Source organism: Falsiroseomonas sp. HW251 (assembly GCF_050563545.1).
In the GTDB taxonomy this organism is placed as follows: Bacteria; Pseudomonadota; Alphaproteobacteria; order Acetobacterales; family Acetobacteraceae; genus Falsiroseomonas.
This window is the reverse complement of sequence record NZ_JBNXUM010000012.1, coordinates 55,168-162,885: the sequence shown is the minus strand read 5'-3', so window position 1 is coordinate 162,885 and position 107,718 is coordinate 55,168. Positions and strand designations below refer to the sequence as shown.

At 71.6% G+C, this 107,718-nt stretch carries 114 protein-coding genes and 2 tRNA genes (1 of these 116 only partly in view); 54 read left to right on the top strand and 62 right to left on the bottom strand.

Going from position 1 to position 107,718, the window contains the following annotated elements:
- From ACLF3M_RS16445 to ACLF3M_RS16430, 4 genes are all read right to left on the bottom strand, one after another.
- On the bottom strand, nt 1–787 hold the 5' portion of the coding sequence (locus ACLF3M_RS16445; protein WP_430658030.1) for a Gfo/Idh/MocA family protein. 248 nt of this gene lie to the left of the window's left edge; only the first 787 of its 1,035 coding nucleotides appear in the window; the start codon lies at nt 785–787; the stop codon falls past the left edge of the window.
- A 152-nt stretch (nt 788–939) separates the two neighbouring features.
- Nucleotides 940–1,236, bottom strand: coding sequence for a UxaA family hydrolase (locus ACLF3M_RS16440; RefSeq protein ID WP_430658029.1), 297 nt, complete (start codon nt 1,234–1,236; stop codon nt 940–942).
- Nucleotides 1,236–2,402 (bottom strand): UxaA family hydrolase, encoded by a 1,167-nt coding sequence (locus tag ACLF3M_RS16435; RefSeq protein ID WP_430658028.1) that lies wholly within the window; start codon nt 2,400–2,402, stop codon nt 1,236–1,238. The genes ACLF3M_RS16440 and ACLF3M_RS16435 overlap by 1 nt, the downstream gene beginning before the upstream one ends.
- Nucleotides 2,403–2,654: 252 nt before the next feature.
- On the bottom strand, nt 2,655–3,551 hold the full coding sequence (locus tag ACLF3M_RS16430) for an NAD(P)-dependent oxidoreductase (RefSeq protein WP_430658027.1): 897 nt from the start codon (nt 3,549–3,551) through the stop codon (nt 2,655–2,657).
- Nucleotides 3,552–3,692: 141 nt separating this feature from the next.
- Here ACLF3M_RS16430 and ACLF3M_RS16425 point away from each other — a divergent pair, with 141 nt between their 5' ends.
- Both ACLF3M_RS16425 and ACLF3M_RS16420 read left to right on the top strand, forming a co-directional pair.
- Nucleotides 3,693–4,442, top strand: a complete 750-nt coding sequence (locus ACLF3M_RS16425; RefSeq protein WP_430658026.1) for an SDR family oxidoreductase — start codon at nt 3,693–3,695, stop codon at nt 4,440–4,442.
- Nucleotides 4,443–4,463: 21 nt separating this feature from the next.
- A complete protein-coding gene (locus ACLF3M_RS16420; protein WP_430658025.1) occupies nt 4,464–5,357 on the top strand; it encodes an SMP-30/gluconolactonase/LRE family protein in 894 nt (297 codons plus the stop codon).
- A gap of 14 nt (nt 5,358–5,371) precedes the next feature.
- On the opposite strand, the gene ACLF3M_RS16415 is transcribed toward ACLF3M_RS16420, so the two are convergent.
- From ACLF3M_RS16415 to ACLF3M_RS16385, 7 genes are all read right to left on the bottom strand, one after another.
- Entirely contained in the window at nt 5,372–5,830 is a 459-nt protein-coding gene (locus ACLF3M_RS16415; protein ID WP_430658063.1) for an SDR family NAD(P)-dependent oxidoreductase, read from the bottom strand.
- Nucleotides 5,831–5,850: 20 nt separating this feature from the next.
- The gene (locus ACLF3M_RS16410; protein ID WP_430658024.1) at nt 5,851–6,138 is read right to left on the bottom strand and encodes an SDR family NAD(P)-dependent oxidoreductase; all 288 of its coding nucleotides are present in this window, start codon (nt 6,136–6,138) and stop codon (nt 5,851–5,853) included.
- A complete protein-coding gene (locus ACLF3M_RS16405; protein ID WP_430658023.1) occupies nt 6,135–7,106 on the bottom strand; it encodes a Bug family tripartite tricarboxylate transporter substrate binding protein in 972 nt (323 codons plus the stop codon). Before ACLF3M_RS16405 ends, ACLF3M_RS16410 begins: the two co-directional genes overlap by 4 nt.
- Nucleotides 7,107–7,333: 227 nt before the next feature.
- Complete coding sequence (locus tag ACLF3M_RS16400; protein WP_430658022.1) at nt 7,334–8,815, bottom strand: sulfatase-like hydrolase/transferase; 1,482 nt, start codon at nt 8,813–8,815, stop codon at nt 7,334–7,336.
- Nucleotides 8,812–9,765 (bottom strand): Bug family tripartite tricarboxylate transporter substrate binding protein, encoded by a 954-nt coding sequence (locus ACLF3M_RS16395; protein ID WP_430658021.1) that lies wholly within the window; start codon nt 9,763–9,765, stop codon nt 8,812–8,814. The genes ACLF3M_RS16400 and ACLF3M_RS16395 overlap by 4 nt, the downstream gene beginning before the upstream one ends.
- A gap of 18 nt (nt 9,766–9,783) precedes the next feature.
- Nucleotides 9,784–11,250, bottom strand: a complete 1,467-nt coding sequence (locus ACLF3M_RS16390; RefSeq protein ID WP_430658020.1) for a sulfatase family protein — start codon at nt 11,248–11,250, stop codon at nt 9,784–9,786.
- Entirely contained in the window at nt 11,247–12,230 is a 984-nt protein-coding gene (locus ACLF3M_RS16385; RefSeq protein ID WP_430658019.1) for a Bug family tripartite tricarboxylate transporter substrate binding protein, read from the bottom strand. Before ACLF3M_RS16385 ends, ACLF3M_RS16390 begins: the two co-directional genes overlap by 4 nt.
- Nucleotides 12,231–12,327: 97 nt before the next feature.
- On the opposite strand from ACLF3M_RS16385, the gene ACLF3M_RS16380 reads away from it, so the two are divergent.
- From ACLF3M_RS16380 to ACLF3M_RS16370, 3 genes are all read left to right on the top strand, one after another.
- Complete coding sequence (locus ACLF3M_RS16380) at nt 12,328–13,263, top strand: SUMF1/EgtB/PvdO family nonheme iron enzyme (RefSeq protein ID WP_430658018.1); 936 nt, start codon at nt 12,328–12,330, stop codon at nt 13,261–13,263.
- Between the two features lie 64 nt (nt 13,264–13,327).
- Nucleotides 13,328–15,556, top strand: coding sequence for an arylsulfatase (locus ACLF3M_RS16375; protein ID WP_430658017.1), 2,229 nt, complete (start codon nt 13,328–13,330; stop codon nt 15,554–15,556).
- Nucleotides 15,557–15,573: 17 nt separating this feature from the next.
- Nucleotides 15,574–16,536 (top strand): Bug family tripartite tricarboxylate transporter substrate binding protein, encoded by a 963-nt coding sequence (locus ACLF3M_RS16370; RefSeq protein ID WP_430658016.1) that lies wholly within the window; start codon nt 15,574–15,576, stop codon nt 16,534–16,536.
- 95 nt (nt 16,537–16,631) lie between these two features.
- Here the strand turns inward: ACLF3M_RS16370 and ACLF3M_RS16365 are convergent, their stop codons facing one another.
- From ACLF3M_RS16365 to ACLF3M_RS16355, 3 genes are all read right to left on the bottom strand, one after another.
- Complete coding sequence (locus ACLF3M_RS16365) at nt 16,632–17,474, bottom strand: carbohydrate ABC transporter permease (protein WP_430658015.1); 843 nt, start codon at nt 17,472–17,474, stop codon at nt 16,632–16,634.
- The gene (locus ACLF3M_RS16360) at nt 17,471–18,337 is read right to left on the bottom strand and encodes a carbohydrate ABC transporter permease (RefSeq protein WP_430658014.1); all 867 of its coding nucleotides are present in this window, start codon (nt 18,335–18,337) and stop codon (nt 17,471–17,473) included. Before ACLF3M_RS16360 ends, ACLF3M_RS16365 begins: the two co-directional genes overlap by 4 nt.
- An 85-nt stretch (nt 18,338–18,422) precedes the next feature.
- Nucleotides 18,423–19,724, bottom strand: coding sequence for an ABC transporter substrate-binding protein (locus ACLF3M_RS16355; protein WP_430658013.1), 1,302 nt, complete (start codon nt 19,722–19,724; stop codon nt 18,423–18,425).
- Nucleotides 19,725–19,873: 149 nt separating this feature from the next.
- Between ACLF3M_RS16355 and ACLF3M_RS16350 the strand changes: the two genes are divergently transcribed.
- Nucleotides 19,874–20,674, top strand: coding sequence for an SDR family NAD(P)-dependent oxidoreductase (locus tag ACLF3M_RS16350; protein ID WP_430658012.1), 801 nt, complete (start codon nt 19,874–19,876; stop codon nt 20,672–20,674).
- A gap of 378 nt (nt 20,675–21,052) precedes the next feature.
- Here ACLF3M_RS16350 and ACLF3M_RS16345 read toward each other — a convergent pair whose 3' ends face one another.
- From ACLF3M_RS16345 to ACLF3M_RS16320, 6 genes are read right to left on the bottom strand one after another with little or no spacing between them, the layout of a single operon-like run.
- The gene (locus ACLF3M_RS16345; protein WP_430658011.1) at nt 21,053–21,388 is read right to left on the bottom strand and encodes a hypothetical protein; all 336 of its coding nucleotides are present in this window, start codon (nt 21,386–21,388) and stop codon (nt 21,053–21,055) included.
- Nucleotides 21,385–22,230, bottom strand: coding sequence for a TauD/TfdA dioxygenase family protein (locus tag ACLF3M_RS16340; protein ID WP_430658010.1), 846 nt, complete (start codon nt 22,228–22,230; stop codon nt 21,385–21,387). Before ACLF3M_RS16340 ends, ACLF3M_RS16345 begins: the two co-directional genes overlap by 4 nt.
- Nucleotides 22,231–22,241: 11 nt before the next feature.
- Nucleotides 22,242–23,276 (bottom strand): aldo/keto reductase, encoded by a 1,035-nt coding sequence (locus ACLF3M_RS16335; protein ID WP_430658009.1) that lies wholly within the window; start codon nt 23,274–23,276, stop codon nt 22,242–22,244.
- On the bottom strand, nt 23,273–24,085 hold the full coding sequence (locus ACLF3M_RS16330) for a carbohydrate ABC transporter permease (protein ID WP_430658008.1): 813 nt from the start codon (nt 24,083–24,085) through the stop codon (nt 23,273–23,275). Before ACLF3M_RS16330 ends, ACLF3M_RS16335 begins: the two co-directional genes overlap by 4 nt.
- A gap of 4 nt (nt 24,086–24,089) precedes the next feature.
- Nucleotides 24,090–25,031 carry a carbohydrate ABC transporter permease gene (locus tag ACLF3M_RS16325; protein ID WP_430658007.1) on the bottom strand — a complete coding sequence of 314 codons (942 nt, stop codon included), beginning with the start codon at nt 25,029–25,031 and terminating at the stop codon, nt 24,090–24,092.
- A 4-nt stretch (nt 25,032–25,035) separates the two neighbouring features.
- Nucleotides 25,036–26,385, bottom strand: a complete 1,350-nt coding sequence (locus tag ACLF3M_RS16320; protein ID WP_430658006.1) for an ABC transporter substrate-binding protein — start codon at nt 26,383–26,385, stop codon at nt 25,036–25,038.
- A 147-nt stretch (nt 26,386–26,532) separates the two neighbouring features.
- Between ACLF3M_RS16320 and ACLF3M_RS16315 the strand changes: the two genes are divergently transcribed.
- On the top strand, nt 26,533–27,267 hold the full coding sequence (locus ACLF3M_RS16315; RefSeq protein ID WP_430658005.1) for an SDR family NAD(P)-dependent oxidoreductase: 735 nt from the start codon (nt 26,533–26,535) through the stop codon (nt 27,265–27,267).
- On the opposite strand, the gene ACLF3M_RS16310 is transcribed toward ACLF3M_RS16315, so the two are convergent.
- Nucleotides 27,242–28,252: a LacI family DNA-binding transcriptional regulator gene (locus ACLF3M_RS16310; protein ID WP_430658004.1), complete on the bottom strand. Its 1,011-nt coding sequence runs from the start codon at nt 28,250–28,252 to the stop codon at nt 27,242–27,244. The two genes, ACLF3M_RS16315 and ACLF3M_RS16310, sit on opposite strands and share 26 nt — an antisense overlap.
- 184 nt (nt 28,253–28,436) lie before the next feature.
- On the opposite strand from ACLF3M_RS16310, the gene ACLF3M_RS16305 reads away from it, so the two are divergent.
- From ACLF3M_RS16305 to ACLF3M_RS16255, 11 genes are all read left to right on the top strand, one after another.
- Nucleotides 28,437–29,282 (top strand): ABC transporter permease, encoded by an 846-nt coding sequence (locus ACLF3M_RS16305; RefSeq protein WP_430658003.1) that lies wholly within the window; start codon nt 28,437–28,439, stop codon nt 29,280–29,282.
- Nucleotides 29,270–30,049 carry an ABC transporter permease gene (locus tag ACLF3M_RS16300; RefSeq protein ID WP_430658002.1) on the top strand — a complete coding sequence of 260 codons (780 nt, stop codon included), beginning with the start codon at nt 29,270–29,272 and terminating at the stop codon, nt 30,047–30,049. The genes ACLF3M_RS16305 and ACLF3M_RS16300 overlap by 13 nt, the downstream gene beginning before the upstream one ends.
- Complete coding sequence (locus ACLF3M_RS16295; protein WP_430658001.1) at nt 30,046–30,840, top strand: ABC transporter ATP-binding protein; 795 nt, start codon at nt 30,046–30,048, stop codon at nt 30,838–30,840. Before ACLF3M_RS16300 ends, ACLF3M_RS16295 begins: the two co-directional genes overlap by 4 nt.
- A gap of 24 nt (nt 30,841–30,864) precedes the next feature.
- Nucleotides 30,865–31,902, top strand: coding sequence for an ABC transporter substrate-binding protein (locus ACLF3M_RS16290; protein WP_430658000.1), 1,038 nt, complete (start codon nt 30,865–30,867; stop codon nt 31,900–31,902).
- Nucleotides 31,903–31,905: 3 nt separating this feature from the next.
- On the top strand, nt 31,906–33,219 hold the full coding sequence (hisD, locus tag ACLF3M_RS16285; protein WP_430657999.1) for a histidinol dehydrogenase: 1,314 nt from the start codon (nt 31,906–31,908) through the stop codon (nt 33,217–33,219).
- On the top strand, nt 33,219–34,415 hold the full coding sequence (locus tag ACLF3M_RS16280; protein ID WP_430657998.1) for a DegT/DnrJ/EryC1/StrS family aminotransferase: 1,197 nt from the start codon (nt 33,219–33,221) through the stop codon (nt 34,413–34,415). Before hisD ends, ACLF3M_RS16280 begins: the two co-directional genes overlap by 1 nt.
- Nucleotides 34,412–35,173 (top strand): SDR family NAD(P)-dependent oxidoreductase, encoded by a 762-nt coding sequence (locus tag ACLF3M_RS16275; RefSeq protein ID WP_430657997.1) that lies wholly within the window; start codon nt 34,412–34,414, stop codon nt 35,171–35,173. The genes ACLF3M_RS16280 and ACLF3M_RS16275 overlap by 4 nt, the downstream gene beginning before the upstream one ends.
- Nucleotides 35,170–36,150, top strand: coding sequence for an alcohol dehydrogenase catalytic domain-containing protein (locus ACLF3M_RS16270; protein ID WP_430657996.1), 981 nt, complete (start codon nt 35,170–35,172; stop codon nt 36,148–36,150). Before ACLF3M_RS16275 ends, ACLF3M_RS16270 begins: the two co-directional genes overlap by 4 nt.
- A gap of 13 nt (nt 36,151–36,163) precedes the next feature.
- The gene (locus ACLF3M_RS16265) at nt 36,164–36,448 is read left to right on the top strand and encodes a UxaA family hydrolase (RefSeq protein ID WP_430657995.1); all 285 of its coding nucleotides are present in this window, start codon (nt 36,164–36,166) and stop codon (nt 36,446–36,448) included.
- A 13-nt stretch (nt 36,449–36,461) separates the two neighbouring features.
- Nucleotides 36,462–37,637 (top strand): UxaA family hydrolase, encoded by a 1,176-nt coding sequence (locus tag ACLF3M_RS16260; RefSeq protein WP_430657994.1) that lies wholly within the window; start codon nt 36,462–36,464, stop codon nt 37,635–37,637.
- 281 nt (nt 37,638–37,918) lie between these two features.
- Nucleotides 37,919–38,401, top strand: coding sequence for a hypothetical protein (locus ACLF3M_RS16255; RefSeq protein ID WP_430658062.1), 483 nt, complete (start codon nt 37,919–37,921; stop codon nt 38,399–38,401).
- A gap of 463 nt (nt 38,402–38,864) precedes the next feature.
- On the opposite strand, the gene ACLF3M_RS16250 is transcribed toward ACLF3M_RS16255, so the two are convergent.
- Entirely contained in the window at nt 38,865–39,095 is a 231-nt protein-coding gene (locus tag ACLF3M_RS16250) for a hypothetical protein (protein ID WP_430657993.1), read from the bottom strand.
- A gap of 130 nt (nt 39,096–39,225) precedes the next feature.
- A tRNA-Ala gene (locus ACLF3M_RS16245) sits at nt 39,226–39,301 on the bottom strand.
- A gap of 135 nt (nt 39,302–39,436) precedes the next feature.
- On the opposite strand from ACLF3M_RS16245, the gene ACLF3M_RS16240 reads away from it, so the two are divergent.
- From ACLF3M_RS16240 to ACLF3M_RS16225, 4 genes are read left to right on the top strand one after another with little or no spacing between them, the layout of a single operon-like run.
- On the top strand, nt 39,437–39,745 hold the full coding sequence (locus tag ACLF3M_RS16240) for a YggT family protein (RefSeq protein WP_430657992.1): 309 nt from the start codon (nt 39,437–39,439) through the stop codon (nt 39,743–39,745).
- Nucleotides 39,727–40,038 carry a DUF167 domain-containing protein gene (locus ACLF3M_RS16235; RefSeq protein WP_430658061.1) on the top strand — a complete coding sequence of 104 codons (312 nt, stop codon included), beginning with the start codon at nt 39,727–39,729 and terminating at the stop codon, nt 40,036–40,038. Before ACLF3M_RS16240 ends, ACLF3M_RS16235 begins: the two co-directional genes overlap by 19 nt.
- A complete protein-coding gene (gene folD, locus ACLF3M_RS16230; RefSeq protein ID WP_430657991.1) occupies nt 40,035–40,877 on the top strand; it encodes a bifunctional methylenetetrahydrofolate dehydrogenase/methenyltetrahydrofolate cyclohydrolase FolD in 843 nt (280 codons plus the stop codon). The genes ACLF3M_RS16235 and folD overlap by 4 nt, the downstream gene beginning before the upstream one ends.
- A gap of 4 nt (nt 40,878–40,881) precedes the next feature.
- A complete protein-coding gene (locus ACLF3M_RS16225) occupies nt 40,882–41,763 on the top strand; it encodes a DMT family transporter (RefSeq protein WP_430657990.1) in 882 nt (293 codons plus the stop codon).
- Here the strand turns inward: ACLF3M_RS16225 and ACLF3M_RS16220 are convergent.
- Nucleotides 41,746–42,480 carry a sulfotransferase family protein gene (locus ACLF3M_RS16220; protein ID WP_430657989.1) on the bottom strand — a complete coding sequence of 245 codons (735 nt, stop codon included), beginning with the start codon at nt 42,478–42,480 and terminating at the stop codon, nt 41,746–41,748. The genes ACLF3M_RS16225 and ACLF3M_RS16220 overlap by 18 nt on opposite strands.
- A gap of 213 nt (nt 42,481–42,693) precedes the next feature.
- Between ACLF3M_RS16220 and ACLF3M_RS16215 the strand changes: the two genes are divergently transcribed.
- The 5 genes from ACLF3M_RS16215 to ACLF3M_RS16195 are packed head-to-tail and all read left to right on the top strand — an operon-like array spanning nt 42,694 to nt 46,746.
- Complete coding sequence (locus tag ACLF3M_RS16215; RefSeq protein WP_430657988.1) at nt 42,694–43,305, top strand: FMN-binding negative transcriptional regulator; 612 nt, start codon at nt 42,694–42,696, stop codon at nt 43,303–43,305.
- Nucleotides 43,302–43,853: an NUDIX domain-containing protein gene (locus ACLF3M_RS16210; protein ID WP_430657987.1), complete on the top strand. Its 552-nt coding sequence runs from the start codon at nt 43,302–43,304 to the stop codon at nt 43,851–43,853. Before ACLF3M_RS16215 ends, ACLF3M_RS16210 begins: the two co-directional genes overlap by 4 nt.
- An 8-nt stretch (nt 43,854–43,861) precedes the next feature.
- Nucleotides 43,862–44,413, top strand: coding sequence for an NUDIX domain-containing protein (locus ACLF3M_RS16205; protein WP_430657986.1), 552 nt, complete (start codon nt 43,862–43,864; stop codon nt 44,411–44,413).
- A 12-nt stretch (nt 44,414–44,425) separates the two neighbouring features.
- Nucleotides 44,426–45,856, top strand: a complete 1,431-nt coding sequence (locus ACLF3M_RS16200) for a hypothetical protein (protein WP_430657985.1) — start codon at nt 44,426–44,428, stop codon at nt 45,854–45,856.
- Nucleotides 45,844–46,746 (top strand): ABC transporter substrate-binding protein, encoded by a 903-nt coding sequence (locus tag ACLF3M_RS16195; RefSeq protein ID WP_430657984.1) that lies wholly within the window; start codon nt 45,844–45,846, stop codon nt 46,744–46,746. Before ACLF3M_RS16200 ends, ACLF3M_RS16195 begins: the two co-directional genes overlap by 13 nt.
- 60 nt (nt 46,747–46,806) lie before the next feature.
- On the opposite strand, the gene ACLF3M_RS16190 is transcribed toward ACLF3M_RS16195, so the two are convergent.
- A complete protein-coding gene (locus tag ACLF3M_RS16190) occupies nt 46,807–46,998 on the bottom strand; it encodes a hypothetical protein (RefSeq protein ID WP_430657983.1) in 192 nt (63 codons plus the stop codon).
- Between the two features lie 147 nt (nt 46,999–47,145).
- Between ACLF3M_RS16190 and ACLF3M_RS16185 the strand changes: the two genes are divergently transcribed.
- Entirely contained in the window at nt 47,146–48,489 is a 1,344-nt protein-coding gene (locus ACLF3M_RS16185) for a L,D-transpeptidase family protein (RefSeq protein ID WP_430657982.1), read from the top strand.
- Nucleotides 48,490–48,513: 24 nt separating this feature from the next.
- Here the strand turns inward: ACLF3M_RS16185 and ACLF3M_RS16180 are convergent, their stop codons facing one another.
- Together ACLF3M_RS16180 and ACLF3M_RS16175 are read right to left on the bottom strand one after the other, a co-directional pair.
- Entirely contained in the window at nt 48,514–49,446 is a 933-nt protein-coding gene (locus tag ACLF3M_RS16180; RefSeq protein ID WP_430657981.1) for a threonine/serine dehydratase, read from the bottom strand.
- A gap of 29 nt (nt 49,447–49,475) precedes the next feature.
- Nucleotides 49,476–49,952, bottom strand: a complete 477-nt coding sequence (locus tag ACLF3M_RS16175) for a DUF1203 domain-containing protein (protein WP_430657980.1) — start codon at nt 49,950–49,952, stop codon at nt 49,476–49,478.
- Between the two features lie 169 nt (nt 49,953–50,121).
- Here ACLF3M_RS16175 and ACLF3M_RS16170 point away from each other — a divergent pair, with 169 nt between their 5' ends.
- The 6 genes from ACLF3M_RS16170 (at nt 50,122) to ACLF3M_RS16145 (ending at nt 55,139) form a co-directional block, all read left to right on the top strand.
- Entirely contained in the window at nt 50,122–50,574 is a 453-nt protein-coding gene (locus tag ACLF3M_RS16170; protein ID WP_430657979.1) for an HPr kinase/phosphorylase, read from the top strand.
- Nucleotides 50,574–51,512 carry an RNase adapter RapZ gene (gene rapZ, locus ACLF3M_RS16165; protein ID WP_430657978.1) on the top strand — a complete coding sequence of 313 codons (939 nt, stop codon included), beginning with the start codon at nt 50,574–50,576 and terminating at the stop codon, nt 51,510–51,512. The genes ACLF3M_RS16170 and rapZ overlap by 1 nt, the downstream gene beginning before the upstream one ends.
- A gap of 106 nt (nt 51,513–51,618) precedes the next feature.
- Nucleotides 51,619–52,086, top strand: a complete 468-nt coding sequence (locus ACLF3M_RS16160; protein WP_430657977.1) for a PTS sugar transporter subunit IIA — start codon at nt 51,619–51,621, stop codon at nt 52,084–52,086.
- 101 nt (nt 52,087–52,187) lie between these two features.
- Nucleotides 52,188–52,451 (top strand): HPr family phosphocarrier protein, encoded by a 264-nt coding sequence (locus ACLF3M_RS16155; protein WP_430658060.1) that lies wholly within the window; start codon nt 52,188–52,190, stop codon nt 52,449–52,451.
- Nucleotides 52,441–54,318: a phosphoenolpyruvate--protein phosphotransferase gene (gene ptsP / locus ACLF3M_RS16150; RefSeq protein ID WP_430657976.1), complete on the top strand. Its 1,878-nt coding sequence runs from the start codon at nt 52,441–52,443 to the stop codon at nt 54,316–54,318. Before ACLF3M_RS16155 ends, ptsP begins: the two co-directional genes overlap by 11 nt.
- A complete protein-coding gene (locus ACLF3M_RS16145) occupies nt 54,318–55,139 on the top strand; it encodes an NADPH-dependent oxidoreductase (protein ID WP_430657975.1) in 822 nt (273 codons plus the stop codon). Before ptsP ends, ACLF3M_RS16145 begins: the two co-directional genes overlap by 1 nt.
- 70 nt (nt 55,140–55,209) lie before the next feature.
- Here ACLF3M_RS16145 and ACLF3M_RS16140 read toward each other — a convergent pair whose 3' ends face one another.
- From ACLF3M_RS16140 to ACLF3M_RS16110, 7 genes are all read right to left on the bottom strand, one after another.
- Nucleotides 55,210–55,965 carry a class I SAM-dependent methyltransferase gene (locus ACLF3M_RS16140; protein ID WP_430657974.1) on the bottom strand — a complete coding sequence of 252 codons (756 nt, stop codon included), beginning with the start codon at nt 55,963–55,965 and terminating at the stop codon, nt 55,210–55,212.
- Nucleotides 55,965–56,723: an ABC transporter ATP-binding protein gene (locus ACLF3M_RS16135; protein ID WP_430657973.1), complete on the bottom strand. Its 759-nt coding sequence runs from the start codon at nt 56,721–56,723 to the stop codon at nt 55,965–55,967. The genes ACLF3M_RS16140 and ACLF3M_RS16135 overlap by 1 nt, the downstream gene beginning before the upstream one ends.
- Complete coding sequence (locus tag ACLF3M_RS16130; RefSeq protein ID WP_430657972.1) at nt 56,723–57,811, bottom strand: FecCD family ABC transporter permease; 1,089 nt, start codon at nt 57,809–57,811, stop codon at nt 56,723–56,725. The genes ACLF3M_RS16135 and ACLF3M_RS16130 overlap by 1 nt, the downstream gene beginning before the upstream one ends.
- Before the next feature lie 80 nt (nt 57,812–57,891).
- A complete protein-coding gene (locus ACLF3M_RS16125; RefSeq protein WP_430657971.1) occupies nt 57,892–59,046 on the bottom strand; it encodes an ABC transporter substrate-binding protein in 1,155 nt (384 codons plus the stop codon).
- 439 nt (nt 59,047–59,485) lie between these two features.
- On the bottom strand, nt 59,486–60,373 hold the full coding sequence (locus ACLF3M_RS16120; protein ID WP_430657970.1) for a TauD/TfdA dioxygenase family protein: 888 nt from the start codon (nt 60,371–60,373) through the stop codon (nt 59,486–59,488).
- Between the two features lie 48 nt (nt 60,374–60,421).
- Nucleotides 60,422–61,888, bottom strand: coding sequence for a phospholipase D family protein (locus tag ACLF3M_RS16115; protein ID WP_430657969.1), 1,467 nt, complete (start codon nt 61,886–61,888; stop codon nt 60,422–60,424).
- A 58-nt stretch (nt 61,889–61,946) separates the two neighbouring features.
- On the bottom strand, nt 61,947–62,843 hold the full coding sequence (locus ACLF3M_RS16110; RefSeq protein WP_430657968.1) for an endonuclease/exonuclease/phosphatase family protein: 897 nt from the start codon (nt 62,841–62,843) through the stop codon (nt 61,947–61,949).
- A 187-nt stretch (nt 62,844–63,030) separates the two neighbouring features.
- Between ACLF3M_RS16110 and ahcY the strand changes: the two genes are divergently transcribed.
- A complete protein-coding gene (gene ahcY / locus ACLF3M_RS16105; RefSeq protein ID WP_430657967.1) occupies nt 63,031–64,425 on the top strand; it encodes an adenosylhomocysteinase in 1,395 nt (464 codons plus the stop codon).
- Nucleotides 64,426–64,471: 46 nt separating this feature from the next.
- Here ahcY and ACLF3M_RS16100 read toward each other — a convergent pair whose 3' ends face one another.
- On the bottom strand, nt 64,472–65,458 hold the full coding sequence (locus ACLF3M_RS16100) for an aldo/keto reductase (RefSeq protein WP_430657966.1): 987 nt from the start codon (nt 65,456–65,458) through the stop codon (nt 64,472–64,474).
- A 102-nt stretch (nt 65,459–65,560) separates the two neighbouring features.
- Between ACLF3M_RS16100 and ACLF3M_RS16095 the strand changes: the two genes are divergently transcribed.
- The 4 genes from ACLF3M_RS16095 to ACLF3M_RS16080 all read left to right on the top strand — a co-directional run bounded on the left by ACLF3M_RS16095 (nt 65,561) and on the right by ACLF3M_RS16080 (nt 69,112).
- Nucleotides 65,561–66,457: a LysR substrate-binding domain-containing protein gene (locus ACLF3M_RS16095; protein WP_430657965.1), complete on the top strand. Its 897-nt coding sequence runs from the start codon at nt 65,561–65,563 to the stop codon at nt 66,455–66,457.
- Nucleotides 66,458–66,523: 66 nt separating this feature from the next.
- The gene (locus tag ACLF3M_RS16090) at nt 66,524–66,943 is read left to right on the top strand and encodes a DUF4149 domain-containing protein (protein WP_430657964.1); all 420 of its coding nucleotides are present in this window, start codon (nt 66,524–66,526) and stop codon (nt 66,941–66,943) included.
- Nucleotides 66,944–67,042: 99 nt separating this feature from the next.
- Nucleotides 67,043–68,125 (top strand): TRAP transporter substrate-binding protein, encoded by a 1,083-nt coding sequence (locus ACLF3M_RS16085; protein WP_430657963.1) that lies wholly within the window; start codon nt 67,043–67,045, stop codon nt 68,123–68,125.
- Between the two features lie 183 nt (nt 68,126–68,308).
- Entirely contained in the window at nt 68,309–69,112 is an 804-nt protein-coding gene (locus tag ACLF3M_RS16080; protein ID WP_430657962.1) for an undecaprenyl-diphosphate phosphatase, read from the top strand.
- A gap of 42 nt (nt 69,113–69,154) precedes the next feature.
- Here the strand turns inward: ACLF3M_RS16080 and ACLF3M_RS16075 are convergent, their stop codons facing one another.
- Nucleotides 69,155–69,802 (bottom strand): CoA transferase subunit B, encoded by a 648-nt coding sequence (locus ACLF3M_RS16075; protein ID WP_430657961.1) that lies wholly within the window; start codon nt 69,800–69,802, stop codon nt 69,155–69,157.
- A gap of 13 nt (nt 69,803–69,815) precedes the next feature.
- Nucleotides 69,816–70,553: a CoA transferase subunit A gene (locus ACLF3M_RS16070; protein ID WP_430657960.1), complete on the bottom strand. Its 738-nt coding sequence runs from the start codon at nt 70,551–70,553 to the stop codon at nt 69,816–69,818.
- Between the two features lie 144 nt (nt 70,554–70,697).
- On the opposite strand from ACLF3M_RS16070, the gene ACLF3M_RS16065 reads away from it, so the two are divergent.
- Nucleotides 70,698–70,773: transfer RNA gene (locus tag ACLF3M_RS16065), tRNA-Ala, on the top strand.
- A 95-nt stretch (nt 70,774–70,868) separates the two neighbouring features.
- On the opposite strand, the gene ACLF3M_RS16060 is transcribed toward ACLF3M_RS16065, so the two are convergent.
- From ACLF3M_RS16060 to ACLF3M_RS16035, 6 genes are all read right to left on the bottom strand, one after another.
- Nucleotides 70,869–71,174 (bottom strand): hypothetical protein, encoded by a 306-nt coding sequence (locus tag ACLF3M_RS16060; protein WP_430657959.1) that lies wholly within the window; start codon nt 71,172–71,174, stop codon nt 70,869–70,871.
- Nucleotides 71,171–72,298: a DNA polymerase III subunit beta gene (dnaN, locus tag ACLF3M_RS16055; protein ID WP_430657958.1), complete on the bottom strand. Its 1,128-nt coding sequence runs from the start codon at nt 72,296–72,298 to the stop codon at nt 71,171–71,173. The genes ACLF3M_RS16060 and dnaN overlap by 4 nt, the downstream gene beginning before the upstream one ends.
- Nucleotides 72,299–72,467: 169 nt before the next feature.
- Nucleotides 72,468–73,586 (bottom strand): NADH:flavin oxidoreductase/NADH oxidase, encoded by a 1,119-nt coding sequence (locus ACLF3M_RS16050; protein ID WP_430657957.1) that lies wholly within the window; start codon nt 73,584–73,586, stop codon nt 72,468–72,470.
- On the bottom strand, nt 73,583–74,368 hold the full coding sequence (locus ACLF3M_RS16045; RefSeq protein WP_430657956.1) for a DUF2272 domain-containing protein: 786 nt from the start codon (nt 74,366–74,368) through the stop codon (nt 73,583–73,585). The genes ACLF3M_RS16050 and ACLF3M_RS16045 overlap by 4 nt, the downstream gene beginning before the upstream one ends.
- Nucleotides 74,365–76,173: a hypothetical protein gene (locus ACLF3M_RS16040; protein ID WP_430657955.1), complete on the bottom strand. Its 1,809-nt coding sequence runs from the start codon at nt 76,171–76,173 to the stop codon at nt 74,365–74,367. The genes ACLF3M_RS16045 and ACLF3M_RS16040 overlap by 4 nt, the downstream gene beginning before the upstream one ends.
- A 49-nt stretch (nt 76,174–76,222) precedes the next feature.
- Nucleotides 76,223–77,098 carry a glycosyltransferase family 9 protein gene (locus ACLF3M_RS16035; RefSeq protein WP_430657954.1) on the bottom strand — a complete coding sequence of 292 codons (876 nt, stop codon included), beginning with the start codon at nt 77,096–77,098 and terminating at the stop codon, nt 76,223–76,225.
- A 75-nt stretch (nt 77,099–77,173) separates the two neighbouring features.
- Here ACLF3M_RS16035 and ACLF3M_RS16030 point away from each other — a divergent pair, with 75 nt between their 5' ends.
- Entirely contained in the window at nt 77,174–78,637 is a 1,464-nt protein-coding gene (locus ACLF3M_RS16030) for an FAD-dependent oxidoreductase (protein ID WP_430657953.1), read from the top strand.
- A 105-nt stretch (nt 78,638–78,742) separates the two neighbouring features.
- On the opposite strand, the gene ACLF3M_RS16025 is transcribed toward ACLF3M_RS16030, so the two are convergent.
- The 5 genes from ACLF3M_RS16025 to ACLF3M_RS16005 all read right to left on the bottom strand — a co-directional run bounded on the left by ACLF3M_RS16025 (nt 78,743) and on the right by ACLF3M_RS16005 (nt 83,972).
- A complete protein-coding gene (locus ACLF3M_RS16025) occupies nt 78,743–79,705 on the bottom strand; it encodes a Bug family tripartite tricarboxylate transporter substrate binding protein (RefSeq protein ID WP_430657952.1) in 963 nt (320 codons plus the stop codon).
- On the bottom strand, nt 79,702–80,709 hold the full coding sequence (locus tag ACLF3M_RS16020; RefSeq protein WP_430657951.1) for a Gfo/Idh/MocA family protein: 1,008 nt from the start codon (nt 80,707–80,709) through the stop codon (nt 79,702–79,704). Before ACLF3M_RS16020 ends, ACLF3M_RS16025 begins: the two co-directional genes overlap by 4 nt.
- A gap of 441 nt (nt 80,710–81,150) precedes the next feature.
- The gene (locus tag ACLF3M_RS16015; RefSeq protein WP_430657950.1) at nt 81,151–81,618 is read right to left on the bottom strand and encodes a DUF2269 family protein; all 468 of its coding nucleotides are present in this window, start codon (nt 81,616–81,618) and stop codon (nt 81,151–81,153) included.
- A gap of 18 nt (nt 81,619–81,636) precedes the next feature.
- Entirely contained in the window at nt 81,637–82,344 is a 708-nt protein-coding gene (locus ACLF3M_RS16010) for a ribonuclease activity regulator RraA (RefSeq protein WP_430657949.1), read from the bottom strand.
- A 65-nt stretch (nt 82,345–82,409) separates the two neighbouring features.
- Nucleotides 82,410–83,972: an alpha-amylase family glycosyl hydrolase gene (locus ACLF3M_RS16005; protein ID WP_430657948.1), complete on the bottom strand. Its 1,563-nt coding sequence runs from the start codon at nt 83,970–83,972 to the stop codon at nt 82,410–82,412.
- 58 nt (nt 83,973–84,030) lie between these two features.
- On the opposite strand from ACLF3M_RS16005, the gene ACLF3M_RS16000 reads away from it, so the two are divergent.
- Nucleotides 84,031–84,360, top strand: coding sequence for a hypothetical protein (locus ACLF3M_RS16000; protein WP_430657947.1), 330 nt, complete (start codon nt 84,031–84,033; stop codon nt 84,358–84,360).
- On the opposite strand, the gene ACLF3M_RS15995 is transcribed toward ACLF3M_RS16000, so the two are convergent.
- Nucleotides 84,361–84,657 (bottom strand): hypothetical protein, encoded by a 297-nt coding sequence (locus ACLF3M_RS15995; protein WP_430657946.1) that lies wholly within the window; start codon nt 84,655–84,657, stop codon nt 84,361–84,363.
- Between the two features lie 97 nt (nt 84,658–84,754).
- On the opposite strand from ACLF3M_RS15995, the gene ACLF3M_RS15990 reads away from it, so the two are divergent.
- Complete coding sequence (locus tag ACLF3M_RS15990) at nt 84,755–85,465, top strand: gamma-glutamylcyclotransferase (protein WP_430657945.1); 711 nt, start codon at nt 84,755–84,757, stop codon at nt 85,463–85,465.
- Nucleotides 85,466–85,477: 12 nt separating this feature from the next.
- Here ACLF3M_RS15990 and ACLF3M_RS15985 read toward each other — a convergent pair whose 3' ends face one another.
- From ACLF3M_RS15985 to ACLF3M_RS15975, 3 genes are read right to left on the bottom strand one after another with little or no spacing between them, the layout of a single operon-like run.
- Nucleotides 85,478–85,675 (bottom strand): cation transporter, encoded by a 198-nt coding sequence (locus tag ACLF3M_RS15985; RefSeq protein ID WP_430657944.1) that lies wholly within the window; start codon nt 85,673–85,675, stop codon nt 85,478–85,480.
- Nucleotides 85,672–86,115: a MerR family transcriptional regulator gene (locus ACLF3M_RS15980; protein WP_430657943.1), complete on the bottom strand. Its 444-nt coding sequence runs from the start codon at nt 86,113–86,115 to the stop codon at nt 85,672–85,674. Before ACLF3M_RS15980 ends, ACLF3M_RS15985 begins: the two co-directional genes overlap by 4 nt.
- On the bottom strand, nt 86,091–88,514 hold the full coding sequence (locus ACLF3M_RS15975) for a heavy metal translocating P-type ATPase (protein WP_430657942.1): 2,424 nt from the start codon (nt 88,512–88,514) through the stop codon (nt 86,091–86,093). Before ACLF3M_RS15975 ends, ACLF3M_RS15980 begins: the two co-directional genes overlap by 25 nt.
- Before the next feature lie 162 nt (nt 88,515–88,676).
- On the opposite strand from ACLF3M_RS15975, the gene ACLF3M_RS15970 reads away from it, so the two are divergent.
- Both ACLF3M_RS15970 and ACLF3M_RS15965 read left to right on the top strand, forming a co-directional pair.
- Complete coding sequence (locus ACLF3M_RS15970) at nt 88,677–89,699, top strand: trypsin-like peptidase domain-containing protein (protein WP_430657941.1); 1,023 nt, start codon at nt 88,677–88,679, stop codon at nt 89,697–89,699.
- Between the two features lie 70 nt (nt 89,700–89,769).
- Complete coding sequence (locus tag ACLF3M_RS15965; protein ID WP_430657940.1) at nt 89,770–90,237, top strand: hypothetical protein; 468 nt, start codon at nt 89,770–89,772, stop codon at nt 90,235–90,237.
- 140 nt (nt 90,238–90,377) lie between these two features.
- On the opposite strand, the gene ACLF3M_RS15960 is transcribed toward ACLF3M_RS15965, so the two are convergent.
- Nucleotides 90,378–91,649, bottom strand: coding sequence for an RsmB/NOP family class I SAM-dependent RNA methyltransferase (locus ACLF3M_RS15960; protein WP_430657939.1), 1,272 nt, complete (start codon nt 91,647–91,649; stop codon nt 90,378–90,380).
- A gap of 52 nt (nt 91,650–91,701) precedes the next feature.
- On the opposite strand from ACLF3M_RS15960, the gene ACLF3M_RS15955 reads away from it, so the two are divergent.
- The 3 genes from ACLF3M_RS15955 to ACLF3M_RS15945 all read left to right on the top strand — a co-directional run bounded on the left by ACLF3M_RS15955 (nt 91,702) and on the right by ACLF3M_RS15945 (nt 95,546).
- Nucleotides 91,702–93,378: an ArnT family glycosyltransferase gene (locus ACLF3M_RS15955; protein ID WP_430657938.1), complete on the top strand. Its 1,677-nt coding sequence runs from the start codon at nt 91,702–91,704 to the stop codon at nt 93,376–93,378.
- A gap of 57 nt (nt 93,379–93,435) precedes the next feature.
- Nucleotides 93,436–94,044: a DedA family protein gene (locus tag ACLF3M_RS15950; RefSeq protein WP_430657937.1), complete on the top strand. Its 609-nt coding sequence runs from the start codon at nt 93,436–93,438 to the stop codon at nt 94,042–94,044.
- A gap of 119 nt (nt 94,045–94,163) precedes the next feature.
- Nucleotides 94,164–95,546, top strand: coding sequence for an FAD-binding oxidoreductase (locus ACLF3M_RS15945; RefSeq protein WP_430657936.1), 1,383 nt, complete (start codon nt 94,164–94,166; stop codon nt 95,544–95,546).
- 10 nt (nt 95,547–95,556) lie between these two features.
- Here the strand turns inward: ACLF3M_RS15945 and ACLF3M_RS15940 are convergent, their stop codons facing one another.
- On the bottom strand, nt 95,557–95,883 hold the full coding sequence (locus ACLF3M_RS15940) for a hypothetical protein (protein ID WP_430657935.1): 327 nt from the start codon (nt 95,881–95,883) through the stop codon (nt 95,557–95,559).
- Nucleotides 95,884–95,929: 46 nt separating this feature from the next.
- Nucleotides 95,930–96,892, bottom strand: a complete 963-nt coding sequence (gene htpX, locus ACLF3M_RS15935) for a zinc metalloprotease HtpX (RefSeq protein WP_430657934.1) — start codon at nt 96,890–96,892, stop codon at nt 95,930–95,932.
- Between the two features lie 79 nt (nt 96,893–96,971).
- Here htpX and ACLF3M_RS15930 point away from each other — a divergent pair, with 79 nt between their 5' ends.
- Nucleotides 96,972–97,265 (top strand): DUF1674 domain-containing protein, encoded by a 294-nt coding sequence (locus ACLF3M_RS15930; protein ID WP_430657933.1) that lies wholly within the window; start codon nt 96,972–96,974, stop codon nt 97,263–97,265.
- A 290-nt stretch (nt 97,266–97,555) separates the two neighbouring features.
- Here ACLF3M_RS15930 and ACLF3M_RS15925 read toward each other — a convergent pair whose 3' ends face one another.
- The 7 genes from ACLF3M_RS15925 to ACLF3M_RS15895 form a co-directional block, all read right to left on the bottom strand.
- On the bottom strand, nt 97,556–98,734 hold the full coding sequence (locus ACLF3M_RS15925) for an MFS transporter (RefSeq protein ID WP_430657932.1): 1,179 nt from the start codon (nt 98,732–98,734) through the stop codon (nt 97,556–97,558).
- Between the two features lie 531 nt (nt 98,735–99,265).
- The gene (gene acs / locus ACLF3M_RS15920; RefSeq protein ID WP_430657931.1) at nt 99,266–101,197 is read right to left on the bottom strand and encodes an acetate--CoA ligase; all 1,932 of its coding nucleotides are present in this window, start codon (nt 101,195–101,197) and stop codon (nt 99,266–99,268) included.
- 178 nt (nt 101,198–101,375) lie between these two features.
- Nucleotides 101,376–101,660 carry a hypothetical protein gene (locus ACLF3M_RS15915; protein WP_430657930.1) on the bottom strand — a complete coding sequence of 95 codons (285 nt, stop codon included), beginning with the start codon at nt 101,658–101,660 and terminating at the stop codon, nt 101,376–101,378.
- A gap of 146 nt (nt 101,661–101,806) precedes the next feature.
- Nucleotides 101,807–102,265: an RES family NAD+ phosphorylase gene (locus ACLF3M_RS15910; RefSeq protein WP_430657929.1), complete on the bottom strand. Its 459-nt coding sequence runs from the start codon at nt 102,263–102,265 to the stop codon at nt 101,807–101,809.
- A gap of 3 nt (nt 102,266–102,268) precedes the next feature.
- Complete coding sequence (locus tag ACLF3M_RS15905; protein WP_430657928.1) at nt 102,269–102,715, bottom strand: antitoxin Xre/MbcA/ParS toxin-binding domain-containing protein; 447 nt, start codon at nt 102,713–102,715, stop codon at nt 102,269–102,271.
- A 62-nt stretch (nt 102,716–102,777) separates the two neighbouring features.
- Nucleotides 102,778–103,140, bottom strand: a complete 363-nt coding sequence (locus ACLF3M_RS15900) for a Rieske (2Fe-2S) protein (RefSeq protein ID WP_430657927.1) — start codon at nt 103,138–103,140, stop codon at nt 102,778–102,780.
- Nucleotides 103,140–103,574 carry an EVE domain-containing protein gene (locus ACLF3M_RS15895; RefSeq protein WP_430657926.1) on the bottom strand — a complete coding sequence of 145 codons (435 nt, stop codon included), beginning with the start codon at nt 103,572–103,574 and terminating at the stop codon, nt 103,140–103,142. Before ACLF3M_RS15895 ends, ACLF3M_RS15900 begins: the two co-directional genes overlap by 1 nt.
- A gap of 215 nt (nt 103,575–103,789) precedes the next feature.
- On the opposite strand from ACLF3M_RS15895, the gene ACLF3M_RS15890 reads away from it, so the two are divergent.
- Genes ACLF3M_RS15890 through ACLF3M_RS15870 form a run of 5 tightly spaced genes read left to right on the top strand, consistent with a single transcriptional unit; the run spans nt 103,790 to nt 107,706 of the window.
- Nucleotides 103,790–104,470, top strand: coding sequence for a heme ABC transporter permease (locus tag ACLF3M_RS15890; RefSeq protein ID WP_430657925.1), 681 nt, complete (start codon nt 103,790–103,792; stop codon nt 104,468–104,470).
- Complete coding sequence (gene ccmD / locus ACLF3M_RS15885) at nt 104,467–104,610, top strand: heme exporter protein CcmD (RefSeq protein WP_430657924.1); 144 nt, start codon at nt 104,467–104,469, stop codon at nt 104,608–104,610. Before ACLF3M_RS15890 ends, ccmD begins: the two co-directional genes overlap by 4 nt.
- Nucleotides 104,607–105,176, top strand: coding sequence for a cytochrome c maturation protein CcmE (gene ccmE / locus ACLF3M_RS15880; protein WP_430657923.1), 570 nt, complete (start codon nt 104,607–104,609; stop codon nt 105,174–105,176). Before ccmD ends, ccmE begins: the two co-directional genes overlap by 4 nt.
- On the top strand, nt 105,173–107,146 hold the full coding sequence (locus tag ACLF3M_RS15875; protein ID WP_430657922.1) for a heme lyase CcmF/NrfE family subunit: 1,974 nt from the start codon (nt 105,173–105,175) through the stop codon (nt 107,144–107,146). The genes ccmE and ACLF3M_RS15875 overlap by 4 nt, the downstream gene beginning before the upstream one ends.
- On the top strand, nt 107,143–107,706 hold the full coding sequence (locus ACLF3M_RS15870) for a DsbE family thiol:disulfide interchange protein (protein ID WP_430657921.1): 564 nt from the start codon (nt 107,143–107,145) through the stop codon (nt 107,704–107,706). The genes ACLF3M_RS15875 and ACLF3M_RS15870 overlap by 4 nt, the downstream gene beginning before the upstream one ends.
- Nucleotides 107,707–107,718 lie beyond the last annotated feature (12 nt).

Below are 107,718 nucleotides of genomic sequence, written 5' to 3'. Positions count from 1 at the left end.
GCCACAGCGTCCCCTCGGTGCCGTAGATTTCCATGCGGAAGCGGTCGCAGCCGGCCGCCTCGACCGCCGACATCTCGTGCGAGACGACGGCGCCGGAGGCGAGGCGGTAGGTCGCCCAGGCGCTGTCGGGGTTCTCCACCACGACCTCCTCGCCGGAAGCGAGGCGCCGCCGCGGCACGAGCGTGGCTGTACGGGCCGAGACCGCCATGACCGGCCCGAACAAGTGCTCGATGAGGTCGAGGCCATGCGTGCCGAGCTGCAGCACCACACCGCCAGCGACCCGGCCGGCCTGGAAGAACCAGCCGCCCCAATCCGGCCCGGGCGTCGCGTTGCGCAGGCGGACGGAGTTAAGGGTGCCAAGGGCGCCCGAGGCGATCCAGTGGCGCGCGGCCTCCACCTCCTCGAAATGGCGGTGCATGAAGGAGACCTGGAGGTCCAGGCTGCGCGCCGCGGCGAGGGCGATCAGCCGACGGCAGGCCGCGCTGTCGGTCGCCATCGGCTTCTGCAGAAAGACGGCCTTGCCGGCTTCGAGGCAGGCGCTCGCGACCGCCTCATGCGTGTCGTCCGGCGTCGCCACCAGCACGGCATCCACGTCGCTGCGCGCCAGCAGCCGCGGCAGCGACGTGCCGGCATCGGGCACGCCGAAACGGTCCGCGCAGGCGCGCGCGCGGGCGGCGTCGCGTGAGACCACCGCCCGCAACGCCACGCCCGGCAGCCGCCGCAGCGCGCCGAGGTGGTAGTCGGCGATGAAGCCCGCTCCGACCAGCGCGACGCCTGCGACCTGCATCGCCGCTCAGCCGCGCCAAGGGCCCGGCAGGCGTACCAGCGACGCAGCCAGGCGGATCGGCCGGTCCGGGAAGCGCGGTCGCGCGCCCGCCGCGACGGGCGCGACAAGTGCTGCAGCTAATATGGCGCGACGCGACATGCGCGATCCGGTCATCATTCTCCCTCGCGCCGGCGCGCCCGCAGGCTGCGCATGTTGTGCACGTGAAGATGGTCGCCGGCCGCGATATCGGCCGTTGCCGCGCCGATCACCGAACCGTATTTGCGGACGTGTTCGCCGCGAGCCAGCCCGCGCCGCGCCACCTTGTGGCCGAGCGGCACCGCGCCGCGCAGGCGTATCGCGGATAGCGCCTCGCCGCAGCGCGCGACCGCTTCCCCCGGCTCGAGGTCGCGCAGCGCGACAGCGACGTCGTCATCGCGATGGAGGACCAGGAGATCCCAGCGCGCCGCCATCAGAAATCCGCTCCCAGCCGCGCAAAGGCGTAGCCGCCCTCGTCCAGCACCTCGCCCCAGGTGCGCGTGCCGCTGGCGTGATCCAGCACCTGTGCGAATAGCGCCTCCGCCGCCTCCTCCGGCTCCCGCGTGCCGAGCATCAGGCCGGAGCCGTCGAAGTCGATCTGCTGACGCAGACGCGCAGCGGTCTTCGGGTTCACCGTGATCTTTACGGTCGGCGCGAGCGCATCGCAGTAGGAATTGCCCGGGCCTGTCGTGAACATCGTCATGGTGCAGCCCGCCGCGACGAAGCCCGTGACGGAGGGGGGCGAGAAGGACGGTCCCTCCATCACCCACAGCCCTGGCCCCGGTATCGGCGCTCCGTGCGGCACCACGCCCCGCACGGGCCTTGAGCCGCCCTTGGCGACCGCGCCGAGCGACTTCTCCTCGATCGAGGAAAGCCCGCCACGGATGTTCTCGGCGCCCGGATTATTGCCCGTGAGATCCTCCCCGCTGGCCGCTGCCCAGCGCTCGCGCTTCGTCACGGCATTGACGATGGCGCGGCCCACCTCCGGCGAGGCGGCGCGTGCGGCGAGCACATGCTCCGCGCCCAGCCATTCCATCGTCTCGCCGAACACGGCGGCGCCGCCCGCATCGACCAGGCGGTCGGCGACCATGCCGGCGAGGGGGTTGGCGCCGAGGCCGCTGGTCGCGTCGCTGTGCCCGCATTCCGTGCCGAGGCGCAGCAGGGACGCCGGCAGCGGCACGCGACGCGCCCGCGACATGTCCCGCGCCAGCGCCGCCCCCAGCCGCACGCCACGATCCGACAGCGCCAGGCTGTCCTCATGCACATCGTCCAGCGCGACGGCTTCGATGGGCTTGCCAGAGGCCGCGACACCCTCGGCCACGACGTCGAGCCGGTCGCGGTCGGCGCCGACCAGCAGCACCGCGCCGGCATTCGGGTTGCACCCCAATCCGACCAGCGTGCGGCGCGTCATTGCGCGGTCTTCGCCGAACTGGCCGCGGCCATAGGGCAGCGCGATCAGCAGCGCGCCAGGCAATTGGCGCGCGATGCGCCGGGCGGCGGCGCCGGTCAGGCCGAGGACGGAGATCACCAGGAGACGGTTGCGCGTGCCCGCGCTGCCATCCGGCCTCGGATAACCCAGGAACTCGGGCGTGTTCACCATCGGCTGATTCCCTTGTTGCGGCTTGGCCGCAAGCCCGCACCCAGGGCCCGGTCAACGCTGCAGCCGCGCGAGCTCGTGCGAGATGGCACCGTGCAGCGCGCTCGCGGCCCCCTTTGTCGTCCTTTCCCCCATGATCGCGCGCCGAGGCATCGGTCACGTCGGCCATTAGGTTGCCGAGCGGTGCCGCGCCGAAGCCGAGCCGTGTCACTTCCACCTGCGTGCGGCCCAGCCTGCGGCGTTCCGGCCGCGCGTTCATGGCGCGGCCCGCACCTGCACGCCGGCCGCGTCCTCCCGGATCTTCAGCAGCACGCCGACGTCCTTGCCGCCCAGCCCCCGGTCCAGCCCTTCCTGGCAGGCGGCGAGCGCGGCGCGGCCGACCGGCGCGACGAGACCCATGCCCTCGATCATCTCGAGTGCGATGCGGCAATCCTTGTGCGCCAGGCGGAGCATGAACCCGGGCTCGAAATCGCCCTTCAGCGGGCGCAGCGGGAAGGCAACGGCGAGCTGGTTGTTCCAGGCCATCGTCTTCTGCATCACGCTCGTCATCGTCTCGAGCGTGAGGCCCGCGCGCATGCCGGCGGACAGCACCTCCGCGTTCAGCGCGACCAGCGCGGTTGCGAGCAGGTTGTTTGCGGCCTTCATCGCGTGGCCGTTGCCCAGGCCGCCACAATGGAAGAAGTCCGTGCCCATGCAATCCAGCACGGGACGCGCGCGGGCGACCACCTCGGCTTCGCCGCCGGCCATCAGCGTCAGTGTGCCGGTGACCGCATGCTCCGCGGTCTTGCCGACAGGGCAATCCACCATGAAGCAGCCACGCTCCGCGAGCGCCGCGCCGATGCGCCGCGTCGTCTCCGGCGCGCTGGTGCTCATGTCAATCATCACGCCGCCGGCGGGCAGCGCGCTGACGATGCCGTCGGGGCCGAGCGAGACGCGCTCAACGTCCGGTGCATCCGGCAGCATCGTGACGACGAACTCGCTTCCGCGCGCGACCTCGGCCGGAGAGGAGGCGCCGCGTGCGCCCTCGGCGACGAGGCGCGCCATGGCGGCGGGATCGACGTCGAAGACGGTCAGCCCGTGGCCGCGCTTCAGGATGTTAGCGGCCATTGGGCCACCCATGATGCCGAGGCCGATGAAACCGACTTGCGCCATCGCGCGTCCGTCCGCCTCCCCCTCATCGCGCCTTCGCCACTTGTGCCGTTATGCGTGGCGCGTTTTGCCGTGCGGAGATGCTAGCGCATACTGGTCGCGGGACAAGCGGTCTTCGCGATAGGCGGCCCGGAGGGAACGGACATGGCGAAGTCGGTGGTCGTGACTGGGGCGAGCCGCGGCATAGGCGCCGCGACCGCGCTGCTCGCCGCACGGCGCGGCTTCGAGGTCTGCGTCAACTACAACAGCCATGCCGAGGAGGCGGAGGCAATTGTTGCGCGTATTTCCGCTGAGGACGGGCGCGCCATCGCCGTGCAGGCGGATGCGGGGCGGGAGGACGAGCTGGTCGCGATGTTCGCGCGCTGCGACCGGGAACTCGCGCCGCTCGGCGGCCTGGTGAACAATGCCGGCTTCCTCGGTGGCGAGAGCGACATCGAGGACTTCGATGCCGGCGCGATGCGCCGCCTGTGGGACGTCAATGTCGTCGCCTATTTCGTCTGCGCGCGGGAAGCGGTGCGGCGGATGTCCACGCGGCGCGGCGGCAGCGGCGGCGCGATCGTCAACGTCTCGTCGATGTCGGCCGACAATGGCGGGATCGGGCCACGCGTGCACTACGCCACGACCAACGGCGCGCGGCGCACCTTCACCTTCGGCCTGGCCAAGCAGTCCGGCCCGAAGGGCATCCGCGTGAACGGCGTCATGCCCGGGGTCATCGACACGCATTTCAACGACGGCTTCGACAACGAAGGGCGCAATGCGCGGCTAGGCGCGCAGATTCCGATCGGCCGGGTGGGCACCGGGCAGGACGTCGCGGAGACCATCGTCTGGCTGCTGTCGGACGAGGCCGCCTTCGTCAGCGGCGCTGTCATTCCCGTGAACGGCGCCTTCTTCTGAAGCCGCAGGAGCATGCTTGCGATGACCGTCACCACCATCCCGCGCGAGGCCGCGCTGCCCGTCCACGCCGCCAATGCCGTGACCGGGGAGGTGCCGTACTGGGATGCCGCGACGGGCACGTTGTGGTGGATCGACGTGCAGGGCCAGCGCCTGCTGGGCTTTCGCCCCGCCGACGCCGGTACGCTGTGTTTCAACCTGCCGAGCATGCCTGGCTTGATCGCGGGGTGCCGGCGCGGAGGCCTGGTCATCGGGCTCGAGGACGGGCTCTACGCCTTCGACCAGTCGGCCGGCCTCGGCGAGCGCCTCGTCGCGGTGGAGGCGGAGGACACGCGCACGCGGGTCAACGACGGGAAGCCCGATGCAGCAGGGCGTCTCTGGTTCGGCACGATGGACAAGACCGGCGGCGGGGCGCCGATCGGGTCGCTTTACTGCCTCGATCCCGAGGGTACGCTGCGCTGCGTCCGCCAAGAAGTGCGGATCGCCAACGGCATCTCGGTATCGAACGACGGCCGCACGCTCTACTTCACGGACACGCCGACCAACATCGTCGAGGCGATCCCGCTCGACCGCGTGACCGGCGCGCTCGGCGAGCCGCGGTGCTTCGTCGCGGTGCCCAAAGGCGGGCATGCCGACGGCACCTGCGTGGACGCCGACGACATGGTCTGGATCGCCATGGTCGGACTGGGCCGGATCGAACGGCGGCGGCCCGACGGCACGCTCGACCTCGTCGTCGAACTGCCGGTCACGAGGCCGACCATGCCGATGCTGGGCGGAGCGGACGGGCGGACCCTGTTCATAACATCCCAGCGCCGCTTCCTCACCGCCGGCCAACTCAGGGACCAGCCACTCTCGGGTGACCTGCTCGCGGTCCGCGTGTCCGCGACGGCCCGCTCGCCCTTCCTCGCCGCGATCTGAACGGCAGGCGGCTGTCAGCCCCAGGTGAGCGGCGGCCGGCCGGCCAGCGCGCGCAACCTTGGCGAGACGATGGCCGCCGCGTTCTGCGCGGTCAGCCCGCCATCGACGGGAAGGTCCACGCCGTTCACGAACGCCGCGGCATCGCTCGCCAGGAACAGCGCGGCATGCGCGACGTCGTCGGGATGGCCGACGCGGCCGACGGGATGGCCTTCCGTGGTCAGGCTCAGATCCTCGGGCTCGAGCTGTGCGGCGAAGGCTTCGGTCACGATCAGCCCTGGCGAGAGCGCGTTGACGCGGATCCCGTGGGATCCGCATTCCACCGCCATCTGCCGCGTCAGCGCATGCACGCCGCCCTTCGCCGCCGCATAGGCCGCGAACTGCGCCTGGCCGACCAGGCCCTGCACCGACGCCACGTTGACGATCGCGCCGCCGCGGCCATGCGTGCGCATGGCGCGAACCGCCTCCCGCGACAGTCGGAAGCCCGCAGCGAGGTTCAGGGCGACCGCGCCTTCCCAGGCCGCGTCGCGCCGGCGGCGATCGCGGACGCATGGACGCGCGCAGGCGCGTCGGCGGCCGTCACGTCGCAGCAGACCGCCTCCGCCGCGATCTCCGCACAGAGCGCGGCGAGGCCTTTCTCGTCGCGATCCGCCAGGACGAGCCGCGCGCCCGCGCGGGCGAAGAGCCGCGCGATGGCGCGCCCGATCCCCGCCGCGGCACCGGTCACCACGCAGACCTTGCCGGCCAGCACGCCCTCCACCGGCGCGGAGGAGACCGGCGTCATTCGATGCGGATGTTCGCCGCGCGGACGGCCTCGCTCCATTGGCGCCGCTCATCGGTCAGCAGGGTACCAAAGGCCTCCGGCGTCGACGGGGAGGCGGTCAGCGCAATCTCCTGCAGCCGGTTCACGATGGCTGGTATCCCGAGCACCGCGTTGACCTCAGCATTGATGCGCGCCACCGCCGCATCCGGCGTGCGCGCTGGCGCGAGGAAGCCGATCCAGAAGAAGGCCCGCAGCGCGGCGCCCTGCTCGGCGAGCGTCATCGTCTCCGGCCGCCCGGGCAGGCGGCCTTCCGTAGCGACGCCGATGAGCCGCACGCGACCGGCATCGATATAGGGCTTCACCTCGAGCTCCACGGTGAAGAACATGTCGACGCGGCCGGCGACGAGGTCGGTCGCGGCTGGCCCGCCGCCGGTGTAGGGTACGTGGAGCACGTCCACGCCGGCGCGCAGCTTCATCAGCTCCGCCGCGACGTTGGGCAACGATCCCACACCGACGCTGGCATAGGTCAGCCGACCCGGCTGCGCCCGGGCCAGGGCAAGCAGTTCCGCCACGTTCTGCGCCGGCAGGTCGGCGCGCACCGCGAGGAACACCGGGGAGGTCGCGACCAGCCCAACCGGCCGGAACGCCATCTCCGCCTCGTAGGGCAGGCGCGGGAAGGCGAATTGCGTGATGACGAAGGGCGGCGGCGCCAGCAGCAGCGTGTGTCCGTCCGGTGCGGCGCGCGCGACCTCCGCGGCGCCGATCGTGGTGGTCGCGCCCGGCTTGTTCTCCACCACGACAGGGCGGCCGAGCCGGAGCGACAGCGCTTCCGCCAGTATTCGCGCGGCGGCGTCGGTGCTGTTGCCCGGCGGGAAAGGCACGATGATGCGCACGGGCCGGTCGGGCGACCAGGCTTGCGCCCGGGCGGCGCCCGCCGCGAGCACCGCAGGAAGGGCGAGCGCTGCGCGTCGCCCGATGGTCGTGGTCATCGTTCCCTCCGTCCTGTCACTCGAGATGGATACCGGCGGCGCGAATGACCTCGTCCCGTCGCTGCCGCTCCGCGGTGGGCAGCGCGGCGAGCGCCTCCGGGGGGCCTGGCCGGGCCATGAGGTTGAGCCGCGCTAGGCGCTCGACGACCAAGGGATCCCGCTGCCCTGGGCACCAGCGCGGGCAGGTCGAGCGCGGCGCCGCGGGTGATGCGCATGGTCATGCCCCCTCAGCCCGGCGTGCCAACGACAACGTCCGCGCCCGCGATCGGCGGCGGCGGATAGTGATGGCCACGCTGGCCCGACAGGCCGCGGTTCGGCGCGCCGACGAACTCCTTCGCGGGCATGCCGACCAGTTGGCCGTCCTTCAGCCACTCGAGATCGGCGCCCCAGGCGCCCTCCACCAGCGCGGCTTCCAGCCGCCGGCGCACGGGCACCAGCGTGGGATCGGAGACGCGGTCGTGCTCTTCGCGCGGATCCTCCTCGAGGTCGAAGAGCTGCACGAGGTTGCCGCAGGGATACCAGAGCAGCTTGTAGCGGCCCTCTGTCGCCATCCGAGTGGCGTTCGCATCCTCGCGGCAGGAACCGAGCAGCACGGCGCGCCGGCGGGTGCCGACCATGGACAGGCCCTCGACGTCGTCGGGTACCTCGACCCCCGCGAAGTCGAGCAGCGTCGGCATCACATCGGCGAGCCCGACCAGCCGATCGTCCACGCTGCCCGCCCTGGTTCGCGCATCGCCCTTGGGCCCGACCAGGATGGTCGGCACGCGCGCGCTGTCCTCGTAGTAGAGCCGCTTGGCCCAGAGGTCGTGGCCGCCCAGCATGTCGCCGTGGTCGGCGGTGAACAGGATCACCGTGTCGTCCAGCAGCCCTTCCTCGCGCAGCGTGCCGATGACGAGCCGCAGCTGGTGGTCGATATGGGTGCAGAGCGCCATGAAGGCGCGCTGGATGCCGAGGAGATGCTGCGGCTTCACATGCGCCCAGTAGTTGCGCACGGCGCGGAGCGCATAGGGCTGCGCGGCCTCCTCGCGCGCCCAGTCGCCGACCGGCGGCGGCACGAGCGGCGCGTCGCGATAGATGTCGAGGTAGCCCTGCAGCGGGATCAGCGGGGGGTGCGGGGCGGTGTAGGACAGGTGCCAGAAGCCGGGCCGCGTGGGATCGCGCCGCTTGATCTCGCGGCACATTCGCCAGGTCGTCCAGTTCGTGACGTGGCAATGCTCCGGCAGGTGCCAGGGGCGCCAGAGATAGTCGTTGTTGTTCATCCCGTGGTCGAAGCCGCGCCCCGGAAACCCCTGGTCCGCGATGTAGATGTCGTGGTCGTCCGGCCCGCCGAGATGCGGCCGGCCCTCCTCGGCCAGGTGCACCTCGTCGAAGCCGATGCGGTCCCGGGGGGGATAGACGTGCAGCTTGCCTACCGCCGTCGCCTGGTAGCCGGCCTGGCGCAACACCGCTGGCAGCGTCGGCAGGTCCGGCATGCGCAAGGCCGGGTCGAAGCTGCGGTCGCCATGCACGCGCGCGGTCGTGCCCGTCATCATGGTGCGGCGCGCCGGGATGCAAATCGGGCATTCGCTGTAGGTGCGGGGATAGCGCACGCCGACGCGGGCGAGCTGGTCGAGTGTTGGCGTCAGGATAGCGGGATGGCCGTCGTAGCCCGTCAGCGAGGCCGGCCACTGGTCCACCGTGACGAACAGGATGTTGGGGCGCGCGCTCACTCCACGCGCGCCCCGCTGTCGCGCACCAGCGGGCCCATCTTGGCGCGCTCCGATGCGATGAAGACCGCGAACTCCTCGGGCGTCCCGCCCTTCAACGGCAGGCCGAGCTGGCGCGCGCGAGCCTGAATGGCCTCGTCGCGCAGCGCGGCGTTGAAGGCGCTGTTGAGCCGCGCCACGATCTCCGGCGGCGTGCCGCGCGGCGCGGCCACGCCGTGCCAGGAGAGGAAGGCGTAGCCGGTCACGCCGCTCTCGGCGACGGTCGGGATACCCGGCGCGAAGGGCGATCGCGAGGGCCCCGTCACGGCGAGTGCGCGGATCTGGCCCTGCTGGACCGCGGGCAGCAGCGTGCCGTCGATGAGCATGTCGACCCGCCCGGCCGCGAGCTCGGTCGCCGCCGGCGCGCTGCCGCGGAAGGGCACATGCGTCATCTTCGTGCCGGACAGCGAAGCCAGCAGCTGCGACGCCAGGTGCCCCGCCGTTCCGTTGCCGGGCGTGGCGAAGGTGACGGCATCGGGCCGTGCACGGGCCGCGGCAACAAGATCCGCGACACTGCTATACGAGCTGTCCTTACTGACGCCGACCAGCAGCGAGACCTCGGTCAGGCGCACGACCGGTGCGAAGCTGTCATCGCCATAGGGCAGCTGCGGGAACAGATGTGGCGCGATCGCCAGGATGCTGATGTCGGCAAACAGCAGCGTGTTGCCGTCCGGCGCGGCGCGGGCGGCCTGGCCGGCGCCGATCGTGCCGCCGCCGCCGCCGCGGTTGTCGATCACCAGAGGCTGGCCGATTGACCGCTCCACCACCGGCGCGAGCAGGCGCGCCATGATGTCGTTGTTGCCGCCGGGCGGGAACGGGACGATCACGCTGATCGGGCGGTCTGGCCAGGCGGCCACGGCAAGCCGCGGAATGGCGAGCGATCCGGCCAGCAGGCCGAAGCTTCGGCGTCGCACTACGCTGCCTCCTTCCATTTAGTAGAGCGCGCTGCGCGGCGGCCCGGCGCTGATCGTGCCGGCCAGCGCGTCGAGATGCGCCTTCAGCCGGTCCGCCCGCAGCGCCGTGTCGTGCCAGAGATTGTCGAACTCGCCGGCATCGGCCTCGTGATCGAAGATCTCGCCGAGAGGATGGCCGTGATAGACCACCGACTTGAAGCGCCCGTCGAAGACCATGGAGCCATGGGTGTGGTCGGGATGGCCGCCGATGCTGTCCTTGAACTCGCTGACGACGTGACGCTTGTGCCGGTGGGGATCGGCGCGGCCTTCCAGGATCGGCAGCAGGGAGCGGCCCTGCATCTGCCAAGGCACCTCCAGCCCCGCGGCCTCCAGCACCGTCGGCGCGATGTCGACGAGTTCCACCAGCGCGTCGCTGACCAGGTCCTGCGTCACGCGGCCTGGCCATGACCAGACCATCGGCACGCGCACCAGGCCGTCGAAGAAGCGGCAGCCCTTCAGAACCAGCCCGTGGTCGCCCAGCAGCTCACCATGGTCGGAGTGATACAGCACGATCGTGTTCTCGAGCTGGCCGGTGGCGCACAGCGCCTCCGTGATGCGTGCTACCTGGGCGTCGATATGCTCGATCATGGCGTAGTAGTTCGCCTTGACCTGCAGAGCGTCGTAATCCTCCGGCACGTGGCTAGCGACCTTGTCGTGGTCGCGATGCGCCGGTGGCGCGGCAGGAGCGGCGTTGCGGCGGATCGTCGGATCCACGGGCTTCTTCTGCTGCTGGTCCACCGCTTCGAAGTCGCGCCAGCGCGCCGCGTCCGAAGGGCGCCACAGCGGCATCGGCAGGTCGGCGGCGTTCACATTCGCCAACGCCTCCGGCGGCGCATCGAAGGGGGCGTGCGGGTCGAAGAAGTTCAGCGACAGGCACCACGGCCCGTCACGTCGGTCGGTCACGAAACGCACCGCCATCTCGCCGCACCAGGTGGACTGGTGATACTCGGCTGGCACGCCGGGTCCGCAGAAGGCGCCCTTGTCGCGATACAGCGCCTGCGGGTCGACGCGTTTCTCGTGCCGCAGCCAATGCTCATAGGCATCGCCGCGCGCCGCGTCCGGCGTCGGGTGGTGGTTCCAGTGGAAAACGCGATAGCCGTCGTCAGGCCGCTTCTCGTGATATTTCGCGGCGGAGAGATGCAGCTTCCCGATCAGGCCGCAATCATAGCCCGCATCGGCCAGCAGCTTCGTCACCAGCACCTCGCCAGGCGGGAAGAAGGCATTGCCGTTGCGGTAGACATGATGGCTCGCAGGGTACTTGCCCGTCAGCATCGAGGCGCGCGACGGCGTGCAGATCGGCGACTGCGTATAGGCGCGCGTGAAGGCCGTGCCCGTCCGGCACAGCGCATCGACGGCCGGCGTGCGGATATGCGGATTGCCCAGCGCGCCGACGGTGTCCCAGCGCTGCTGGTCCGTGCAGATCCAAAGGATGTTCGGGCGGCTCATTCCACGCGCACCTGCGCCGCGCGGACCGCTTCCGCCCATTGACGCCGCTGCGCCTCGATCAGCGTGCCGAACTCCTCCGCGCTGCCCGGCGCGGCGCTCGCGCCGAGTTCGACCAGGCGCGCCTTCACCTCCTCCATCGCCAGCACCGCGTTCACCTCCGCATTGAGCCGCGCGACGATCGCATCCGGCGTGCCGGCGGGCACCGACAGGCCGAACCAGCCAGGCGCCGCGAAGTCGCGCAGCCCCGCTTCCTCGGCTGTCGGCACCTCCGGCCAGGTCGAAATGCGTGGGCTGCCCGCCACCATCAGCGGCCGCACGCGCCCGCCCTGCACCTGGCCCGCCGCTTCCAGCGGGCTCGCGACCATGGCGTCCACGCGCCCCGCCGCGAGGTCCGCCACCGCCGGCCCGCCGCCGCGATAGGGGACATGCAGCACGTCGATGCCGGCCCGCAGCTTGAGCAGTTCGAAGGCCACATGGGGAAGCGAACCGTTGCCCGGCGAGGCATAGCTCAGCGCGCCCGGGCGCGCCTTGGCCAGCGCCACGAACTCCGCGAAGTTCTGCGCGGGCAGGTCGGCGCGAACCATCAGAGCGTTCGGCGCCAGCACCAGCAGCGCCACCGGGCGGAAGTCGCGGACGGGATCGTAGGGCAGGTTGGGATAGGCGTATTGCGTGATCACGAAGGGCGGCGGCGTCAGCAGCAGCGTGTAGCCGTCCGGCGCGCTGCGCGCGACTTCCTGCGTACCGATCACCGTGGCCGCGCCGGCGCGGTTGTCCACGACCACAGGTCGCGCCAGCCGCGCTGAGAGATGGTTCGCGACGAGCCGCGCCGAGACGTCGGAGGAGCCGCCCGGCGCGAAGGGCACCACGATGCGCAGCGACCTGCTCGGCCAATCCGACTGCGCCCGCGCGACGATTGGCAGGCCGAGCAGCGCGCCGGCAGCCAGGCCGCGCAGCACGCCGCGGCGATCGGCGACGGACATTCTTCCCTCCTCGGGCCGACCCTGTCGCGGCGGCCTGTTGATCCATGCTGGGCAGGGTGCGAGTCTCGTGTCAACGACGACCCAGCGAGGAATCAGCGTGAGTCCGCCCTGCTGCCCCGCTGCCGGCCCGCGCGACAACGCGCCCGCAGCCGCGCGACCTGGGCCAAGCCACACCGGCCCGTCCGGCGACGTCGCGACCGTCCTCGACATCCCCGGCGGCCTCGCGACGATCGGCACCGATGCGCCCTGGTTCCGCGAGGATGGCGAAGGGCCCGGCCGCCGGGTCGTGGTGCGTAGGTTCCGCCTCGACGCCCATGCCGTGACCAACCGCCGCTTCGCCGTCTTCGTCGCCGCCACGGGCTACCGCACCGAAGCCGAGCGCTACGGCTGGTCCTATGTCTTCCACATGTTCGTTCCCGCCGGCGTGTCGGCGCCGAGCCCCGAGGGAACGCCGTGGTGGGGCCAGGTGCACGGCGCGTATTGGGCCGCGCCGGAGGGCCCGGGTTCATCGATCAAGGAGCGTCCAGACCACCCCGCCATCCACATCGCCTGGAACGACGCGGCCGCCTTCGCCGCCTGGGCCGGTGGGCGTCTGCCCACGGAAGCGGAATGGGAACACGCCGCCAAGGGGGGCGACGACGGCGCGCGTTTCCCCTGGGGCCAGGCGGAGCCGGACGACGCGACCGACTTCTGCAACATCTGGCAAGGCGATTTCCCCCGCAGCAACACGCGGGCCGACGGTTTCGTCGGGACGGCCCCGGTCGACGCTTATGCGCCGAACGGGTTCGGCCTGTTCAATGCCTGCGGCAATGTGTGGGAATGGTGCGCGGATCCCTTCCGCATCCGCTCGCTGTCCGCCGCCGCCAAGCGCCGCAACGCGTCTGCCGCTGCCGAGAAGGAGCGCGTGATGAAGGGCGGCTCCTATCTCTGTCATCGCAGCTACTGCTACCGCTACCGCATCGCTGCGCGCAGCGGCCGCAGCCCCGACACCTCCGCCGGCCATACAGGATTCCGCGTCGCCTATGATGCGTGAGCCCTGCAGGTGACAGGCGCCGCAGGGCTCCGCTAGCCTTCCCTAAGGGAAGGAGACGCAGGGCATGGGCGCAGGCAGCTTCGCGGGTGTCATCGCCCGGTCGCGGGAGGAGTCGCGGCCGGATTGGGGACCGAGGCCCGCGCGGCGCGCCGGCGCACCGAACATCGTCGTCATCCTGATGGACGACATGGGCTGGTCCGACCTCGGCTGCTTCGGCGGCGAGATCGAGACGCCGAACATCGATGCGCTCGCCGCGCGGGGCCTGCGCCTGTCGCACTACACGACGCACCCGATCTGTTCGCCTGCACGGGCCGCGCTGCTGACGGGCATGAACGCACACGCGGCCGGCACCGGCTGGCTCGCCAACAACAATCCCGGCTATCCCGGCTACCGCGGCGAGATCCCGCTGGAATGCGCCACCCTGCCGGAAACGCTGCGCGAGGCGGGCTACGCCACCTTCATGGTGGGCAAGTGGCACAACACGCCGACGCCGGACTGCACGCCGAGCGGCGACAAGCGGTCCTGGCCGGTGCAGCGCGGCTTCGACCACTTTCACGGCTTCATGGAAGGCGAGGCGCATTTCTTCTTCCCTGCCCAGCTCATGACGGACAACCAGGTCGCGGCGATCGACGAGTATCCCCGCGACTACTACGCGACCGACGACTGGACCGACACGGGCATCCGCTACGTCAAGGACCTGCGTGCGTCGTCGCCGGACAAGCCGTTCTTCCTCTACATCGCGAACAACGCGCCGCACGCGCCGCTGCAGGCGAAGCCGCAGGACCTCGCGAAGTATCGCGGCCGCTACGACGCCGGCTGGACAGCCCTACGCGCCGCGCGTCACCGCCGGCAGATCGCGATGGGCCTGGTCCCGCCCGGTACGAGACTGCCGGTCTCCGACCCGCGCGTGCCGGCCTGGGACGACACCGATCCTGCGGATCGCGAGATGCTGGCGCGGCACATGGAATGCTACGCCGCGATGATCGACTGCATCGACCAGAATGTCGGTAAGCTCGTCGCCTTCCTCGAGCGTATCGGCGAGCTCGACAATACCCTGATCCTCGTCACCTCCGACAACGGCGGCACGGATGCCGGCGGGACGGCGGGGATGTTCAACAACAACCGCCGCTATATGGGCCTTGCTCCGCCCGCGAAGGAGATCGAGCGCGCGACGGCCCATGACCTCGGCTCGCCGCGCAGCGCCTCGCTTTACCCGACGGGCTGGGGGGAGGTGTCGAACACGCCATTCCCCTCCTTCAAAACCTATACCGGGGCAGGCGGCCGGCGCGTCTCCTGCCTGGTCTCCTGGCCCGCGCGGATCCGCGACGGCGGCGCGGTGCGGCGACAGTTCGTGCATGTCACGGACGTGACGCCGACGCTGCTCGAGATCGCGGGCGCCGCGCCGCTGCCGCAGGTACATGGCCGGACGGCACGCGCGATGCATGGGCGCAGCTTCGCCGCCTTGCTGACCGACGCCGAGGCGCCGGCGCCGCGTCGCGAGCAGTACTACGAATGCTGGTCCAACCGAGCCTATTACCGCGAGGGCTGGCTGGTGCGCTCCATCCAGAAGCGCGGCGAGGCCATCGACTGGGACAACTGGACGCTGCACGACCTCGACAGCGACTTCTCGGAATCGACCGACCTGGGCGCGCAGCATCCGGCGAAGCTTGCGGAGCTCGTCGGCGCCTTCGACGAAGCGGCCTGGGCCAACCAGGTCTATCCGCTCGATAACCGGGACCGTCTGCACAAATTCGCGGACATGGCGCCCTGGGCGAAGGAGGCTGCGGACCGGCCACGGATCATCCTGCCGGGGGCGCAGACGCTGCATCGCTGGGACCTGTTCCCGCTGATCGGCGACCGGAGCTTCCGCATCGCCTGCCGCTTCGCCCATCGCGAGCGGGACGAGGGCGTGCTCTGGGCGATCGGCGATCCCACCGGCGGGATGGTGATGTGGATCGAGGATGGCCGCCTGCACTTCCACTACAACGGGTTTGGCGACACCACCGACCTGCCCGGCGTAGCGCTTCCCGCCGGCGAGCATGTGGTCACGCTGGACTACGAAGCGTTGGGTGCCCGCGACGGCCGCGGCCGCCTGCTCGCGGGCGAAGCAGAGCTCGTCCCCTGGACGCGCATGGCACCCACCATGGTGATCTACGGCGTCTTCGAAGGACTCGATGTCGGGCTGGACCGCCGTGGGCCGGTGCTGTGGTCGCTCTACGAGCGGCATGGCGCCTTCCCCTATGCCGGCGAGATCCGCGACGTCACCATCACACCGGGGCCGCGTGCCCCATGAAGAACCGGGAGATCCTGATGCGCCGGCGTTCCCTCGCGCTTCTCGCCACGGCGACGCTGGCCAGCCCGGCGCTCGCGCAGGAGGCCTGGCCGGCCCGCTCCGTTCGCGTGGTCGTGCCGACTGCGGCGGGCGGCGCGCTCGACGTCGTCGCGCGGCTGCTCGGACAGCGCCTGTCCGAGCGCTTCGGCCAGTCCTTCGTCATCGACAACCGTGGCGGCGCCGCGGGCGTGGTCGGAATGGACGCGGTCGCGAAGGCGGCCCCGGACGGCTACACCCTGCTGTTCGCCGCTGCACCGATCGCGCTGAACACGGCCCTCGGCATGAGCCTGCCCTACGATGCCGAGCGGGACTTCGCCCCCGTCTCGCTGGTCGCCTCGATCCCGACGCTGCTCGCCGTGCATCCCTCGCGGCCCGAGCGCAGCATCGCGGAGGTGCTGGCGGCGGGCCGCACGCCCGGCGGCTTCAGCATGGCCGTGCCCAATGTCGGCGCGGTGACGCATCTGACGGCAGAAGTCCTGCGCGCGCGCAGCGGCCCGAACTTCACCGTGGTCGCCTATCGCGGCGCCGGCCAAGCCGTGCAGGACGCGGTGTCCGGCCAGGTGAACGGCTTCTACGATGCGCTGGTCCCGACCGGTGCGCAGGTCCTGTCCGGCCGGCTGCGCGCCATTGCCGTCGGCTCGAACCGGCGCTCTCCCATGCTGCCGGACGTGGCGACGGTGGTGGAGCAGGGCATGCCGGAACTCGTCGCCTCCGGCTTCTACGGGCTGTTGTTTCCCGCGCGCATCGCGCCGTCGACGGTCGAGCGGTTGCATGATGCGGTGGCCGAAGCGCTGGCGGAAGGAGGCGAACTTCGCCGCAACCTTCTCGGCCAGGGCTACGAGGTGCATGCCAGCACGCCCGCGGAGTACAGCGCGTTCATCCGCACCGAGATCGCGCGCTGGACGCCGGTCGTTCGCGCTGCTGGGATTCGCCCGGAGTAGCGCGACGCCGCGCGACCCGGCCGGCGCCTTGTGCCAACACCTAGCCGGTCAGCGACCTTCCGAGCGGCACTGGGGCGTCGCGGCAGGCCGCGCCCTCACTGCTTCACGGATCCCGCCGCCAGCCCGGACACCATGCGCGTCTGCAGGGGAAGGAACAGGAGCAGGGTCGGAACGGTGGTCAGCGCAGAAGCCGCCATGACATTCCCCCAATCCGTGACGTTCTCCCCGAAGTAGAGATAGAGCGCGAGCGGCATGGTCTTCATCTCTTCCTGGGTGAGCAGGGTCACCGCGAAGAGGTATTCCGACCAGCACAGCAGGAAGCCGTAGGTCGCGGTCGCGACGATGCCGGGCAGCATGATGGGGAAGATGATCCGCCACACGATCTGCAGCGGCGTTGCGCCATCGAGAAGCGCTGCCTCGTCCAGGCTGCGCGGGACCGCGCGGAGGTAGCCGACCAGGAGGTAGATCGAAAAGGGCAGCGTGACCGCGACATAGACGAAGATCATGGTCAGCCAGTTGTTCAGCAAGCCGAGCTGCGCAAACAGGATGAAGACTGGCGTCACCAGGATGATCCAGGGGAAGGTCTGGCCGAACAGCACCGAGCCGAAAAGCGCCCGCCGCCCACGAAATCGTCCGCGCGAGAAGGCATAGGCGGCGTTGGCGGCGATGACCGTGGAGATCAGCACGCTGCCCAGGCAAATCACCAGGCTGTTCAGGATGTTCCGCCAGAATCCGGCCTGCATCACCGCGACATAGTTGGCCAGGGTGAACTCCCAGCGCGATGCCGCGAACATCGTCTCCGGCGTCTTGAAGGATGCGGCAAGCACCCAGGCCGTCGGATAGACCAGGACCAGGAGGATGAGCAGGGTGAGGAGCACCAGCGCGACCTCGCTCGCCAGCGACAGGCCGAGGCGACGGCCCAGGACGAAGGCGTTCACCGCTCCTCCTCCTCGCGCAGCTCGCGCTCGGCGACAACCCGCAGGTAGATCAGTCCGCAGATCGTCATCGCCGTGGCCATGACGACGCCGACCGCCGAGCTGAAGCCGAGCCGACCATCGATGAAGCCCTTGATGTAGACCTCCGTGGCCATGACGTTCGTCAGCGTGCCAGGCCCGGCCCCGGTCGCGAGCCAGACATAGATGAAGTTGTTGAACGTCCAGAAGGTGGACATCAGGACCATCACGACGATCGCGGGCTTGAGGTGCGGCAGGTAGATGTGGCGAACCTTTTGCAACCAGTTGGCGCTGTCGATCTCGGCGGCCTCGAGGAGTTCCTGCGGCAGCGACTGCAGGCTGGCAAGGAAGGTGAGCGAGACCAGCGGCAGCGTGTTCCAGGTGATGATCGTCAGCACTGCCGGCCAGACCCAGGCGGCCTCGGCCAGGAAGGCAATGGGCCGGTCGACCACGCCGAGCGACATCAGGGCACCGTTGATCGCCCCGACGCGCGGATCGAGCAGCCAGCGCCAGACGATGATCGCCACCACGGGGGGCGTCGCCCAGGGGACGATCAGCAGGACCCGGCTCAGCGTCGCGAGCCTCCAGCGGCGCAGCGTGCGGCTGCTCAGCAGGAAGGCCAGGGCCAGCCCCAGGACGATCCTGACACCGACGCCGACCAGGGTGAGCCAGACGATGGTGTTGAAGACAACGCGGCGGAATCCGTCGCTACGCCAAAGCTCGATGTAGTTCTCCAGACCGATCCAGTCGCCGCCGCGGCGCAGCCCGAACAGGCTGAGGTCGGTGAAGCTGTTCGTCAGGTTGAACAGCGTGGGATAGACGTAGAAACCGGCCAGGAGGATGAACACCGGTCCCAGCGCCAGAAGGAGAAAGGCAAGATCGCCGCCGCCCCGCCTGGCGGCACGCGAGGCGACCCGCGGAACGCCCCTCCGCTCAGCGCTGGTTGCGAGCGAATTCACGTGTAATCGCCTCGTGGAGTTCCCGCGCTGCCTGGGCGGCGGTCTTCTCGCCGATGAACACCGATCCAGCGGCGCGGCCCGTGGCGTTCCACATAAACGGGATCGGCACCGGGCCGGCATTGTAGGCACCCCAGCTGCGCGCGGTGCGAAGCTGCGCGGGGAAGCCCATCAGGTCGGGCGTCCAGTTTCGCATCGGCAGCGCCGCGATCTGCGCCAGGGTGTAGTTAGTGTAATGGCGCGTGAAGGTCGGCTCGGGCCTGCAGAGGAACTCGATCAGCCGCCAGGCTTCCTCGGGGCGCCGGCTTGCCGCGCCGATCCCGAGCATGCGCCCCCCGAGATGCGTCCGGGAGCCATTCGGCCCGGCCGGGTGCGGTGCCGACGCGAAGGGAACGGGACGGTCGCCGTTGCGCTGCCGCCACTTCGTCGCGACGTCGATGGCCACGGGATCGGGCAGACTCGCGATCGCGATGTCGCCGCTCACCAGGCCCTCCACCACCTCCGGTGCGCCCCACAGGCAGATGGACAGGCTGCTCCGGGGATTGTGGCCTTCACGGAGGTAGCGGTCGTAGTACTCCAGGCCTTCCTGGATATCGGCCGCCGTCATGCTGATGCGGAACCGCGTGTCGCCGTCGCGGTCGATCAGTCCTGGGCCTTTCGACCACCAGAAATAGTTGAGGAAGAACCAGACCGACGGCGTCCCGCAGCTTCCCGCCGGGAAGGCCCAGCCGGGCTTGCCGGTGCGCTGCTGCGCGCCCTGGCTCGCCGCGCGCAGACCTTCCCAATCGGTCGGGAAGCTGGTGATGCCGGCCTGCGCGAGCAGATCCTTGTTGTAGTACATCGCGAAGGTGTCGGTGGTCCACGGCACGGCATAGATCTTCGAGTCGGCACCGAGCGCGAGGTCGCGCGACAAGAAGTCGTCCCAGCCCTGCAACCCGATGCCACGGCGCACGAAGTCGTCGAGCGGCCGCAGCGCGCCCGCCGCGGCGAAGGAGCGGGGCCAGACGAAGGCAAGCTGCGCCACGTCCGGCGTGCCGCCGACCGCGGCCTCGCGCAGGAATTGCTGCTGCGCATCGGCCCAGCTCACCCGCTGCATGGTCACGCGGATCGAGGGATTGGCCCGCTCGAACTCGTCGAGCGCGGCGCGCATCTGCGGCGCTTCCGGATCGTTGAAGCGGAAGGTGATCGTCACCGGCGATTGGGCCTGCACCGCCGGAGCGGCGAGCGTCAGCGCCGCGCCAAGCGCGAGCTTGCGCCGCGGCAGCGTCGAGCTGGCCATATGCATTTCCTCCCTGGCACGCGCCTCGACGTTGACGCGTCGGCCGGGCGCACGCAACAGAAAAGGGGGGCGACGCCGTGCGCCCACTGCCCCCTGGTCCGGCGGCGCGAACCGGCGCAGGCTGCGGCACGACCGGCGGAGGCGAGGTGATGGTGGACATCTTCTCCATGGCGGGACGGCGCTGCCTGGTCACCGGCGGCAGCGTCAGCATGGGGCGCGCCATCGCGCTCGGCTTCGCGGCACAGGGAGCGGCCGTCGCGATCCACCATTCCGCGGCGGCTGACGCGGCATTCGGACTGCCGAACGCTGCCGCGGAAACGGTCGCGGCGATCGAGGCCCTCGGCGTGGCGGGCTTTGCCATCGAGGGCGACTTCCTCGACCCGAACGCGCCCCCGGCAATCTTCCGTCGGGCCGAGGCGGCGCTCGGTGGCGTGGACGTCCTCGTCCTTTGCGCCTCGGTGCAGACGCGCGCACCGTTCGAGGAGATCGGACCCGAGCAGATCGAACGCGAGGTGCTGATCAACTTTGCCGCGACGGTTGCCCTCTTGCAGGTTGCGATCCCGCCGATGCGTGCACGGCGCTGGGGCCGGGTGCTCACAGTCGGTAGCATCAACCAGGTTCGGCCGGAACCGCAGCTCGCGACCTATGCGGCACTGAAGGCGGCGCAGGCAAATCTTGCCGCCAACCTCGCCGTGCAATGCGCGCGCGACGGTGTGATGGTGAACAACATCGCGCCTGGCATCGTTGCGACAGAGCGCAACCGATGGCGCCGGCAAGATCCCGCTGAATGGGCCGAGATCCAGCGGCGAGCGGCGCCGACGATCGGCCGCGCAGCGTTGCCCCAGGAAGTCGTTGGTGCGGCGATCCTCCTGTGCTCTGACGCCGCGAGCTACATCTCGGGAGCCGATCTGCCGATCACGGCAGCCGCGCATCTTCCCGCGGCGCAGTGAGCATAGAAGCGCCATGGCCGATCGTTGTGGTGGTCCCGTTGTGACAGCAACCCGCGTCCGGGCAGCGGGCACTCCATGACGGTCGGCTCCGTGTCCTTCTGACTGCGGAGGATCGGATCACCCGGCAGCAGGGGCAGCCAAGCCTGTCATGCCCTTTATGGCAGAGGTGCGCAGCCGCCTCGAAGCGTGCCAAGCCTGCGTGCGGGTCAACCGCGGCCTGCTGCGCAGCGCGAAGGCCTGACCAGGGAAGCGTCCGCCTACATCGGTGCGGCCGTCGGGCATACCAAGCCCGCAGCATGTTGGGCCTTCACGGCGCGCGCCATCTCCGCCGCGCAGGGCAACGGCACCGCGGCAGCCGCGCCCGATATCGCGACGGCGCTAGAAGGCAGCGTGCCGAACGCCGCGGAGATGGATTGCGCCGAGGTCGGGCGCGAGGCGCACCGCATCCATCAGCCGCGCGGCGCCGCGGACGGCGATGGCGGGATCGTCGCTTGCGGATCGGCGTCCGGGGGAATGGTAGGTGCTGCAGATCAGGCGCAGCCCCGCCGCGCTGGCGCGGGGCGCGATGTCGCTGGCATCCAACTCATCGGGGTGGCGGCCGCGCACGATCATCACGTCGAAGCCGCAGGAAGCCCCGCGCTCGATCGCGCGCGGGCCGTCTTCGCGTGTCCAGCGCGGGATGAAGACCAGCGGATGGACGCAAGGCGGGTTCAATGCAGGGCCGTGCCCTCGATTGTGATGCGGTGCATCAGCCGTCGCTGGCCGTGATAGTCGTTCACCGCGCAATGCCAGGTGCTGCGGTTATCCCACAACGCGATAGAGCCGTTGCGCCAGCGGAAGCGGCAGGTGAATTCCGGCCGCGCGCCGTGGCGATAGAGGAAGCCGAGCAGCGCCTCGCTTTCCTCCTTCGTCCATCCCTCGATGCCGACGGTGAAGTTGGAGTTGACGTAGAGCGCCTTGCGGCCGGTGTCGGGATGCGTGATCACGACGGGATGCACGGCGTCCTGCGTCGCAGCGTCCGGATTGTGCAATCGACCCTCCAGGTCGGTGCCATGGTAGCCCGCGTTGTGGCCGAAGATGTGGCGCGAGGAATGCACGGCGCGCAACGGCGCGAGGGTGCGCTTCATCCCCTCCGACAGCGCCTCGTAGGCCGCGTACATCGAGGCGAACATGGTGTCGCCACCGTGGTCGGGCACCTCCCGCGCGACGAGCATGGAGCCCAGCGCGGGGATCGCGTCGTAGCTGTGGTCGGTATGCCAGGTCTCGCCGATGTTCTTCTTCTGGTCGGGTTCCTTGCGGACCTCCGCGATCTCGGCGTGGCCGGCGACGGGGGTGAAGAAGCGGTTGACGTTGATCGGGCCGAAGCGGCGCGCGAAGGCGACGTGCTGCTCGGGCGTGATGTCCTGGTCGCGGAAGAAGATGACGGCGTGGTCGTGGAAGGCCTGGCGGATCTCGGCGAAGAGGCCATCATCGAGCGGCTGGCGGAGATCGACGCCGAGCACCTCCGCGCCGAGAGCGCCGGCGATGGGCGCGACCTCGATCCGGCTGTTGCGCATAGCAGACCTCCTCAGGCTGGGATGGGCGCGTCGGGGTGGAGCAGTCCTTCGTAGCGCAGTTCCTGCCACAGGGCGCCTGGGATCGGACTACGCAGGCGGCCGGCGTTCTGCGCGACCTCGGTCGCGGACAGCCCGCCGGGGATGATGCTGGCGATCACGGGATGGGCGAGCGGGAAGTGCAGCGCGGCGGCGGGGAGTTCCACGCCGTGGCGCGCGCAGACCGCCTCGATCCGCCGCGCGCGGTCGATCAGCGCTGGCGGCGCCGGCGCGTAGTCGTACCAGGCGCCGTCACGCACGGGCCCCGCCAGTATGCCGGAGTTGAAGGGACCGCCGAGGACGATGCTCATTCCCTTCTGCGCGCAATACGGGAAGAGCTCGTCGAGCGCGCCCTGTTCCAGCAGCGTGTAGCGGCCGGCGAGCAGCATGCAGTCGAAGTCGCCGGCGCGGGCGAAGCGCAGGCACATGTCGGATTCATTGAGGCCGCAGCCGATCGCGCCGATCACGCCGGCGCGGCGCAACTCGTCCAGCGCGCGATAGCCGCTGTCCATCACCGTGCGGAAGCGTTGCTCGAGTAGGTCGTAGTCGCGGATGGTCCAGAAATCCACGTCGTGCACGAGGAGGATATCGATGCGGGACAGGCCGAGGCGCAGGCAGGACTGCTCGACCGAGCGCATCACGCCGTCATAGCTGTAGTCGAAATCCGGCACGAAGCCGGGCAGGCCGCCCTTGCGCATCCCGGTGGGCGGGTCCTCTCCCGGCCGCAGCGTCCGCAGCACACGGCCGATCTTGGTGGAGAGCACGAATTCGGCGCGCGGTTTCTCCCGCAGGCCTGCGCCGACGCGCAGCTCGCTGCGGCCATAGCCGTAGAAGGGCGAGGTGTCGAACAGCCGCACGCCCTGGCCCCAGGCTTCCTCCACCACCGCAACGGCGTCGCGGTCGGGGATGGTGGCACGGAAGCCGCCGATCGGCGCGGCGCCGAAGCCGAGCGCAGTGACCTGAAGCGATGTGCGGCCGAGGCGGCGGCACTGCGTGGGACCGAGGCTCATCCCTTCACCGCCCCGCCGGTCAGGCCAGCGACCAGGTACTTCCGCACGACCAGCGAGAAGACCAGCACCGGCAGCATCACCATCGTGCCGCCGGCGGCGATGCGGCCCCATTCCCAGCCCTCGTAGTTCATGAAGTTCACCACGGCGACGGGCGCGGTCATAGCCTCGGTCCGCGTCAGGATCAGCGCGAAGAAGAAGTCGTTCCAGGCGAAGAGGAAGCAGAGGATCGCGGTCGCCGCGAGACCCGGCGCCGACAGCGGCAGGATGATGCGTAGGAAACCCTGCGCCGTCGTCGCGCCGTCTATCCAGGCCGCTTCCTCCAGCGCGCGTGGCAGCTGGTCGAAGAAGGGCCGCATCATCCAGATCACCAGCGAGAGGTTGAAGGTCATGTAGATGATGACGAGGCCCGTGCGCGTATCCAGCAGGTCGAGGTGCCGGTAGGCCAGGAAATAAGGGATGGTGAAGGCGATCGGCGGCGCCATGCGCGAGGCCAGGATCCAGAGGCTGAAGGTGCCCGCGACCTTCGCCGTCCAGCGCGATAGCGCATAGGAAGCGGGCACGCCGATCAGCATCGGCGCGATGGTGGCCGCGACCGCGACGACGAGGCTGTTGACGAAGCTCTGCCGGAACCCGCTTGTCCAGAGCGCCTGATAGTTCTCCAGCGTCGGCGTGAAGATAAGCGGCGGCGGGAACTGGAAGACCTGCGCGTTGGTCTTGAAGGACATCTGCAGCAGCCAAAGGAAGGGCGCCAGCGACAGGAAGGCCAGCACCACGGCCAGCACATGGGCGAAGCGGCGTTCGCGGGCCATCGCGCTAGTCGCCATGCTGCCCCCAACCGACCAGGCGGATAACCGCCCAGCTCATCAGCACCGTTGCCGTCAGCAGCACCACGGTGATGGCGCTGGAATAGCCGAGGAAGCTGAAGTTGAAGGCCTGCAGGAAGGAATAGTAGTTCGTCACCTCCGTCACGCTGCCGGGCCCACCCTCGGTCAGGATGAAGATCAGCGGGAAGGCCTTGATACTGTCGATCAGGCGGAACAGGCCAGCGACCAGCAGCACGCCCTTCAGGAATGGCAGCGTGACATGCCAGGCCATCTGCCAGGCGGAAGCGCCGTCCACCTTGGCCGCGTCCACCATCTCCTGCGGCATCATCTGCAAGGCGGCCAGCGTCATCAGCATGGTGAAGGGGAACCACTGCCAGGTGTCGGCGACGATGATCGCGGTCAGCGCCCAGTCGGGATCGGTGATCAGCGAGGGCACGGTGAACCCGAGCAGCGACACGCCCCAGTGCAGCGGGCTGATGTCCGGCGTGTAGAGCACCTTCCAGATGATCGCGACGACGATCGGAGGCAGCACCATCGGAATCAGGAAGACGGTCCGCAGCGCCTCCAGGAAGCGGCTGCGCATGTTCAGCAGCAGCGCGAAGCCGAAGCCGATCAACAGCTGCAGCGACACCGTCCAGAAGGACAGCTTCGCCTGCACCCAGAGCGAGTTCACCAGCCGCGAATCCGCCGGCATCTCGGCGTAGTTGGCGAAGGGGCGGGAGAAGTTCCAGGCGGTCTCCGGCCGCGTGAGGTCGAGCGGCGTGAAGCTCGACACCAGCAGGTAGATGGCCGGCGCCAGCGTGATGACCGCCAGCACCGCCAGCGAGGGCGCGACGCAGAGCGCGTAGAAGCGGTCGCGCGCCCGCGTCGCGCCCCCATGCGCGGCTACGCGCGTCGTCACGCCCGGCAGCGCCTGGGCGGCGCCCGACACGGCGTCAGTTCGCGTCCAGCGTCACGCCGGCGCGCTGCAGCACCTGGATCGCGTCCTGCTGCGCCTGGCGCATGGAGGCCTGCGCATCCTGCTGCCGCGTCGCGATGCGGGCGATGCCGCGGTTGATGGTGTCGCCGACCTGCGGGAAGACCGGCACGGTGCGATACTTCATGTAACCTGACCGCCCGCCGAGCTCGAGCACCTGCAGGTAGAGCGAAGCGACGTCCTGCCCGTTGAGCGTCATGCCGGTCCTGAAGGCATCGCCGGTGATCACGCTGCGGCGGCAGACGCTGGGATAGCTGCGCTCCGCCACGATGCGGTTCAGCATCTCCTTCGACAGCGCCCATTTGATGAACTCCCAGGCCAGCTCCTTGCGGCGGGAGCCGACGGGGATACCGAGGCCATGGCTGTTGGACCCGGGATAGTTGCCCTGCGGCCCCGCGGGCATGAGGGCGTAGCGCACGGTATTCTTGACCGTGCTGTCCTCGTGCTTGGCCAGCGGCACCAGCCAGGTCACGGCCTGGGTGCGGAAATTCGCGCGGCCGGCGATCTGCGTGCGCATCGCCTGGTCGTCCGAGAAGGAAAGCACGCCGGACGGGCCGTACTTCGACAGCAGATCCGCATACCACTGCGCGGAGCGGATCGCTTCCGGCGTCGCCAGCATCGGCGTCAGGTTCTCCGGCGGGTCGCGGAACACCTTGCCGCCCATGCCCATGAGGTAGGGGATCCAGTTCCAGTGATGGAGCCCGTCGGCGACGAACGCCGCCATGTTGTCGCGGCCCTGCACTGCGTCGCAGGCAGCGATCAGCTCGTCGAAGGTCGTGGGCATGGCCTTGCCCGCGCGATCCAGCAGGTCGGCGCGGGCGGCGGCCATCAGCATCGCGCCGGCTTCCCAGGCGAAGCCATAGGTGTTGCCGCGCGCATCCTGCATCGCGGATTGCGTGCCGGAGACGAAATCGGTCGCGTCCCAGGCGGGATCGGTGCGGTTGCCGTCGTTCACGAACTCGCTGAGGTTCGTCAGCCAGCCCGCGCCGATCCAGCGGCCGGAATAGATGAAGGTGACGTTGATGACGTCGAGCGCGCTGCCGCGCGTGGAAAGCTCGAGGTCGGTGCGCTGGTTGTAGACAGGGAAGGCCTGGGTGTTGAAGTTGACCTTCGCGCCGGTGCGTTCCTCGAACTCGGGGAAGAACGGGCGCAGATATTCGTGGAAGGTGCTCTGGAACGCTGCGCCGTTGAGAGTCTGGCCTGCGAAGGGCCTGGCCTGGCCGACCACGGGCGGCGAGGCCAACGCACTGAGGCCGAGCGCGCCGCCCCCGAGCACGAGTTGACGACGCCGGATCTGCGCCTGGGTCATGCGCCCCTCCCTCGCGCTCGCGTCTCTGGCCGGGAACCCGGTGCGCGGCGTGTGTGGATCGGACGCTATCGGTGCGCGAAGCGGCGCGTCAAGGCGGCTCGCGCGCACGGCATCCCGCGTCTAGGCTGCGCGGCGGAGGACACGCCCATGACCACTCTGGCCGGCAAGGTTGCCGTTGTGACCGGCGCGGGGCGCGGGATTGGCGCGGCGATCGCGAAAGCATTGGCTGCGGCCGGCGCGACCGTGGCCTGCGCCTCGCGCAGCGTCGCGGAGGTCGAAGCGACGGCGCAGCGCGTCCGCGATGCCGGCGGGCGCGCAATCGCGCGGCGCTGCGACGTCGGCGACGCTTCCGATGTCGCCGCCCTGTACGAAGCGGTTGCCGCGCAGGAAGGCGGCTTCGACCTGCTCTTCGCCAATGCCGGCGTCAGCCTGGACCAGCGGCCGGTGGGGGCCAGCGATCCCGCCGCCTTCGAGGAGACCTTCCGCGTCAACCTCTTCGGCGTCTACCACTGCGCGCGGCTGGCGATCCCGCATATGCGCGCGCGCGGCGGCGGACGGATGGTGGTGACGGGATCGGGCATGGGCCATTCCAGCCTACACGGGCACGCCGCCTACTCCGCGTCCAAGGCCGGCGTCTGGATGCTCGTGCGTATCCTGGCCGACGAGTTGCGCGCCGACGGCATCACGGTGAACGAACTCGTGCCGGGCCCGGTGCGCACGGCGATGACCGGCGTGCCTCAGCGCGAGGGATCGGTGGTCAACAACCCGATCGAGTGGCTGAAACAGCCGGAGGATGTCGTGCCGCTCGCCATGTTCCTCGCAACGCATCCCGGCCCTGGCCCGACGGGTCAGAGCTTCAGCCTGATGCGGAGGACCTTCTAGCGGATCCGGGCGGCGCGGTGGTGCCGCGCAGGACGACCGGCGCCTCGAGTTCCGCCGGCGCCGGCGGCGCCTGCCCGCCCGCCAGCGCCGCCAGGTGGTCCGCTGCGCGCCGCCCCATCTCGGCGGCGGGCACATGAACCGTCGTCAGCGGCGGATCGCCATGGGCCAGGAAGTCGAGGTCGTCAAAGCCGGTGATCGAGACATCGGCCGGCACGGCAAGCCCCTTCCGCCGCGCCGCCACCAGCGCGCCGAAGGCAAGGTGGTCGTTGCCGCAGATCACCGCCGTGGGCGGGTCAGGCAGGTCGAGCAGCGCGGTCATCGCGGCGCTGCCCTCGGCGACGCTGTAGGCGCGCTCCGCCAGGAGCGGCGCCGCCAGCGTCATCCCGGCCTCCGCCAGCGCGGTGCGCACGCCATCGATGCGCGCAGAGGCGCGGTCGTTGCCGCGCGCGAGGCCGGCGATCATCGCGATGCGACGGTGCCCGAGCGACAGCAGATGGCGCGCCATCCGCCCCGCCGCGGCGGCGTTGTCGAAGCCGATGCAGGGCAGCGCGCAGCCCTGCGCGCGATGCGTCCAGGTCACCACGGCCGGCAGGCCGGGCGGCAGCAGCGCCCAGGTCTCGGGCTCGTGCGAGGCGCCGACCAGCAGGATGCCGTCCACGCCGCGCTGCAGCAGCGTGCGCAGGCCGCGCGTCTCCGCAGCGGCGTCGTAGCCTGCGGTGGCGACGAGCAGCGACATGCCGTGCGCGTCGAGGCGCTGCTGGAAGGCGTCGATGCAGGCGGCGAAGACGGGGTTGTCGAGCGTCGGCACCAGGGCGCCCATCGCGCCGCTGCGGCGCGAGGCCAGCGCCCGCGCGGCGCCGTTGCCGAGATAGCCGAGGCGCCTTGCGGCTTCGGTGACGCGGGCCCGGAGCGCCGGCGTCACGCGGTCCGGCGTGTTGAGGGCGCGACTGACGGTGGCGACGGAAACGCCCGCCGCCTCGGCCACGTCGCGGATTCCGGACCTCTCGCGCACGCCCAATCTGTAATCGCTTTCACGCTTGCGTTCAACCGCGCACGACATGCTTGTTGACAGCGCGACGGCCTGCATGCTTCGCTCCTGAAAACGCTTACACGGCTGTCGGTCATCCGGCGGCGACATGAGAAGCGTGCAGGGAGCAGGAAACCCAGGGATGTCGGCACCCGACATGCCAGTGCAGGGCCGCGCATCGACCGCCGTCGCTCCGCGCGCGGCTGCCCGCCTGCCACGCCTGCGCCTCGGTCGCCGCGGCATCGTCGGGACGCTCAGCTTGGTCGGCCTGCTGGCGCTGTGGTGGGTGCTGACCACCGGCACGGGCTTCGTCACTTCCTACCGCTTCCCCTCACCACCGGAGTTTGGCGCCGCGCTCGAGCAGTTCATCACCGACGGCTACGCCGGCGGAACGCTCTGGGTGCAGGCTTGGCATTCCACGCGCCTTGTTCTGATCGGCTTCGCCGTCGCGGTGGTCACCGGCGTGCCGCTCGGCCTGCTGATGGGCGTCTCGCCGCGCGCCGAGGCGCTGCTCAATCCCGCCTTCCTTCTGGTGCGACCGATCCCGCCGCTGGCCTGGATCCCGCTCGCGATCGTCTGGCTCGGCCTCGGCGACGGGGCGAAGGTGCTGGTGATCTGGTTCGCGGCCTTCGTGCCGTCCGTGATCAACACCTGGACCGGGGTGCGCGGCGTGGACCGCACGCTGATCGCCGCGGCGCGCGTGCACGGCGCCGGCCATTGGCGGATGCTGACCGAGGTCATCGTCCCCGGCGCGATGCCGATGATCTTCACGGGGCTGCGGCTTTCGCTGCAGGCGTCCTGGACGACGCTGGTGGCGGCGGAACTCGTCGGCGCCTTTTTCGGCCTCGGCCGCGTGCTGGACGCCGCCTATCGCGACATCAACCCCCCGATGATCGCGGTGGCGATGGTCGTGGTCGGCATCCTTGGCGCGGCCACGACGCGGCTCCTGGCCGAAGCGGAGCGGAGGCTGATCCCGTGGCGCGCCTGAACCCGCTGGAACGCTGGGTGCTGACCCTGGTCGGCACGATCGGATTCTTCGCGATCTGGCACGGCGTCGCCGTCTCCGGCCTGGTGCCGCGCAACGCGCTGCCGCCGCCGATGGCGGTGCTGGCCACTGCCTGGAAGCTGACCTTCGAGCCCTTCGCCGGCCACACGCTGGTCCAGCACCTCGCGGCGAGCCTCGGCCGCTTCGCCATGGGCTTCGGGCTGGCCGCGCTGGTCGGCGTGCCGCTCGGCCTGGCGATGGGGCGCTGGCGCCTGCTGGACGACATGGTGACGCCCGTCTTCGAGATGCTGCGCTTCGTCGCGCCGCTGGCCTGGGTGCCCTTCGCCGCGCTGTGGTTCGGCACCGGCATCGGCGGGCCCGTGATGGTGATCTTCGCCGGCGCCTTCCCGCCGTGCCTGATCAACGCCTATCGCGGCGCGAAGCTGGTGGAGCCGCGCATCGTGGAAGCCGCGCAGGTGCTCGGTGCGTCCGGCCTGCGCATCATGGCGGAGGTCCTGCTGCCCGGCAGCCTGCCCTCCATCGTCGCGGGGCTGCGCGTCTCGGCGGGCCTCGCCTGGCAGTCGCTGATCGGCGCGGAGTTGATCGTGGCCTCGGCGGGTATCGGCTACGTCATGGTGCAGGCGCAGTCGAACCTGGCGCCGGCGATCGTCATGGCGGGAATGCTGGCGGTCGGCGTGATCGGGCTCGCGCTCGACGTCGCGCTGCGCCGCGCGGAGGCGCTGGTCAAGGCGCGCTGGGGGCAGGCATGAAGGACATCCGCTTCGAGGGCGTCGGCAAGGCCTTCCCGACGCGCAACGGCAGCCAGTTCGTCGCACTCGACGACGTCTCGCTCGACGTGGCGGAGCGTGAATTCGTCGCCGTGGTCGGCCCCTCCGGCAGCGGCAAGACGACGCTGATGCGCATGGCCGCCGGCCTGGATCACCCGACGTCCGGCCGCGTAACGGTGGGCAGCAAGCAGGTCATCGCGCCCGGCCCGGACCGCGCCGTGGTCTTCCAGCAATTCGCGCTCTTCCCCTGGAAGACCGTGCGGGAGAACATCGCCTTCGGCCTGCGCTGCCGGGGCGCGCCCCGCGCGAAGCAGGACGAGGTCGTCGCGCGCTACCTCCGCCTGATGAACATGGAAGGCACGGAGGACCGCTACCCCCACCAGCTGTCGGGCGGCATGCAGCAGCGCGTCGCCATCGCGCGGTCCTATGCGATCGAGCCCGACGTGCTGCTGATGGACGAGCCCTTCGGCGCGCTCGATGCCCAGACCCGCACGGTGATGCAGGAGGAACTGGTTCGCCTGACGCGGCGGGAACCGCGCACCACGCTCTTCATCACCCATGCCGTGGAGGAAGCGGTCTACCTCGCCGACCGAGTCGTCGTGCTGGCGCGCGATCCCGGCCGGCTGCGGGAGATCGTGGACGTGCGCCCGACCCGCATCGCCGAAGGCTGGGACGGCATGGCGATCGACGCCGTGATGGACCTGCCGAGCTTCACCCATCTCCGCACCCATGTCTGGCGCCTGCTGCGCGACCAGATCCGGCCAGACGACTGAACGACAACAGGAAGGAGAACGTCCATGAATCGCCGCACGCTGCTCGCCGCCGCCCTCGCGCTGCCGGCCATCCGGCCCGCCACCGCGCAGGGCCTCTTCGCGATCAAGGTGTCGTACCAGCCGGCGCTCTACTGGGCGCTTCCCTACTTCATCGCTACCGAGAAGGGCTGGTGGCGCGAGGTCGGGCTGCAGCCCGAATTCTCCACCTTCGCCGCCGGCGCGCCGCAGGTCGCCGCCCTTGCTGCGCGCGCCTGGGATGCCGGCGGCACGGGATCGGCGCCGGCCGTGCTCGGCGCGCAGCGCTTCGGCATGCTGACTGTCGGCATCACCAACGACGAAAGTGCGGGCAACGCGCTCGTCGCGCGCCGCGCGGATGTGGAACGCATCCGCGCCAATCCGGGCTCGCTGCGCGGCCAGCAGATCCTGCTGACGACGAACTCGACCGGCGAATACGCGACCTTCGCCTGCCTCGAGAAATGGGGCCTGTCGCGGCGCGACGTGACCTTCGTCAATCTCGGCCAGGCGCAGATCATCAGCGCCTTCTCCTCCGGCAACGGCGCGCTCGCCGGCGTCTGGGCGCCGAACATCTACACGCTGCAGGAACGCGCGGAGGGCGTGGTGATCTGCTCGGGCCAGGATGCCGGCGCGACCGTGCCGGGCGCGCTGATCATGCGCGGCGACTTCGCGCGGGAACAGCCAGATCGCGCCGCGGCCTATCTCGCGGTTTATCTGCGCTCCGTTGCCTGGCAGAAGCAGAACCGCGCGGAGACCATCCAGTTGATGGCGCGCTTCTACCAGCAGGGCGGCGTGACGCTGCCGGAGCAGTATCTCGCGGCCGAGATCGACACCCGCCCGACCTTCACCCTGCCCGAGCAGCTTCGCCTGCTGGACCGCGCGTCCGGCGCCTCCACCGCCGATGGCTGGTTCGTGAAGCTCGGCGACTACCTCAAGGCCGTCGGCACGCTGCAGACGGCGCCGGAGCCGCGGAGCTTCGTCACCGACGAATACCTCAAGCGCGTCGCCAACGATGCGCGCCTGTCCGCCTTCGCCGAGGCACGCTGAGCGATGGCGGTCACCTGGCTGAAGCGCGCCGGCCGGACGCCCGCCAGCAACGAGAATGCGGCGCGCGAGGTGGCGGGGCGCATGATCGCCGCCATCGAGGCCGAGGGCGAAGCGGCCGCGCGCCGCTTCGCACGCGACCTCGACAAGTGGGAGGGCGATATCCTCGTCACGCCGGCGGAGATCGCCCGAACCGTCGCCGCCATCCCCGCCCAGGCGAAGGAGGACATCGACGCAGCCATCGCCAATGTCCGGCGCTTCGCCGAAGCCCAGCGCGCCAGCATCAGCGACTTCGAGATCGAGGTCTCGCCCGGCGTCATGGCGGGGCAGCGCGTCGTGCCGGTGAACTGTGTCGGCGCCTATGTCCCGACGGGGCGCTACGCCCACATTGCCAGCGCCTATATGGGCATCGCGACGGCGAAGGCAGCCGCCGTGCAGCATGTCGTCGCCTGCAGCGCCCCCTATCGCGGCGGGCCGATCCATCCGCTGGTGCTCTACGCCATGCACGCCGCCGGTGCCGATACGATCCTGACGCTAGGCGGCGTGCAGGCCATCGCCGCACTCGCACTCGGCCTATTCAGCGGGCGGCCCGCCGACGTCATCGTCGGCCCCGGCAACAAGTATGTCGCGGAGGCCAAGCGCATGCTGTTCGGCCGCGTCGGCATCGACGTCTTCGCGGGACCGTCGGAGGTGCAGGTCATCGCCGACGCCACCGCGGACGCCGAGATCGTCGCGGCCGATCTCGTTGGCCAGGCTGAGCACGGCCATGAATCCCCGGCCTGGCTGGTCGCGCTGGACCGCACGCTGGCGGAACGCGTCATGGCGCGCGTGCCGGAGCTCATCGCGGCGCTGCCGCCCACCGCGCGCGACGCCGCAGATGCCGCCTGGCGTGACTATGGTGAGGTCGCGGTCTGCGACACGCGCGACGAGGCCGCGGAACTGTCCGACCGCTACGCCTGCGAGCACCTGGAGGTGCAATGCGCGGACCTCGCCTGGTGGCGCGAGCGGCTGACGAACTACGGCAGCCTCTTCCTGGGCGAGGAAAGCACGGTGGCCTTCGGCGACAAGTGCAGCGGCCCGAACCATGTCCTGCCGACCAAGGCCGCGGCCCGGTATTCCGCGGGTCTCTCCGTGCACAAGTTCCTCAAGCCGCTGACCTGGCAGAGTGCGACGCGCGAGGGCGCGAAGCGCCTGTCGGAGGTCGCCGCGCGCATATCCCGCCTGGAAGGCATGGAGGCGCATGCGCGCACGGCTGACCTGCGCCTCGCGCGCTGGTTTCCCGGCCACAATCTGCCGCTCGGCGAGCCCGTCGAGGCGTGATGCCGGATCGCCTCGACCTCGACCTCAGCGCCCCGCCGGCGGTGCCCGAGGCCGCGATCGCCGCGGCGCTCGACCTGCTGCGCGGGGGCTGGCTGCACCGCTACGGGGAAACGCTCGGCAATTCCTCCGACGCGGCGCTGCTGGAGGCGGAGTTCGCGGCGCTGACCGGTGCGCGCTTCTGCGTCGGCGTGAATTCCTGCGGCAGCGCCATGTTCCTCGCGCTCCTCGGCAGCGGTGTGCGGCCGGGGGACCGCGTGCTGACCAATGGCTTCACGCTGTCGCCCGTGCCCGGCGCCATCGCCCATGCCGGCGCCGAACCCGTCATCGTGGAGATCACGCCGGATCTCGTGATCGACCTCGATGACCTCGCGCGGCAGGCTCGTGCAAGCGGCGCACGGCACCTTCTGCTGTCGCATATGCGCGGGCACATGGTGGATATGCCGGCGCTGATGAGGCTCTGCGACGAGCTCGGCGTGACCGTCATCGAGGATTGTGCGCACAGCATGGGCGCGTCCTGGGCGGGCCGCCCCGCCGGGCGCTTCGGCCGTGCGGGCTGCTTCAGCCTGCAATCCTACAAGCACGTCAATGCCGGCGAGGGCGGCCTGATCGTCACGGACGACGAGGACCTCGCCGCGCGCGCGGTGCTGGCCTCCGGCAGCTACATGCTCTTCGCGCAGCATCGCGCGCGGCCGGCGGAGGCGGCCTTCGCGCGCTGGAAGGACACGACCCCGAACTTCTCGCTTCGCCTGTCCAATCTGGCGGCGGCGCTCGCGCGCCCGCAGTTGCCGCTGCTGGCGGAGCGTGCGCGGATCTGGCGCGACCGCTACGCGCGCCTCAAAGCTGCGCTGTCCCGCGTGCCCGGCCTGCGCCTGCCGCATCGGCCGGTCGCGGAGGAGCATGTGCCGAGCTCGATCCAGTTCCTACTGCCTGATCTGGACGCAGCCCGCTTCCCCCGCTTCCTCGCGGCGTGCCGCACGCGCGGCGTCTACCTTAAATGGTTCGGCGCCGAGCAGGCCGAGGGCTACACTAGCGCGCCGCGCCACTGGCGCTTCATGCGCGACGCCGCGACGCCGCCGCGCACGGCGGCCGTGCTGGGGCAACTCTGCGACATGCGCATCCCGCTCTCCCTACCGGCGGAGGCTTGCGGCGACATCACGGCGATCGTCGCATCGGAACTGCAGGCCGCGCAAGGATGAGCACGGTCCTCTCCCGCTTCGCGCTGGACGGCCGCGTCGCGCTCATCACCGGCGGCTCCTCCGGCATCGGACTCGCCATCGCCGAGGCGCTGCACGGCGCCGGGGCTTCGGTCGTGCTTTGCGCCAGGAAAGAGGAGGCGCTGCGCGAGGCCGTAGCCCGCCTCGGCCCACGCGCTGCTTCCTGCGCCGGTGACGTGACGGACCGCGCGGGACTCGCCGCGTTCACCGAACGCGCCTCGATCCCCTTCGGTGCGCCGGACATCGTCGTGCACGCCGCGGGGCTCAACGCGCGCCAGCCCTGGGATATCGTGGACGACGCGGCGTGGGACGCGCAGATCGAGAGCATGCTCGCCGCGCCCTTCTTCCTCTCCCGCGCGCTGCTGCCATGCATGCGCGCCAAGGGCTGGGGGCGCGTGCTGAACATCGCGTCGCTGCAATCGGTCCGCGCGATGCCGGACAGCATTCCCTATGGTGCGGCCAAGGGCGGCGTGATGCAAGCCACGCGCGCCATGGCGGAAGCCTGGGGCCGCTTCGGCGTGACCTGCAACGCCGTCGCGCCGGGCTTCTTCCCGACCGCGCTGACCGCGCCCGTCTTCGCCGATGCCGATCGCGCAGCGAAGCTCGCAGCACAGACCTGCCTCGGCCGCAACGGCCGGCTCCAAGATTTGCAAGGCGCGGCGGTGTTCCTGTGCTCGCCCGCCGCGGACTACGTCACGGGACAGACGCTCTTCGTGGATGGAGGATTCACCGCGCGATGAAGGCCCTCGTCTTCCTCGGTGCCGACAGCATGGGGCTGCGCGACGAACCTGATGCCGCGGCGCGCGCGCCCGGGCAGGTGCTGCTGCGCGTCGATGCCGCCGGCATCTGCGGCAGCGACCTGCACGCCTATCACGGCCATGATCCGCGCCGCGTGCCGCCGATGATCCTGGGGCACGAGGCGGTCGGCCGCACGGCGAACGGACGGCGATTCGTGCCGAACCCGCTGATCCCCTGCGGCTGCTGCGCGCGCTGTGCGGAAGGCCGCACGCATCTCTGCCCCAACCGCACCATGCTCGGCATGCAGTACGCCGGTTGCTTCGCCGAAGCCGTCGCCGCACCGGAGGCGAACCTGATTGCCGTCCCCGACCATGCCAGCGACATCGCCGCGGCGCTCACGGAGCCGACGGCCTGCGTGCTGCACGCGCTGCATCTCTCGCAGCGCGCGCTGGCGCGACCCGTCGCGGAGGCGCGCTGCCTGGTGATCGGCGGCGGCGCGATCGGCCTGCTCGCGGCGCTCTACCTCAAGGCCTGGGGCGCGCGGGGCGTGATGCTGGCGGAGACCGGCGAGGGACGCCGCCGCACCGTGGCGAAGGCGGACGCGGCGGAGCCGTTCGACCCCCGCGCGACGCCGCCGGATGCCGGGCATTTGGACCTGGTGTTCGACGCCGTCGGCAGCAGCGTCACGCGCCGCATGGCGAGCACGGCCGTCGCCCCCGGCGGTGTCATTCTGCATATCGGGCTGCAGGACAGTGAGCCCGGCCTGGATACGCGGCGCATGACGCTGCAGGAGATCACCGTCCTCGGCACCTACTGCTACACCCGCGCCGACATGGAGCATGCGCTGGCCGCATTGGCCGGCGGCGTGCTGGGCGATCTCTCCTGGGTGGAGGAACGCCCACTGGCGGACGGCGCGGCGGCCTTCGCCGAACTCGGATCCGGCCGCGCCGCGGCACCGAAGATTATCCTGAGACCATGAGGAGGCAAGCAACGTGACCATTCACTTCGTCGTCCATGACGAGGGCGACAGCGTGGGCGTGGTGGTGGTGGAGGGCCTGAAGGCCGGCACCCGCCTCAATGGCTGGATCATGGACCAGGACAAGATGATCGAGTTCGACGCGAAGTCGGACATCCCGATCGGCCACAAGCTGGCGATCAAGGCGATCAGGTCCGGCGACACCATTATCAAGTACGGCGTGGATATCGGCCGCGCGGTGAAGGACATCGGCGCCGGCGAGCATCTGCACGTCCACAACGTCAAGACGAAGCGCTGGTAGGGGAAACGCCATCATGGGCATCGATCTGAAGGGCGCTTCCTTCGAGGGCTGGCGGCGCGAGAACGGCCGCATCGGCGTGCGCAACCACGTCATCATTCTGCCCGTGGACGACCTGTCCAACGCGGCGGCGGAGGCGGTGGCGAACAACATCAAGGGTGCGATGGCGATCCCGCACGCCTACGGCCGCCTGCAGTTCGGCGCGGACCTGGACCTCCATTTCCGCACGCTGATCGGCACGGGCACGAACCCCAACGTCGCCGGCGTCATCGTCATCGGCATCGAACCCGGCTGGACCGGCAGGATCGTCGAGGGCATCGCAAAGTCCGGCAAGCCCGTCGAGGGCTTCGCCATCGAGCAGAACGGCGACATCAACACCATCGCCAACGCCTCGCGCGCCGCGTATCGCCTGGTCAAGCACGCGTCCCGCCTGAAGAAGACCAAGGCCGAGCTGACGGAGCTCTGGGTCAGCACGAAGTGCGGCGAATCCGACACCACGTCGGGCCTGGCGTCCTGCCCGACAGTGGGGAATGCCTTCGACAAGCTGTGGGAGAACGGCAACACGCTGGTCTTCGGCGAGACCAGCGAGATCACCGGCGGCGAGCACCTCGTCGCCAAGCGCTGCCGCACGCCGGAGATCGCCGCGCAGTTCATGGCGATGTTCGACCGCTACCAGCGCATGATCGAGGCGAACAAGACCAACGACCTCAGCGAGAGCCAGCCCACCAAGGGCAACATCGAGGGTGGCCTGACCACCATCGAGGAGAAGGCGCTCGGCAACATCCAGAAGATCGGCAGGAAGTGCCTGGTGGACGGGGTGCTGGACAAGGCGGAGGAGCCGACCGGTCCAGGCCTGTGGTTCATGGACAGCTCCTCGGCGGCGGCGGAGATGGTCACGCTCTGCGCGGCGTCGGGCTATGCCGTGCATTTCTTCCCGACGGGCCAGGGCAACGTCATCGGCAACCCGATCCTGCCGGTGATCAAGCTGACGGCGAACCCGCGCACGCAGCGTACGATGTCGGAGCACATCGACGTCGACGTCACGGGCCTGCTGCAGAAGCGGATGAACATGGACGACGCAGGCGAAGCGCTGCTGGACTGCATGCTGCGCACCGCGGATGGCGAGCTGACGGCCGCCGAACTGCTCGGCCACCGCGAGTTCAGCCTGACCAGGCTCTACGAGAGCGCGTGAGCACGGCGCGCCATGCAGAAACCTGCGCGAACCAAGACCTGGGCGGCCCGCATCTCTCGCGTTGAGAGCCGCGCGGAGGCATCGTTTGGCTTCAAGCGCATCCGCGAAGTTGAGCACGCAGTCCTGGTCGCCACCCAATGGGTGCCAAATAGAACTTCGCAGGGCCTGCATTAGGAGGTCTCCCACCCCCGCTTGTCGTTGTGCGCCGGGGGGCGGGGCCGATCGCGCGCTCGGGCGGGCCAGCCACCGCCGTCCGCGTCAACTTCGCGCCGGTGCTGACCATGTGGACGGCCGTGGTCGCCGAGCAGCTCGGCCACCCGCCCGACACCGCTTTGAGCATGGCGAAGATTGTCGCCGGCACCGCGGCCCAGGCGAAGGCCCGCCGGCTGGGGGTCGTTGAGGAGCGCGAGAAAGCTGTGCGCGAAGCCGGCGATCGCGCGCCGGTCGAGCAGGTCGTGCGGTTGTTGGGCCACGACATCGGCCTGGTCGCCGACCCCGACGGCGTCATCCTGGGCGCCGGCAGCGACGGGAAGCCCGCGCCGGCGGCGCCGGTGCGGGCCTACATCGCCCGCGCCTTCGGGGAGCGCCTGCAGGAGGCGCGGGGGGCGATGGAGGGGCTAGCGAAGAGCCCTCCGCCCGACGAACTGAACCGCGTCGCCTTCAAGCTCTACGAGGCGTTCCGGCCGCGCGTGTTGGAGGGCGTCATAGGCTGGGGCGCGAAGGGCGAACTGCACCTCGACCGCATCCGCCAGGCGACGCCCTGAATGGCCGCGGCGAAGCCCCGAGGATGCTATCGTCGCCATGAACACGCCGAGCCTCATCCCCGCGCGGGATGCCGCCATCTGCTGGTTCTGTGAGGGCGAGCGCCGTCGCCGTCGTCGAACTGCACGTCTTCCATCGGCGTGACATCCGCCGCGGCGGCCCGGCCCACACGATATGCTCGACGCCCCCGGCCATGACGCACGGCTGCGTCTTCACGGACTGGATGAACGGGATGCCCAACATGACCCCGGAGTGAGTGTTCTCGGAGCTGATGCTCTTCCATGGCTTCGCGGACAGCGCCGTGGCGGAGAAGGCGGTTGCCGAGTTCGCCAGGATCGACACCTGCTCCTGGGCCCGCGCCATGGTCCCGAGCGACCTCCCAGAACGGCCGCAGGTGTATTGGCGATGGGCGCCGCCCAGGTAGGGCCCGACGGCGCCGTGGGCACCCCGCGGGCGCGTCGCGGCCTATTCGTCCCTGCGGTCCTCGATGACGACGATCTGGCCGTTCAACGGCGGCTCGCGGCAGGTGCCGCACCATAGCTCGGGCCGCAGGCCGACGTGGTGCAGGCGGGCGTCGGCGCCAACGAGCGCGACCAGTTCGTCCCGCCTAAACCGCCGCAGACCGCAGAAGCAGCGGAACGCCAGGCCCTCGTCGCGGGCGAGGTCGCCGACGGCGAAGGCGTCGCTCGCTGTCATCTTGTCCTGATCGCGCCCACCAACGTCATCTATGCAGCCTTGATGACCGGTCTGTTGGGAACATTGTTGGGGCTACCGCCAACAAGCAGAAGAAAACGTCAGCGATTTCAGTAGGATGCGCAGCGGACGGTGGTGGAGCTGAGGGGAATCGAACCCCTGACCTCGTCATTGCGAACGACGCGCTCTCCCAACTGAGCTACAGCCCCATCCGCCGCGGGCGCCGCTTATGGTCGCCCGGGGCCGACCCGTCAAGGCCAGGGGCAAGGCCGGGACCGCGGCTTGTTCGGTCGCGCCCCCGCCACTAGCTTCCGGGCGAACCGCCGCCGGCCAGGGACCCCCAGATGCTCGATGCCGTGTTCTTCCTCGTCCAGGCCGCGCTCGACCTGTTCTGGTGGGCGGTGCTGCTCGCGGCGATCGTCCAGACCCTGATGTCCTTCAACGTCCTCGACGGGCGCAATCGCATCGTCTGGACCATCGCGGATTTCCTCTACCGCGTGACGGAACCCGCGCTGAAGCCGATCCGCCGGCGCCTGCCGGACCTCGGCGGGGTGGACCTCTCGCCGCTCGTCCTCCTGCTGCTGATCACCGCGGCCGGGATCGCAGTCCGCGCACTGCAACGCTACTTGATCCTCTGGGGCCTCTACTTCTGACCGCTGCCCGCCTGCTGCGCGATGGAATAGAGCTGCGCGTGAAGGTCCAGCCCCGATCGCGCCGGCCCGGCATCGGCGGCGCCTCGCCCGAGGGTGCGCTGCGCGTCGCCGTGACCGAGGCGCCGGAGGATGGCCGTGCCAACCACGCGGTCTGCCGCGCCGTCGCCGACGCGCTCGGCGTGCCGGGATCCGCGGTCGAGCTGGCGCAGGGCGCGGCCTCTCGCCTGAAGCTGCTGCGCGTCGCGGGCGACCCCGCGCGGCTTTCGGAACGGATCGGGACGCTTCTTGCATGACCGCACGCCTGATCGACGGCAAAGCCGTCGCCGCGGAGCTCCGCCGCGCCATTGCCGCACGGGTGGCTGGGCTGGGCTTCCGGCCGGGGCTGCGCGTGGTCCGCGTCGGCGAGGACCCGGCATCGGGCGTCTATGTCCGCAACAAGGACAAGGCGGCGCAGGAGGCCGGCTTCGACAGCGCCACGATCCACCTGCCCGCGGAGACGACGGAGGCCGCGCTGCTCGCCGTGGTCGCGGGGCTGAACGAGGACCCGTCGGTGGACGGCATCCTGGTGCAGCTGCCGCTCCCTCCGCAGATCCGGGCCGAGGCCGTGATCTCGGCGGTGGCGCCGGAAAAGGACGCGGACGGCTTCCATCCCCTCAATGCCGGGCGGCTGGCGTCGGGCCAGCCCGGCCTGGTGCCCTGCACGCCGAAGGGGGTGATGCACCTGCTGCGCGCCGCGGATTGCGTGCTGCCGGGCGCACGGGCCGTGGTGCTCGGGCGGTCCAACATCGTGGGCCGGCCGATGGCCCAGCTCCTGCTGGCGGCCGACTGCACCGTCACCATCGTCCATTCCCGCACGCGCGACCTGCCCGCGGAATGCCGACGGGCCGAGATCCTGGTCGCCGCCGTCGGCCGGCCGGCGATGGTGCAGGGCGACTGGGTGGCCGAAGGCGCCACCGTGATCGATGTCGGCATCAACCGCCTGCCCAGCGGCAGGCTGGTCGGCGACGTCGCCTTCGGCCCGGCATCGGAACGCGCCGCGGCGATCACGCCGGTGCCGGGCGGCGTCGGGCCGATGACCATCGCCTGCCTGCTCGAGAACACGCTGGAAGCCGCAATCGCGCGACGGGGCTAGGCCGATGGGCCCGGGCGGCCTTCTCATCGCTGCGGCCTTCGTCGCGCTCTGGGCCTCGGCCTTCACGGTCGCGGGCGTGGTGGTGCGGGAATGGCCGCCGCTCTGGTCGCTGGCGATCCGCTTCGGCTGCACGGCGCCGATCCTGCTGGCCATCGCCGTCTGGATGCGCGCGCGGCTGCCCTCGCGGCGGGACGCGCTGCGTGTCGCGCTGCTCGGCTTCTTCGGCATGGGCGGCTATCTCGCGCTGGCCTGGCTGGCCATGGCGCGCATCCCGACCGGGCTCGTCGCGCTGATCTGCGCCACCACCCCGCTGCTCGTCGCGGCGGGGGAGAGCGCGATCCTGCGCCGGCCGCTGCCGCCGATGGCCTGGCTCGGCCTCGCACTGGGCTGGGCCGGCGTCGCGCTGCTCGGCTTCCTGCGGGCGCTGGAGGGGCTGGACGCGGCCGAGGCCTCGGGCTTCGTCTTCGCCATCGGCGCGGCGGCGGCGCAGGCGATCGGGCTGCTGATCTATGCGCCGGCCAAGGCGCGTGTGGACATGTGGGCCGCGAGCCTCGGCCAGACCGCGGTTTCCGCCCTGCTCTGCCTGGTCCTCGCGCTGCTGCTGGAAGGCGCGGCGCCGCGCAGCGCGACCTGGTTCACGCTGGGCGGGCTGCTGTGGTCCATGCTGGCGGTCGGGATCGGTGCCTATGCGCTGTACTTCGTGATGCTCCGGCGCGCGCCGGCCTCGACGGCCTCGGCGCTGCAGCTGTTGGCGCCGCCGCTCGCGGCCGTCTTCGGCTGGGCGCTGCTGGGCGAGCGGCTCTTCGTCAGCGACATCCTGGGCGGCGCGCTGACGCTGTCGGGGCTGTTCCTCCTCGTCCGGGCGAGGTCACGCCAGCCAGTCTGAGCAGTCCCAGCCCAGCATCGCCTCGACCTCTGCGACCTCGTCGCGGAAGGCTCCGCGCAGCAGCGCCGCGGCGTCCCCGGGCAGCGCGCCGAGGTCGGGGCCCACATGCCATTCCTCGCCGGCGTCGAAGGCGATGGGATCGACGCCGAGGAAGCGGCACACCGTCTCCAGCCCCGCCTGCGGCGCGGCTCGGAAATCCTCGCTCTTGAGCACCAGAAGCTGCGCCGGCGGGAACAGCGCCCGCGCCCGCGCGAGCTGCGCGTCATAGCGCCCGCGCGAGACGTAGGAGAAGCGGCGCAGCGCCTCCTTGCCCTCGGCGATGCGCGCGGGCTCCGCGCCGATCGCATCGGCGAAGGACAAGGTCTCCTCGCCGCGCTTGCGATTCATCCGGTACTGCGACCAGGCCCGCTGCATCGGGCAGCGCAGCAGCACGATCAGCTTCATCGCGGCGTTGTAGGCGGCGATACGCTCCAGCGCGCCGGGCCACCAGAGATAGGCGGGCGTCGATTCCCCGCGCGGCGTCCCCGGCGGCTTGTCCGGGTCGAACTGCGCCTCGTAGGCCGCGAAGGGCGGGTCGCCGGCGAAGGCCTCGTCGTCGTCGAAGAAATGCAGCTCCTTCATCGGCGCCAGCGACAGGCCGGGATGCTGGTCGAGCCAGAGATGCAGCGACGTCGTGCCGCCCTTCTGCACCCCCGCGACGAGGAAGGAGACCGTCATCCCCGCGTCTCACCATGCCCTGCGCGCGCCGGCAAGGCAGGGTTGCGCAGGTCGCAATGGACGCGGCGCGGCGCCTTTGCGCCTATGTCGGCATGACCGCGCGACACCTGGACGTTGCGCGCCGCCCGGCGCGACGAGCATCGGCACCCCGCGCCTGATCCCGTCCGCGCCGTGATTCGGCGCGCCCGCTCGCCTCGTGCCAGGATGTCTCCCATGTACACCCCGCCCGCCTTCCGCGTGGACGACCCGGACTGGATCCACGCCTTCGTCGAGGCCAACGACTTCGGTACGCTGGTCACCGCCAGCCCCTTCATGGTCTCGCACCTGCCCTTCCACCTGCTGCCGCCCGCCGATGGCCGGCCCGCGCGGCTGCTCTGCCACCTCGCCCGCGCCAACCCGCAATGGCGCGCCTTCGAGGGCACGGGCGCCGAGGCGCTGGCGGTCTTCCGCGGCCCGCACGCCTATGTCTCCCCCGCCTGGTACCGCGCGACTCCAGCCGTGCCGACCTGGAACTACGATGCCGTGACGGCGCGCGGCCATGCCACCCTGGTCGAGGACACGGAGGCGATCGCGGTGCAGATGCGCGCGCTTGCCTTCCGCTACGAGCCCGATCCCGGCTTCGACATGGACGCCCAACCCGCGAAGTACATGGACGGCATGTTCAAGGCGCTGGTCGGCGTCTCGATCGAGGTCGCGGAATGGACGGGCAAGCGCAAGCAGAGCCAGAACCGGCCCGTTGCGGACCGCATCGCCGTCGCCTCCGCACTGGAGGCGCGCGGCGAGCACGCGGCGGCGGCGGCGCTGAAGGACGCGAACGGATTGTGAGCGAGGATCGGCCCGACATCGAGCGCGTCTCCTCGCGCCTGATCTACGAGAACAGGTGGATGCGCGTGCGCGAGGACGCGATCCGCCGTCGCGACGGGTCCTCCGGCGTCTACGGCGTGATCGAGAAGCCTGATTTCGTCGTCGTCGCGCCGGTGCATGAAGACGGCTCCGTCACCCTCGTCCAGCAATACCGCTACCCCGTCGCGGCGCGGCACTGGGAGTTCTGCCAGGGCCTCTGGGGCCCGCCCGGCACCGATCCCGCGCTGGCGGCTGCGCATGAGCTGGCCGAGGAGACCGGGCTCGCCGCCGCCTCGCTGCTGCACGCCGGCTTCCTGCACAACTCCTACGGCACGATCGCGCAGGGCTATCATGTCTTCCTCGGCACAGGCCTGACTGAGGGCGAGGCGCGGCGCGAGGCCGAGGAACAGGACTTGGTCAGCCGCCGCGTCGGCCGCGCCGAATTCGAACGCATGATCCGGGCAGGCGAGATGCGCGATGGCGTGACGCTGGCCGCCTGGGGCCTGCTGCTGGTCCGGGGGCTGGTGTAGCCGCCGCGATGGACGACCACGATCCGGACATCGTCGCGACCGGCACGCGCCTGGTCTACGAGAACAGGTGGATACGCGTGCGCGAGGACACGATCCGCCGCCGCGACGGCTCCGCCGGCATCTACGGCGTGATCGAGAAGGACGATTTCGTCGTCGTCGTGCCGGTGCACGAGGACGGCTCCGTCACGCTGGTCCAGCAATACCGCTACCCCGTCGGCGCGCGTTTCTGGGAATTCTGCCAGGGCATGTGGGGCGGCCCGGACGCCGACCCGCGCGAGGCGGCCGCCCATGAGCTGGCCGAGGAGACCGGGCTGATCTCCGCGACGCTCATCCATGCGGGCTACCTCTACGAGGGCTACGGCACCATGGACCAGGGCTTCCACGTCTTCCTCGCCCTCGACCTGACCGAAGGCGATGCGCGGCCGGAGCAGGAGGAGCAGGACCTCATCAGCCGCCGCGTCCCGCGCGAGGAGGTGGACCGAATGATGCGCGAGACCGAGATCAAGGACAGCGTCAGCGTCGCGGCATGGGGCCTCCTGCTGATGAAGGGGCTGGTGTAGCGTGCTGGCGCCATGCGCCGTCTCGCCTTCCTGATCCCGTTTCTCCTGCTCGCCACGCCCGCCGAGGCGCAGCAGCGACGACAACCCGTCGCGCAACAGCCGCCCGCCGCGCCCGCCTGCGCCGCGCAGGGCCCGCTGCGCGAGGCCATCTGCGCCGATCCCGCGCTGCGTGGCGCCGAGGCCCGGCTGCGCGGGCTGGAACGCGCGCTCGCCGCCGCGACGTCCCGCCCCGCCACCACCGCGCTCTTCCTCGCAGCGTTCGAGCCGCAGCGCGAGACGCTGGCCGGCGACCTCGCCGACCGCACGGAGGAGATCGAGGCGCGGCTCGCCATGGACCGCGCCATGCGCGCCATCGCCCTCGACAACAAGGCGATCCCCCGTCCGCAGACGCTGGAGACGCGCTGCCTGGGCGCGGTGTTGCGCAACTGCCGCGTCACCGGGGCCGGCGTCGCGATCAGCGAGGACGGGCGCACCCGCGTGCTCTGGCAGTCGCAGGCCGGCTTCACCGAGCGCGACGGCAACCGCGCCGGCATCGTGCTGCTGGGCGAGGCGCGCGGCGGCTGGCGCCCGATCGGCTGGACCTTCGAGGGCCACGAGGTCTCGGCCCCGAAGCTGGTCGAGGCCGAGGGCGTGCTGCTGCTGCACGTCGCCGGCCGCGGCGGCGGATCGGGCGCGACCAACACCGACCTGCTCTACCGCCGCGACCGCGGGACCTGGGCGGAGGTCGAGACCGAGACCTGGCGCGCGGCGGCCGAGGCGCGGCTGCCGGCGGGCTTCTCGATCTGGCAGGCCGTGGACTACGACATGGCGCAGCCCGTCGCCCGCGCGCGGCTGGCGAAGCCGTCGGATCCGAATTGCTGCCCGACCGGCGGCGCCGCGAACCTCGTGCTGCGCGTGGACGGCACGAGGCTCGCGCTGGCCGATCTGCTGCTGGATTCCACCGCCCGCGCGCAGCGCGACGTGATCGAGTCGCGCGCGACGCCCGACAGCTGCCCGGCGGAGCGCGCGACCTGGCGCCTGGATGCACCGCAGGACTGGACGGCGTCGCTGAGCGCGGAATGGCCGGGCACGGGTTCGGCCAGCAGCCTTTCGCTGCGGCTGCGGTCGGGGGCGACGGGGCGGGAGCTGTGGTTCGTCTTCGCGGCGGCGCAGGGCTATGGCGGCACGACCATCCTGCCGGTCGCCGCCCCGGGCGCCCGCACCAGGGAGGACGGGCTCGAGCTGCTCGACATCGACGACGACCTCGTCATGCAGCTCGGCTTCTATGCCTTCGACGCCGAACTCGCGTCGTTGCCCGATCCGCCGCTGGCAGGCCGGCCCGCGCCGCCCTGGCTGTTCATGCCGCGGCTCGGCGTCGCGCTGCACTATGGCGGCCTGCCCGGCGTGCCGGAGCGCGAGGCGATGCCGGTGGCGCTGTGGAAGCTGGCGGCGTGCCGGGATTAGGACCGACGAAGCGCGTCGGCGTCTTCTTCATGGGCGATGCCTCGCATCGCAGCTTCGCGGGTTTCCGCGCCGGGCTCGCGGATGCGGGCCTGGCCGAGGGGCGCGACGTGCAGCTCGAGACGCGCTTCACGACCAGGTTCGAGGAACTGCCGCGGCTGGCGTCGGAGCTCGTCGCGACGCGGCCGGACGCGATCGCGGTGATCGGCGCGGTGGCGCTCTTCGCGCTGCGCACGGTCAGCGGCGACATCCCTATCGTCTTCACGGTCGTCCTGGATCCCGTGGCGACCGGCCTGGTGCCCGATGCGGCGAGGCCGGGCGGCCATGTCACGGGGGTGACGAATTTCGATCCGGCGCAGGCCCGCGCGCAGATCGCGCTGCTGAAGCAGGTCGTGCCGGGCCTGTCCCGCCTCGCCATCCTGGGGGATGCCGACGTGCCGGATGCGCTGGGCAAGGCCGCGACGGCCGCCGCGGCAGCGGATGGCGTGACGGCCCACCTGGCGCTGCTGCGGGACCCCGCAGGGCTGGACGAGGCCTTCGCGGGCTTCCGCGCGGCCGGCGCGCAGGCGCTGCTCGTGCTGGAGGTGCCGTTCTGCAACATCCATGGCCGCGGCATCGTGGAGCGCGCGGTCGCGGCAAGGTTGCCACATCTGCTGTTCCGCGACGGCGCGCGACATCGCCCGATGCTCGCCTACGGCACGCCGCTCGGCGCCGCCGCGCGGCGCAGCGCATCATTGGTCGCGAGGATCCTGTCGGGCACGCCACCGGGCGCCATTGCGACCGAAACCGTGGCGGCACCCGAACTGCTCGCCAATCCGGCCGTGGCGCGCGAGGTCGGCGTGGACCTGCCGCCCGGCATCCTGGCCTCGGCCAGCCTGGCGACGGCTTTTTAGTCAGGGGGGGACCGCTCCATGCGGCGGCGCGCAAGGCGCGTCCGCCGCATGGAAACGGGATCAGCCGCGCGCGCGGCGCGGGGCGGGGGCCGGGGCCGGCGGCGGGGGCGGCGGAGCCGCGACCGGGGCCGGCGGCGGGGGCGGCGGCTCGGACGCGCAGGCCGCGAGCATCGCCGCGGGGGCCAGCAGGGCGAACAGCGAGGCCTTGCGCACCAGCGCGCGGCGGCTCTTCAGCGTGGTATCGTCGGACATCGGCTTCTCCAGGATCGGTCCATGAGTGGACAACAAAGGATCGAACGACAATTCTCGGCTGGAAGTCAAACCAGCGGTTGCATGTTCATCCCCGATCGACTCGATGCGCAAGGCTTCCGATCTCCTGGCAGGCCCGATCCTGGCCGGGTGTATCCGGCCTGCACGCCCGCCCCGCTGTCCCGCCGAGGCGTCCTGGCCGGGGGCGCCGCCCTGGCCGCGGCGCTGACGGGCTGCGCGACGCCGGAGCCCGAGCTGCCCCGCCTCGCTGCGCCGAGGCCGGTGGACGAGGTCGCGCGGCTGAGGGAAGGCGGGCCCGATCCCGTCGTCGCCGGCGAGACGCTGAACGGCGCCCTGCTGCGCCGCTTCTACGCCCGCCGCGGCTTCGCCCCGGTCTGGGCCGCCCGCCCCGCCCAGGCCGAGGCGCTGGCCCAGGCGGTGCAGGGCGCCGCCGACCACGGTCTGGACCCCGAGCTGTTCCATGCCGGCCTGCTGGAGCGCCGCGAGACCCTGCCCCCCGCCCGGCGCGACCTTCTGCTGTCGCATGCCTTCCTGACCTATGCCGACGCGCTGGCCTTCGGCGCCCTGCCGGCCAATCGCCGACTGGACGCCGAGGCTTTGGCCGCGGAGCCGCTCGACGTGGCCGCCGTGCTCCACCGAGCCATCGACGGCCCGGACCCCGTGGCGGCGATCGAATCGCTGGCGCCGGCGACGCCGGAATACCGGCAGTTGCGCCAGGCGCTGGGGCAGCCGCGCGCCGGCGGCAGCGGCATCGGCCAGGCGGGCCGGCTCCGGCACATGCAGATCCAGGCCAACCTGGAGCGTCAGCGCTGGGTGCCGCGGACCCTGCCGGCCAACCGCGTCTGGGTGAACGTGCCGGACCAGCGCCTGGTGCTGTTCCGCGACGACCGCCCGGTCTTCACCACGCGCGTCGTGGTGGGCGCCGCCTACGACCGCAAGCAGTCGCCTGAATTCAGCACCAACATCGAGGCCGCCTACCTCAACCCGCCCTGGATCGTGCCCTCCGACATCGTGGCGGCGGACATCCTGCCGCGGCTGCGTCGCGACCCGGACTACCTGAGGCGCCACCGGATGGTGCTGCTGCCGAACGGCGATGCGGAGCAGGCGCCCAGCCCCCAATCCGGGCTCGGCGTGATCATGTTCGACATGCCGAACCGCTTCGACGTGTACCTGCACGACACGCCGAACAAGGCGATCTTCTCCCAGGCCACGCGCCAGGCCAGCAACGGCTGCATCCGGGTGCAGAACCCGCTCGACCTCGCCGCCCTGATCTTCGAGCGGCCGGTCGCGGACATCCGCCGCGACATCGCCTCCGACCCCGCCACGCAGCGGCATGTCCTGCCGAGGCCGATGCCGGTCTACATCCTGTACCACACGGCCGTCGTCACGCCGGAGGGGCGGCTGGATTTCCGGCAGGATTTCTACAACCGCGACGGCAGCCTATGGCAGCGCCTGCAGCGCCGCACGGCCTGACCGCGGCCGCGGGCTTCGGGCCGCCTACACCACCTTCGCGGGGTCGGTGTTCGACCCGCAGACGACCACGGCGACCTTTGCCCCTGCCGGGGGCACCCAGGCGCCGCTGACCAGCGCGGCCATCGCCGCCGCGCCGCCGGGCTCCGCAACCAGGCGCAGCGCCTGCCAGAGCCGGCGCTGCGTCTCGCGGATCGCTTCGTCGCTCACCAGCACGGCTTCGGCCACGTTGTGCCTCGCGACCTCGAACATCAGCCCGCCGACCTGCCGCGCGCCGAGGCTGTCTGCCGCCAGCCCGCCGACGGGGCAGGGGACCGGGCGGCCCTCCCTCAGCGCGGTCGCCAGCGTCGGGCAGCCCTCGGGTTCCACGCTGATCACCCTGGTGCCGCTGCCGGCATACCAGGCGGCGATGCCGCCGATCAGGCCGCCGCCGCCGGTGGCGACCAGCACATGCGTCGCCTCCGGCGCGTCCTGCTGCAGTTCCATGCCGACCGTGCCCTGGCCGGCCAGCACCTCGGGCTGGTCGTAGGCGTGGACCACCAGCGCGCCGGTTTCCGCGGCGCGGGCTTCCGACGCGATGCGCGCGTCGTCGTAGGCCGCGCCGACCTTGTGCAGGATCGCGCCATAGCCCTCGATCCGATCGGTCTTGGTCGCCGGCGTGCCGGTCGGGCAGAACACCTCCGCCTTCACGCCGAGCGCCCGCGCGGCATAGGCGACCGCGGCGCCGTGGTTGCCGCCCGATGCGGTGGCGACGCCGGCCGCCGGCAGCGCAGCGCTCAGCATCCGGTTGAAGGCGCCGCGCGGCTTGAAGCTGCCCGTGGCCTGCAGGAGCTCGAGCTTCAGGATCAGCGGGACGGAGAGGGCGAGGTCGCCGCCCCCCATCCGCATCACCGGCGTGCGGCGGATATGCGGCGCGATGCGCGCGGCGGCGGCCTCGATGTCGTGGCGGGAGGGCGTCATGGCGGCGGAGGCTGGCAGCCCCCGCCCGCCTAGTCCAGCCGCTCCACCCCGCTGAGCCAGCATCCCGGCCGCGCCGTGTGGATGTTCACGAAGGCGGTGCGCGGGTCGGCCAGCGCCCGCATCAGCGGCGCTTCCACCTCTTCCCCCGCGCAGACCTGGCCGAGGTCATAGAGGCACATCTGGTCTCGGTCGTAGCTGCGGACCGACACGATCCCGTTCGCCAGCACCGTCGGCGCGATCGCGTCTGGCTCCTCGAACCGCGCGCAGTCCCGCGCATGGACGAAGATCGGGCTCGGCGTCCAGTAGACCCCGAGCGGCCGCGGCAGGTCCCAGCTGCCGAGCAGCATCGCCTCGCCGGGCTCGGCGAGCCGAAGGCAGTGGCGGCAGGGAAAGCCCGGCCCGTCGGCGGTGCGTTCGATCAGCGCGTTGCCGCGGTCGTCCCGGCCGGTCGCGCGGAAGCGGGTGGCGGCCTCGGTCGGCATGGCAATGCAGCGGAAGCGGGACATGGGCGGCTCTCCTTCGCCACCGTCATGCCTGCTGCCGGCGCCCCGCGCCTTCCGGCTGTTGCGCCGGTATCACGCACGCGAACGCGCACCGGGAGCGCAACGGCCCTCCCTTCACCGCCTGCCCCGTTTCTGCCATCTTCCCGCCCCTTGCCACCGGGGGCCTGCCTGCATGCCTCTCCACGCCTCATGCGCCGCGCTCCGCGGCGATGGCGTGCTGTTCCTCGGGCCCTCGGGCGCGGGGAAGTCCGACATGGTCCTTCGCCTGCTCGGGCGCGGCTGGACGCTCGTGGCCGACGACCAGGTGGAGCTGACCGAGGATGCGGAGGGCCTCACCGCCGCCCCGCCCGGGGCGCTGCGCGGCATGCTGGAAGTCCGCGGCCTCGGCCTGTTCCGCGACATGCCGGTCACCGCCCCGGCCCGGCTTCGCCTGGCGGTGGATCTGCTCGCCCCCGGCCAGGAACCGCCCCGCCTGCCGGAGCCCCGCCGCTTCGCCGCCGGCGACCGCGACATCCCCCGCCTGTCCCTCGCGGCGCGGGAGGCCGCGGCGCCCGACAAGGTCACGCTCGCGCTCGATGCCGTGTGCGGCCGCGCCTTCTGCGCCGCCGGCGCGTTCGGGACGTGATGGACACGATGCCCCCGCGCCGACCCATCGTCCTCGTCACCGGCCTGTCCGGGGCCGGCAAGGCCTCGATCCTCCGCACGCTGGAGGATCTCGGCTTCGAGACGGTGGACAACCCGCCGCTGACGATCCTGCAGGAACTCGTCCATGACGGCGTATCCCCCATGGCGATCGGGGTGGATGCGCGATCCCGCGGCTTCGACGCCGCGGATGTCGTGACCGCGGTCGAGCAGCTCCGCGGCAGCCCCGACATCGACGCCAGCCTGGTCTTCGCCACCGCCGAGGAGGCCGTGCTGCTCCGCCGCTTCTCCGAGACCCGGCGGCGGCATCCGCTGGCGCCCGGCGGCTCGCTGGGGTCGCGGGTGTCCGAAGGCATCGCGCGGGAGGCCGCGCTGCTCGCGCCGCTGCGCGACGCCGCCGACCTGGTGGTGGACACCTCCGACGTGCCGCTGCCGGAGCTTCGCCGGATCATCGAGGGCCGCTACCGCCCCGGCGCTGCCGACGGGCTGGACGTGGCCATCATGTCCTTCGGCTACCCCAAGGGCCTGCCGCGGGAAGCCGACCTCGTCTTCGACATGCGTTTCCTGCGCAACCCGCATTACGACCCGGTGCTGCGCCCGATGACCGGCCGCGACGCGGAGGTCGCCGCCTTCGTGGAGGCCGATCCGGATTTTGCCCCCTTCTGGGCACGCATGACAGGCCTGCTGGACCTGCTGTTGCCCCGCTACGCCGCCGAGGGAAAGAAGTACCTCACCATCGCCATCGGCTGCACCGGGGGCAGGCACCGCTCGGTGCTTGTCGCGGAACGCCTGGCTGCCCATCTGGCAAGGGGTGGGTGGCGGTCCGACGTTATACACCGTGAACTCGCGCCCGTGGCGGCACCCCCCGCCGCCGCCGGCGCCACCCCAGCGGGGCGGGAGGCCCTGGCACGTTCATCATGATCACCCCCCTGAGCCAGCCCGGCGGCGCAACGCGCGCCGGGCATCCTGGCACGACGGCGCGCCGTCGTGCGTTGGCTGAACTGCGGCGTCGTCGGGCACGAAAGCGATGATCGGCCTCGTCATCGTCACCCATGGTCGCCTGGCGGAGGAATTCCGCGCGGCCATGGAACACATTGTCGGCCCGCAGGCCGGCGTCGCGACCGTCTGCATCTACCCCGACGACCTCATGGAGACGCGGCGCGAGGATATCCGCGCCGCCATCGCCCGGGTCGACCAGGGCGACGGCGTCATCGTGCTGACCGACATCCTGGGCGGCACGCCGTCCAACCTCGCCTTCCAGCTCTGCGACCATCACCGGACCGAGGTGATCGCCGGCGTGAACGTCCCGCTGCTGGTCAAGCTCGCGAAGATCCGCGGCGCCGAACCACTCGTCGAGGCGGTCAGCCACGCTACCGCCGCCGGCCGGAAATACATCTCCTGCGGGGCGGAGATACCGGAGTTGCCTAAGCCCGCCTCCGTCACGCCCATCGATCAGGCGCGCGCCCCGAAGAGCGCGGGCGGGAGACGATCATGAACGAGTGGCCCGATGAAGCCGGCGAGGCCAAGGCCGCCGCCGTCCCCGCGCCGTCCACGGCCGCCGATCCCTGCGGCTGCGATGCGTCGGGGGGGCTCGCGATGCAGCGGACCCTGACGATCACCAACAGCCGCGGCCTGCATGCCCGCGCCGCGGCCAAGCTGGTCACGGTGGCGGAGCGCTTCTCCGCCTGCATCAACGTCTCGCGCCACGGCCAGACCGTGCCGGCCTGCTCCATCATGGGGCTGATGATGCTGGGTGCCGGCCAGGGCAGCGAGATCGTGGTGGAAGCCGAAGGCTGGGACGCCAAGGAAGCGCTCGAGGCGATCGCCGGCCTGGTCGAGGCCGGCTTCCATGAAGATTGAGAAGGCCGAGCGCGAGAAGCCTCACCCGGACCGGCAGGACAGGCCGTCCGAGGCCGCCGCGCGCCGCATGGCGCGCCGCGCCAAGGAAGTGCTGATCAGGGGCATCCCCGTCGCGCCCGGCATCGCCATCGGCACGGTCTTCGACACCTCCGAACCGCCGGCCGAGGCGCCGCGGCGCTCCATCGAGACCGGCCTGGTGGATGCCGAGAAGCAGCGCCTGGCCAACGCCGTCGCGACGTCGAAGAAGCAGGTTGCCAAGCTCAAGACGCGGCTGTCCGTCCTGCCGGAGGAAGCGCAGGAGGAGCTGGAGCCGCTGCTCGATGCCTATGCGATGATGCTGGCCGACAGCCGCCTGATCCGCGGCGCGCGCAAGCGCATCGAGACCAGCCTGCTCGCCGCCGAGACCGCGGTGCATGACGAGGCCGAGGCGATCGCCGATGTCATTCTCGCGGCCAAGGACGACGACAAGGCCGGGCTGAAGCGCCGCGCCGGCGAGGTCAGGGAGATCGCGCGCCGCCTGACCCGCAACCTGACCGCGAGCGGCTTCCGCAGCTTCAAGGACGTGCCGGAGGGCGCGATCCTGGTCGCCGAGGAACTTACCCCCGCCGACGCGGCGCTGATCGACCCTTCGCGCATCGCCGGCGTCGCGACGGAGGAAGGCGGCGCCGACGGCCACACCGCGATCATGCTGCGCGCGCTCGGCATTCCCGCCGTGCTCGGCGCGCCGGGCCTGACGGAGGCCGCGCGCCGCGGCGACCAGGCCGTGCTGGACGGCGCCGCCGGCACCGTCGCGCTGCATCCCACGACGATCACGCTCGGCCACGCCAAGGACCAGGTCGCGGCCTACGCGCGCGAACGCCAGCGCCTGGCGAAGCTGCGGCGCCTGCCCGCCATCACCACCGATGGCGAGCTGGTCGAGCTGCAGGCCAACATGGAGATCCCGGCCGAGCTGCCGCTGATCGCGCAGGCCGGCGCGCAGGGGATCGGCCTGCTGCGCTCCGAGTTCCTCTTCATGAACCGCGAGGACCTGCCGGACGAGGAGGACCAGGTCGCGGCCTATGGCCCGATCGTCGAGGCAATGAACGGCGATCCCGTGACGATCCGCGTGCTCGACTGGGGCGGCGAGAAGGACATGGAGGCGCTGGCCGAGGGCGTGGAGCCCACGCATATCTCGCCCAACCCCGCGCTGGGGCTGCGCGGCATCCGCATGCTGCTCAAGCGCCCCGAGCTTCTGGAGATCCAGTTCGCGGCGATCCTGCGCGTCGCTGCCGTCGCGCCGGAAGGCGCGGTGCGCGTGATGCTGCCGATGGTGACCGTGCCGGGGGAGGTGAAGGCCGCGCGGGACATCTACGACCGCGTCGCCAAGCGCCTGCGCCGCCGCGGCGAGAAGCTGCCGGAGAAGCTGCCCGAACTCGGCGCGATGATCGAGACGCCGGGCGCGGCGCTGGCGGCCGACGCGATCGCGCTGGAGGCCGATTTCTTCGCCATCGGCACCAACGACCTCGCGATGTACACGCTGGCGGTGGACCGCGGCGACGCGGAGGTCGCGCATCTCTACGACCCGCTGCACCCCGCGGTGCTGCGCCTGATGCAGTTCTCGACGGAAGCCGCGCTGCGGCTTCGCATGCCGGTCAGCATCTGCGGCGAGATGGCGGGCAATCCGCGCCTGGTGCCGCTGCTGCTGGGCCTCGGCATACGGTGCCTGTCGATGAACGCGAGCGCGATCCCGCGCGTGAAGCAGGCGGTGCGTGCGCTCGACATCGGGGATTGCGCGCGCTTCGCGCGGCGGGTGATGGAGCAGTCCGATCCCGCGCGCATCCGCGAGCTCGTGGACGGCTTCGCGACGGGCGTGACGGAACGGGGCTGATGGACCTGCCGGAACGCGCAGATCTCGCGCCCCGCTATGGCGGCGCGGCGCCGGCGGTCGCGCTGCCGACCAACCCGGTGCTGGACGTGCTGCTGAACCACCGTTCCATCCGGGCCTTCCTGCGGGATCCGCTGGCCGACGGCGTGCTGGAGACGATCGTCGCCGCCGCGCAATCCGCGCCGACCTCGTCGAACCAGCAGGCCTGGAGCGTGGTCGCGGTGCGCGATCCCCTGCGCAAGGCGCGGCTGTCCGCGCTGTCCGGCAACCAGCGCTTCATCGAGCAGGCGTCGGTCTTCCTCTGCTGGATCGCCGACCTGTCGCGGCTGACGCGGCTCGGCGAGCGGCACCAGCGGCAGCTGGAAGGCCTCGACTACCTCGAATCCTTCATCGTGGCGCTGGCCGATGCGACGCTCGCCGCGCAGAACGCGGCGGTGGCGGCGGAATCGCTCGGGCTCGGCACGGTCTATGTCGGGGGGCTGCGCTACAACCCGGAAGCCGTCGCCAAGGAGTTGGCGCTGCCGCCGAACGCCGTCGCGGTCTTCGGCATGAGCATCGGCCATCCCGATCCCGCGGTGCCGTCGGCGGTGAAGCCGCGCCTGCCGCAGGACCTGGTGCTGCACCACGAGACCTATCGCACCGCGGACGAGGCCGAGGAGATCGTGGCCTATGACGCGCGGCTCGCGGATTTCTCGGAAGCGGTCGGCATGGGGCGGCAGGACTGGACGAAGCGGATGCTGAACCGCGTCGGCAGCGCCGCCGCGCTGAACGGACGCCACCGCATGCGCGAAGCACTGACCGCCCTGGGCTTCAGGCTGCGGTGAATCTTCCTCTCCCGCTTGCGGGGGAGGATGCCGAGCGGAGCGAGGCGGGTAGGGGTCCGCGCGCCCTTCCTCAGCCCTTCACCGCCGACACCGCGAACCTCTCCCACGCCGTCACGCGTAGCCGCACTGCAAGCCGCGCCCCCGCGACCTGTGCGCGATACACCCGCGCCACGTCGTGCCGGCGGAACCCGCCGAATCCCGCGCGCGCCAGGTCACGCTCCAGCACATGCACGCGCAGTCCACCGCGGTAATGCACCTGGGCCTGGATGCGGGCCTTCACCTCCTCGTCGCCGCGCCTGGCCGGCGGCGCGAGCCAGCGCGCGATCGCCTGCTTCACGCGCCCAACCGGTGTCGGTCGTACGAAGTCGCCATCCACCACCAGCAGCCGCCCGCCGGGCTTCAGCACGCGCGCCCAGGCCGCGAAGGCGGCGGGCGCGTCGGGCAGCGTCCAGACGAGGTGTCGCGTCACGACCGCGTCGTAGGTCGCATCGCGATCCGGCAGCGATTCCGCATCGCCGAGAAAGCCGCGCCAGTTCAGCGGGCAGAGCTTCGACCGCGCGCGGGCCAGCATCGCCTCGCTGAGGTCAACGCCCGTCACCGAGGCTCCGAGCGCGCGCAGCATGCGCGAGACCTCGCCGGTACCGCAGCCGAGATCGAGCACGCGCTTGCCTTCCAGCGGCCCCAGCGCCTTGGCGATCATCGCTTGCCAGGCGGCGGCCGGCGCGCCGTCGCCGATGCGGTGGGCGATGTCGTCGTCGAAGCCCGCAGACCGATCCGACCAATACGCCGCGATCTCGTCCTTCAGCGACCAGTTCGCACCGTCCATCACAGATGTGCCTCCACGGTGATCGACCCCCGGCTGTTCCGCTCCACCCGCAGCGACACGCGATACGCCGCGGCGCAGCAGGAGGAGGACAGCACTGCCTCCGGCTCGCCATCGCCGGCGATCGCACCCTCGCGCAGCAGCAGCACGCGATCGGCGTGACGACCGGCGAGCGCCAAGTCGTGCAGCGCGACGATGACGATGGCCTGGCGCTCCTCGGCGATCCGCCGCAGTAGGGCCAGGACCTGCAGCTGGCGATGCAGGTCGAGCGCGCTGGTCGGCTCGTCCAGCAGCAGCACCGGCGCCGGCACGACCAGGCCTTGCGCGACCGCGACCATCTGCTGCTGCCCGCCGGACAGCGCGCCGACCGGCCGCGAGGCGAGGTCGGCAATGCCGAGACGCGAGAGCATCGCCGCCGCCGCGGCCTCGTCGTCGGCGCCGCCCATGCCGCGCTGCTTCAGCGCCAGCAGCACGGTGTCGAAGACCGTCAGCGCCGCGGTCGTGGCATAGGCCTGCGGGACATAGCGCACGCGCCTCACGCGCTCCGCCGGGCGCAGCCGCGCGATGTCGGCGTCGTGCAGCCGGATCGCGCCGCGCGAAGGCATCAGGCCCGCGACAGCACGCAGGAAGGTGGACTTGCCCGCGGCGTTCGGCCCGATCAGCGCGGTCAGCGTGCCCGGCCTGAACGGATCGGGCGTCGCGCCGGCGATCACGCGCTGGCGGCCATGCGCGACATGCAGGTCGGCGACATGCAGCGCCATCAGCCGATCCCCCGGCGCGACAGCACCAGCGACAGGAACACCGGCACGCCGACCAGCGCGGTGACGATGCCCAGCGGGAAGATGGTTCCCGGCACTAGCGTCTTCGACACGATGGACGCGCCGGACAGCAGCGCCGCGCCGCCGATTGCCGAGAGCGGGACGAAGAAGCGCTGCTCCTCGCCCACCAGCAGCCGCGCGACATGCGGGCCGACCAGGCCGACGAAGCCGATCACGCCGACGAAGGACACCGCGGTCGCGGCCAGCAGCGAGACCAGCGCGAGGACCTCGAGCCGCACGCGGCCGACATCCACGCCGAGCGAGCGCGCGCGCTCCTCGCCGAGGCGGATCGCGCTCAGCGCCCAGCGGTGCCGCCAGAGCAGCGGCGCCGCAACGGCGAGCACCGCGAAGGCGATGCCGATGCGCGTCCAGTTGGACCGGCCGAGCGAGCCCATCATCCAGAAGATGATCTGCTGCAACTGCACTTCGCTGGCGCGGTACTGCAACAGGCCGAGCAGCGCGTTGAAGCTGAACATCAGCGCGATGCCGAACAGGATCATGGTCTGCGCGTTCACCCCGCGCAGCCGCGTCAGCAGATGCACCGCCGCGGCCGCGAGCAGCGCGAAGGCGAAGGCGTTGCCGGTCACCGCCGCGGTGCCCGCGACACCCGGCAGCAGCCCCCAGCCCAGCACGACCGCCAGCGCCGCGCCGACCGAGGCGGCGGAGGAGATGCCGAGCGTGAAGGGATCGGCCAGGGGGTTCGCCAGGATGGTCTGCATCTGCGCGCCGGCCAGGCCCAGCATCGCGCCGATCAGCACGGCCATCGTCGCGACCGGCAGGCGGATGTCCCAGACGATCACGCGCAGCCGTCGCGGCTGCGCCTCGGGGTCGAGCAGCGTGGCCAGGATGTCGGAGGCCGACAGCGCGCCAGGTCCCGTGGCCAGGTCCCAGGCGAAGCTGCACAGCATCGCGCTCGCCGCGACGGCCAGCACCAGCGACTGCCAGCGCAGCCGCGCGCGATAGGCTGCGACCGGCGCGGCCAGATCCGTCTTGTCCTGACGGTCATTAGGGCCAGCCGCATCTGGCTTCATCGGGCTCGGCGATTCACGCTGCTCGTCCACCCGCCTGCGGCGTTCGCACGGCGAGCGATCGCGGGCAATGGCGGCGGACATCAACCCGCGGGCCGCTCGAGCGTCGCCCAGAAGATCCCGCCATAGGGGATGGGCAGGAAGCGCTCATGCAGCGTGCGGAAGGTCGCTTCGGGATCGAGCGTGGCGAAGAGCTCGGGCTGCGACCACTTCGCGAAGGCCTGCAGTGCGACCACGTGATACGGGCTGATGTAGAACTGGTGATAGACGCTGTGGAAGCGGCCCTCGCGCACCGCCTTCAGCCCCGCGAAGACCGGTCGCTGCGCCAGCGCGCGCAGGCGATTCTGCACCTCGGCTGGCGTCGCGTCGTAGCCCAGCAGCACCGCCGTGACATCCGGCTTGGTCTCCGCCCAGTTGGCGCCGGTGCCGATGATCAGGTCGGGATCCTCGGCCAGCAGTGCCTCGGGGTTCACCAGGCCGCCGACGCCGCGGAAATGCGCCGTGCCCCAGTTGCGCGCGCCGGCCATCCCCAGCAGCGCGCCGAGATAGGCGTCGCCCCAGGTGCGGCAGCATTCGTTGGGGTCGTAGCCCGCGGATTGCTCGATGAAGGCCAGCGGCTTCGCGCCGTCCGGCAGGTCCTTGACGCGGTCGCGCACGACGGCGGATTGCTCCGCGTAGAAATCGGCGAAGGCGCGCGCGGCGCCGGGCCGGTCCATGATGGTGCCGAGGATCTCGATGCTCGGCACCGTGTTCTTCACGGCCTCCTCGCGCACATCCACGAAGACCGAGGGGATGCCCGCGCGGTCCAGCGTCGCGATGATGCCGGCATCCTGCATCCGCCGCATCGAGCCCAGCGTGAAGACCACGACATCGGCATCCAGCGCGATCACGCGCTCCGCGCTGAAATCGCCGGAGTAGGAGGAGCCGAGTTCGGGGATGCGCTCCATGCCCGGGAACCGTGCGCGGTAGCGCCGCCAGGCATCGGGATCGAAGAGCCGCATGTCGTTGCCCCAGGCCGCGAGCGTCCCGAAGGGGTTGTCGCGATCGAGCAGGACGGTCGCGGCCAGCAGCCGACCTTCGCCCAGGACCATGCGCTTCGCACCGCGCGGGACCTCGACACGCCGGCCGGCGATGTCGGTGATCACCGTGGTCGGCACGCGCTGCGCGAGGACGGGCGGGGCGGCAAGCAAGGCGGCGGCCAGCGCGCCGAGGCGCCGGCGCGAGAGGGAAGGCGGCATGGTCGAGGTCTCCTGCTGCGGAGAGTGATATTGCGAGTCATTCGCAATTGCAAGCATGCCTTCGGTGATTGCCCCATTCACGCCCCACCCCGGCCCTGCCATCGCCCAGCGCAACACCGACGCTCCGCATCATGAGCAACGAGGCGATCAGGATCCGTACCTTCCACCGCGCCCCGATCCGGCGCGCGGCGGTCACCGGGCTCTTCGCGCTGTGGCTCGCGCCGCTGCCGGCAGAGCCGTGGCCCGGGGAGGAAGCTGCCCTCCCCGTACCCCTCCCGCCAAGGGTCAGTGGACCCTTGGAACCCATGAGTTCAACGACGAAGGGGGAGGGGGCCGACGTGCCCCCTCCCCCTTCGTCGTTATACTGATCGCGGGTCCAGGGGCCCGACGGCCCCTGGCAGGGAGGGTACGGGAGGGACAGCGTCCCTCCCGGCAGCCATTACGCCGCCTGCTCCAGCGTCGGCGCCACGTCCGCCACCGTCGTCCGGTGCAGGTCCCGCACCTGGTCCGGCGGCGCGCGGCGCGCGCGGTGCATCGTCACGCGGTTGTCCCACATGACGAGGTCATCCGGCCGCCAGACATGGGCATGCACGAAGTCCCGCTGCGTCGCGTGTTCCGTCAGGTCGCGCAGCAGCATGCGCGCCTCCGGGATCGGCCAGCCGCGGATCGCGCCGGCATGGGCTGAGAGGAACAGCGACAGCCGACCCGTGCGCGGATGCCGCCGCACTAGGCGCTGCGGCACGGGCTGCCATTTCGCGCGCTCCTCCTCTGTGAAGGCATCGAAGCCGAGCGTGCCGCGCGAGTACAGCTGGCTGTGCTCGGCGATCAGGTCGCGGACGAGCGCCTTCGTCTCCTCGTCCAGCGCGTCCCAGGCCGCGCGCATGTCGGCGAATTCGGTGTTGCCGCCGGAGCCCGGGATCACGCGCGCAGAGAGCAGCGAATACTTCGCCGGCGTCGGCTTGAAGCTGCTGTCGCTGTGCCAGAGCATGTTGCCCAGCGCGAAGAGACGCCGCCGGTCGTCGCGCGCCAGCACGCCGCCGTCACGGTCGAGGTTGGAGATGTCGTTGATCTCCATCGAGAGGCGCCGCTGCGTGCCCTGCGCGATGTCGCCGGTCGCCAGCTCGAGCTCGCCGAAATGCCGGCTGAACGCGACCTGCTGCGCGTCGTCGATGCGCTGGTCGCGGAAGACCAGCACGCCGTAGTGGTCCATGCCGGCCTCCACCGCGGCGGCTTCTGCTGGCGTGATGCCGCCGGCGATGTCGAGGCCCGAAACCTCGCCCACGAAGCCGGGGCGCGCCGGGTCGGCGGGACGGATCGTGACCGTCATCCTGGGTTCCTCCTTGCTGGCGGCAGAATAGCGCAGCGCGGCGCCTTGCTACAGCTGCTCCTCCACCGGCAGAACGCGCGCGAGCCAGGCGACCAGCGTGCGCCGCCAGGATGCGCCGGGCTCGGCGTGGCGGATGCGCGCCTCGTCGCACCAGGCGATGCGCCCGCCGCGCAGCGTCACGCGCCAGCTCAGCGCGGGATCCATCAGCCGCTCCTGTTCCGCCGCGACCTCCTTCGCCACGGCGGGGTTGCGCACGAAGGCGCCCATCTCCGTGTTCAGCGCGGCCGAGCGCGGGTCGAGGTTGAAGGAGCCGACGAAGGCCAGCAGCCCGTCCACCACCAGCGCCTTGGTGTGCAGCGCCGCACCGCCGCGCGATCCCAGCAGGCTTGCCTTCTCGTCCTCCGGCCCGGGCTTCAGCTCGTGGATCGCGACGCCGGCCTCCAGCAGCGGGCGGCGATACTTCATGTAGCCGCCATGCACCGCGACCACGTCCGTCGCTGCCAGCGAATTCGTGACCACGCTCACCTTCACGCCGCGCGCCACGAGATCGAGCAGCAGCCGCATGCCCGCGCGGCCCGGCACGAAATAGGGCGAGATCAGCCGCACCTCCCGCCGCGCGGCGCGCAGCGCATCCGCGATGTCGGCTGCGATGCCGCCCGCCGCGCGCGCGCGCCGCCGCGCGCCGAGGCCTCGCCGCGCCTTCTCCGGCGGCTCCGCGATCACGCGCACGGCATCCTCGGCGACCGGCGCCAGGCCGCGGCGGATGCGGCGCGAGGGCGGCTCCCGCAGGGCCGCAAGCAGCCCGGTCGCGCGGGGATCGCGCAGGCAGCCATCGAGGTCGCGGCGCAGCGCGTCCAGCGCGCCGGCGCGGTTGCCGGCGGCCGACGTCTCGGTCGCCGGCCGCGCCAGCGGGCTTGTCCAGTAGCGTTCGAACACCGCGCAGGCGCCCTGCGCGATGCCGCCGGCGAGCACCAGGTCGAGGTCGCGGAAATTGATCGCGCCTTCCTCGTCCAGGCCGAAATACTCGTTGCCGATGTTGCGCCCGCCGACGACGGCGAGCTGCCCGTCGGCGATCCAGGCCTTGTTGTGCATGCGCCGGTTGAGGTGCCAGCCGCCGAAGACGATTTCCAGCGCGTAGCCCCAGCGGCCGAAGCGGCGCCAGCGCGTGCCGTTGAAGAGCTTCACCGTGATATTCGGATGCTCGTCCAGCGCGGCGATCGCGCGCTGGTGGCCGATGGCAAACGCGTCGTCGAGCAGCATCCGCACCGTGACGCCGCGATCCGCCGCGGCCAGCACCTCCCGCGCGAGCAGCCGTCCGGTCAGATCGCCGCGCCACACATAGTATTGCAGGTCGAGGCTGCGCCCCGCGGCGCGGGCCGAGGCCGCGCGGATCGCATAGGCCTCCGGCGCCAGGGGCAGCACGGTGATGCCGGCCTGGCGTTCCCCGCCGGCGCCGATCGCGACGAGCGCGGCGCGCACGGCGCGTTCCAGGCGGGTCGGGAGCGGGGCGGTCATGCCGGGCGAGGGATCCTCCGCCTGCCAAACGACCGGCAACGGAGGCGGTTCGGTCCGGCTACGCTGCGGCGCGTCGCTCGGCGAAGGTCTCGGCGATCGCCGCGAGATGCAGCCGGGCCGTCAATGGCAGGTGGTCGGAGGCGATGCGCGCCAGCGGGCTGTCATGCACCTCGACATCGGTCACCAGCGGCTTCGGCCAGGCCAGGATGCGGTCCAGCGGCAGCATCGGCAGGCGCGCCGGGAAGCTCGCAGGGCCGCCCGCGACGGGCCCGAACAGCGGCGCGAGCATGCGCAGCGACGACTTCTCCCCGGGGTGCCATTCGTTGAGGTCGCCGCAGAGCACGGTCGGGAGGGGGTCCCGCTCCTCGAGCGCCGCGAGGATGGCGGTGGACTGGCGCCGGCGGCAGCGCGGCAGCAGGCCGAAATGCGCGGCGACCAGCCGCAGCGGCCCGTGCCTGAGGTCGAGGTCGGCGACGACGGCGCCGCGCGGCTCCGCCCCTGGAAGATCGAGGCGCCGCAGCCGGGCTCGCGTGCCGGGCCGCACCAGGATCGCGTTGCCGTGCCAGCCCAGCCCCTCCTGCAGGTCGGAGACGGGAAGCGGGACCAGGCCTGTCTGCTTCTCCAGCAGCTTGCGGTCCAGCAGGCCGATGCGCTTGCCGAAGCGCCGGTCGGCTTCCTGCAGCGCCACGATGTCGGCGCCGAACTCGGCGATCACGGCGATCGACCGGTGCGGGTCGAAGCGCCCGTCCAGGCCGACGCATTTGTGCAGGTTCCAGGATGCGAGGATCAGCTCCCCCTCGCCCGGCGCGGTGCGCGGGGCCGGGCTTCGCCGGCGCGCTTCGCGAAGCTCTGCAATGAGTTGGCGCACATTGGCCCCCGTCGCTCTCAATTGCTCCGCCATGCGGAGCGTGTCGGGCGCACGCAGGAAGCGCCGCTGGGCTGGCGGGGGGGTCATCCGGGGAGGCGGAGGTCCAGGCGAACGTCTCGACAGGCCAGAGGATGGTTCGTGCGGCGGGGGATGCCAAGTGGAATCCTGTGCTCCGGAAGACATAAACATATCCTTATATCTGACGGGTAAGGCTTGGCCTTCTCCCCCACCCGTGCTAACCGGCCGCACCGCTACCCGTACAGGATCGCAGGCCATGGCCGACTACGTCGTGAAGGACATCTCGCTGGCCGATTGGGGCCGCAAGGAAATCGCCATGGCCGAGGACGAGATGCCCGGCCTGATGGCGGTGCGTGAGGAATACGGCAGGCAGCAGCCGCTGAAGGGCGCGCGCGTCGCGGGCTGCCTGCACATGACGATCCAGACCGCGGTCCTGATTGAGACGCTGAAGGCGCTCGGCGCCGATGTCCGCTGGTCGTCCTGCAACATCTTCTCGACCCAGGATCATGCCGCGGCCGCCATCGCCGCGACCGGCACGCCGGTCTTCGCGGTGAAGGGCGAGAGCCTGCCGGAATACTGGGACTATGTCCGCAAGACCCTCGAATGGGCCGATGGTGGCGAGCCGAACATGCTGCTCGACGACGGCGGCGACATGACGCTGCTGGTCCATTACGGCCTGAAGGCCGAGAAGGGCGACACCGCCTTCCTCGACAAGCCGACGAACGAGGAGGAGGAGGTCTTCTACGCCCTGATCAGGCGCACGCTGACGGAGAAGCCCGGCTGGTTCGCCAGGCTGGCGGCGTCCATCAAGGGCGTGTCGGAGGAGACGACGACCGGCGTGCATCGCCTCTATGTCATGGCGAAGGAAGGCCGGCTGCTCTTCCCCGCGATCAACGTCAACGACAGCGTCACCAAGTCGAAGTTCGACAACCTCTATGGCTGCCGCGAGAGCCTGGTGGACGGCATCCGCCGCGGCACCGACGTCATGATGGCCGGCAAGATCGCGATGGTCTGCGGCTTCGGCGACGTCGGTAAGGGCAGCGCCGCCAGCCTGCGCAACGCCGGCTGCCGCGTGATGGTGTCTGAGGTCGACCCGATCTGCGCGCTGCAGGCCGCGATGGAAGGCTATGAGGTCGTGACGATGGAGCAGGCGGCACCCCGCGCCGACATCTTCGTCACCGCGACCGGCAACGTCGATGTCATCACCATCGACCACATGCGCGCGATGAAGCACCGCGCGATCGTGTGCAACATCGGCCACTTCGACAGCGAGATCCAGGTCGCCGCGCTGAAGAATCACAAGTGGACGAATGTGAAGCCGCAGGTGGACGAGATCGAGTTCCCCGACGGCAAGCGTATCATCCTGCTTAGCGAAGGCCGCCTGGTGAACCTCGGCAACGCCACCGGCCATCCGAGCTTCGTGATGAGCGCGTCCTTCACCAACCAGACCCTCGCGCAGATCGAGCTGTGGACCAATCCCGGCAAGTACGAGCGGAAGGTCTACACGCTGCCGAAGCACCTCGACGAGAAGGTCGCCGCGCTGCACCTGGCCAAGGTCGGCGCGACGCTGACGAAGATGTCCAAGCAGCAGGCCGACTACATCGGCGTGCCGGAGCAGGGCCCCTTCAAGGCCGAGCAGTACCGCTACTGAGCCGCGCCGCGCGCCCCGTCCGGAACGGCGGGGCGCGCGGAGACGCTCACCGCTCGCTGTCGAGCGTCGCCATCTGCGCCTCGGCGTAGCGGGACCCCGCGGCCGCGCCCTTCGGCACCGCCGCCTCGATCGCGGCGAGGTCCGCCGGGGTCAGGCGCAGCGGCAGTGCGCCGAGCGCCTCCGCCAGCCGGTCGCGCCGTCGCGCGCCGACCAGCGGAACGATGTCCGCGCCCTGCGCCGCCACCCAGGCGATCGCGACCTGCGCCACCGTCGCGCCACGCGAAGCGGCGACGCCGCGTAGCGCCTCCACCAGCGCCAGGTTCCGCGCGAGGTTCTCGCCCTGGAAACGTGGCGAATGCGCGCGGAAGTCGCGCGGGCCGGCCGGCGCTGCGAAATGCCCGCTGATCAGCCCGCGCGACAGCACGCCATAGGCGGTGATGCCGATGCCCAGGCTCCGGCAGGCCTGCAGTATGCCGTCCTCGACCCCGCGCGACACCAGCGAATACTCGATCTGCAGGTCGCTGATCGGGTGCACCGCGGCGGCGCGGCGGATCGTCTCCACGCCGACCTCGGACAGCCCGACATGGCGGACGTAGCCCGCCTTCACGAGGTCGGCGATGGCGCCGATGGTCTCCTCGATCGGCACCGCGGGATCGAGCCGCGCCGGGCGGTAGGTGTCGATGACCTCGGTGCCGAGCCGCTTCAGGCTGTAGGCCGCCGCCGCCTTCACCGCCTGCGGCCGCGCATCGTAGCCGAGCCAGGCGCCATCCGGGCCGCGCTGCGCGCCGAACTTGACGCTGAGCAGCACGTCCTTCCGCCGCGACCCCAGCGCCTCGGCGATCAGCATCTCGTTGTGGCCCATGCCGTAGAAGTCGCCGGTGTCGAGCAGCGTCACGCCGGCATCGAGCGCGGCGTGGAGGGTCGCGATGCTCTCCGCCCGGTCGGCGGGGCCGTAGAGATCGGACATGCCCATGCAGCCGAGGCCGAGGGCGGAAACGCGCGGGCCGGCCGCGCCGAGTTGACGATGGTCCATGACGAGGGCTCCTGCCGGGGTTCGGACGCGACGGGTTATGGGGCGGGACGATCCGTGCGATAATCCGTGAACTTCGGAACGCCCCGTACGGTATTTCGCACAATGCCCGAGCCCGACCTGGCCGACCTCGACGCCTTCGCCGCCGTGGCCCGCGCCCGCAGCTTCCGCAGGGCGGCGAGCCTGCGCGGGGTTTCCGCCTCCGGCCTCAGCGAGGCGGTGCGGCGGCTGGAAGCGCGCCTCGGCCTCGGCCTGCTGGTGCGCACCACGCGCAGCGTCACGCCGACCGAGGCGGGCGCGCGGCTGCTGGCGCGGCTCTCGCCCGCGCTCGGGGAGGTCCGCGCGGCGCTGGACGAGATCGAGGCGGGGCGCGGCGTCTCCGGCACGCTGCGGCTGAACGTGCCGGGCGCGGTGGCTCGGCTGGTGCTGCCGGGGTTGCTGCCGCGCTTCATGGCGGCGCATCCCGCCCTGTCGGTCGAGATCGCGGTGGAGAACGGCTTCCTGGACGTGTTCGCCGCCGGCTTCGACGCCGGCATCCGCTACGATGAGCGGCTGGAGCGCGACATGATCGCGGTGCCGATCGGCCCGCGCGAGCAGCGCTACGCCACCGCCGCGGCGCCCGGCTTCCTAGCGGTGCATGGCACGCCGGCGCATCCCCGCGACCTGCTGCGCCTGCCCTGCCTGCGCCACCGCTTCGAGAGCGGCGTCGTCGCGGCCTGGGAGTTCGAGAAGGCGGGCGAGACGCTGCGCCTCAGCCCCGACGGCCCGCTGGTAACGCAGTCCATCGAGGTGCGGACGGCCGCCGCGGTCGCCGGCCTCGGGCTGATCCAGGCCTTCGAGGGCTTCATGGCGGCGGAGCTCGCGGATGGGCGCCTGGTCGAGGTGCTGGCGGCGTGGGCGCCGCGCTTCGCCGGCCCCTTCCTCTATTACCCGAGCCGGCGGCACATGGCGCCGGCGCTGCGCGCCTTCGTGGACTTCGTGAAAGCCGAGGGTGCGGCGTGACGCGGGTCGCCTGCGCCGCCAAGGCGCCGAGCTTGCGCGCCCGTGGCGCGGGCCGATATCCCGGCGGTGACCGTGCTCGCCCTCATCGCCCTGCTCGCCGCCGCGCTGTTGACGGGAGGCATGGTGTTCTTCGCCGCCCTTGTCGCGCCCCTGGTCTTCCGCGTGCTGCCGGCCGAGGCAGGCGGGCAGTTCATCCGCGCGCTGTTCCCCCGCTACTACCTCTGGGTCGTGGGCTGCGCGGCGGCGGCGGCCGTGGCGCTGCTCCCGCTGTCCAGGGTCGATGCGGGGATCATGGCGGCGGTGGCGGGCCTCGGCGTCTGGCTGCGCCAGGCCCTGATGCCGCGGATCAACGCGCTGTCCGACCGCGCCAAGGCCGGCGACGCGGCGGCGGCGAAGGGCTTCGACCGCGCCCATCGCCTGTCGGTGATCGCCAACCTGCTGCAGATGATCGCCGCGGCGGTGGTGCTGGCGGGCTTCGTCATCTGACTGCAACGGCACCTATTTGCCGCCGCGTCCCGATGGATTAAGCCTGCCCCAGCCGCGGGCAGGTGCCCGCGAGAACCGCTTCGCCGGAGGAAACCGCCCGTGAATCGCCGTGCCCTGCTGGGCGCCGCCGCCACCGTGCCGGCGCTCGCCACCCCCGCCCTCGCCCAGTCCCTGCCGGAGGTCCGCTGGCGCTGCCAATCCGCCTTCCCGCGCCTGTTCGACGTCCTCTTCGGCACCGCCGAGAAGATCAGCCAGCGCGTCTCGGTCCTGACCGAAGGCAAGTTCCGCATCCAGCTCTTCCCCGCGCCCGAGATCGTGCCCGTTGGCGGCATCGTGGACGCGCTGCAGCAGGGCAGCCTGGAATGCGCGCACACCGCCTCCTACTACTACGTCGGCAAGGAGCCGGGCTTCGCGCCCTTCACCGCCTTCCCCTTCGGCCTGAACACCCGGCAGATGACGTCGTGGTTCCGCTTCGGCGGCGGCAACGACCTCGCGAACGAGCTGTTCCGCGACTACAACATCACCGCCTTCACCGCCGGCGACACCGGCGCCCAGATGGGCGGCTGGTTCCGCGAGGAAATCCCCGACCTCGCCAAGGTCCGCGGCCTGAAGTTCCGCATCCCGGGCCTGGCGGGGCAGCTGTTCCAGCGGCTCGGCGCCGTGCCGCAGAACGTCGCGCCCGGCGACATCTACTCCGCGCTGGAGCGCGGCGTCCTGGATGCCGTGGAGTTCGTCGGCCCGCATGACGACGAGCGCGCGAACTACGTCCGCGTCGCCCGCTTCTACTACGCGCCAGGCTTCTGGGAGCCGGGCGCGCGGCTGCACTTCATGACCAACAGCCGCGCCTATGACGCGCTGCCCGATCCCTACAAGGCCGCGCTGCAGGTCGCCTGCGGCGAGGCCGATGCCGAGATGGTGGCGCGCTACGACGCGCTGAACCCGCCGGCGCTGCGCCGCCTGATCGCCGCCGGCGCGCAGCTCCGCTTCTGGCCGCGCCCGATCCTGGAAGCCGCCTGGCGTGCCAACGAGGAGCAGATCGCCGAGATCGGCCGCAACAACGCCCGCTTCAAGAAGATCATGGACAGCTACCTGCCGTTCCGCACGGAGATGTTCCAGTGGTTCCGCGTGGCGGAGAACAGCTATGACAACTTCGCCTTCACCGCCGCCCAGACGGTGCGCTGAGTTCCTGATTCCTCCGCCACTTCTCCCTCCCCCGCAGTTGCGGGGGAGGGCCGGGGTGGGGGCGGAAACCACCTCCACGACGGCCCCTTCCCGGGGGCCTTTTCTTTTGTTCATCGCCCGCCGCCTTGGCCCGGCGCGCCGGCCGCGGTTATCACGCTCCGACACCCGGAGCCGCCGACCACGATGGACCTGACCGCCCTGCTCTCCGCCGCCGTGATGGGCGTGGTGGAGGGCCTGACCGAGTTCCTCCCGATCTCCTCGACCGGGCACCTGATCCTGCTCGGCACGCTGATCGGCTTCGAGGGCCCGCCGGGCAAGGTCTTCGAGATCTCGATCCAGCTCGGCGCGATCCTGGCGGTCGTGGTGCTGTTCTGGCGCACGCTGCTGGACCTCGTGCTGAACGCCTGGCGACCCGGCGCGCAGCGCTACTACGTGATCAACCTCATCCTCGCCTTCGTGCCCGCGGCGGTGATCGGCGCGACGCTGCACGGCACGATCACGCGGCTGCTGTTCAACCCCTATGTCGTCTGCTTCGCGCTGATCGCCGGCGGCATCGCGATCATCCTGATCGAGCGCGCGCGCCCCGACCCCACCATCCGCTCCGTGCCGGAGATCGGGCCGCTGGCCGCGCTGCTCATCGGCTTCGGCCAGGCGCTGGCGATGATCCCCGGCACGTCGCGGTCGGGCGCCACCATCATCACCGCGCTGGTGGTCGGCGTGGAGCGCCGCACCGCGGCGGAATTCAGCTTCGTCCTCGCGATCCCGACGATGCTGGCCGCCACGGTCTATTCGCTGTTCAAGGCGCGGCACGAGCTCGACTTCTCGGGCCTCGGGCAGATCGCAGTCGGCTTCGTCGTGGCCTTCGTCGTCGCGCTGGTGGTGGTGCGCTGGGTGATGGCGGTGATCGGACGCATCGGCTTCACGCCCTTTGCGTGGTACCGCATTGCGCTGGGCAGCGTGATGCTGGTGGTCCTTGCCTTCCGCTGAGGCGCGGCGGATGGGGGAGGGCCGGGCCCTCCCCCGCAGTCGTCAGGCGGCGACCGCCACCTTGTAGTCTGCGCCCGTCTTCGCGCGGATCTCTTCCTCGGTCACGCCGCGCGCGATCTCGACCAGGCGCATGGGCTCGCTGCCCTTCTTGTCGATCGCGAAGACGCCGAGGTCGGTGATCACCATGTCCACGACCCGCCGCCCGGTCAGCGGCAGGTTGCATTCCTTGAGCAGCTTGTGGCTGGTGCCGGCGACGTGCTCCATCAGCACGATCACCATCTTCACGCCGGCGACGAGGTCCATCGCGCCGCCCATCCCCTTCACCATCTTGCCCGGGATCATCCAGTTCGCGAGGTCGCCGTTCTGCGCGACCTGCAGCGCGCCCAGGATCGACAGGTCGATATGCCCGCCGCGGATCATCCCGAAGGACTGCGCGCTGTCGAAGAAGGATGTGGTCGGCAGCGCCGTGATGGTCTGCTTGCCGGCATTGATGAGGTCGGGATCCTCCTCGCCCTCATACGGGAAGGGCCCGAGGCCGAGCATCCCGTTCTCGCTCTGCAGCTGCACCGTCATCCCCGCGGGGACGTGGTTCGCCACCAGCGTCGGGATGCCGATGCCGAGGTTGACATAGAAGCCGTCCTGCAGCTCGCGCGCGGCGCGGGCTGCCATCTCGTCGCGGGTCCAGGGCATGGTCGCGTTCTCCTCAGATCGGGCGGATGGCCGGGCCGGCGGCGGAGGGATCGTGCTTCCGCACCGTGCGGTTCTCGATCCGCTTCTCGTAGCCCGGCGGGCAGGCGATGATGCGCTTGACGAAGATGCCCGGCGTCTGGATGTGGTCGGGATCGATCTCGCCGGGGCGGACCAGGTGCTCGACCTGCGCGACCGTCACCTTCGCCGCGGTGGCCATGATCGGATTGAAGTTTCGCGCGGTCTTCCGGTAGCTGAGGTTCCCCTCGTGGTCGCCGGTATAGGCGTGCACCACCGCGAGGTCGGCGAAGAGCGTGCGCTCCATCAGGTAGGTCTCGCCGTCGAACTCGGCGGTCGGCTTGCCTTCCGCCACCGCGGTCCCGACGCCGGTCTTCGTATAGAAGGCGGGGATGCCCGCGCCGCCCGACCGGATGCGCTCGGCCAGCGTGCCCTGCGGGTTGAACTCGATCTCGAGCTCGCCGGCCAGGTACTGCTTTGCGAAGGTCGCGTTCTCCCCGACATAGCTGCTGATCATCCTCCGGATCTGGCGCGTCTCCAGCAGCATGCCGAGGCCCACGCCGTCGATGCCGGCGTTGTTGGAGATGCAGGTCAGGTCCTTCACGCCGGATTCACGGATCGCCTCGATCAGGAGGTTGGGGATGCCGCAGATGCCGAAGCCGCCGGCCATGATGGTCATGCCGTCCTTCAGCAGGCCGGCCAGGGCGTCCCTGGCGTCCTTGTGCACCTTCCTCATGGTCGAAACCCCTGGCTGTCTGTGGCGCACCCTATTGAGGCGAGGCCGGGCTTGGAAGGGGGGCACAGCGGCGTGATCATTTGGCCAGCCGCACCCTTGCGCCCCCCGGGGTCGGAGGTTATACGGCGCGCCTCCCAGGACTGCGGGGCCATAGCTCAGTTGGGAGAGCGCTTGAATGGCATTCAAGAGGTCAGGGGTTCGACTCCCCTTGGCTCCACCAGGTTCCGCGCTGCAATAAGTTGACGCGCAAAGGTTCGGGGCCGTCGCGCAAGCGTCGGCCCCGACTTTTCCCGACGCCGCATTGCCCGGAACCGTTCAGCGCGGCCTGAATGCGACGCTCAGGCCTGCTCCCGGCCCGTCGAGCCATTGCAGCGCGCCGCCGAGGACGGCGGGCGGGAAGCCCGGGCCGTCGTCGCGCGTCGCGAGGTCCACGATACCGTCCTCTCCCTCATGCAGCCGCACCGAAAAGCGCGTGCCGCGGCGCGGGCGGAAGACATGCTTGCAGGCATTGATCGCAGCTTCGTTCACCAGGAGAACGAGCGCCGTCACCGCACGGACGGAAAGCGGCCCGGTCCGCCCGCGGACGCGGCCCGGCAGCTGGCCGGCCGCCGAGGCTTTCACACCCGCATCGGCATCAGCACGTACAGCGCCTCAGGCTTCGCACTGTCGGTGACGATGGTCGGCGCCGAGCCGTCGGAGAAGCGGAACTCCACCTGCTCGACGATCTGGTCGGTGATGTCGTTGAGGTAGCGGGCCTGGAACCCGATCTCGAGCGGGCTCGAATCATAGCTCACGGTGTCGCCGTCCAGCTCCTCCTGCGCCTGGCCCAGCTCGGGGCTGATCGCGGAGAGCAGCAGGTGGTTGCGGTCCACACTGAGCTTCACCGGGCGCGAGCGCTCGCTGCTGATGCCGGCAACGCGCGCGACGGCCGCGGCGAAGTCGTTCTTCGCGACCTTCAGCACCTTGTCGTTGCCGCGCGGGATGACGCGCTCGTATTCCGGGAAGGTGCCGTCGATCAGCTTCGACGTCAGCTGCACCGCCCCCAGCGTGAAGCGGACCTTGGTGTCGGACAGCGCGACCTGGATCTCGTCCTGCACCTCCTCCGCCAGCTTGCGCAGCTCGTTGATCGTCTTGCGCGGGATGATGACGCCGGGCATGCCCGACGCGCCTTCCGGCAGCGGCTCCTCGATGCGGGCCAGGCGGTGGCCGTCGGTCGCCACCGCGCGCAGCACCTTCGCTCCCCCGGCCTCGGTCGCGTGCATGTAGATGCCGTTGAGGTAGTAGCGCGTCTCCTCCGTGGAGATCGCGAAGCGCGTGCGGTCGATCAGCTCCCGCAGGCCGCCGGCGGGCAGGGCGAATTTGTGCGGCAGCTTGCCTTCCGTCATGGAGGGGAAGTCGTCCACCGGCAGGACCGCGAGCTTGGCGTCGAAGCGCCCCGCGCGGAGCGTCAGCTGCGCGTCGCCGCCGGGATGGTCCAGCTCGACCTTGGCGCTTTCCGGCAGCTTGCGGACGATCTCATACAGCGTCGCGGCCGGCGCGGTGGTGCGGCCCTGGCGGGTGATGGTGACGCCCGGGATCTCCTCGACCACCGCGATCTCCATGTCGGTCGCGGTGAGCTTGAGCCCGGCCTCGCGCGCTTCGAGCAGGACGTTGGCGAGGATGGGAATGGTGTTCCGCCGCTCCACCACGCTCTGCACATGCGCGAGCGCCTTGAGGAGCACGGCCCTGTCCACGGAGAACTTCATCGCCCGACACCCCGACGCTGGGACCGGCGCCGCGGGATCCTATGCCCCGCCGCGTGCCTGGTTCCCGTTGGCTCCCATCCCCCCGGCAGGGCCGAGGGGCCGGGCACCTTACCAGCGCGGTAGCGGGAGTAGAAGGCGGGGGCGGGCGTAACCTCTTCCCGCCCGCGTCCTACCCCAGCGGCCTCATCGGCTCCGCCGTCTCCATCCGCATCTGCAGCTTCGCGATGCCGTTCCAGCCGCGCTCGTATTGCGGCGGGGTCCTCACCGCGTCCGGGCGGCCCAGCGCCGCCGCGGCCCGGATCGGCCAATAGGGATCGCGCAGCACGGCGCGGGCCAGAAGGATCATGTCGGCCTTGCCCTCCGCCACAATGGCCTGGGCCTGCTCCGGTTCGGTGATCATCCCGACCGCGGCCACCGCCAAGCCGGCGCCTTCCCGCACTGCCTCGGCGCCCGGCACCTGGTAGCCGGGCCCGACCGGGATCTTCTGCCGCGTCGGCTCGATCCCGCCGGAGGAGACGTCCAGCAGGTCCACCCCGAGCGCCTTCACCCGCCTCGCCAGCTCGACGCTCTCGGCCGTCGTCCAGCCGCCCTCGATCCAGTCGGTGTGGGAGATGCGGAGCCCGAGCGGCATGTCGTCCGGGATCGCGGCGCGGACGGCCTTCGCCACCTCCGTCACGACGCGCGTGCGGCCCTCGAAGTCGCCGCCCCAGCGGTCGTTGCGGCGGTTCGAGATCGGCGAGAGGAACTGGTGGAGCAGATAGCCATGCGCGCCATGCAGCTCGATCAGCCGGTACCCCGCCTGCACGGCGCGCCTGGCGCAGGCCGCGAAGAGGCCGGGCAGCGCCGCGACCTCCTCCCCGGTCATGGCGCGCGGCACGGCGAAGTCGGCCGTCGGGATCGCGGAGGGCGCCAGCGTCTCCCACCCCGGCTCGGCCGGGCCGTTCAGCCATTGCGCCAGCCGGCTCGCCTTGCGCCCGGCATGGCCGATCTGGATGGCGGGCACCGCGCCGGCGTGGGCGATGGCGCGCGCCAGGCGCGCATGGGCCGGGATCTGCGCATCCTCCCACAGGCCGACATCGCCGGGGGTGATGCGGCCCTCCGGCGTGATGGCGGTCGCCTCCACGAAGACGAGGCCCGCGCCGCCGATCGCGCGCTGCAGCAGATGGGCCAGGTGCCAGTCCGTCGGCACGCCGTCGCCGTCGCAGCAATACATGCACATCGGCGAGACGCCGATGCGATTGGCCAGCGTCACCCCACGCAGGGTCAGCGGATCAAACAGGTGGCTCATTCATTCCCCCAGGGCGGCAGCCGGCCGAGCCGGCTCTGCATGATGACGACCACGGGTGCACGGCCCGGCGGCGCGGGCAAGAGCCGCCCCTGCGCATCCGTCGCGAAATGCAGCATCGTGACGGCGTCGCCGACATTCCCGCCCACTGCGCGCACCACCCGCTCCCGCGCATCCACGCCGACGACGATGTCGCAATGCATCGGGCGGACCGCGCCGGTCTCCGGCAGCCGGTCCTGCCAGCGCCGCAGCGGCGCGGCGGAACGGTCGCGGCACACCAGGTCGCCGGGGCGCGGCGCGTAGTCCTCCGGTGCGTTGGGCAGGAAGGGCGCGGTGTCCGGGAAGGCCGCGGCGTCCGCGATCAGCGCATCCAGGTAGAGCGCATGCGTGGCATTCGGCGGAAACTCCCGCGCATCCACCCCGGCGCTGCGGAACACCCAGGAGATGAAGGCCGCCGACCATTGCGGCTCGGCCCAGATCGCCTCCCGCGCGCCGGCGAGGACGGCCCGGTAGCGCGCGCGGTTGTCCGCGATCGCGCCGTAATCCACCGGCACCGCGCGCCAGTAGGCGAGCACGCGCGGGAAGTTCCGGGGGTCGCTTTCCGGGCTGCCGGGCGGGCCGGCCTCGAAGGCCGGCTGGACCGGCGATCCCCAGTCCCGCCATTCCTCCGTCGCGATCCGCACCACGCGCTCCGCCGCCGAGGGCGGGTAGGGGATCGGCGGCGTCGCCGGCGCCGCCGCCGTGGCGCAGCCCCCGAGCAGCAGCAGGGCCGCCAGGACCCTCACGCCGTCGCGGTCTGCCGCGTCAGCACCAGCCGCTCCGGCGCCAGCAGCGCGAGCGTCGCCATCGCCTGCAGCCCCGGCCCGAAGCCCTGCGGCCCCTGCACGACCAGCGCGCCGCCGCGCGGCTGCACCATCGGGCGCAGCAGGTTCACCGCGGCGCGGTGCAGCGCGCGGCCGCGCTCGATCGTGCCGGGCGCGACCTGCAGCCCGGCCTCCGCCGCCAGCACCGCCGCGCCGGCGGCCCGCGCCAGCAGCGCCAGCCCCTCGGCCTGCGTCGCATCGATCGGCCGGTCCGCGAGCGACAGCGGCACGCCGACCGCGTCCAGCGCGCGTTCCAGCGCACGCATCGCCTCCGGCACCGTGCCGGCCGCGCGCGCGAAGGCGAGCGCCGCCATGGCCTGCGCCGGCAGGAGCGGCGAGACCACGCCCTTCTCGTCCAGCATGCCCGCGAGTTGCGCCACCACCCGCGCCTGCGCCGATGCCGCCCAGCCGATCCCGGCGCGGCGCAGCGAGTCCAGCGCGACCGCCGCCTCGGCCAGCGCCATCGCGTCGGGCGCCGCGGCCTCGATCCGCGCAAAGTGGCGTTCGGCGAAGGCGGCGAGCGCCGCGCGGCGATCCTCCGGCATGCGGGCCTGCCAGGTGCCGGCGAAGAACAGCGCCGCGGCCACGGCCTGCAGCACCGCGCCCGAGGGCGGGGCGGCGTCGAGGTCCATCCCCTCCAGCGCCGCCGCCGCCGCGCCGTCCGGCAGGGCGGGGCCGAGATAGCGGTCCTCGCTGACCGTCAGCGTCTCGCCGGCGGCGAGCGTCACGAAGCCATGGCGCGGGATCAGCCAATGCACCGCGCCGGCCTGGCGAGCTTCCGCGGTGACGGACATAACGCGCGCCGGATCGGCCGGGCGCAGGTCGAGCACCGGCGCGCCTTCCGGCCAGCCCACGGCGCCGATGACCATGCGCGAGACCGGCCTGCCCTTGCTCCAGCTCGAACCGCCGGGCGCCGCGGGCATCGCCATGTCGCGCCAGGCGCCGTCCTCCTCGATGCGGGCGGCGGTCGCGCCGAGCCCGCCCTCGTCCAGCGCGTCGGCCGACAGGGTCAGGCGCACGCGGTCCAGCCGGCGCGATGCGGTGAAGGACGCGGTGACCCGCAAGACGGGGCTGCCCGGCGTGACCTCGTAGGTCACGGCCAGGCGCCCGGCCTCCGCGACTGAGCCCCAGAGCCAGCCGGCCTTGCCGCGGATCGCGCTGACATGGCGCAGCAGGATGCGCCCGTCCTGCCGCGTGACGGACTGCTCGACGACCGCGTCCTCCACGTCGGCGCAGGTGGCGAAGCGGCCGGCGCGGAACTCCACCATGTTGCCGCCATGGCGGATTGCGGCGCGCCCGCCGCGCAGCGTCTGGGTCAGCTCCCCGCGCCCGAGGTCGCCGCCGAGGCGCCAGAAGGCGGTCGAGACATCCACGTCGCGTGGATCGTCCCGCCCCGCCTCGAGCCCGGCGGCTACGGCGCGCCGGCAGGGCATCGGCGCGTCGGCCATGGCCATCAGGAAGTCCAGGATCGCGTCTGCCGTCGCGGGGTCGGCGTCGCGGATGCCGGGCAGCAGCAGCAATTCGGCCGCGCGGGCATTGGCCTCAACGGGGAGGAAGGAGCTGCCCTCGGCCTCGGCCAGGGCGCGGTGGGGACGCCCCCCGATCCCCGCGGCGCGGGCGAGCGGCGCAAGCGGCGCGACGAGGCGGTCGCGGTCGGCATCCTGCAGCAGGTTTCGCATGGCGGCTCCTATACTGGCGGCGCCGGGTTGCGGGAAGGTTGTGGCCATGACGGCCCTCCCCCGCTTTCGCGGGAGAGGGTTGGGAGGGGGCAACCCGCTACCCCGGCCAGGCGTCCCGCAGCAGCCCCACCAGCCCGTCCCGCCAGCCCGGCTTGGTCCAGGCCGCCAGCGCCGCCGCGACGTCGTGCTCATCCCGGGCGAATTCCTGCGCCGGCAGCCCGCTCTCCAGCCGCACCGCCCGGCAGAACGGATAGTCCCGCACGCGCAGTACCGGGTCATGCGTGGGGAAGAAGGCGAGGCACGGCCGCTCCATCGCATCGGCCAGGTGGACCATGCCGGTGTCGGTGGACACCACCCAGGCCGCGCCGGCGACGATCCCGCAGAGCTCCTCCAGCGTCGCGACCTGCGGCACCGGCACCACGAAGCGCGCGAGATGCGCCGGCACCGCGCCCTGCGTCGCGACGGGGCCGAAGGCCAGCAACTCCTCCAGCAGGGCGGCGTGGAAGGCGTCCGGCATGGCGCGCATCGGATTGGCCGCGCGCGGGCAGACCAGGATGCGGCCGTCGAGCCCGTCGCTCGGCACCGGCCGCACGCGCCGCAGCATCCAGCCGTTGCGCCGATCCTCGGCCGGCACCGAGGCCGCGTCGCCACCGAGCGCGCGCAGGAAGTAGTCGAACATCGGAAGGCGCAGGAAATCCGGGTCGAAGGCGAAGTCGCGGATATCAACGACGTCGAATCCTTCGGCGGCCGCGAAGGGAACCGACGGCGTCGCGTGCGACCAGGGCAGGTCGCGGACCGCGACGCCGAAGGCGCGGTGCACGGCCTGCACCATCGGCGGCAGGCCGGGCAGGCGGAACAGCACGGGATCCGGCACGAGGCCGCGCGTCATCGCGACGTCCAGGGCCTGCAAGCCGATGATCCCGTCGCCGATCTGCCGGCCGAAGCCGTTCAGGATCGCCGTTCGGTTGCCCATCCCGGCAGCTTAGTCGCGCGAGGCGCAACCAGGAAGCGTGATGGCCTCCACGCCGTGTCGCTTTATGCTGGTGCCATGGGAACGCCGACCGGACCGGCCGAGGGCGGCCGCCTGTTCTTCACCTCCGAGGTCTTCGGCCGCGGCGCGTCCCGCCGGCGCGAGGCCACGGGCCTGACGGTGCCGGAGCCCGCGCGCGACGTGCCGGTCCATGCGGTGGCCGACGTGCTGGTGGTCGGCGGCGGGCCCGCGGGCTGGGCGGCCGCGGTCGCCGCGGCGCGGCGCGGCGCGCGCAGCATCCTGCTGGAACGCCACAACCACCTCGGCGGGCTCAGCACCGGCGGCCTGGTCTGCTGGATCGACCGGATGACGGGCTGGGACGGATCGCTGCTGATCCGCGGCCTGGCCGAGGAGCTGCTGGATCGCATCCCGCGCGACGCCTATGCCGGCCCGCCGCGCGAGGCCTGGGGGACGCGCGACGCCGCCACCGCCGCCTGGTGGGCGCTGCGCACCGCCGCCTTCCACGGCATCGTCACGCATTCCCCGACGGTGGGCCCGGAGGAGCTGAAGGCCGCGAGCCTGGAGATGGCGCTGGAAGCCGGCGTGGACCTGGTCTTCCACGCCTGGGGTGCCGCGCCCGTGCTGCGCGATGGTGCCGTCGCCGGCGCGATCTTCGAAAGCAAGCAGGGCCGCCGCGCGGTGCTTGCCAAGGTGACGGTGGACGCGACCGGCGACGGCGACCTGTTTGCGCGCGCCGGCGCCGCCTTCGCCGAGGACGTGGACACCAGCGACATCCATCACTGCATGAACACGAGCTGGGTGTTCGGCGGCGTGGATATGCCGCGCTACCTCGACTGGCGCGCGACCAGGCCCGCGGAATTCGGCGAGTTCATGCGCCGCGGCAAGGAGGCGCATGGCTTCTTCGACAAGGCCTTCGCGTCCTGGCGCGACGACGTCGCGCTGTTCATGGGCCCGCGGCTCGCCGGCTATTCCGCGGTGATGGTGGACGACCTGTCGGAGGTGGAGACGATCTCCCACCGCCTGATGATGCGCCACCTCGAGCGCTACCGCGCGGAAGCGCCGGGCTTCGAGCGCGCCTTCCCGATGCTGTCGGCGCCGCAGCTCGGCGTGCGGCATGCGAGGCGGCTGGCCGGCGTGTTGCCGGTGACGCGGGAATGCTGGGACGGGCGCATCGCGCCGGACGAGATCGGGGTGTCGCCGAGCCTGGCGCCGAAATTCGCTCCGGTCTCGGTGCCTTATGGAGCGATCGTGCCGGCGGCGCTGGATGGGTTGCTGGCGCCGGGCCGGCACTTGGCCTGCGATCCCAACAGCCACTCCTTCCTGCGCGAGATCCCGCAATGCTGGCTGACCGGCCAGGCGGCGGGCGTCGCGGCGGCGATCGCGGGTGATCGCGGGGTGAAGGCGCGGGATGTGGATGTGGGGGAATTGCAGTCGGCGCTGCGCGGGCAGGGCGCCCTCATCCGCGATGCGCAATTCCCTCTCCCGCAAGCGGGAGAGGGTGGCCGCGCAGCGGCCGGGTGAGGGTGCGACGCCGGGCGCAACAGTAGGCGCTGATCTCCGCACCCCCACTTCGGCCCTCCCCCGCTTGCGGGGGAGGGAGAAGCGCTGCGGGAGAGGCGGGCTCCCCTACCGCCCGTTCACCCGCCGACCGATCTCCTGCGCGATGCGCGCCTGCTCCGCCACGAAGCGCGCGAACTGATCGGGCGGCATCGCCACCCCCTCCAGCCCCAGCGTGTCGAACTGCGCCTTCACCTCCGCATCCTCGACCGCGCTCGCCACCGCCGCGTGAATGCGCTCCACCATCGCGCGCGGCGCGCCGGCCGGCAGCCAGAGCCCGAACCAATTCACGACGTCGAAGCCCGGCAGCCCCTGTTCCTGCATCGTCGGCACCTCCGGCATGCCCTTCCAGCGCCGCGCGCCGGTGATCGCCAGCGCGCGCACCGCGCCGGTCTGCACATGCTGCAAGGCAATCTGCGTGCCGACGAAGAAGAGGTCCACGCGGCCCGCGAGCAGGTCCGTCATCCCCTCCGCGACCCCGCGATAGGGTACGGACAGGATGTCGGTGTCGGTCATGGACTTCATCAGCTCGGCCGGGATGTGGCTCGCCGTGCCGTTGCCCGCGTTGACGTAGGTCAGCTTGCCGGGCTGGCGCTTCGCCAGCGCCACCAGCTCCTGCACGGTCCGCGCCGGCACGGACGGATGCACGATCAGCGCCTGCCCGAAATTCTGCGCGGCGAGCGTCACATGCGTGAAGTCGCGCACCGCGTCATAGGGCACGTTGTCCACGAAGGGCACGAGGTTCACGTGGCTCGCCGTGGTGAAGAGCCAGGTGTAGCCGTCGGCGGGCTGGCGGGAGACGTATTGCGTGCCGATCACGCCGGCCGCGCCGCCGCGGTTCTCCGTCACCACGGGCTGGCCGAGTGCCGATTGCAGCTTCGGCCCGATGGCGCGCAGGATCAGGTCCGGCGGTCCGCCAGCCGTGGAGGGCACCACCGCCCGGATCGGCCGGTTCGGCCAGTCGCCGGTCTGCGCGAAGGCCGGCGTCGCGAGCGCGGTCCCGACCAGCGCGCGCCGCGTGATCCGCCTCATCGCACCTCCTCCCGCGCGCCGCTATCGATGGAGCGCAAGATCGCCTCCAGCACCGCGACGTTGTGCACGGCATCGCCGCCGGGCAGCGCCAGCGACCGGCGCTCCATCGCCGCCGCGGCGAAGTGGTCGAGCTCCTCGCGTTCCGTGCTGGTGGGCTCGAAGCGGATCACCTCCGGCCGCTGCTTCCTACCGATGTCGTTGCGGTCGATCAGGCAGAGCCGCAGCTCCCAGGTCGGAAGGTGCTCGACATCGCCGACCTCGGCCCAGCCGTTCGATCCGAAGATCTGCATGCGCCAGGTCTCGGCGGTGGCGATGAAGGTGCCGAGATAGCCGGTCGCGCCGCCCCTGAAGCGGAACAGCATCGACGTCGTGTCGTCCATGCCGAAATCCTGCACCAGACGATAGGATTGCGCGGTCACGCTCTCGATCGGGCCGGCCAGCGACAGCATGGCGTCCACGACATGCACGCCGCGCCCGGTCATGCCGCCGGCGGGGCCCTCGTTCCGGTCCTGCCGCCAATGTTCCCTGGGGAAGCGATAGGCCGAGGGGCCGCAGAAATTGCCCTCGATATGCAGCACGCGCCCCAGCGTGCCGTCGGCGATGAGCTTCTGGATATGACGCAGCGCCGGCTGGAAGCGCCAGTTGTAGCCGACAGCGAGCGTGACACCGGCCTCGGCACAGGCCTTCGCCGCGCGCTCCGCCTCGGCCGCGCTGACGCCGAGCGGCTTCTCCGTGAACACATGCTTCCCCGCCGCGGCAGCCGCGACGATCTGGCCGGTGTGCTGGGTGTGCGGCGTGGCCAGGACCACCGCGTCGATGTCGGGGTCGGCCAGCGCGGCCTCGTAGCTCTCGATCAGGCGCAGGCCGCGCTGCCCGATGAAGTCGCGCGCCTTATCCGGCGAGCGGGTGGCGCCGGCGGTGAAGCGGAGGTGCTTCGCACCCTCGGCGCAGCGCACGAGGTGCTGGCCCCAGCTGCCCATGCCGATGATGGCGGCGCGGATCATGTGGTGCGGCTCCTCTCATACCATCGGGGGCCGGATGGTGCGTCCGGCCGGTCGCGATGGCCAGGGCGCCGGGACGACACAACCTGCGCTGCGCGACGATTGCAGCGCAACGGCCGCCGCCGTTTGCTGCGTCGCGAAGAAATCGCTGCTACCGGGACGGTTGATGTGACTTTGTCGTCACACCGACGCAGACGGGCAACGGGTGTCACAACCTTCACGTGTGGGTCACGGCGGGGTGAGGGAGCCAGGTTCACATTGTATTCCGTCAAGGCGATGCCTCGACGTTTTCTCCCGGCGGTTCCGCACACGGTGTGCGGACCACACTTTGCCCCGGTGCCCATGTGGCACCGGGGTTTTCTTTTTTGGACGGACCGGGGGTTTGTCCGGAAGGCGCCGGGGTTTGAGGGCTAAAACGTTAAAAGCCTAAAACGGTAAAGTTCCTTACCAGCCCTTCCGCAGCATGATCCAGGTCGCCGCCACCAGCGGCACCGTCGCGATCGAGCCCCAGACGATCCAGAGCCGCCCGAGCCGCCGGTATGCCGCTGGCACCTCGCGTCCTTCCGCGAAGCTCCGCGCCATCCGCGCCTGGCGGATCTGGATCGGCACCAGCAGGAACAGCCAGATCGCGCCGGCGATCGCGAACATGATCTCGGCCCAGACCAGCCAGTCCTCGCGCAGCGGATCCATCCCCGCCACCCAGGCCGCGCCGTAGCCGCCGACGATCAGCAGCAGGATGCCCCAGAACGTGAAGAACCAGTCAGTGACGGTCACCAGGCGCTGGGCGAAGGCGATGATCCGCGGGTCGCCCGTGCGGTCGGCATAGAGCTTCCAGATCGAGGTGACCGTGACGTTGCCGAGGAGCAGCACCACGCCGAGCACATGCAGCAGACGGAAGACGTCGTAGGTCATGGGCCCGATGTGCGTGAGCTACACGCGCCCCGCCGCCTTATCCGCGTCGTAGCGCGCCTTGGTCTCGGCGTTCGCGGGATAGAGGCCGGGCAGGGCCAGGCCCTTGCCCACTTCCTTCATGATCCAGCCTTCCAGCCGCTCCTGCTCGACCGCCGCCTCGGTCACCGCGTCGACCATCGCGGCGGGGATCACCACCGCGCCGTCGCCGTCGGCGACCACGATGTCGCCGGGCACGACGGTGACGCCGCCGCAGCCGATCGTCTCCTGCCAGCCCACGAAATTCAGCGCCGCGACCGAGGCCGGCGCGACATAGCCCTGGCAGAACACCGGCAGCCCGGTGCCGATCACGCCTTGCCCGTCCCGCACCATCCCGTCCGTCACCAGCCCCGCGACGCCCTTCACCTTCATCCGGGCGCAGAGGATGTCCCCGAAGATCCCCGCGGTCGTCAGCCCCATCGCGTCGGCGATGGCCACACAGCCTTCGGGCATGTCCTCGATCGCCGCGCGGGTCGAGCGCGGGGAGGACCAGGAATCGACCGTCGCGAGGTCCTCGCGCGTCGGGGTGAAGCGCAGCGTGAAAGCGGGCCCGACGATGCGCGTGAAGTTCCCCGGCACGATCGGCCGCGCGCCGTTCACGTAGCAGAAGCGCACGCCCTTCTTCAGCAGGACGGTCGTCAGCGTCGCCGTGGTGACGCCCATCAGGGCGTCCTTGATGGCCGGGGTCATGCGCGTGGCTCCTTGGAACGTCCGCGCTTGAAACGCCGCCGGCGTCCAAGGTCAACCCAGAGACGTCATCCCGCCTGGCCCATCGCCGCGCTCCAGGCCGCCAGGCTCTCCCCGATGCCGGGCACCGGCGCGCCGGGGATCGCGGGCGCGGCGAGCGTCGCGGGGATGGGCGCCGCCTCGCCCGAGAGGTTGAACACGCAGCGCAGCCGTGCGGCCTCCGTCACGCGGTCGAAGCCGACCAGCGGGGCCGCGAGCTCGAGAGGCTCCAGCGCCCCGCGCCGCAGCGCGGGGTTGGCGCGGCGCAGCGCCAGCATGGCGCGGGTGAAGCGCAGCGGGCTGGCCACGTCCGCCTCCTGCCGGTCCACCGCCAGGCCGCGATGCGGATCGGGCACCGGCAGCCAGGGCGTGCCGGTGGTGAAGCCCCCATGCGGCGCGTCGTGCCGCCAGGGGATCGGCGTGCGCGACCCGTCGCGGCCGGCGCGGTCGCGGATCGCGTGCGAGGGGATGTCAACCTGCGTCAGGCCAAGCTCCTCGCCCTGGTAGAGGCTGACCGACCCGCGCAGCGTCAGCAGCAGCGCGAGCAGCATGCGCGTCGTGCGCGGATCGGGCCCGCCCTCGGGCGCCCAGCGCGAGGCCGTTCGGACGACGTCGTGGTTGGAGAAGGACCAGCAGGGCCAGCCCTCGGGATGCGCCGCCGCCTCGATCAGCCCGCGGGCGGCTGCGACGCCGAATCCGACGCGCAGCGGCGCCAGCGTATAGGCCATGTGCAGCCGACCCGGCCCGGTGGCTCGCGCGATGCGCTGGAACGCGCCGGGCTGGGAGGAGAACTCGCCGAGCAGCGCGCGGTTGGGAAACGCATCCGCCTCGGCGCGCAGCCGCGCCAGCACGGCATCGGTCGCCTCGCCCATCATGTCATGGAGGTGCTGCTGCATGCCGAAGAGCTTGGCCGGCGTCTCGCGCAGGCCGGCCGCGGGATTGGACCGCAGCAGAGGATCGTGCGCCACGAAGTCCAGCGCATCCACCCGGAAGCCGTCGGCGCCGCGCGCCAGCCAGAAGCGCATGACCTCGGCCATCGCGTCCATCGTCGCGGGGTCGGCCAGGTTCAGCGCGGGCTGCTGCGGCAGGAAGTGATGCAGCGCGAATTGCCGGCGCGCCGGCTCCCACCGCCAGGCCGGGCCGCCAAAGACGCTGAGCCAGTTGTTCGGCGGCGACCCGTCGGCCTTCGGGTCCGCCCAGACATAGCGCCCGGCGAGCGGGCCCTCCCGCCCGGCCCGCGATTCCAGGAACCAGGGATGCGCCTCGCTGGTGTGCCCGACGATGAGGTCGAGCAGCACGCGCAGCCCGCGCCCGTGGCAGGCGGCGATCAGCGCATCGAGGTCCTGCAGCGTCCCGTATTCCGCCGCGACCGCCATGTGGTCCGCGACGTCGTAGCCGAGGTCGGCGCCGGGCGAGGCATAGACCGGGCACAGCCACACCGCATCCACGCCGAGCGAGGCGACATGGTCCAGCCCTTCCAGGATTCCCCGGAGGTCACCGATCCCGTCGCCGTTCGAATCGCGGAAGGAGCGGGGATAGAGCTGGTAGATCACCGCGCCCTGCCACCAGGGCGCCGCCTTGTCCTGTCCCATGCGCGCCAAACCCCGGCGGTGCCGACGCGTTCCCCTCGCTTCAGCGAAGGAAAGCGCGATGGACGACAAGGACAGGCCAGGCGAGGCCCGCGGCGCCGAGGATGCGCTGCGCCCCGAGCGCCCGGGGGGCGAGCGCAAGACCGGCGGCGAGATCGACCAGCGCCCCGATCCCGCCACCGCCATCCCCCGCCAGACCAACCCCGGCGGCGCCGATGCGTCGGAGGCGTCGCGCGGCACCGACGACCGCGCCGCCGGCACGATCGACAACCCCATCAGCGCCGGCGACGGCGAGGGCAGCAACGACTACCAGGCTGGCGACCTCAGCGAGCTGTCGGCCCAGCGCGGCGGCCCGATCGACATCAGCCGCGACCGGCCGAAGCGGCGGTGACTACTCGGCCGGGGCGCGCTGCGCCTCCGTCCCGGCCGGCTTTCCCTGGGGCGCCTTCCGCACCAGCCAGCGCCAGACGCCGAACAGGTTGAGCGCCAGCAGCACCAGGTTGGTCAGCCCGATCTGCGTCTCCTGCTCGAGCTGCGCGGCCGCGAGCCAACAGGCCGATCCTGCGCCGAGCGCGCCGAAGCCCCAGCCCGTGAGGCGCCTGCCGAGATCGGCCGCGGTCATCCCCGCGCCGACCAGCGTGAAGGCCGTCGCGGCCCATTTGAAGATGTCGGGCCACAGGAAATGCATTGCCAAGCTCCGGGGGAGCCGCGCCAACGCGAGGCACGGCCCCGCGTTTCCCGCATTGGACAGAGGCGGCGGCCCGCGGCACTCTCGTTCGCCTGCGATGAAGAAGATCCTGCTCTCGCCCGAGCTCGTGGCCCGGGCGCACCGCGACGTGCCCGACACCGGCCTGCCCGACGGCGTCACCTGCCGGACCGACGCCGAGCTCGAGGAGGAGGTGCGCCGCATCCTCGCGGGACGCAGGCCGGGCGAGCCCTTCTGGCTCTTTGCCTATGGCTCGCTGCTGTGGAAGCCGGTCGGCCCGCATGAGGAGGAGCGGATCGCGGTCGCGCGTGGCTGGCACCGCAGCTTCCGCCTGAAGCTGTCGTCCTGGCGCGGCACGCCCGACCATCCCGGCCTGATGATGGTGCTCGACCGCGGCGGCCAGTGCCGTGGCGTCGCGCAGCGCCTGCCGGAGGCGACGCTCTGGGATGACCTGCTCGCCCTGGTCAGGCGCGAGATGCCGGTGCGCCACCAATGCGGTGGCTCCGCCAACCAGGCGCGCTGGATCGGCCTGACCGGGGATGGCGCGCCGACGCGCGCGCTGGCCTTCGTCGCGGATCGCGGCAACACGATCTATGCCGGCCGCGTGCCGCTGGAGCGCACGGTGGAGATGATCGCCACGGCCTGCGGCCATGCCGGGTCCTGCGCGGAATACCTGCAGCGCACGGTCGAGCAGCTTGCCGCGCGCGGCATCCACGATCGCAACCTCTGGCGCCTGCAGGCGCTGGTCGCCGAAAGGCTGAAGGCGCTGCCCGAGACTCGACCGGGTTAGGTCGCCAGCAAATCAGGCCGCGACCTTGTAGCCCTCCTCAGCGACCACCTCCGCGACGACCGCCGCCGGCAGCGACGTCTCCGCGCGCACGGTGCCGCGCTCGAGCGACACCTCCACCTTCGCCGCCGGATCCCTCGCCTGGATCGCCGAGGTCACGGCCTTCACGCAATGCCCGCAGGTCATGCCGGCGACCTTGAGCTCGACAGTCATGCGTCCTTGCCTTCCAGCTCGGCCAGGATCGGGCATTCCGGCCGGTCGTCGCCGCTGCAATGGCTGGCGAGGTGCCGCAGGCTCTCGGCCATCGCGGCGAGCGCGGCGGACTTCGCCTCCAGCGCCTCGACATGCGCGAGCGCCATCTTCTTCACGTCGCCCGAAGCCCGCGACCGGTCGCGCCAGAGGCCGAGCAGCTTGCGCACGTCCTCGAGCGGGAAGGCCAGGTCGCGGGCGTGGCGGATGAAGCGCAGCACCGCGACGTCCTGCGGCCCATAGGTGCGGTAGCCGTTGGACCGCCGCTCCGCCTCGATCAGGCCAATCGATTCGTAGTGCCGGATCATCTTGGCGGAGACGCCGGACCGTGCGGCGGCCTCGCCGATGTTCATCCCGCGCTGGGCGTTGCCGCGCGGCGTCACGGGACCGCAGCAGGCTTCCATCGGGCCAGCAGCAGCGCGTTCGCCACCACGCAGACCGACGACATCGCCATCGCCGCCCCCGCCAGCGGCGGCGACAGGAAGCCGAGTGCCGCCAGAGGCAGACCCAGCAGGTTGTACGCGAAGGCCCATGTCAGATTTCCCTTCACCTTTGCATAGGTCCTGCGGGTGATGTCGAGCGCCGCAGGAACCAGACCCGGATCGCCGCGCATCAGCGTGATGCCGGACGCCGCGATCGCCACATCCGTGCCCGTGCCCATGGCGATGCCGAGATCGGCCGCCGCGAGCGCGGGCGCGTCGTTCACGCCGTCGCCCACCATGGCGACAACGGCCCCTTCTCTCCGCCAGGCCTGGACCTGGGCGGCCTTGCCCTCGGGCAGCACCTCGGCCGCGACGCGATCGATGCCGAGCCGCGCGGCCGCCGCCTTCGCCGCGGCCTCGATGTCGCCGGACAGCAGGGCGACGCCGACGCCCATGCGGCGCAGTTCCGCCACCGCTGCCGCGGCGCGCGGCCGCGGCGCGTCCTCGAAGGCCAGCAGCGCCAGCGCCTCGCGGCTCCCGGTGTCCACCAGCCAGGCCAGGCTACGGCCCTGCGCGGCCTCGGCTGCCGCCGCGGCGGCGAGCGTACCGGGCTCCGCGCCGGCCTCAGCCAGCAGCCGCGGGCTGCCGAGCGCGAGGCGGCGGTCGCCGACCGTCCCCTCCACGCCGCGCCCCGGCAGGGCACGGAAGGAGGACGCCGCCTGCGGCGTCGCGCCGAAGGCCGCCAGCACCGCCTTGGCCAGCGGATGCTCGCTGCCGGCCTGCAGCGACGCCGCGAGCGCCAGCGCATCCGGCTCCGTCACGCCGGCAGCGGTATGCAGCGCGGCGAGCCTCGGCCTGCCCTCGGTCAGCGTGCCGGTCTTGTCGAAGGCGACGAGGTCGATGGAATGCGCGCGCTCGATCGCCTCGGCGTCGCGCAGCAGGATACCCGCCCGCGCTGCCGCGCCGGTGCCGGCCATGATGGCGGCCGGCGTCGCGAGACCCAGCGCGCAGGGGCAGGCGATCACCAGCACGGCGACGGCGTGCAGGAGCGCCGTGTCGAAGCCCGCGCCGGCGATCATCCAGCCCAGCAAGGTCAGCAGTGACAGGCCGATGACGACGGGGACGAAGACCGCGCTGACGCGGTCCACCAGCTTCTGCACCGGCGCGCGCGATGCCTGCGCCGCCGCGACCAGCGCCGCGACGCGGGCGAGTGCCGTTTCCGACCCGACCGCGGTAGCGCGGATCACCAGGCGCCCGTCCAGCGCCACGGTGCCGGTCGAGACCTTCGATCCCGGCTGCTTCTCGACCGCGCGGGACTCGCCGGTCAGCGCACTCTCGTCCACGCCGGCCTCGCCGGTCTCGACGACACCGTCCACGGGAATGCGCTCGCCCGGGCGGACCGCGACGCGGTCGCCGGCGAGCAGCGCGGCCGCCGGCACCTCGCGTTCCGTGCCGTCGTCGTCCAGGCGATGCGCGTTGCGCGGCCGCAGCGCGAGCAGGGCACGGATCGCCGCCCCCGTGCCGCGCTTGGCGCGGGCCTCGAGCCACTTGCCCAGCAGGACGAAGAACAGGACGACGGAGCTCGCCTCGAAGTAATGGCCGTGATCGGAGGCGTGCTCCGTGCCGTGGCTCCAGAGCAGGACGAGCGAGAGCAGGAAGGCCGCGCCGGTGCCGAGCGAGACCAGCAGGTCCATGTTGCCCGTACCGTCGCGCAGCGCACCCCAGGCGGCGCGCCAGAAGCGCGGGCCGAACCAGGCGAGCATCGCGCCGGACAGCGCGGCCTGCACCCAGCCATTCGGCATCCAGTTCTGGCCGAAGGCCATGCCGAGCATGCCGGCCAGGAAGGGCGCGGTCAGCATGGCGGCGCCGGCGAGTTCCAGCCCCTGCCGCGCGATCCGGCGCCGGGCCGCCGCTTCCTCGGCGTCCATGTCGTCGCCCGTCGCCGCGAGGCGGTAGCCCGCCTTGGCCAGCGCGGCGCCGAGCGCGGCGTCCTCGACGCCCGCCAGCAGGCGCAGCGTCGCGCGTTCCGCGGCCAGGTTCACGCTGACGGAGATCACGCCCGGCACCCTGGCCAGCGCGCGTTCGACGCGCCCGGTGCAGGAGGCGCAAGTCATGCCGTCGATGCCGATGCTGCGCTCGGTCTCCGGCACGCCGTAGCCGGCGGCGCGAATCGCGGCGGCGAGCTCGACGGGGCCGGCCGTGCCCGCGACGTCGGCCCGCTCGGCCGCCAGGTTCACCTGGGCCTCGGCGACGCCCGGCACCTTGCGCAGCGCGCGCTCCACCCGGCCCGCGCAGGAGGCGCAGGTCATGCCCTCCACGGGGAGGGAGAGGTGCGACAGGGGGAGCGGCGCCTCTGGCATCGCGGTGGCGTTCGGTTCCATGCACCGGCAGATGGGGTTTCCCACAATGGGATGGTCAAGGCCCCTTCCGCCGGCTTGCGGGCAAGCCTGCGGGACTGGCAAGGCCCGCGCCTTGATCTGGCGCAGGTTTTGGGCGCCCGCGCGCGGGTTGACGGGCCCGCGCGGCCTCGCGACATGGTGAGCATGCGCCGCGTCCTGCTCGCCCTCGTTCTCGCCCTGATCCTTGCCCGGCCGGGCACGTCCCAGGCGCCGCCGGGCGAACCCGTGCGGATCGTCAACCGCACGGGGACGGAGGCGACGGCGCTGCACGCGGTGCGCAGCGGCCGGCCGGACTGGGGCGGCAACCTGCTGAACCGGGGGCCTCTGCCTTCCGGCCAGTCCTTCGCGTTGCGCCCGAACGCCGAGGCCGGCTGCCGCTTCGACATCCGGCTCGTGCTGGCGGACGGGCGGGAGGCGGTGCTGCGCGACCGCGACATCTGCGCGGACCAGCGGGTGGAACTCGCCACCGCCGCTGCGCCGGCGCCCGCGGCCGCCGCACCGCCGGCGACGCCACCGGTGGCGCAGGCCCGGCCGAACCCGAACGCCCGCCGCGTCGCCTCCGGCACCGGCTTCGTGGTGGCGCCCGACCGCGTGATGACCAACCACCATGTCGTGGATGGCTGCGACCGCATCCTGGCGCGGACGCCGGACGGGCGCTGGCTGGCGGCGACGCCCCCGGCGCAGGTGGACCGCGCGCTGGATCTGGCCGTGCTCACCATCCCCGGCAATCCGGGGCCGGTGCTGGCGTTCCGCGCCGGCCCGGCCATCCGCCGGGGCGAGGACGTGATCGTCTACGGCTTCCCTCTCGCCGGGCTGCTCTCCTCGGACCCCAAGCTGACCCGCGGCGTCATCAACGCGCTCGCCGGCGTCGGCAACGATCCCAACAACTTCCAGATCAGCGCGGAGGTCCAGCCCGGCAATTCCGGCGGGCCGATGCTGGACCTGCAGGGGCATGTGGTCGGCGTTGTCGTCTCAAAGCTCGACAACCGCCGCGTCCAGAACGTGGACAACGTGAACTTCGCGGTGAAGGGCGAGACGGCGCAGGGCTTCCTGCGCCGCGCCGGCGTGCCCTTCCGGACCGGGGAGAGCCGCGGGGCGGACCGTTCGGCGGCCGATATCGGGGACATCGCCAACCGCTCGACGGTGATGCTCCGCTGCGAGAAGTAGCCTTCGGTCTGGCTGGCTTGCCCGGCAGCGGCGCCGGGTTCAGTCTCCGCCGCGCCCGGAGGGTTCCCGCTTGCGTCGTCTGATCCTGTCGTTCCTGCTCCTTGCCCCGCTGTTCCACCCCTTGGCCGCCACCGCCCAGACCCAGGCCCAGCTCTGCCAGGGCCTGCGCCGCCTGGTGGAGGCCGCGCCGACCAGCTTCCAGCGCCTGTCCGGCCCGCCGCAGCAGATCCCGGGCTCCGTCGAGGAGTTCCGCGCCAATGCCCGCTTCGGCTCGCTGCAGATCCCGGCCTATACCGCCGTGATGCAGCGCGGCCCGTCCCGCCTGCCGCCGAGCCCGGCCTCGGAGCGGTTCAGCCAGTTGCAGAACGAGGTTGGGACCTGCTTGGCCAGTGCGCAGGTCGGTCCGATGCAGACGGTGTCGGGCGGCGTGCGCCAGGTCTGGACCCTGCCGCGGGCGCTGGTGATGCTGCAGCGCCTGGACGGCACCGGCGGCGAGACGAGGTCGGAGGTCCAGCTCTCGGTCGGACCGCGGCAGTAGCGTCGTTCTGGTGGTGTAGCGCACGCCCCCACCCCAGCCCTCCCCCGCAATCGGGAGAGGGAGCGGTGGCGCCGAATCTCCCTCTCCGGCGGAGCGGGGGAGGATGGCCGCGCAGCGGCCGGGTGAGGGTTTGCGCTGCCTCAGGCCTTCAAGAACCGCGCCGCGAAGAAGCCGTCCAACCCGCCGCGGTCACCCCACAGATCCGGCCGCGTCCGCAGCGTGCCCTGTGGCGTCAGCGCCGCCTCCAGCCCCGGCAACTCCTCCGCCCGGATCGGATCGGGCGCGAGGCCGAGCCCGGCGGCGCGGGCCAGATGCGCCTCGCCTTCCTCGGGCTGCAGCGAGCAGGTCGCGAGCACCAGCCGCCCGCCGGGTTTCAGCAGCGTCGCGGCATGGGCCAGCAGCCGCGCCTGCGTCTCCGCCATCGGCGCCACGTCGGCGGCGCGCTTGAGATGCGGGATGTCGGGATGCCGGCGGATGATCCCCGTCGCGGTGCAGGGGGCGTCGAGCAGGATGGCGTCGAAGGCCTCGCCCGGCGACCAGGTCGCGGCATCGGCCTCGATGCAATCGGCCTCGAGCTTCAGGCGGGCCAGGTTCTCCTTCAGCCGGGTGAGCCGCTTCGGGTCGCGCTCCACCGCCACGACGCGGGCGCCGGCGACGGCGAGCTGCGCGGTCTTGCCGCCGGGCGCGGCGCAGAGATCGGCGACCCGCTCGCCGGGCCGGGCGGCGAGCAGCCGTGCCGGCAGGGCGGCGGCGGCGTCCTGCACCCAGAAGGCGCCCTCGGCGAAGCCCGGAAGGTCGGCGACGCGCGTGCCGGCGGGCAGGCGGGCCGTGCCGGTCGGCAGCATCGTCGCGCCTTCTGGAGCCGCCGCGCCTGGGGCGAGCGTCAGGTCGAGCGGCGGGGTCTCGCGGTGCGCGCGGGCGATGGCGCGGACCGCCGGCCCATAGGCGCCGTGCCAGGCGCTCCAGAGCCAGGGCGGGGTGTCCAGCCGCTCGGCATCCAGGCCCTCCAGCGCGGCGGGGCCTTCGGTCGCGACCTTGCGGAGCACCGCGTTCACCAGCCCCGCGAAGGCCTTGGGCACGACCGAGACGGTGGCAGCGACGGCGGCATGGGCGGGGGTGCCGAGCAGCAGCAGCTCGGCCGCGCCGGCGCGCAGAGCGGCGCGGACCTCGGTCGGCGGCTCGCGGCGCAGGAAGGGCTCCAGCACCGCGTCGAGGCTGCCGGCGCGGCGCAGCACGGCGGCGGCAATGCGGTGCGCGGCCGAGCGGTCGCGCGGAGCGAGGCGCGCGGGCAGCGCATCCAGCGCTTCCTCGAGCGGTCGGCGGCGGACCATCACGGCATCGAGCAGCGCGAGCGTCGCCTTGCGGACGGGGTAGCCGGCTGTGCCGCCGGGGTGTCTGCGCTGGTCTGACATGGGAGGGAGGCTTTATGGCCCCCGGTCCCGACCCGTGCTAGGGGCGCCCCCCATGCAGCGCGCCGCGGAATTCCTGGACCGGCTGCCGGAGACGCGGCGCGCGCCCCTCTGGCTCACGCTGCTCTGCGCGCTGCTCTGGCTGCCCGGCTTCTTCACCATTCCCCCCGGCGACCGCGACGAGAGCCGCTTCGCCCAGGCCTCCCGCCAGATGGTCGAGACCGGCGACTACGTCCGCATCCGGCTCGGCGAGGTCGAGCGCAACAAGAAGCCCGCCGGCATCCACTGGGCGCAGGCGGCGGCGGTCCATGTGCTGGAACGCGCGGGGATCGAGACGCGGCATGCGATCTGGCCCTACCGCATCCCCTCGCTGCTCGGCGCGCTGGCGGCGGTGCTGGCGACCTACCATTTCGGTCGGTCGCTGGTCGGGCGACGCGCGGCCTTCCTCGGCGCCGCAATGCTCGGCGCCTGCCTGGTGCTGGTGCTCGAGACGCATATCGCCAAGACCGACGCGGCGCTGCTGGGGACGGTCGCGGTGGCGATGGGCCTCTTCGCGCGGGCCTACATCAACCCGCAAGGCTTCACCCAGGGCCAGGCCGTCGCCTTCTGGCTGGTGCTCGGCTTATCGGTCCTGCTGAAGGGGCCGATCGGCCTGATGGTGCCGCTGCTGGCCGGCGTGACGCTGGCGGTCGCCGACAAGGCCTGGGCCAACCGCGCGGGCTGGCTGCGCGCGCTGCACCCGGGCTGGGGCGTGCCGCTGATGGTGCTCGCCGCCGCGCCGTGGTTCATCGCGGTGACCATCGCGACGGAAGGCCGGTTCATCACGGACGCCATCGGCGGCGACATGCTGAGCAAGGTCGGCGGCGCCGACGAGAACCACTGGGGCCCGCCCGGCTACTACGCCGCGATCTTCGGCATCATTGCCTTCCCCGGCGCCTTCCTGGTGCTGCGCGCCATCCCCGGCGCCTGGGGGGACCGGCTGCAGCCGCCGACGCGCTTCCTGCTGGCCTGGGCGGTGCCGACCTGGCTGATGTTCGAGGCCTTCACGACCAAGCTGCCGCACTACACGCTGCCGGCCTTCCCGGCGCTGATGCTGCTCGGCGCGTCCTGGGCGATGGACCCGCTGCGCTCGCCCCCGCCGCGCTGGCTGCACTGGCTGTCGGTCGTCGCGCTCGGCGCGGTCGCGGCGGGGCTGGCGGCAGCGGCGGTGGCGCTGCCTCGCATCGCGGACAGCCGGCTGTCCGTGGCCTCGCTGCTGGTGCTGCCGGCGGCGGCGCTGATGGCGCTGCCGATCCGCGCGCTGCTGCAGGGCCAGGCGGCGCGCGCGGGGCTGCTCGCGGTGCTCTGCGCGGTGCCGCTGTATTGGGTGGTGCTGGAAGGCGTGCTGCCGCGGCTTCGCGCCCCCTGGCTCTCGCCACGCATCGCCGAACTGGTGCACCGGACGGATCCAGGCCTGCCGCACGAGCGCTTCGGCATTGTCGGCTACCACGAGCCGTCCCTGATGTTCGCGATGGGCTCCGAGATCCGCCTGCTGCGGAACGGCGCCGAGGCCGCGCGTTTCCTGGCGGACGAACCGGGCCGCCTGGTCGCCGTCGCCGACCGCGACGAGGCCGCCTTCCGCGCCGAGGCCGCCACGCGGGGCCTTGCGCTGCGGGAGCGGGGCACGGTAGCGGGCTTCAACTACTCACGCGGCCGGAGAGTCGCGATCAACCTCTACACAGCCGGGAACTAGAAGGATGCACATGCTCGTGGTGGCGCCGCGGCCGGTGACGGCCGTGCGGGCGCGCTGATGTTCGAATGGGTGACGGGCGTCATCGCCGCGGCGGGATGGCCGGGCGTGCTGGCGCTGATGTTCCTCGAGAACCTGTTCCCGCCGATCCCGTCGGAGGTGATCATGCCGCTGGCCGGCTTCGCCGCCGCGCGCGGGCAGATGAGCATGACGCTCGCGATCCTGGCGGGCATCGTCGGCACTGTGGCGGGCAACGCCATCTGGTACGAGCTGGCGCGACGCGTGGGCTCGGCCCGCCTACGCCCGCTGTTCGCGCGCTACGGGCGCTGGTTCGCGGTGGACGGGCGGGACTTCGACCGCGCCGAGGCGACGCTGAGGAAGCATGGCCCGGTCGCGCTGTTCTTCGGGCGGCTGCTGCCGGGCATCCGCACGGTGATCTCGGTTCCCGCGGGCCTGGTGCTGATCCCGCGCCGCGTCTTCTACCTCTGGACGACGCTCGGCAGCACGGTCTGGATCAGCCTGCTCGCCGGCGCGGGCTGGTGGCTCGAGGAGCATTTCCACGCGGTCGAGGGCTGGCTGAGCCCGCTCTCCTACATCGTGCTGGCGCTGATCCTCGGGACCTATGCCTGGCACATCTGGTCGACGCGGCTCCGCAGCGGCAAGGCCTGACCGGCCAACACGCAAACGCGATCCGCCATCGCGGGGAAAGCTTTGCGGTGTCGTCGAACGCGAGCGCAGAATCGGTGCCGACCCAACGTCTGCCGGAACGTTCACCAAGGGAGGACGGCATGAGCGGCGATGCGGTTGCGACACTCAGGTCACGGCTGCGCGGCACCACGGTCGCACGCGGCGATCCCGACTACGACGCCGCCCGCGCGCTCTACAACGGGATGATCGACAAGAAGCCGCGTGTCGTCGCGCAATGCGCCGATGTCGCCGACGTCATCGCCGCCGTGAACCACGCGCGGGAGAACGGTCTGACGCTCGCGATCCGCTGCGGCGGCCACAACGGGCCGGGGCTCGGCAGCGTGGACGATGGGCTGGTGATCGACCTCGGCCGCATGCGCGGCGTGCGCGTGGACCCCGAGGCGCGGACCGTGCGCGTCGAGGCCGGCTGCACCCAGGGCGACGTGGACCACGCGACGCATCCCTTCGGCCTCGCGGTGCCGGCGGGCATCATCTCCACCACGGGGATCGCGGGCCTGACGCTGAGCGGCGGGCATGGCTATCTCACGCGCAAATACGGGCTGACCATCGACAACCTGCTCGAGGCCGATGTGGTGCTGGCGGACGGGCGCTTCGTCGTGGCGAACGCGACGCAGAACCCCGACCTGTTCTGGGCGCTGCGCGGCGGCGGCGGGAATTTCGGCGCGGTGACCAGCTTCCTCTTCCGCGCGCATCCCGTCAGCCAGGTCTTCGCCGGGCCGGTCGCCTACGACCAGGCGCAGGCCGGCGAGATCATGCGGACCTATCGCGACGCCCTGCCGCGCATGCCGGAGGAGCTCTGCATTTTCCTCGGGCTCAAGAAGCTCGTCTCCTCCGCGCCCTTCCCGGAGCCGGTCTGGGGCAAGCGGATTTGCCTGCTGATGTGCTGCTATGTCGGAGCGGAGGAGGAGGGGCGCCGCGCCATGGCGCCGCTGCTCGACACGCTGCCCGCGCCGCTCTTCGACTGGCGCGGCACCATGCCCTATCCCGCGCTGCAGTCGATGTTCGACCCGCTCTATCCCAAGGGGATGCAGTGGTACTGGCGCGGCGACTTCGTGAAGGAGCTGACGGATGCGGCGATCACCGCGCATCTCGAGCAGGCCGCGCGCACGCCGAGCGAGTTCTCGCTGATGCACCTCTATCCCATCGATGGCGCAGTGCATCGCGTCGCCCCGGACGCCACGGCCTGGCGGACGCGCGACGCGACCTGGTCCATGGTGATCGCGGGCATCGATCCGAACCCGCAGAACGCCGGCGCGATCACGCGCTGGGCCAAGGCCTATTGGGACGCGGTGCATCCCTTCGACATGGGCGGCGCCTATCCCAACTTCATGATGGACGACGAGGGCGACGCGCGCATCCGCGCCACCTTCGGCGAGAACTACTCACGGCTGCAGGCCGTGAAGAGGCGCTACGACCCGGCCAACCTCTTCCATGTGAACCACAACATCCGGCCCGCGGCGTAGCACGCCGGGATCAGCGGCGCCGCGCCTGGACGGGGATCCGGGCCGGCGCCGGACCGCCCGGCGCGCGGTTGCCGCCGGGCGGGCCGGGCGCCGGCTGCTCGCCCATCAGCATGATGGCGATGCCGATCTGCACGCCGGCGAAGGTCGAGCCTGTCAGGCCCCAGAGCAGCGCGAGCGGCCACCAATGCCCCGCGCCGGTCAGCAGCAGCGTCCCCGCGCCGTTGGGGTCGGTGACCAGCAGCCCGCCCACGAAGAGACCCGCGGCCGCAAAGCCGAGGGCGCCGTGCGAGAACAGGAACCGCACCGCGATGGGCAGCCGACGCCAGGCGTGGGGCATGGACCGTTCCTCTCTCGGCCGCCGGCGACGACGCCTGCGGCCACGCTCACCCCCAGGGATTGCGTCGCGCCCCTTGGCTCCAGGGTCCCGGGGCTTGCTGCGGTGGAACGCCCCAACCCGCCTGCGGGATGCGAGTTCCCGGATCCGGGGGGCCGCCCATCCGCGAAGCCAGCTCCTCCAGCGCCGCGACGCGGTTGGCCGTCGCGGGGTGGGTCGAGAAGAGCCCGTCCATCCGGAGGCCGGAGAGCGGATTGATGATGAAGAGCGGGGCGCTGGCCGGGTTGGCCTCGGCCGCCTCGTTCACGCGGCCCTGCTTGTAGCCCTCGAGCCGCAGGAGGGCGGAAGCCAGGCCGTTCGGGTCGCCGGTGATCTCCGCGCCGATCCGGTCGGCCTCGTATTCGCGGGACCGGCTGATCGCCATCTGCACGATCATCGCGGCGATGGGCGCGAGCACGACCAGCAGGATGGTCCCGATCGGGCCGAAGGCGTTCCCGCGCCCGTCGTGGTCGCGGCCGCGGAACATGAAGCCGAACTGCGCGAGCATGCCGATGGCGCCGGCCAGCGTCGCGGTGAGCGTCATGATCAGCGTGTCGCGGTTGCGGATATGGGCGAGCTCATGCGCGACGACGCCGGCGACCTCGCGCTCGCTCATCATGTCGAGCAGGCCGGTGTTCACCGCGACGGCCGCGTTCTGCGGGTTGCGGCCAGTGGCGAAGGCGTTGGGCTGGTCCTCGTGGATCACGTAGAGCGCGGGCATCGGCAGGCCCGCGCGCGCCGCGAGCTCGCCGACTATCTGGAAGAGACGCGGCGCGTCCTGCGGCCCGATGGGCTGCGCGTTGTGCATCCCGAGCACGACGCGGTCGCTGTTCCACCAGGCCCAGAGGTTCATGCCGCAGGCCAGGACGAAGGCGATCGCCATGCCCTGGCGGCCACCGATGACATAGCCCACGCCGACGAAGAGAGCCGTCATTGCGGCGAGCAGCAGCGCGGTGCGGAAATAGCCGGCCATGATCTCCCGACACCTCCGAATGCCCGCCTTGCGCGTTGATAGCGCGACCAGACCGCGGGAGAGCGACTACATGTGGGGCATGAGCGACCGAGACAACCGGGGCGAGGCGCCCCGCAAGGCCCAACTCCCCGTGCCGCCGGACGAACCGACCGGGCCCGCCCCGGGGCGCCCGGTGCCGCCGCCGACGCCCGGGCCCACCCAGCCCCCGCCGGATATCGAGCCACCGCTGCCCGGCGAGCACATCCCCCCCGCCGGCGACCCGCCGGCCGAGGAGCCCGTGCGGATGACGCCGAAGGAGGTCGGCGGGCCTGCCGGGCCGGAGCCGACGCGCTACGGCGACTGGGAGAGGAAGGGCCGCGTCAGCGACTTCTGATCGGCCAATCCCGATTCGCGACCGGAACGCGCTTGTGACGGGAAAGCGCAACGACCCCAACCACTTGTGCCCCGCCGAGTCGCGAATCGGGCGGCGATTCTGGAACGCGCTTGTGGCCGAAAATCGGAATCACCCCAAGGTCTTGTGGCGGAAGAACGAATCACGGGGGTCAGCGATTCGTTCGCGCGACTCGGGCCAGTAGCTTGATTCCAGACACTTCACGACAAAGCCCGACGAAGCGGATTCACGGCCCGTTCCAGTTCGGGGCGAATCGCGAACCGTGCGCTGTCCTAACGAAGCGCGGCTTTCGGGCCCCTCGGCGCCAGCCAGACCGCCAGCACCACCATCCCCGCCGCGCAGGCCAGCAGCGCCGCCTGCGGCCCCAGCACGGCGCGCATCGCCCCCATCACCACCGGCCCCAGCGACTGGCCGAGGAAGAAGTGGAAGGCATGCAGCGCCACCGCCGTGCCGCGAGCGGCCGGCGCCACCTCCGTCACCCGTGTCTGGATGGAGGAATGGACCATGTAAAAGCCGAGCCCGAAGACCAGGCAGGCCGCGATCGCGAACCAGGCGAAGGGCGCGAAGGCCAGGCTGACCAGGCCAAAGGCGCAGGCGGCGCCGCCCAGCATGATCATCCGCACCTGCCCGAAGCGGCGCAGCATCCAGGGCGCGAGTGCGGCAAACACGAAACCGCCGAACGCATAGAAGGTGACCGCCAGCCCGGCCTCCGCGACGCCGCCCGAGGCGCCGGCCAGCCCGCGTTCCACGAAGAGCGGCGCGAGGAAGGGGAAGATGCCGAAGAGCAGCGCGCCCTCCACGAAGACGGAGAAGAACAGCACGCGCGCCGCCGGCAGGCGGAAGATCACGCCATAGCGGCGCAGCGCCTCGCCAAGGTCGAAGCGGCGCGGCGGATGCGCCGGCGCCTGGCCACGGAGCGCGACCAGCCCGCCGAGCGCGGCTAGCGCGCAGAGCGCCTGCACCCCGCGCCAGCCGATGATGGGCTCGAGCGCCGCCGACAGCGCGCCGCCGATCACCGATCCCGTCAAGCCCGCGACCAGAAGCCGCGACAGCGCGACCTGGCGGCGGTCCATCGGCACGCCGTCCCCGACCGCGGCGATCGCCAGCGGGAAGACGCCGCCCGCCGCCCCGCCCGCGATCACCCGCAACACGGCGAGCGAGGCGAGGTCTGGCGCGAAGGCCGAGGCCAGCAGCGCCAGCGTCAAGACCACCAGGCAGATGCGGATAACCCGCTGCTTGCCGGCGGCGTCCCCGATCGGCCCTAGCACGGGTTGCACCAGCGCATAGGGCAGCGCGAAGGCAGTGGAGAGCAGCGCCACCCGCTCGGCCGTCGCGCCGAACTCCCCGCCGATGACGCCGACGAGCGGATCGAGCGCGCGGCCGGCGAGCGAGGACGCCCCCGCGCCCAGTCCGAGCACGAGGATCAGCCGGGTCGTGGGATCAAGGGCCATGCCCCGATGTGACGGCACCCCGGGCATCGCGCAACGCGGCACGGGCGCAGGGCAGAACCCGGGCGGGGTCGTGCCTGGCGCCGCGCCGGCGCGTTCGGGCCGGCACCGTTAACCAGGGGTTCATCCGCGGGTGCCACCCTGAGACACCCGCAACAGGCAGCCCGCAACCCCCAGAGGAGACGACAATGCTGGCCTACCGTTCCGCCCTGATGTTCGTGGCGAGCCTCACCCTGGGCTGGACTGCGGGCCTTGTGCTCTTCGGCTAGCCTCGGCCCCACTGTGCTCACGCGGCGAGGCGAGCCCTGACGGCCCGCCTTTGCGAAAGTCCCAGCGCGCCGAAGCCGCGGGCCCTTCCGGCCTGCGAACGCGGCACCCTCCTCCAGGAACCTTCGACGCCGGCGGAGATGGCGGGGAAGATCGTCGCGCTGCATCGCGACGATGCACTGGCTGCGGCGCTGGCGGCAGACGGCCCGGTATCGGCCTGACCGAGAGGCCAGCCGCCGCCCGCATCGGCAGGCGGCGGCGCCTGGGTCAGCCGACCTTGTTCTCGATGAGGTCCTGCACCACGGTCGGGTCCGCGAGCGTCGAGGTGTCGCCGAGCCCGTCCGTCTCGTTCGCCGCGATCTTGCGCAGGATGCGGCGCATGATCTTGCCCGAGCGGGTCTTCGGCAGGCCCGGCGCCCACTGAATCGCGTCTGGCGCGGCGATCGGGCCGATCTCCTTCCGCACCCAGGCCACGAGCTCCTTGCGCAGCGCCTCGCTCGGCTCCTCGCCCGACTTCAGGGTGACGTAGCAGTAGATGCCCTGGCCCTTGAGGTCGTGCGGCATGCCGACAACCGCGGCCTCCGCGACCTTCGGGTGCGCGACGAGCGCGGATTCGATCTCGGCTGTGCCCATGCGGTGGCCGGAGACGTTGATGACATCGTCCACGCGGCCGGTGATCCAGTAGTAGCCGTCGGCGTCGCGCCGCGCGCCGTCGCCGGTGAAGTACATGCCCTTGAAGGTCGAGAAGTAGGTCTGCGCGAAGCGGGCATGGTCGCCATAGATCGTGCGCATCATGCCGGGCCAGGCGTCGAGCAGCACGAGGTTGCCCTCCGTCGCGCCCTCCAGGATCTTGCCCTCGCCATCCACCAGCGCGGGCTTCACGCCGGGCAGCGGCAGCGTCGCCGAGCCCGGCTTCTGCGCGATGGCGCCGGGCAGCGGCGATATCAGGATCCCCCCCGTCTCGGTCTGCCACCAAGTGTCCACGATCGGGCAGCGCTCGTCGCCGACAACGCGGTAGTACCAGAGCCAGGCCTCGGGATTGATGGGCTCGCCGACGGAACCCAGGATGCGCAGCGACTTGCGCGAGGCCTTCTTCACCGGCGCCTCGCCGTCGCGCATCAGCGCGCGGATCGCGGTCGGCGCGGTGTAGAAGATGTTGACCTGGTGCTTGTCCACGACCTCCCAGAAGCGGGAGACCGTGGGGTAATTCGGCACGCCCTCGAACATCAGCGTCGTCGCGCCGTTCGCGAGCGGGCCGTAGACGATGTAGGTGTGGCCGGTCACCCAGCCCACATCGGCCGTGCACCAGTAGATCTCGCCGTCGCGGTAGTCGAAGACGTTCTGGTGCGTGAAGGACGCCCAGACCATGTAGCCGCCGGTGGTGTGCAGCACGCCCTTCGGCTTCCCCGTCGAGCCCGAGGTGTAGAGGATGAAGAGCGGATCCTCCGCGTTCATCCGCTCGGGCTCGGCGGTGTCGGGCAGCCCCGCGCATGCATCGTCCCACCAGATGTCGCGGCCCGCCTGCATCGGCACGTCGTTCCCGGTGTTCTTCGCGACGATCACATGACGGATGGAGGGGCAGGTCTTCAGCGCTTCGTCGGCATTGGTCTTGAGCGGCACGGAACGCCCGCCGCGGCGGCCCTGGTCCGCGGTGATCAGGATCGAGCACTCGCTGTCCTGGATGCGGCTGGCCAGGCTGTCCGGGGAGAAGCCGCCGAAGACGATGGAGTGGATCGCGCCAACGCGGGCGCAGGCCAGCATCGCGACCGCGGCCTCCACGATCATGGGGAGGTAGATGCAGACGCGGTCACCCTTCTTCACGCCGAGCTTGCGCAGCGCATTCGTCAGGCGGCAGACGCGCGCGTGCAGCTCCTTGTAGGTGACCTTGGCGTCGCTGTCGGGGTTGTCGCCTTCCCAGATGATCGCGACCTGGTCGCCCTTGGTCGCGAGGTGCCGGTCGAGGCAGGAGACGGAGGCGTTGAGCTCGCCATCCTCGAACCACCTGATGCTGACGTCGCCGTTGAAGTCGACGTTCTTGATCTTCGTCGGCGCCTTCATCCAGGCGATGCGGTTCATCTCGCCGCGCCAGAAGCCGTCGGGATCCTTCGAGGCCTGGTCGTACATCGCCTTGTACTTGGCGGCGTCGATGCGGGCCTTGGCCGCGATCTCGGGCTTCACGGCGATCAATGCGTCGGACATGCGCGTTCCCCAACCTTGGGTGACTGGCCCTCTCGTCGGGGCTCGACGTCACCTATCGGCCCTATGGGCCATAAGGCCTTGATATGCGTCAACCGGCCCGTGACGGGGGTCACGGGCCGGCGAGACAGGGAGGGGAGGGGAAGCCGGGCGGCCGGAAGTCAGGCCGCCCGCGGTTGGGTCAGTTGGTCGCCCGCGGCGCCTGGCTCGGCGAGGCCGGGGTGGCCGGCGTCGCCGGGGTGGCGCGGTTCGCCTGGCCCTGCACCGTGCCGGCGGGCTGCGCCGGGCGCTGCGCGGGCTGGGCCTGGGTCACGCTGCCGCCGGGGTTGGCGGGCGTCGCGGCCGCGGCAGGGCGCTGCGCCGGGGTGGCGGGCGTCGCGGGGGTGACGGACCCCTGGGCGAAGGCCGGGGCGATCGTCATGCCGACCAGCGCGGCGGCGAGGGAAAGGCGGGTGAACTGGCGCATCATGTAGCTCCTCGTTCGGGCGCCCGGGGCTTCGGGCGCAGAACGGAGGATGGGCACGGCCCGCGTCGGGCATTGGGCGTCGCCAAGGTGTTTTCGCGACGGTTGCGGCGGAACGGTGCCGTGCGTGGCGGAAGGAAGGCGCGGCTTCAGCGCCGCGGCGCCGGGATGCCGAACAGGCGCGGATCCCAGTCCAGCGTCTCCGCCCGCCCGACGCGGATGCGCGCGGCGTCGGGATGCGCGGGGTTGACGACGAAATTCGCCTCCCGCGGCACGACCGCCGAAGGCACGCGCAGCAGCGCGGTGCGGCCCGCGGCGATCCAGGCTGCGCCCGCCGCAACCGCCGACGGGCTGGCGAGCGACCGCCATCCCCCGGGCGGCGCCGCCAGCAGGTCCTCGAAGGCGACGTCGTCCGGCACCTCGGCCGTGACGACCAGCGTCGCCCCGAAGCCGCGGCGCTGCACCAGCCTTTCCAGCATCGCGAGCGCCAGCGACCCCGCGGCGTAGATCACGGCCTGGCCAGGCGCGTTCCACCGCCCGCCATGCGCCGCGGCGCCGGCGCCGTCCCAGACGGGATGCGCCGCCGTGCCGAGACGGAACAGCTGCACCGCTCAGACCGGCAGGCCGTACTCGATGTTGTGCAGCACGCGCTCGACCAGCCGCGCGCCGAGGTCTGTCGCCGCGACTTCGATCGGCGCGCGGTCGCCGAACAGCGAATGCGGCTCGGTCAGCCAGGCCTTCGCCTCCGCCGCGTCGCCGAGCGCCTGCACGGCCAGGGCTGCGACGCGGGCGAGCCGCTCCGCCCTTTCGCTGGCCGCCGGCGACAGGCGCGCGCTGCGCTTCAGCGTGGCCGGCGAGGCGACCAGCGCCTCGATCCGGCGCCGCAGTGGTGGCGCCGCGTCGGCGGGCGCGGCGCTGGCCGCCAGCGCGCGGACGACGGCGCGGGGAAAGCCGTGCTCCACGGCCTCGGACAACTCATCGAGCGAGCGCGGCTCGACGCCGAGCGCGCGGCGGCCGCCGAGCGCGCTGACGACTTTCGGGATCTCGACGGGATACATGGGACAGCCCTTGGCTCAGTTGAGCCAGGATATGGGCTCGCATGAGCCGATGTCCAGCACGGTCACACGCCCGCGTCCGCCGGGACGATCACCCGCCCCTCGGCGTCGATGCGCACCGGCACGGCTTCCAGGCTCTCCCCGTAGCAGGGGCCGGAGAAGCACTCGCCGTCCTCGATGCGGAAGCGCGCGCCATGAGCCGAGCAGACGATGTGCTGCTTCTTCGCGTCCAGGAACCGGTCCGGCGCGGGATCGAGCGGCAGGCCGATATGCGGGCAGGAGTTCACATAGACATGCACCGCCGCGCCCCGGCGGATCGCGAAGAGGCCCGTGAAGCCGCCTGGCGCCGGCGGGAAGCCGCGGCTCTCGCCCTCCGGGATCTCGTCCACCCGGCAGAGCACGCGTTCCTTGGCGGAGACCTCCGACATCAGCCCTTCCAGCCGCCCATCCTGCAGAGCTTCTTCCAGTGCTCCGCGCTGACTGGCATCACCGACAGGCGCGACATCCGCACCAGGGCGAGCTCCGCCAGGCCAGGCTCCGCCTTGATCGCGGCCAGCGTCACCGGCTTCGGCATCGGCCCTACCGCCTTCATGTCCACGCAGACCCACTCCCCCTTGGGGTCGTCGGGAGCCACCGTCGGGTCGGGATAGGCCGTCCTCACGACCTCCACCACACCCACGATCTCCTTGCCGATGTTCGAGTGGTAGAAGAAGGCGAGGTCGCCCGCCTTCATGGCCACCAGGTTGGCCTTGGCCATGTGGTTGCGCACGCCGGTCCAGGGCTCGACCCCCCGCTCGACCTGCTGCGCCCAGGAGAAGGCGTCGGGCTCCGACTTCACGAGCCAGTATTGCCGGCGCGGCATGCGGGACGGGACCTCCGGTTGCTGTTGCGGGAGGTAACCCGCGCAGCCGGGCGCTTCAATCCGGCGCGATCCCGGCCTAGGTTAACCCCGTGGACGCCAGCCCAGCCCCGAGCCCTGCAACCGGTCCGCGACCTGACGCACCTGCACCTCCGGGGTCGCGGTCGCTGCATCGGTTCGCCAACCCCGGCCGATTCCTGCGCCTGACCGAGGGCTGGATGCCCTGGCTCTGGGCCTTGGCCATCGGCGTGACCGGGGTCGGCGCGGCCTGGGCGCTGGTCTTCTCCCCCACCGATTGGCAGCAGGGCGAGACGGTCCGGATCATGTATGTCCATGTCCCGATGGCCTGGCTGGCGATGGGCGGGTACACCGGCCTCGCGGTCCTCTCGATCATGTCGCTGATCTGGCGCCACCCGCTGGCCGACCTGACCGCGCGGGAACTGTCCCCGGTCGGCGCGGCCGCCACCGCACTCTGCCTGGCGACGGGGAGCCTCTGGGGCAAGCCGATGTGGGGCACCTGGTGGGTCTGGGATGCGCGGTTGACCAGCGTGCTGGTGCTGTTCTTCCTGTGGCTCGGCCATGCCGCGCTGGTGCGCGCCTTCGACGACGCGGAACGCGGCGCGCGGGCCGGCGCCATCCTGGCCCTTGTCGGCATCGTCAACGTGCCCATCGTGAAGTTCTCGGTGGATTGGTGGAACACGCTGCACCAGCCGGCTTCGGTCACGCGCCTGGATGCGCCGGGGATGCATGTGGACATGCTCTATCCCCTGCTGACCTGCGCCCTGGGCTTCACCTTCCTCTTCGCCGTCACGGTGCTGGCCCGCACCCGCGCCGCCGTGATGGAGCGCCGCGTGCGCGCGCTGGAGACGGCGCGGGCGCGAAGGCTGGACGCGGCATGAGCACGCACGGCCTGCATGTCGCGCTGTCCTGGGGGGTCACCGCCGCGGTGTTCGGCGCCTTCGCGATCAGCGCCTTCCTGCGTCAGCGCAGCGCCGAGGCGCGGCTGAAGCAACTCGATCCCCGGGGCGACCGCGCATGACCCGCAAGAAGCGGCGCATGTGGATCCTGCTGCTCTGCGCCATCGGGCTCGGCAGCGCCACCGCGCTGACGCTCACCGCCTTCCAGGACAATCTGGTGTTCTTCCGCTCGCCGTCGGACATCATGACGGCCGAGGGCCGCCCGACGCCCGACCGCGCCTTCCGCCTCGGCGGCCTCGTGGAATCCGGCTCCGTCCAGCGCGAGCCCGCAACGAGCGGCCAGCGCCCCGTCGTGCATTTCCGCGTCACCGACGGCGCGCATGCGATCCAGGTGACCTATGCCGGCGTGCTGCCCGACCTGTTCCGTGAAGGGCAGGGCGTGGTGACGATGGGCAGGCTCGGCGTGGACGGCGTCTTCCGCGCCTCCGAGGTGCTGGCCCGTCACGACGAGACCTACATGCCGCCCGAGGTCGCCGACGCGCTGAAGCGCTCGGGCCACTGGAACCCGGACCAGGGCGCGGCCCCGCCAGCGGCGTCCTGGAATACGCTCGATCCCGCGCGCGGGGACCGCGCGACGAACCCCGACCGTCAGCGGCCGACGCAGCCGCCAGGAAGGACCGGCTCTTGATCGCCGAAGTCGGGCACTTCGCCCTCGCGCTCGCCCTCATCCTCGCCTTCGCGCAGGCGACCCTGCCGATGGTCGGCGCGCAGCAGCGCGACGCTCGCCTGATGGCCACCGCCGCGCCCTTCGCGATTGGGCAATGCGTCGCGATCCTGGCCGCCTTCTTCTGCCTGATGTGGTCCTACGCGATCAATGACACGACGGTCGCCAACGTCGTGCAGAACAGCCACAGCCAGAAGCCCATGCTGTTCAAGATCACCGGGACCTGGGGCAACCACGAGGGCTCGATGATCCTCTGGGTCTCTATCCTGGCGCTCTGCGGTCTCGCGGTCTCGGCCTTCGGGCGCGGTCTGCCGTCCTCGCTCAAGGCGCGCGTGCTCGGCGTGCTCGGCCTTGTCTCCGTCGGCTTCCTGGTGTTCATCCTGCGGACCTCCAACCCCTTCGACCGCGTCTGGCCGCCGCCGGTGGAGGGGCAGGGGCTGAACCCGGTGCTGCAGGACATCGGGCTCGCGATCCATCCGCCGCTGCTCTACCTCGGCTATGTCGGCTATGCCGTGACCTTCGCCTTCGCCATCGCGGCGCTGATCGAGGGCCGCGTGGACGCGGCATGGGGGCGCTGGGTGCGGCCCTGGTCGCTGGCGGCCTGGTCCTGCCTGACCTGCGGCATCGCGCTCGGATCCTGGTGGGCCTATTACGAGCTGGGCTGGGGCGGCTTCTGGTTCTGGGACCCCGTCGAGAACGCGTCGCTGCTGCCCTGGCTGATCGGTACCGCGCTGCTGCATTCCGCGATCGTCGTGGAGAAGCGCGAGGCACTGAAGACCTGGACGGTGCTGCTCGCGATCATCGCCTTCGGGATGTCGCTGCTCGGCACCTTCCTCGTGCGCTCAGGCGTGCTGAATTCCGTGCACGCCTTCGCCAACGACCCTGAGCGCGGGCTCTTCATCCTCGGGCTGCTGCTGTTCTATGTCGGCGGCGCCTTCCTGCTGTTCGCCTGGCGGGCGCAGGCGATGGCGCCGACGGGGATCTTCGCGCCGGTCTCGCGAGAGGGCGCGATCGTGCTGAACAACCTGCTGGTCTGCTCGCTGAGCGCCGTGGTCTTCGTCGGCACGCTCTGGCCGATGTTCGCCGACGCGCTGTTCGGCGCGAAGGTCTCGGTCGGACCGCCCTTCTTCAATACCGCGGCCTTCCCGCTGGTGGTGCCGCTGATCCTGGCGATGGCGGCGGGGCCGCTGATGCCGTGGAAGCGCGCGCAGCTCTGGCCGGTGATCCAGCGGCTCTGGGCCGCGGCGCTGATCGCCTTCGCCGCTTTCTTCGTCGCCCTGCTGCTGACGGGCGCGCCGGTGCTGCCCGCCGTCGGCTTCGCCTTCGCGGCCTGGGTCATCGGCGCCGCACTGACCGACATCGCCGACCGGACCGCGCTCTTCCGCACGACGCTGTCCAACAGCTGGGCGCGCGCGAGGGGCCTACCGCGCGCGGCCTGGGGGGCGGCGCTCGCACATGCCGGCGTCGGCGTCGTCGCGGCCGGCATCGCCGGGATGGGCCTGGCGCAGGAGAAGCTGGTGGCGATGGCCGTCGGCGATTCCACGGAGATGGCGGGCTACACATGGCGGCTTGAGCGCGTGGCCGACGCGCAGGGCCCGAACTTCAGCGCCCGCCGCGCCACGATCTCCGTCCTGCAGGACGGGCGCGTGCTGCATGTGATGGAGCCCTCGCGCCGCTGGTTCCCCGTCGCGCGGCAGAACACGACCGAGGTCGCGATCCGCACCAACCTGATCTACGACCTCTACGCCGTGATCGGCGAGGAGGACGCGGCGACCGGCAAGGCGGTGATCCGCATCCACTACAACCTGCTCGCACCCTGGTTGTGGCTGGGCGCGGCGGTGATGGCGCTGGGCGGCGGCCTGTCGCTGGCCGATCGCCGCACCCGCGTCGCCGCGCCGAACCGCAAGGCGGTCGCGCAGGGAGCGCCCGCGTGACACCCGCGTCGCGACGCGTGCTACTGTTCGCGCCGCTTGGCGTCGTCGCGGCCGGCGGCGTCGCCTTCTACGGCATGCTGCAGGGCATGCGCACCGGCAGCTACAACCCGCGCGGCGTGCCCTCCGCGCTGATCGGCAAGCCGCCGCCGGATTTCGCGCTGCCGGCGCTGGAGGGCGCGGGCAAGCAGCCCTTCGGCGCCGCCGACCTGCGGGCTCTGCCCGGCCCCGTGCTGGTCAATTTCTTCGCGAGCTGGTGCGTGCCCTGCATCATCGAGCATCCGCAGCTCATGCGCCTGTCGCGCGAGGGCGTCGCGATCTTCGGCATCGCCTACAAGGACAAGCCGGCGGATGCGCTGAAATTCCTGCGCGACCGCGGCGATCCCTTCGCGCGCCTGGCGGCGGACGAGCCCGGCCGCGTCGCGATCGACTGGGGTCTGTATGGGGTGCCGGAGACCTACCTCATCGACCGCCAGGGCATCATCCGCTGGCGCTGGGCCGGCCCGATCACGGAAGACGTGCTGACCAACGACCTGCGGCCGCTGTTGAGGCAGTGGGCGTGAGCGGGGTTGCGC

Bases quoted from the DNA above. Each gene is read 5' to 3' on its own strand.
- ACLF3M_RS16440 (WP_430658029.1), bottom strand. From the start codon at position 1,236: ATGGCGGCGCGCTGGGATCTCCTGGTCCTCCATCGCGATGACGACGTC.
- ACLF3M_RS16435 (WP_430658028.1), bottom strand. From the start codon at position 2,402: ATGGTGAACACGCCCGAGTTCCTGGGTTATCCGAGGCCGGATGGCAGC.
- ACLF3M_RS16430 (WP_430658027.1), bottom strand. From the start codon at position 3,551: ATGGCGCAAGTCGGTTTCATCGGCCTCGGCATCATGGGTGGCCCAATG.
- ACLF3M_RS16425 (WP_430658026.1), top strand. From the start codon at position 3,693: ATGGCGAAGTCGGTGGTCGTGACTGGGGCGAGCCGCGGCATAGGCGCC.
- ACLF3M_RS16420 (WP_430658025.1), top strand. From the start codon at position 4,464: ATGACCGTCACCACCATCCCGCGCGAGGCCGCGCTGCCCGTCCACGCC.
- ACLF3M_RS16410 (WP_430658024.1), bottom strand. From the start codon at position 6,138: ATGACGCCGGTCTCCTCCGCGCCGGTGGAGGGCGTGCTGGCCGGCAAG.
- ACLF3M_RS16405 (WP_430658023.1), bottom strand. From the start codon at position 7,106: ATGACCACGACCATCGGGCGACGCGCAGCGCTCGCCCTTCCTGCGGTG.
- ACLF3M_RS16390 (WP_430658020.1), bottom strand. From the start codon at position 11,250: ATGAGCCGCCCGAACATCCTTTGGATCTGCACGGACCAGCAGCGCTGG.
- ACLF3M_RS16385 (WP_430658019.1), bottom strand. From the start codon at position 12,230: ATGTCCGTCGCCGATCGCCGCGGCGTGCTGCGCGGCCTGGCTGCCGGC.
- ACLF3M_RS16375 (WP_430658017.1), top strand. From the start codon at position 13,328: ATGGGCGCAGGCAGCTTCGCGGGTGTCATCGCCCGGTCGCGGGAGGAG.
- ACLF3M_RS16370 (WP_430658016.1), top strand. From the start codon at position 15,574: ATGCGCCGGCGTTCCCTCGCGCTTCTCGCCACGGCGACGCTGGCCAGC.
- ACLF3M_RS16355 (WP_430658013.1), bottom strand. From the start codon at position 19,724: ATGGCCAGCTCGACGCTGCCGCGGCGCAAGCTCGCGCTTGGCGCGGCG.
- ACLF3M_RS16350 (WP_430658012.1), top strand. From the start codon at position 19,874: ATGGTGGACATCTTCTCCATGGCGGGACGGCGCTGCCTGGTCACCGGC.
- ACLF3M_RS16340 (WP_430658010.1), bottom strand. From the start codon at position 22,230: ATGCGCAACAGCCGGATCGAGGTCGCGCCCATCGCCGGCGCTCTCGGC.
- ACLF3M_RS16335 (WP_430658009.1), bottom strand. From the start codon at position 23,276: ATGAGCCTCGGTCCCACGCAGTGCCGCCGCCTCGGCCGCACATCGCTT.
- ACLF3M_RS16330 (WP_430658008.1), bottom strand. From the start codon at position 24,085: ATGGCCCGCGAACGCCGCTTCGCCCATGTGCTGGCCGTGGTGCTGGCC.
- ACLF3M_RS16320 (WP_430658006.1), bottom strand. From the start codon at position 26,385: ATGACCCAGGCGCAGATCCGGCGTCGTCAACTCGTGCTCGGGGGCGGC.
- ACLF3M_RS16315 (WP_430658005.1), top strand. From the start codon at position 26,533: ATGACCACTCTGGCCGGCAAGGTTGCCGTTGTGACCGGCGCGGGGCGC.
- ACLF3M_RS16305 (WP_430658003.1), top strand. From the start codon at position 28,437: ATGTCGGCACCCGACATGCCAGTGCAGGGCCGCGCATCGACCGCCGTC.
- ACLF3M_RS16295 (WP_430658001.1), top strand. From the start codon at position 30,046: ATGAAGGACATCCGCTTCGAGGGCGTCGGCAAGGCCTTCCCGACGCGC.
- ACLF3M_RS16290 (WP_430658000.1), top strand. From the start codon at position 30,865: ATGAATCGCCGCACGCTGCTCGCCGCCGCCCTCGCGCTGCCGGCCATC.
- hisD (WP_430657999.1), top strand. From the start codon at position 31,906: ATGGCGGTCACCTGGCTGAAGCGCGCCGGCCGGACGCCCGCCAGCAAC.
- ACLF3M_RS16280 (WP_430657998.1), top strand. From the start codon at position 33,219: ATGCCGGATCGCCTCGACCTCGACCTCAGCGCCCCGCCGGCGGTGCCC.
- ACLF3M_RS16275 (WP_430657997.1), top strand. From the start codon at position 34,412: ATGAGCACGGTCCTCTCCCGCTTCGCGCTGGACGGCCGCGTCGCGCTC.
- ACLF3M_RS16270 (WP_430657996.1), top strand. From the start codon at position 35,170: ATGAAGGCCCTCGTCTTCCTCGGTGCCGACAGCATGGGGCTGCGCGAC.
- ACLF3M_RS16260 (WP_430657994.1), top strand. From the start codon at position 36,462: ATGGGCATCGATCTGAAGGGCGCTTCCTTCGAGGGCTGGCGGCGCGAG.
- ACLF3M_RS16255 (WP_430658062.1), top strand. From the start codon at position 37,919: ATGTGGACGGCCGTGGTCGCCGAGCAGCTCGGCCACCCGCCCGACACC.
- ACLF3M_RS16250 (WP_430657993.1), bottom strand. From the start codon at position 39,095: ATGACAGCGAGCGACGCCTTCGCCGTCGGCGACCTCGCCCGCGACGAG.
- ACLF3M_RS16240 (WP_430657992.1), top strand. From the start codon at position 39,437: ATGCTCGATGCCGTGTTCTTCCTCGTCCAGGCCGCGCTCGACCTGTTC.
- folD (WP_430657991.1), top strand. From the start codon at position 40,035: ATGACCGCACGCCTGATCGACGGCAAAGCCGTCGCCGCGGAGCTCCGC.
- ACLF3M_RS16225 (WP_430657990.1), top strand. From the start codon at position 40,882: ATGGGCCCGGGCGGCCTTCTCATCGCTGCGGCCTTCGTCGCGCTCTGG.
- ACLF3M_RS16220 (WP_430657989.1), bottom strand. From the start codon at position 42,480: ATGACGGTCTCCTTCCTCGTCGCGGGGGTGCAGAAGGGCGGCACGACG.
- ACLF3M_RS16215 (WP_430657988.1), top strand. From the start codon at position 42,694: ATGTACACCCCGCCCGCCTTCCGCGTGGACGACCCGGACTGGATCCAC.
- ACLF3M_RS16205 (WP_430657986.1), top strand. From the start codon at position 43,862: ATGGACGACCACGATCCGGACATCGTCGCGACCGGCACGCGCCTGGTC.
- ACLF3M_RS16200 (WP_430657985.1), top strand. From the start codon at position 44,426: ATGCGCCGTCTCGCCTTCCTGATCCCGTTTCTCCTGCTCGCCACGCCC.
- ACLF3M_RS16190 (WP_430657983.1), bottom strand. From the start codon at position 46,998: ATGTCCGACGATACCACGCTGAAGAGCCGCCGCGCGCTGGTGCGCAAG.
- ACLF3M_RS16180 (WP_430657981.1), bottom strand. From the start codon at position 49,446: ATGACGCCCTCCCGCCACGACATCGAGGCCGCCGCCGCGCGCATCGCG.
- ACLF3M_RS16175 (WP_430657980.1), bottom strand. From the start codon at position 49,952: ATGTCCCGCTTCCGCTGCATTGCCATGCCGACCGAGGCCGCCACCCGC.
- ACLF3M_RS16170 (WP_430657979.1), top strand. From the start codon at position 50,122: ATGCCTCTCCACGCCTCATGCGCCGCGCTCCGCGGCGATGGCGTGCTG.
- rapZ (WP_430657978.1), top strand. From the start codon at position 50,574: ATGGACACGATGCCCCCGCGCCGACCCATCGTCCTCGTCACCGGCCTG.
- ACLF3M_RS16160 (WP_430657977.1), top strand. From the start codon at position 51,619: ATGATCGGCCTCGTCATCGTCACCCATGGTCGCCTGGCGGAGGAATTC.
- ACLF3M_RS16155 (WP_430658060.1), top strand. From the start codon at position 52,188: ATGCAGCGGACCCTGACGATCACCAACAGCCGCGGCCTGCATGCCCGC.
- ptsP (WP_430657976.1), top strand. From the start codon at position 52,441: ATGAAGATTGAGAAGGCCGAGCGCGAGAAGCCTCACCCGGACCGGCAG.
- ACLF3M_RS16145 (WP_430657975.1), top strand. From the start codon at position 54,318: ATGGACCTGCCGGAACGCGCAGATCTCGCGCCCCGCTATGGCGGCGCG.
- ACLF3M_RS16140 (WP_430657974.1), bottom strand. From the start codon at position 55,965: ATGGACGGTGCGAACTGGTCGCTGAAGGACGAGATCGCGGCGTATTGG.
- ACLF3M_RS16135 (WP_430657973.1), bottom strand. From the start codon at position 56,723: ATGGCGCTGCATGTCGCCGACCTGCATGTCGCGCATGGCCGCCAGCGC.
- ACLF3M_RS16130 (WP_430657972.1), bottom strand. From the start codon at position 57,811: ATGAAGCCAGATGCGGCTGGCCCTAATGACCGTCAGGACAAGACGGAT.
- ACLF3M_RS16125 (WP_430657971.1), bottom strand. From the start codon at position 59,046: ATGCCGCCTTCCCTCTCGCGCCGGCGCCTCGGCGCGCTGGCCGCCGCC.
- ACLF3M_RS16120 (WP_430657970.1), bottom strand. From the start codon at position 60,373: ATGACGGTCACGATCCGTCCCGCCGACCCGGCGCGCCCCGGCTTCGTG.
- ACLF3M_RS16115 (WP_430657969.1), bottom strand. From the start codon at position 61,888: ATGACCGCCCCGCTCCCGACCCGCCTGGAACGCGCCGTGCGCGCCGCG.
- ACLF3M_RS16110 (WP_430657968.1), bottom strand. From the start codon at position 62,843: ATGACCCCCCCGCCAGCCCAGCGGCGCTTCCTGCGTGCGCCCGACACG.
- ahcY (WP_430657967.1), top strand. From the start codon at position 63,031: ATGGCCGACTACGTCGTGAAGGACATCTCGCTGGCCGATTGGGGCCGC.
- ACLF3M_RS16100 (WP_430657966.1), bottom strand. From the start codon at position 65,458: ATGGACCATCGTCAACTCGGCGCGGCCGGCCCGCGCGTTTCCGCCCTC.
- ACLF3M_RS16095 (WP_430657965.1), top strand. From the start codon at position 65,561: ATGCCCGAGCCCGACCTGGCCGACCTCGACGCCTTCGCCGCCGTGGCC.
- ACLF3M_RS16080 (WP_430657962.1), top strand. From the start codon at position 68,309: ATGGACCTGACCGCCCTGCTCTCCGCCGCCGTGATGGGCGTGGTGGAG.
- ACLF3M_RS16075 (WP_430657961.1), bottom strand. From the start codon at position 69,802: ATGCCCTGGACCCGCGACGAGATGGCAGCCCGCGCCGCGCGCGAGCTG.
- ACLF3M_RS16070 (WP_430657960.1), bottom strand. From the start codon at position 70,553: ATGAGGAAGGTGCACAAGGACGCCAGGGACGCCCTGGCCGGCCTGCTG.
- dnaN (WP_430657958.1), bottom strand. From the start codon at position 72,298: ATGAAGTTCTCCGTGGACAGGGCCGTGCTCCTCAAGGCGCTCGCGCAT.
- ACLF3M_RS16050 (WP_430657957.1), bottom strand. From the start codon at position 73,586: ATGAGCCACCTGTTTGATCCGCTGACCCTGCGTGGGGTGACGCTGGCC.
- ACLF3M_RS16040 (WP_430657955.1), bottom strand. From the start codon at position 76,173: ATGGCCACAACCTTCCCGCAACCCGGCGCCGCCAGTATAGGAGCCGCC.
- ACLF3M_RS16035 (WP_430657954.1), bottom strand. From the start codon at position 77,098: ATGGGCAACCGAACGGCGATCCTGAACGGCTTCGGCCGGCAGATCGGC.
- ACLF3M_RS16030 (WP_430657953.1), top strand. From the start codon at position 77,174: ATGGGAACGCCGACCGGACCGGCCGAGGGCGGCCGCCTGTTCTTCACC.
- ACLF3M_RS16025 (WP_430657952.1), bottom strand. From the start codon at position 79,705: ATGAGGCGGATCACGCGGCGCGCGCTGGTCGGGACCGCGCTCGCGACG.
- ACLF3M_RS16020 (WP_430657951.1), bottom strand. From the start codon at position 80,709: ATGATCCGCGCCGCCATCATCGGCATGGGCAGCTGGGGCCAGCACCTC.
- ACLF3M_RS16015 (WP_430657950.1), bottom strand. From the start codon at position 81,618: ATGACCTACGACGTCTTCCGTCTGCTGCATGTGCTCGGCGTGGTGCTG.
- ACLF3M_RS16010 (WP_430657949.1), bottom strand. From the start codon at position 82,344: ATGACCCCGGCCATCAAGGACGCCCTGATGGGCGTCACCACGGCGACG.
- ACLF3M_RS16005 (WP_430657948.1), bottom strand. From the start codon at position 83,972: ATGGGACAGGACAAGGCGGCGCCCTGGTGGCAGGGCGCGGTGATCTAC.
- ACLF3M_RS16000 (WP_430657947.1), top strand. From the start codon at position 84,031: ATGGACGACAAGGACAGGCCAGGCGAGGCCCGCGGCGCCGAGGATGCG.
- ACLF3M_RS15995 (WP_430657946.1), bottom strand. From the start codon at position 84,657: ATGCATTTCCTGTGGCCCGACATCTTCAAATGGGCCGCGACGGCCTTC.
- ACLF3M_RS15990 (WP_430657945.1), top strand. From the start codon at position 84,755: ATGAAGAAGATCCTGCTCTCGCCCGAGCTCGTGGCCCGGGCGCACCGC.
- ACLF3M_RS15985 (WP_430657944.1), bottom strand. From the start codon at position 85,675: ATGACTGTCGAGCTCAAGGTCGCCGGCATGACCTGCGGGCATTGCGTG.
- ACLF3M_RS15980 (WP_430657943.1), bottom strand. From the start codon at position 86,115: ATGGAAGCCTGCTGCGGTCCCGTGACGCCGCGCGGCAACGCCCAGCGC.
- ACLF3M_RS15975 (WP_430657942.1), bottom strand. From the start codon at position 88,514: ATGGAACCGAACGCCACCGCGATGCCAGAGGCGCCGCTCCCCCTGTCG.
- ACLF3M_RS15970 (WP_430657941.1), top strand. From the start codon at position 88,677: ATGCGCCGCGTCCTGCTCGCCCTCGTTCTCGCCCTGATCCTTGCCCGG.
- ACLF3M_RS15960 (WP_430657939.1), bottom strand. From the start codon at position 91,649: ATGTCAGACCAGCGCAGACACCCCGGCGGCACAGCCGGCTACCCCGTC.
- ACLF3M_RS15955 (WP_430657938.1), top strand. From the start codon at position 91,702: ATGCAGCGCGCCGCGGAATTCCTGGACCGGCTGCCGGAGACGCGGCGC.
- ACLF3M_RS15950 (WP_430657937.1), top strand. From the start codon at position 93,436: ATGTTCGAATGGGTGACGGGCGTCATCGCCGCGGCGGGATGGCCGGGC.
- ACLF3M_RS15945 (WP_430657936.1), top strand. From the start codon at position 94,164: ATGAGCGGCGATGCGGTTGCGACACTCAGGTCACGGCTGCGCGGCACC.
- ACLF3M_RS15940 (WP_430657935.1), bottom strand. From the start codon at position 95,883: ATGCCCCACGCCTGGCGTCGGCTGCCCATCGCGGTGCGGTTCCTGTTC.
- htpX (WP_430657934.1), bottom strand. From the start codon at position 96,892: ATGGCCGGCTATTTCCGCACCGCGCTGCTGCTCGCCGCAATGACGGCT.
- ACLF3M_RS15930 (WP_430657933.1), top strand. From the start codon at position 96,972: ATGAGCGACCGAGACAACCGGGGCGAGGCGCCCCGCAAGGCCCAACTC.
- ACLF3M_RS15925 (WP_430657932.1), bottom strand. From the start codon at position 98,734: ATGGCCCTTGATCCCACGACCCGGCTGATCCTCGTGCTCGGACTGGGC.
- acs (WP_430657931.1), bottom strand. From the start codon at position 101,197: ATGTCCGACGCATTGATCGCCGTGAAGCCCGAGATCGCGGCCAAGGCC.
- ACLF3M_RS15915 (WP_430657930.1), bottom strand. From the start codon at position 101,660: ATGCGCCAGTTCACCCGCCTTTCCCTCGCCGCCGCGCTGGTCGGCATG.
- ACLF3M_RS15905 (WP_430657928.1), bottom strand. From the start codon at position 102,715: ATGTATCCCGTCGAGATCCCGAAAGTCGTCAGCGCGCTCGGCGGCCGC.
- ACLF3M_RS15900 (WP_430657927.1), bottom strand. From the start codon at position 103,140: ATGTCGGAGGTCTCCGCCAAGGAACGCGTGCTCTGCCGGGTGGACGAG.
- ACLF3M_RS15895 (WP_430657926.1), bottom strand. From the start codon at position 103,574: ATGCCGCGCCGGCAATACTGGCTCGTGAAGTCGGAGCCCGACGCCTTC.
- ACLF3M_RS15890 (WP_430657925.1), top strand. From the start codon at position 103,790: ATGCCCTGGCTCTGGGCCTTGGCCATCGGCGTGACCGGGGTCGGCGCG.
- ccmD (WP_430657924.1), top strand. From the start codon at position 104,467: ATGAGCACGCACGGCCTGCATGTCGCGCTGTCCTGGGGGGTCACCGCC.
- ccmE (WP_430657923.1), top strand. From the start codon at position 104,607: ATGACCCGCAAGAAGCGGCGCATGTGGATCCTGCTGCTCTGCGCCATC.